The organism is Roseomonas populi, assembly GCF_024594815.1.
In the GTDB taxonomy this organism is placed as follows: Bacteria; Pseudomonadota; Alphaproteobacteria; order Acetobacterales; family Acetobacteraceae; genus Roseomonas; species Roseomonas populi.
Genome location: NZ_JANJOU010000007.1, coordinates 1 through 110,483, shown reverse-complemented (window position 1 = coordinate 110,483; position 110,483 = coordinate 1). Strand labels below are relative to the sequence as shown.

Genomic DNA, 110,483 nt, shown 5'->3' with positions numbered 1-110,483 from the left:
GGCAGCCCAGCCAGGGCGCTGTCCACCGCCAGGAAGCTGCGGTTGATGGAGGCCGCCGCATTCTCCGCCGAGGCGGCCGCCTCCTCCTGCGCGTTCCGCACCGCCGTGTCGCGCCCCTGCCGCACGATCATCTGCACCACCCCGGCATAGATCGCGAGGAGGGCAACCGTGCCGATTAGGATCGAGAGTCCGATGGAGCGGGACTGCATGGAGCGGAGCAGGCGGCGCGCGGGCATGGCTTATCTGGGCGCCGTCACCGCTACGCCGAGTGTCTCGCCGGCGCGTTCGTTCCAGCCCTCCGCGCAGCCTGGCCCGCAGTGATCGGCCCAGCGGGGAAGGATCACCTCGCGGACCAGCCGCCGGCGCAGCGCATCATCCTCCGCCGTCACCTGCACCAGCGTCATGCGCCCCTTCGCGCGCGGCTGAGCCGAGCCGGGCTGAACCAGCTGCTCCGGCGGGCATTCCGGCTGGCCGGTGTTGCAGGCCAGGCCCAGCCCGGTCTCGGCATCGGACGCGTCCCAGATCCGTTGCTCCAGCTCGCGCAGCTCACGCCGCAGCATGTCCCGAAGCGACATGGGCAGGCCTTCCCAGGCAGTGAGGTTTGCCCCGAAGAGCGAGACGCCCCAGGTGAGGGCCATGGCGTGCACGTGGCTCGTCACCTCATTCAACCCGATCTGCCATCCCGAGAGGGTACCGGTGATGGCGCATTCCACCACACCCGCACGGATGGAGGGAACGATATCCGCGAAGGGAATGACGACAGGCACCGCACCGAGCGACGACACCCATTCCGATTGCGCGGCAGAGGAGGTGCGGATGCGCCGCCCCCGCAGGTCCAGCAGGCTGTTGAAAGGCCGGGCGCAGAAGAAGACCTGGGCGGGGTAGACGTACACGGCCAGCAGCTCCGTGTCGTGCCGCTCTCGCAGCATCTGCTCCAGCCAGGGGCGGTTCGAGGCGATGACGCGGCGCAGGGTCGCCATGTCCGGGGAAACGCCGGGTGTATCCAGGGCCGAAAGTTCGGGCTCCTCCGCCGCGGCGAGGTTGAGGAGCGCGGTGCCGAAGGGCGTGACGCCGAGGCGGAGGAGCCGCAGCGATTCCTGCCCGCGAATCCCGCTGCGGTCGAAGGGAGAGATGTCGGCCGTCACCCGCCCGTTGGTGATCTCGGGCAGGCGCTGGGTCCAGAAGGGTTCCTCAAGGCGGGTATACTGGCTGACGCCGGCCAGGCCGCCCACCACCTGCAGCCGGATCGGGGCGTCGCTCTCCGGTGCCGCTAAGGCAGTCGCGGCGTGAATCAAGGCGGTGGCGGCAATCAGGCGGGAACCGCCCCGGAGGATGCGGCGGAAAAGGTCCTGGCAGGCTCCCATGGGTCTCTCCGGCGCTGCGCGGACCAGCCTCGGCGATTTCGGCCCGCTTTCCTAGTATCTCACGATATCCTAGCAGCTTGCCATTTAGGCAACCATAACGCGAGATTTCCTCGGCCGTTTCGCGCATCCGGTGCGCATCCCGGGCCCTAGGGCCGGCTCCCAGACGGGGTTCAGCGGGGTGACGGGATCACGTCGATATCGCACGCCCTGCTGTTTTGGTCCGACTGCATCCCGAAGGGGGTCAGCCGAGGCAGGGTCGTGCGGAGGGGGACGGCTGGCCATTGACGCCGGCGGACTGCGCCCCGGGGCGGGAAACTCGGCGAACGAGGCCGCGATCCTCACCCCGGTTGCACCTGTCCCAAAATTCTCGCAGGTTGCCCCTGAGGTCCATACGGGCAAATTTTCAGACGCCTCGGGCCAGAAGGAAGTCGATGACCACTCCGCAGCCGCTGGGCAGTTCCTACGCCTATATCCCGGAGTTGGATGGCCTGCGCGCAGTATCGATCCTGCTCGTCGTGGTGAGCCATGCAGGGCTGGGCGGGATTGTCCCGGGCGGTTTCGGCGTCACGCTCTTCTTCGGCATCAGCGGATTCATCATCACCCGACTCCTGCTGGCTGAATGGGCCGCGACTGGGCGTATCGACTTCGGCGCCTTCTACTTGCGCCGCGCGGTGCGGCTCTATCCCGCCCTGCTGGCCTTCATCGCGCTGTCCTGCCTCGCCCTGTTGTGGTTCCGCGTGCCGCTACACCCGGGAGAGCTGGTATCGGCGCTGTTCTACGGGGCCAACTACTACAGGGTGTGGATCGGGTTCTCCACGGTTGTGCCCAGCATTCCCTCCCCTTTCGGGGTGCTCTGGTCCCTCGCGATCGAGGAGCACTTCTACCTCCTGTTCCCCTTGTTCCTGGTGCTGGCGCTGCGTCGCGGCGGGTTCGTGCTCTGGGTGGGGCTGCTCATCCTCGCGAGCCTGGCCTGGCGCCTCGTGATGCGGACGGGCTGCATGCCCGGCGGATCCTTCGAGGGCTCCCTCGCACTTTGCGGCATCAGCGTGACGGAGCGGATCTACGCCTCGACCGACACGCGGCTGGACGCCCTGCTCGTTGGCTGCCTCCTCGCATGGCTCGCGGGCCGTGCGCGCGCGCCCTGGGTGACCGCCGTCCTCCGCCACCCCGGCAGCGCCGTCCTCGCGGTGCTCATGGTGCTTGGCAGCCTTCTCTACCGGGACCCCTTCTTCCGCGACACCTGGCGCTACTCCGTGCAGAGCGTCGCCATCCTGTTCGGCCTCGGCGCGCTGCTGTTCAGCCCCGCCCTGGGCTGGGCGCGCGCCCTTCTCAGCCGGCCGCCGATGCTGCTGATCGGGCGAATGAGCTACGTGCTGTACCTGACGCACTGGTTGGCGCTCGTCCTGGCTTGCGAATACACCGGCGTGACTGTTCCCGAGGAGCTCGCGCCTGCGGCCTGGTATCTCGTCTACCTGCCGGTCACGGCCGTCCTCACGGCGGCTCTGTACTGGGGCATCGAGAAGCCGGCCGCGCGGCTGAGGCGCCGCCTGCGCCATGAAGGAGCACCGGACCGGAGCCGCGCCGTTCCCGCAGTGCCGTGAGGCAGGACTGACGGCAGGCATTCCTTTCCGGGTGGCTGCCTGGGGCCTGCCTGTCGCCCCCGCTCATCTCTGCCGTACCCCCCTGGCGCCGCCGGCCCGAGGCCTGACGAACGAGGGCGCGCGATGCCTGGCCACCAGCTTGCTCATCGGCAAAATGGTCGCCGGCCCGATCGGACTGGAAACGGCACGGCACCTCCGGCCGTAGCGCCTACCCTTGCTCCTCGGCGAGCTTTCCTGCGGCATCTTCGGCCGCCGGCCGCGCCTTTACCTCAGGCCCGGACCGTTCAGGCCGGGAACACCGCTGTCCCGGCCGGCGCGCGAAACGCCGGCGAGGACCAGCACGGCGAACACCCAGTACGCCGTCATGAGGTCGGCGCCGAGCAGCACGGACTCGCTCCTGTTCAGGATCGCCATGGTGCCGATGAGGAGCAGCGCCCAGGCAGCAATCCGGTGCTTCCCCAGCCAAGCCGCCCGCATCGCGAGCAGCACGGTCACGCCCCCCAGGCACCAGACCAGCAACGTGCCCAGGAGACCGAGCTGCAGCCTTACCTCCAGGTACCCGCTATGGGCGCTGAGCACGTCCCAGGCCACGTAGTCCCAGACCCGCAGCAGGTTGCTGGAGCCCTCTAGCCAAAAGGCCGCATAGCCGTAGCCGGTCAGGGGCCGCAGTGCGATGGCTTGGTTGACCGCCTCCCACACCGCCGTGCGGCCGGTGAATGAGGCATCCTTACCGATGAGGTCGAGCAAGGCCTCGGTCGGCACAGCGAAGAGGATGAGGGCCGCGGTAACCGTCCCGACGAGAAGCATGATCGCTGTCGCGATCCGAACCGCGCCCCCGGTGCCCAGGGCGATCACCACCACCGTCACACCACTCACCATCAGCGTGAGTAGAAGCGAGGTTGTGGAGCGAGACAGGACGAGAACCACGAGGAGGAAGAGAATGGCGGCTCCGTCGGCGAGCCGCAGGCGGCCGCGCGCGAGCACTCCGTAGGAGAGCGCCAGCGCCCCGGCCAGGAGTGCCTGACCGAAGGCGTTCTTCTGGCTGTAGAGTCCGCGGACGGCATTGGCGTACTCGCCGACGTCGAACCCGATGGCGGGCCGCAGCGCAGCCTCCAGCAGCGACAGCACGGCGGCGGCGACCATCGCTCGCAGGGCGATCCGCATCCAGCGCTCCGGCCCGAGCGTTACCTGCGAGCAGAGCGCGAAGAGAAGCAGCGCGGTCATCGTGACCGTGCGGCGCACCGTGTTCTCCGGCGAGTAGGACCAGGACGCCGATGCCAGCATGACGGCCAGCATGAGGACGAAAGGCAGCATCGGCAGGATCGTCGGGACGAAGCGGCGGGCATGCCGGAGGAGGACGATCGTGCCGCCCAGCAGGAGGACCAGCGTGATCAGCGTGTTGAGCGGATCGGAGCCGCCCATCAATGTCTCGTCCGAGCTGCTCAGCCGAATTCTGGCGCCGGAGTAGAAGGCGATGATCGCCCCGACGAACGTCGCGTAGAGCCATGTGCCGACCCCGGCGAAGCGCGAAGGGGCCGGTGCCGCCGTCTTTCGGGTTCGAACCGTTGCTGGGGTCCCGGCGGCCCGCCGCGCGACGATCGGCACGGCCATCGGGGCGCCCTGGAGGGCACGGATTGGACGAGGGACGGCTCCCATCGCGCTGCTAGGCGATGTTCCGGCCGGCCGGCGATGTCATCTCAGGTGCCCCGAGCGCGGCAGGTGGAAGCCGGCCACGCAACCCGGATGCAGTGCCGCTCCTCAGGGCCGGATAGCCGGGGACGTCCGCCCGCCCCATCAGAAGGGTACCGCCGAGCTGCGGTTCACCGCATAGGAGAAGGTGCGCTGGAAGGGAATCAGGCGGTTGATGTACTGATCCACCCACTGGTTGATCTCGCCGATCCGACTGCGCGGCACGTAGACGATATCGCCGGGAAAGAGCGGGATGTCGTTGCCCGGCTGGCCCGGCTCCGCGGAGGCGGTCTGGATGAAGCCGCGCACGTCCAGGGTCCGCAGCATGGGGCGGTTGTCGGGGCCCCGGCGGATCAGAACCACCTCGTTCATGCGCGCGTCCTGCTCGAAGCCGCCGGCCTGGATGATAACCTCCAAGCTCCCGCTGGGGCGGCGCAGGGGCACCGCTCCCGGCTGCTTCACCGCACCGCCGACGAGAACCGTCGCTCCTCCGGCATCCTCGAGAGCGGCCGTGACAATGGGATGGTTCAGGACCCGGCGGGAGGCGCGGGTGATGGCGGCCTCAAGCTCCTTCGCCGTCAGGCCCGCCGCGGCCAGGCTGCCGGTCGCGCGCGTGCTGATGGTGCCGTCGGGCGCGATGAGAGAGGTCTCGTTCATTTCGGGGGTCAGCAGGAACTGGACGCGCACCCGGTCCCCTGCGCCGAACCGGTACACCGGGGTGGTTTCGGTCCAGGGAGCGAAGCCCTGCGGCTCGTTCGGCACCGGCCGCAGCTCCTGCGTGGTGCAGGCGGCCAGGAGGCCGAGCAGGAGGTAGGCCGGGAAACGCATGGTCAGGCGCATGGTCACGCGATCCGGGCCAGGGCTCTCGGCAGGATCTTACGCCTCCCGGTGAAGACGAAGCCGAGCAGCGTGCCGCCCGAGCCGAGGATCCAGTCGCGCAGAGCCCGCGCCCGAGCCCCTTCCGTGCGCTCCCCGCGCACGACGATCACGTTCGCGTCCATCATCGCAGTCAGGCGGCGCATCGCATAGTTCCCGTCGAAATCGGGGCCGATCACGATGACCGCGTCGAAGGCGCGCCGCAGCCGTTCCAGCAGGTTCCGGGTTCCCTCGATCGTCACCTCCGGGTCTAGCAGACTGGAATTCTGGGCGTCGTAGGAAATCCACAGGTTCGGCACGACGGTGTTGAACACCAGAAGGTGCCCGGGGACCCGTTCCACCTCCATGGGCTGCGAGCCGAGGGCGGCGAGCTGCGCCCGCCCGTCGCTCTGGAGATCGATCAGCAGGATGTCGGTGTCGGTTCGGCGCGCGTACTCCAGGGCGATGCTGCGCCCCAGCTCCTCCCGCCCGTCCTCAACGCCCGTGGAGACGAGCTGGATCAGGCAGGGCCGCCGACTGGAGATGCGGACGTCCAGCATCATGGCGACGAAGTCCGCCACCTCCGGCACGCGCTTCATGTCGTCGGCCGAGGGCTTGAGCGAGGCGAAGCTGGCCAGGGATGGCAGGCCGAGCCCGCCCTCCGCCTCCTCGGTCGTGGCGAAGCTGCGGCGCGTCAGGGCGAGGAGAAGGAGCGTGATCCCGGCCAGCGCCATGCCCGCAATCACGCCGCCCGCCGCGATCAGGCGCCGTCCGCTCGTGCCCCGCAGCGGCGCCGTGGGGGACTGGACGATGTTGATGCTCGGGCTGCGCTGACGGCGGCTGTCCTCCTCGATCCGGGTCCCCGCCTCCCGCGTGATGAGCTGGCGGACCACGACCTCCAACCCGTCCCGCTGGCGGCCGAGATCGCGGAGCTGCGCATCGGCCTGCACCAGTTCCGCCCCGCGCACCTCGGCGGCCTGGCGCTGGCGGCCGACCTCCACGAGCTGCTGCTGGATGGCGTCCTTCTCCACCTGCAGCGTCGCGACGCGGCTGGCGAGCTGGTCCACGACGGGGTTGCGGGTTTCACGCGTTGTCTGGAAGGTGTTGCGGGCGGCGTCGCGCATGGCGGCCCGGGCGGCCGCGATGCGCTGGTCCAGGTCCGCGAGGCCAGGCCAGCCCGGCGCGTACTGCGCCGCCATTCGCTCCCGCTCCTGCAGCAGGCGAGTCAGCGAGTTCCGGGCCTCGTCGCCGCTGACCACGTTCGTCGCCTCGGAGGAGGCGTAGACGCGAGTCGGCTGGGCAGCGAGCCGGGCCTCGGCGGAGCGGAGCTGCGCGTCGGTCAGCGTCGCCTGCTCCCGCAGCTGGTCCTCCCGCCTGACGATCCCGTCCAGACGAGTGGAGGTGAGCTGCAGCTCGGAGGCGATCTCGACGATGCCGTACCGGGCCTTCACGTTGCCGATCGCGCTCTCCAGCTCCCTGAGCCTGACCCGGTAGTTCTCCGCCTCCGCGGAGAGGAGGCGCGAATTGCCCTCCGCGAAGAGGTCGGCCCGGCGCTCGAGATAGGCGTCCAGAATGGCCCGGAGCGTGGCGAGGGCGACGTCCCGGTCCGGAAGCGTCAACCAGACGCGCAGGACGTTGCTCGTGGTGTCGGCGTCCGACCGGAGAGCGCGGCGCAGGTTCTCCACCGCCGTGACGGTCTGGTACTCCTCCCGCTCCTCGGCCGTGTCGCCCTTTGGATCGCGCATGTCCGGGAAGAGGCGGGCAATCCCGACACGGGTCACGGCGCGCCGCAGCACCTCCTCGCTCCGCAGGATCTCGATCTCTGCGCGGACAGCCTTGAGGATCTCGACCGAGATGACGTTCGGGCCGAAGCCGCTCAGATCCGTCGCGCCCGCGTTCTCCCGGCTGACGAGGACCATGAGGACGGTCTCCGCCGTGTAGCGCGTGGGCACCATGAGGGCGATCGCCAGCGCCAGCACAATGGGCGCCACGAAGGCCAGCACGATCAGCTTCCAGCGCAGCGCGAAGGTGACGACGAGGTTGGAGAGGGTGAGGAAGGCGGCGGGGCCGCGTGCCGGGCCCGCGAAGGTCGTGACAGCGTCCTCGGCCATCTCGTCCCGCACGGACGGAGCTGGCCGGGGGGACAGGACAAGAGCGTCGCTCACGGTCCGAAGGATGTCCCACAGGGCTGGCGGGTATCAGGGCCCATCGTCCGGCCCGCATCCTTTGCTGTCCCGACCACGCCCTTACCCGTCATCTGGCCACGGCTCGCACACAACCATGACTGGCGCACAAGGAGAAGCGCCCGCAGGGCGGATCCAAACACCCGAGCTACGCCCCCGCGAGTTACGGTCTGAGTTACGGCAGCCCGTGTGCACCATAATAATAATGTGATATCGTCCCAGAACAAGAGAAAACTGCCGCCGCTTCCCGGGCCGGCAGTGCGCGACCCGCCGGTTCACGGAGGATCACCAGACATGGCGACGGAAGGGGCGGAGCGCCGAGCCTCGCCACGGGGTGGCGCGATTGCTGCGCAACGGCTGCTTCACACCCGCCTGGATATGGTCGACCTCGGGCAGGCCCTGTCCATCGTCGCGGAGCGCCCCGCCGTCCTCCCCTTCGCCTATGTCGTCACGCCCAACGCGGACCACCTCCTTCGCCTGGAAAGCCCTGGGGGCGAAGCGTTGCGGGCTGTGTACGAGAACGCCTGGTTGTCCCTCCTCGACAGCCGGGTCCTCCGCCTGCTGGCGGCGCGCCGTGGGTATCGGCTCACCGTCGTGCCCGGATCGGACCTGGCCCAGGCGCTGTTCCGGACGGTCATCCGGCCGGACACGCCAGTAACGCTGATCGGCGGCGGCGCGGCGGTCGCCGGCCGTCTCCGCGCCAGCTTCGGGCTGCGGGCCCTGGCGCACCACGAGCCACCGATGGGATTCATCGACGATCCCGCGGCGGTCGAGGCCTGCGTGCGCTTCGTGCTGGAGCATCCCGCGCGCTTCGTCCTGCTCTGCGTTGGCTCGCCGCGGCAGGAGCTGCTGGCGGCCCGGATCGCCGCCACGGGCCGGGCGACGGGCCTCGGTCTCTGCCTCGGTGCGGCGGTCGAGTTCGTGGCCGGGGTGAAGCGCCGCGCCCCGCGATGGGTGCAGCGGGCCCATCTCGAATGGCTGCACCGGTTGGCGAGCGAGCCGCGCCGGCTCTGGCGCCGCTACCTGCTCGAGGCGCCGCGCCTGCTCAGCCTGATGCGCCGGCTGCCCCCTGCCCCGGTCGCGGCCGTGCCTGGTTCCCCTCTGTCCTGCGCGGCGGCCTGGCCCGGCCGCCAGGCCCGGAAGCCCCGATGAGAGCGCTCGTCGCGATCACCACCTACAACCGCCCGGCCATGCTGCTGGACGCCGTGCGGAGCGCGCGGGCGCAGGTCTTGCCGGATGGGATCGCCGCCCGGGTTCTCGTCGTGGACAACTCGCGCGACGCGAACGCCCGGGATGCTGTCCTGGTGGAAGCGGCGCGTACCGGCCTACCCCTGCACTACCTGTCCATTCCCGAACCGAACATCTCGCTTGCCCGGAACGCGGCCCTCGCGGCCTGCGACGACGACTGGCTCGCCTTCATGGACGACGACCAGGTGGCCAGCACGACCTGGCTCGCCAACCTGATCGCGACAGGCGAGAGGACGGGCGCGGACGTCGTGTTCGGTGCCGTACTCCCGATCTTCCCGGCCGGGCCGCCATCATGGGACCCGACGGGCCGGAGCCTGACCCGCGACATCGCCCTGCCGGACGGAAGCCCGATCGGGCTCGACCACGACGCCCGGTTGAGCGGCCTGTGGATCGGCACGAACGGCTGCCTGCTCCGCTCCGCCACCACCATCGCCCCTCATGCAGGGGCGGCGCCGGCCTTCAATCCCGCGCTCGGCCGCACCGGTGGGGAGGATTACGACTTCTTCGTCCGGCTGCACGCGGCAGGGCGCCGCTTCGTCTGGTGCGCGGACGCGCCGCTGCGGGAGGTCATCCCGGCGGAGAGGCTGACCACGGCCTATCGCCGCGCCCGGTCCTTCCGCGCGGGGCAGCTCTACGCACGCATCACGCTGGAGCACGCCCGAAGCCGCGTGATCGCGACGGCGGAGCTCGCGGCGCGCGCGGCGGTCCAACTGGTGCTCGTCAGTGGCCTCTGGGGTCTCGGCCGCCTGCGGGGCAGCCCGGACGCGGACCGGCGGAGCTTGAAGGTCGCCGAGGTGGCCGGCAAGCTCTTCTGGGGCGGCCGGCCGAGCGATCATGTCTGACATCATGTCCCCGCCTCGCCTCCTCATCGTTTCCACCCAGCCATGGCCCTTTCCGGCCCGCCTCTGCATGGCGCTGCGCCGCGCCGGCTTCCATGTGGAGGGCGCTTCCCCACCGCGCGCCTATCTCGGCCGGAGCGCCGCGCCCGAGACCTGGCACCGGCTGCGTCCCTGGCGGCTGCTCCCGGACCTCGCCGAGGCCGTGGGGGCCGCGCGGCCGGATCGCCTGATCCCCTGCGACGACGTCTCGGCGATGCTCGTCGTCGCGCTGCACGCGGATCCGGCGATGCGGGCTACCGTGGAGGCTTCGATGGGCGATCCGGGCGGCTACCGCGTCGCCCTCTCCAAGGGTGCCCAGATGGCGCTGGCGGCGGAAATGGGCCTGCCGATCCCGCCCACCCTGCACCTGCCCGACCGGGCCGCCATGGACGCCGCGATCGCCGCCGGGCCGATGCCGCGCGTGCTGAAGGTGGACGGCAACTGGGGTGGCGAGGGCGTGGCCGTGCTGCGCGATGCCGCGGCGGCCGGCCCTGCCTGGGACCGCCTGACCGCCCCCCCTTCGCTCTTTGCGGCCGCCAAGCGCTCGGTGCGCGAGCGAAGCGTGCGCGCCATCGTCGCACGCCGGGAGTGGCGCCCCTCGACGCCGCATCTGCAGGAGTTCTCTGCGGGGATACCGGCGAACCGCGCGGTGCTGTGCGAAGGAGGCCGGGTGCTGGCCGGCCTTTCCGTGACCGCACTGGAGACCGCGGGGGCGAGCGGCCCCGCCACAGTCGTGCGGGTGATCGACAATCCGGTGATGAACGCCACGGCGGAAGCCTTCGTGGCCCGGCTGGGCCTCTCCGGCTTTCACGGCTTCGACTTCATGGTGGCGCCGGATGGGGCGGCCCTCATGCTCGAAATGAACCCGCGCGTGACACCGATCTGCCATCTATCCCGGGGGGACGGGCATGGACTCGCGGCGGCGCTGCTGGCTGCGATGGGGGGCGATGCTCCGCCCGTTTCCCTGCCCGCCCCCGGCGACACGATCGCGCTGTTCCCGAACGAGTGGATGCGCGATCCGGCCAGCTCCCATCTCCGGGGGTGGCACGACGCGCCCTGGGACGACCCGCCCCTGCTCCACGCCAGCATCGCCGACATGGCCGCGACGGAGCGCATGGAGCGCGTCCGGGACCGGCTGCGGCGGCTGAGCAGCCGATGATTCCGTCCCTGCTCCGGCGCAGGCCGGCCGGCGGGCCCACCCCTGCCGGCATCGCCCGCCGCGCCGTGCTCGCCAGCCTGCCGCCGCTGCTCGCGCCGTTGTCCGGGATGGCGGCCGAGGACGGGCTGCTTTCCCTCGCCAAGGCTCGCGGCCTGAATTTCGGCTGCATGATCACGCGCCCCTACCTGGAGCAGACGCCGGAGCTTCTGCCCCCGCTGCGCGCCGATGCGGGCTTTCTGGCGCCGGGCTTCGAGCTGAAATGGAGTCGGCTGCAGCCTGCTTCGGGCGGCTTCGAGTTCCGCGACGCCGACTTCCTCTTCGACCTCTCGGCGCGGGAAGGGTTCGGGAAGGTTCGCGGCCACACCCTGGTGTGGCACGAGGCGCTGCCGCGCTGGTTCGACCCGAATGCCGGCGCCTCGGAGATGCGCCGGACGCTGGCGCTGCACATCCGCACCGTGGCCGGGCGCTATGCCGGGCGCGTCAGCAGCTGGGACGTGGTGAACGAGCCGATCTTCGAGTGGCATCGCCGCCCGGATGGCCTGCGGGCGTCGCCCTTCCTTCGGGCGCTCGGGCCGGACTACATCGCGATGGCGCTGGAAATGGCGGCGGAGGCAGACCCGGCCGCGCGGCTCGTGATCAACGAGTACGACCTCGAGCTCGATTCGCCGGACCAGGCGTTCCGCCGCCGCGCGATGCTGGAATTGCTCAACGGCCTGGTCCAGCGCCGCGCGCCGGTGCACGCGCTCGGCATCCAGGCCCATATCGCGCCGCGCTCCGCCCCCCTGAACCCGGAGTTGCTCCGGCGCTTCATCCGCGATGTCGCCTCGCTCGGCCTGAAGGTGGAGATCACGGAACTCGACATGGTGGACCGCCTTCTGCCGGCCGACCCCGCGCTGCGCGACGCGGAGAACGCGGCGATGAACCGGGATTTCCTCCGGGCCATCCTCCCGGAACGCGCGGTGGACACCGTGGTGCTCTGGGGGCTGTCGGACCTCCACAACTGGCAGGACCACAGCAGCAGCGCCCGGCGCAAGGATGGGCTGCCCGCCCGCACGAACGCCTATGATCGCGACATGCGCCGCAAGCCAGATTGGTACGCTATTCGCGATGCCTTGCGCGACGCGCCGCGCCCGGGCTGACCCGTGCCGAAGCTTCCCGCGCGCCTGCGGGCGCTGCTCGAGCACGGGACGGTGCGCAGCGTCGCGCGCGACTCCTCCCTGATCTTCGGCGGCTACGCGCTGCAACTGTTGACGCAGATCGGCTGGCTGGTCCTGGCCGTGCGGAGCCTCGGGCCCGACGGCTACGGCATCTTCGCCAGCCTCACCGCGCTGACCGTGGCGGCGTCCTGCTTCGTCGGCTGGGGGTGCGACCAGCTCCTGATCCGCGCGGTGGCACGGGATCCCGCGGCGCTTCGCCCCTGGCTCGGCCACTGCCTCGGCCTGATCACCGCCACGGGCCTCGTCCTCGTTTCTCTCGGGATGGCGATCCTGCCGGTGCTGGAGGTGGGGCGCATCGGCACGGTGCCGCTGCTACTCGTCCTGGTCTCCGACCTGCTCTTCGGCCGCTACGCGAATGTCGGGATCGCGGTCTTTATGGGCACCGGGCAGGCGGCGCGGCAGTCGGCCGTCACCATCATCATCGGGCTGTGCCGGCTGGTGGCGATCGCCATCGCGGCCGCACTTCCCGGTGCGCTGTCCCTCCAGGGCTGGGCCTCGTGGTATGCCGCCTCCTCGGCCGCCGCCGCTGCCCTCTGCCTCGCGCTCGTGATCCGTGACCACGGGATGCCGGTGCTCCGGTGGATGGGCGGGCATGCCGGCGAGGGGCTGGCCTTCGCGGCGGAGAGCGCCCTGCAGGCCTCGGTCAGGGATCTCGACAAGCCCATCGTCCTCGAGGTGGCCGGAGCGGAGGCCGCTGGCGAGTACGCCGCCGCCTTCCGGATCGTGGAGACAGTCGGCATGCCCGTGCGCGCCCTCGCCTCGGCGAGCTATGCGCGCATGTTCCGCCTGGCGGGAGAGAGTTCGGCGGCCTGCGTGAGCTACGTCTACCGGCTCATCCCGGTCGCCGCGGGGATCGGGGCAGCGGGGGCTCTGGGCCTTCTCGTCTTCGCCGGCCTCCTCCCCCTGATCTTCGGCGAGCGCTACGACGACCTGCCCTATGTCGTCCGCTTGGCCGCCGTTTTTCCGCTGATGTCCGGGCTCTATGGGATCTGGGCCGACGGGCTGAGCGCGACCGGCCGGCAGCGCGTGCGGCTGAGCCTGGTCTGCATCTCGCTCGCGCTCACCCTCCTGCTCTGCTGGGCCGGCGTGCAGGCCGGAGGACTGGAGGGCGCGGCGATCGCCCGGGTGATCGTGATGGGCATCACGGCAGGGCTCGCCTGGGCAGCTCTGCCCTCCCGGTCCTGACACGCGGCTGGAACCGGCGGATTTCCTGGCAGCAGGCTAGGAGGCGGCTTTCGCGTCCACGTCCTTCCGGAGCGGATCGTCGCCGTAGAAGGGCGGTTGCGGCCGCCGCCAGAACAGCTTGCCGAGCCCGCCCCAGGCCTGGCCCCGGTGGAACTCCGCCCGGCGACGTTGCCCGAGCAGCCCGGCGACGGCGGCCATCTGGGCGTGCAGGACGAACTGAACGGCGCCGATGCCGCGCCATAGCGCGCGCTGCGCCATGCCGCCCGCATCGGCGACCCGGATCTGCCCGCTACGGAACCGGCGGCGTTGCAACGATGCGCGATTCAGGCGCGAGAGCGCGACGATCTCGAAGCCGACGGCGCTGGGCTCGTAGACGAAGCGGTGCCCCTCCTGCGCGAGCTCGCGAAGGAGCGCCGAGTCCTCCCCGCCCGTCAGGCCGAGTGCCGGGTCGAAGAGCTGTTCCCGCTTCGCCAAGGCGGAGCGCCGGAACAGGGAGAGACAGGTGCCGAGCTTGGCCCTTTCCCGGGTCACGTCCCTTCGCGTCGCGCCGAGATCGCGTGAGTAGGGGCCGATGAAGTGAAGGGAATTCGGCGGGCAGGCCGCTTCCGGTAAGGCGATGTACCGCCCGAAGGCCGCCGAGGCGTTCGTCTCCTCCAGGGCGGCCACGAGGTCGCCAATCGCCGTCTCGACTGTCAGGTTGTCGTCGTCGATGAAAACGATCAGCCCGCCCTTGGTCGTGCTGACGCCGGAATTCCGGGCGTGCGAGATGCCCGGTCGCGGTTCGGCGAGGTAGCGGACCGGGACATCGCCGACGGGCAGCGCGGCCACCACCGGCTCCGCCGAACGGTTCGGGCAGTTGTCGACAACGAGGATCTCGCCGCCCCTGGTCAGCCAGAGGCTCTGCGCCTGAACAGCTTCGAGGGATCGCCGCAGGAGGTGCGGGCGGCGGAAGGTCGGGATGACGACGCTCACGTCGTACTCGCCCGTGGCGACGTCGCCAGCTTTCCGAACCGGCGCACTCAAGCGGGCGCGCCTTTCCCAAGTAGGGTGATCGCCTCTCCGATAGACCGGAGAAGGCACCCCGCCTCGACGGCCGTCCGAACGATATGGTCCAGGGCGATCGCGTGGACGCCATCGGGCCCCGGGCTGGGGCAAAGATCGTGCAGGGTAAAGGCAAGCCAGCCGCCCTGCGTCGCAACCTCGTGGATCAGCGCGATAGCCCGCTGGTACTCTGCTTCGCGCCCGCGCAGAGCGTTCGCCCTGATCGCCATGGGATCGATCCTGCCGCGGTTGATCCCCGGTTCCAGACTTCTTCCCGTCCGGAAGTAGGTTCCGAGACGAGACCTGTCCTCTCGCGAGAGACTGTTCCCGTAGGCGCAATGCTCCAGCAGAACCCCGGGCAGCGCGGACCGGATCCGGGCAGTGCTGCGCTCGATGTCGTCCGCAGTACCGGGCGCGCGGCCTTTCTCTTCATCCCTGCCCGGCGTGACGGCGCACCCGATCTCATGGCCCCGCGCGCCGATATCCTTGGGCGAAAAAGGCTCTTGCGGCGAGACAGTCCCGTAACCGGCAACACCCGTCGGAAGGTAGTAGGTACCGCGCGCCCCATACATCTCCAGAATCGACCCGCCGACGCTCAGCAGCGTTCGCGAGGCACCCTCGAAAGTGAAGCTGACGATGCGGTTGGGGGCGCCAGGACGGCCAATTTGATCAAAAATGGAGAACATGACGTCGTTGGGTTGTCTGGCACGATTTCCTCTCATTTGGTATCAGAAATTTGGACCTCGTTCGCCTCTTGCCGGCCGTCTGGAGGCCGACCTGACGGAGCCGCCCTCCCGCGTGTCTATGGAAATACTACAGACCAGCGGGACGACCCCTTCTTTCGTGCGCTGGACGCACGGGATGCTGAACCGCCTCGTGGCAGCTTCAGACCTGATGCTGTTGCTCTTCGCCGCGGCAGCGCTGGCTTTCCCGCCTGGGCCAACCCTGGAAAGCGAGCTGAAGCCGCTGCAGGTCGCCGTGGTCGTGGTGCTCGAAATGGCGGTGTTCCTCTCGATACACACCCGCCTCGGTGGCTATCGGGTGGAGCACTACACCCAGCCGATCACCGTTCTGGCCTACATCCTCGGCAGCCTGCTGCCGGCCTGGATCGCCAGCTTCCTGCTCCTCGGCGCTTTCGCCCGCTCGGCACTTTGGGAACCGGGCTGGCTGATCGCCTGGCACCTTCTCCAGCTCTCGCTGCTTCTGGCGGGCCGGGTGGCGCAGTGGTGGCTGATCCGTGTCGCGGAACGTAGGCGCCTTCTCCGGCGGCGCGTCGTCATCATCGGCACCGGCGCACTGGCCGAGCGGGTCATCGCCGACCTCGCGACGGCGCAGGGCGAATCCTACGATGTCCTGGCCGTCTTCAAGGACACGGAGGATGAGGCGAGGACCGTGGCCGGCATTCCCGTCGCCGGTGACCTGTCCGTCCTCAGCCACTACGCCCAGGTCCAGACAATCGATGTCATCATCCTAGCCGTCCCGCTATCCCGCGCGCCGGACATCATTCGCCTCATGGATTACGTGAGCTGGATCGCCGCCGATGTGGTGATCCCCTTCGACGTCGCGGCCGTCACGTCTAACTTCGTGGCGATCGTACCGATGGGCCGTCTTCGGGCGCTGCAGGTAATGAGCCGTCCCTTCAAGGGCACGCAGGGCCTGATGAAGGTCGTCGAGGACTACGCGGTGGCCACCATCGCGTTGCTGATCCTCAGCCCGGTCATGCTCCTCGCCGCCATTGCCATCCGGCTGGAGGGGTCGGGCCCGATCCTGTTCCGCCAATGGCGCCCCGGCTACGGCAGGAAGCCCTTCTCCATCTACAAGTTCCGCACGATGCGGGTGAACCCGAACGACGACGCGACGGTCGGAACCACCGGCCCGGCAGACCCGCGCGTGACCCGGGTGGGCGCCGTGCTGCGCCGGCTGAGCATCGATGAGCTGCCCCAGCTCCTCAACGTGCTCAAGGGCGAGATGTCGATCGTCGGCCCGCGGCCCTACGTCGCGGACATGCTCGTCGGGAACGAGCGCTTTTCCGACCTAGTGAACCAGTACGCGGAGCGGCACCGGATCAAGCCGGGGCTCACGGGCTACGCCCAGGCGCACGGGATGCGGAGCTACGCCCTCCGCTCGCCGGAGAACGCGCGGCGGAGCATCGAGATGGACCTCCACTACATGACCCACTGGTCCCTGTGGCTGGACCTGAAGATCATGATCCGCACCCTGCTGGTCGGGCTGGCCGGGCGGAACGTGTTCTGATCCCCGCCCCGGCCGCCCGGGGCTAGCCAGCCCCGAGCGCGCGCGTCTGCGGGTGGCCGTGGACCCTGATCGTGCCAAGCCCGGCAAGGGCATCGCGGATCACGTCGCGCAGTAGCCGCACCTCGCGGATCCGGCCGAAGCTCGGGCGGTGGAACAGTGAGATGTCGCGCCCGGGCAGGGCCGGCGCGCGGATCAGGCGGTAGGCGACCATGTCGTCCAGCAGCGTGCCCACCTGCACGGCAAGCTGCGGTAGGAGAGAGAGGCCGATCCCCGCCCCGATCATCTGCCGCAACGTCTCCAGGCTCGTCGCCTGCATGGCGCCGCCGCCCTGCGTGGCGCGCTGGCCGGAGAAGAGGGCGATGGTCTGGTCGCGCAGGCAGTGGCCGTCGCTGAGGAGGATCAGCTCGTCCGCGGGCACGTCCTCCAGCGTCACGCGCTCGATCACCGCCAGGCGGTGATCGCGCGGGACGGCCAGCACGAAGCTCTCGTGGAAAACGGGCAGCTCGGAGAGCTCGATGCCGCGAATCGGGGAGGAGGCGAGCAGCGCGTCCAGCTCCCCGGCCTCCAGCGCGCGGACAAGGCTGTGCGCCATCCCGTCCACAAGGTGCAGGCGCAGCTTCGGGAAGCGCTCCCGCAGCGGGTTCAGGATGATTGGCGCGACATAGGGCGCGAGTGTGGAGATGACGCCGAGCCGGAACTGCCCGCCCAGCGGCTCGGCGCGCGACTGCGCCATCTCCAGCAGGCGCCGCCCTTCCGCGAGCACGGCGCGGCTCTGGGCAATTACCTCCACGCCGCGATCGGTGATCATCACGCTCCGGCTGGCGCGCTCGAAGACCTGTACGCCGAGATAGTCCTCCAGCTTGCGGACCTGGGCCGAGAGCGTGGGCTGGCTGACGGCGCAGGCCGTGGCGGCCTTGCCGAAATGCAGGTGGTCCGCGACCGCGACGAGGTACTCGATGTCGCGGAAGCTCAGCCCGGCGAGGTTCATCGAGGCCTGCCCTGCCCTGCCGGGACCTGGCTGGGGATTTTTCCTGAGCCGACGTTGAGAAAGCGCGGGACGTCGTTCAGCTCGGGCATCAGGCGAGAGTAGATACCGCACTTCGCCTTGACGAGACGCTATCCGCCGCAGCGTTCCCGCGCCCGGTCGCCCAGGGGCGGGCGGCGACCTCTGCTATCGCCTTGCGAAGGCCCACGCCGTCCGCGCACCCTCCGCGCTGTCGGCAAATCGCCCGCTCCGTTCTGGCCGTGCGCGATGGGGTAGCGGCCGTTCCAGGGAACCAGTGCCCGATCCTGCGTGACCTGTGGTGCGAAGGCGAGCACCGTCGCGCCCGGCGCCAGCAAAGCGAAGGCCAAAGCAGCGTAGCCCCCATGGAATGCCCGTGGAGGAGGACCTCCGGGAGGCCTCGGAACAATCCGTTTCGCGCCAGCCTCTCCAGAGCGCCGTGCAGGGCGGCGTTGCGGAACAAGTCGATGTTGAAGGCCTTTACCGCGGGGACCGAGCAGCCCTCTCGCGCCGCCAGGGCGACGCCGCTGGGGCGCCGGTCCGGGCCCGGCCGGTGGTCGGGCGGACGTTGTCGAAGATGACGACGAGCCGGCTATCACCCGGGCGGAAATCCAGGACGTGGTTCTTCAGCACCCGCCGATGACAGGCGCCTTCGATCTGCTCTTCCCCGTGAGGAAGCCTCGCCAAGCGGCGCCCGCCCCGGCCAGTTCGTTCATGCTCAGGAGTCAGCCCGCAGCGCACGAGTGACCGGAGACTTTACAGTGTGTCCTCCCCTGGTGGCGGCTGCCTTGGCAGAGCGAATCGAAGGAATTTCCCTGGGATGCCGCTCGTTTACGCTTAGTGCCAGTTCGAAGGGTCTGGGCAGTCCCGGACGTTCGCAGGCACGATTACGCCGTGAGACATTGCCATTGGAGCCAACATCCGTGTCGCGTGCAGTAATCGAAGAGGAACCCTTGCTGCCGATACTACCCCTGCTGGTGAGCCATTTCCTGGGCGCAGCTATGGTGGAGGCGGGAAAGCGCCGCGCAAACCTTTCGCTTGTGCGGGATGGGCAGGCTCTACTGTCGGAGCCGCCGGCGAATGATCCTTAACCGCCGGGCGGATGCTGATCCCGGCTCTCGCCACAGCGCCGCTTACGTCCATCTCCGCCAGCGACGCGCCGGACCGGTATGGTGCGGAAGAGCCCCAGCCGCCGATCCGGAGGGTCATCCCGGCGGTTGAGCGGTGCCGCCCGGCCGCAAAGGCTCATCAGGCGAGCCTGTAAGGACGCTGGGGGGAGAAAGTGACCGAGGACGGGAACTGTCAAGGAGCGGCTGGTTGGCCGGTCCGTTTGATAAGCCCGTAAGCTTCGGTAGTTTGCGATGGTGGGCGCACAAGGGCTCGAACCTTGGACCCGCTGATTAAGAGTCAGCTGCTCTACCAACTGAGCTATGCGCCCATCGCATCCGCGATCCGGAGGGAAGCGCTTAGCGCCGCCGTCCGTGGGGGCGCCTTTTAACCGATCGAGCGGACACGTCAACCGCTTTCCCGCAGAATTCCCAGCTTGTTTCAGGCATGCACCGGACCTGCTCTCATTCCCGCGCAGCCGCGAACTCCACATCGCGATGCACATAGGCGCTACCAAGCAGACCGAAGCCGAGCATCACGGTCAGCACGGCGGAGCCGCCATGGCTGATCAGCGGCAGGGGAACGCCGCCGACGGGGATACTGCCCGTCACCATCGCGATGTTCACGAAGACGTAGAGGAAGAAGTTCATTCCCAGCCCCAGGGCCAGCAGCCGCCCGAACTGGTGCCGGCACCGCAGTGCCGTCAGCAGGGCGAAGAGGATCACCAACGCCAGCAGCCCCAGCGTGCCCAGCGCGCCGACGAGCCCGAACTCCTCCGCGATCATGGTGAAAATGAAGTCCGTCTGCTTCTCCGGCAGGAAGTTGAGATGGCCCTGCGTGCCCTGCAGGAAGCCTTTGCCCCACATCCCCCCGGAGCCGAGGGCGATCTTCGACTGGATAATGTTGTACCCGGCTCCCAGCGGATCGCTCTCCGGGTCCATGAAGGTGGTGATCCGGGCCTTCTGGTAGTCGTGCAGGCGCTCATAGGCGATGGGCGCGGCGAAGCCGACGCCAGCGAAGAGGATGGCGAACTTCCACCACCGTACCCCCGCGGCCCAGAACATGGACGCGCCGATCATGCCCGTGATCAGCGCCGTGCCGAGATTGGGCTGCTTCAGGATCAGCGCCACCGGCACCAGCACCGCGATGGCGGGCGGGATGAGGAAGAGCGGGTTTCCCATCCGCTCCCACGAGGCGCGGTGGAACCAGTGGGCCAGGGCCAGGGCGAGCATGATCTTCATCAGCTCGGAGGGTTGGAGCTGGATCGGGCCGATGTCGATCCATCGCTGCGCCCCCTTCCCGATGTTTCCGTGGACCAGCACGAGCACCAGCAGCGCCACGCCGATCGCGTAGCCAACCCAGGCGAAGCGGGCGATCACGCGGATATCCACCAGGGAGAGGGAGAGCATGATGACGAGCCCGAAGCCGAAGCGCAGCGCGTGCTTGCTGGCATAGGCGTCCGGTGTGCCGCCGCCGGCGGAGTAGAGCGCGACGTAGCCGATCGCCGCCACGCCGCAGAGCATGAGGACGAAGACCCAGGGCACCTGCCAGAGCTTCTCGACGATGCCGAAGCTGTACTGCTTCATCAGCAGCCGGCGCTCATAAACGGCCGGTTCGCGAAGCATCATGGCGGGGGTGCCCCCTTTACTGGTTCCGCGGCGTCGCCTCGGCCACCCGGGCGGGCGGGGCGGCCACGGGCTGGCGGAAGCGGTTGATGGTGTCGATCATGATGTCGCGCGCGATCGGGGCGGCGGCGCCGGCGCCCGAGGAGCCGTGCTCGACGATGACCATGACGACGTATTGCGGGTTGTCGTAGGGCGCGTAGGCGACGAACAGCGCGTGGGGCCGCCACTCCCGCGGCATGGCCTCCACCCGGAAGCCGCGCTCGCGCTGCTCGCGGCTCACGCGGCGGACCTGGGTGCTGCCCGTCTTTCCGGCCAGCTGCCCCATGCCGGCGGGCAGCTTGGCCACCTTCGCCGTGCCGCCCTCCTCGTTCACCACGGCCCACATCCCCTCCCGCACCACGCGCAGGTCGCGCTCGGGGATGTTAAGGGAGGGCCAGTCATCCGGCCGCACGCCCTTAACCGGCCGGCCGCCGATGCTGCGCGTCAGGTGCGGCTGCACGGCCCGGCCGGTGGCCAGCCGGGCGGTCATGGTGGCCAGCGACAGTGGGGTGAGCTGGTAGAAGCCCTGGCCGATCCCGTGCACCACCGTGTCGCCGAGGTTCCAGGGCTTGCCCTGGGCCTGGCGCCAGGCGCGGGTCGGCACCAGGCCGCGGCGCGCGCCCGGCAGCTCGATCTCCAGGTCCACGCCCAGGCCCAGCCGGTTCGCCATGGCCGCGATCCGGTCGATGCCCGTCCGCTTGGCCATCTCGTAGAAGTAGCAGTCGCACGAGTGCTTCAGGCCGCCCTTCATGTCCACGCTGCCATGACCGTACTTGGACCAGCAGTGGAAGCGCGTGTCGCCCAGGTCGTAGTAGCCGGGGCATGGCACGCGGTCCCCTGGCGTGCAGACCTTCGCCTCCAGCGCCGCGAGCGCCACGACCATCTTGAAGGTTGAGCCCGGGGCGTAGAGGCCGTTGGTGCACTTGTTGATCAGCGGGGTCTGGCGCTTGCTCGTCCACTCCCGCCACTGGGCGGAGGAAACGCCGGCGTTGAAGAGGTTGGGGTCGAAAGAGGGCTGCGTGGCCATGGCCAGCACCTCGCCGGTGCGGGCGTCCAGCACCACGGCGCTCGTCCCCTCCTCGCAGCGCCCGCGCACGGTGCGCTGCAACTCAGCATCGACGCTGATCCCCACGTCCTGGCCGGGCTGGCCCTCGCGCCGGTCCAGCTCCCGGATCACGCGGCCCACCGCGTTCACCTCCAGCCGGATGGAACCGGCGCGGCCGCGCAGGGTCTTGTCGTGGAACTTCTCGATGCCGGCGCGGCCCACGCGGATGCCCGGCAGCTCCAACAGCGGGTCCTCGCCCATGTCGGCCTCGGCCGGGGGGGCCACGTAGCCGACGATATGGGCCAGGTGCTCCTTCTCCGGGTATTCCCGGGTGGTGCCGACATCCACGGAAATGCCCGGCAGGTCCGGCGCGTTCATCTCGATCCGCGCCATCTCCTCCCAGGAGAGGAACTCCCGGACGGTCACGGGGATGAACCGGCGCCGGCGACGCACCTCCCGCTCAATCCGGGCGCGCTCCGTCTCGGTGAGGGGCACGATCTTGCCGAAGGTGTCCAGCACGGCCGGCACGTCGCGCGCATCCTCGGCCACGATCAGGGCGCGCCAGTTCAACTGGCTGCCGGCAATCACCTTGCCCTCGCGGTCCAGCACGCGGCCACGCGGCGGGGCGAGGAGGCGGGCAGAGACGCGGTTCTCCTCCGCCAGTGTCGCGTAGCGCTCCCCCTCCTCCACCTGCAGCTTGTTCAGCCGGTAGCCGAGGAAACCCAGGGCGCCGAACTGGACGCCGCCGAGGAGCAGGGCGCGCCGGGTGAAGACGCCCCGCCGAGCCTCCTCCTCCTTCCGGGCCGCGCTCATGCCAGCCCCTCGGCTCGCTGCATGCCCCGGTGCGCCCAGCTCATCGGCCAGGCAAGGAGCGGGTAGAGGCCGACCGCCAGCCCGAGCTGCGCGACGGCAGGGGGCGTGGGCGGCACATGCCAGCCCAGCAGGGCTTCCAGCACGAAGCCCAGCCCAACCGCGAGCACCGCGAAGCCGCAATAGACGAGCCAGACCACCAGGAAGGACTGCTTCACCAGCACGCGCCGGACCCGGAGCGCCGCCCCGTGGACCAGCAACAGGGTCAGCACGCCGATGCCGAGAGGGTTGAAGCCCAGGAGGTCCTGCAGCAGCCCGAGGCCGAAGGCGGCCAGGGCGGGCATGGAGGCCGGGCGGAACAGGCTCCAGAAGAACACCCCGGCGAGGGCCACCGCCGGCACCAGGGTGGGCAGCCCCATCGGCGCGGCGGCCAGTACCATCACGGCCAGGGTGGAGACGCTGGGCGCGGCGGCGCGGGCCAGCGCATCAAGCCGCGCCAGCAGACCGGGGGCGGAGGCGGGGCGGCCGCGGCGTGCCATCCACATGCCGTTACGCCCCCTAGTGCCTCGGCCGGACGGAGGGGTCCGGGCGGGTCACGGCCTCCGGCGGCAGGATGCCGGCAAGCCCGAATTCGAAGATACGCAAAAGGTCGAGGCGATCGAGCCGGGCGTAGAGCTCCACCTCAGGCCAGCCCGTCTCGCCGAGATGGACGACGCCGACGGGGAGACCCGCCGGGAAGGTGGCAGATTCGGCAGAGGTGACGACGCGATCGCCCTCCTGGGGCTGCATGCCGGAGGGCCAGTGCTGCAGGCGCGGGCGGGCCCCGTTGGTGCCCACCATCATGGCGCGGGCGCGGGACCCCTCCAGCACCACAGGGATGCGGCTGTTCATGTCCGTGACCAGCAGGATCCGGGCGGAGCGGGAGCCGATCTCAGTCACCCGGCCGGCCAGGCCGCGCTCGTCCAGCGCCACCTGGCCCTTCTGGACCTGCAGATAGGGCCCGGTGGCGATCAGCACGGCCTTGGCATAGGTGCCGCCGGCATCGGCCACCACGCGGGCGGTATGGAACTGCGGGGCGGGGTCCGGCACGAAGGTCAGCTGGCGGCGCAGCAGGGCGTTCTCCGCTTCCAGCGCCAGAGCGGCGGCCTGCCAGCGGTGGAGACGGTCGTTCTCCTCTCGTAGGCGGGCGGTCTCCTCGCGGAGGTTCAGCAGGCCCTGGACCTCCGTCACCGCATCCCGCACCGCGCCGATCGGCTCGGCGACAACCGCGTAGAGGGGAGCCAACAGGTCGGCCAGCGCCATCCGGGTGCGCTCCACGAGCACAGCATCGGCCTTGCCCAGCAGCATCGTCCCGAAGGCGGCCGCGATGAGAACGGGCACCGAGAGCCGCGCCAGGGCATGGCGGAGCGGGACGCTCAGACGAATCATGCCGATCTCCCCCTCTCCGCCCCTTCAGGCCCCTCGCCCAATATACGACGATGAGGGCCTAAAAGCTTGATCGTGAAGAAATTTTATATAACGGAACGCAGCAGCGACTCAGCCCGCCGTACCCCAGGCTAGTACATCGAGGAGAGGACGTGGCGAAGCCGCTTCATTTCTTCCAGGGCGCGCCCTGTTCCAAGGGCAACGCAGGAGAGCGCCTCCTCGGCCACGCTGACCGGCAAGCCCGTTGCTTCCCGTAGAACGTTGTCGAGCCCGTAGAGCAGGGCCCCGCCACCGGTGAGCACAATCCCCTTGTCCACGATGTCGGCCGCCAGCTCCGGCGGGGTGTTCTCCAGAGCCACCTTCACCGCCTCCACGATCTGGGAGACGGGCTCGGCCAGACTCTCGGAGATCTGGCGCATGGAGACGTAGACCTCGCGCGGGACGCCGTTCATCAGGTCCCGGCCCTTCACCTCGGTGATCGGGCCCTCATCCCCGACTTCCGGGGCGGCGGCGGCGCCGATCTCCATCTTGATGCGTTCGGCCGTGCTCTCGCCGATCAGCAGGTTAAACTGGCGGCGAATGTAGGAGATGATGGCCTCGTCCATCTTGTCCCCGCCCACGCGGACGGAACGGGCATAGACGATGCCCCCGAGCGAGATCACCGCCACCTCGGTGGTGCCGCCGCCGATGTCCACGATCATGGAGCCGGAGGGCTCCGTCACGGGCAGGCCGGCGCCGATGGCGGCCGCCATGGGCTCCTCGATCAGCAGCACCTTCCGGGCGCCGGCGCTCTCCGCGCTCTCCTGGATGGCCCGGCGCTCCACGGCGGTGGAGCCGGAGGGGACGCAGACGATGATCATCGGCGAGGCGAAGCTGCGCCGGTTGTGCACCTTGCGGATGAAGTGCTTGATCATCTCCTCCGCGACCTCGAAGTCGGCGATCACGCCGTCCCGTAGGGGCCGGATGGCGGCGATATTGCCGGGGGTGCGGCCGAGCATGTGCTTCGCCTCCTCCCCCACCGCCAGAACCTGCTTGCGGCCACGGATATCGGCGATGGCCACGACCGACGGCTCGTTCAGGACGATGCCCCGGCCCTTTACGTAGACCAGGGTGTTCGCGGTGCCGAGGTCGATGGCCATGTCGGCGGAGAGGAAGCCGAACAGGCGGGAGAACATGCGGATCGGACCTCGGATCTGAGCGGGGAATGGATCAGCCGGCCGCCTGGGGCCGGGCGCGGAGGTCACTAGCCCCAAGGGAGGGGCCGCTCAAGCCGGAAACGCCCGACACCCCGCGCATGACGGATCCGCAACCGGCCCGGGGCATCCGCGTTCAGGACGCACAGTTGAAACAACGGGAAAGCCGACCATGCGCAAGACCTCCCTCGCCCTTCTCGCCATCGCCGGCCTCAGCCTCGGCGCCTGCGGCTACAGCACCGGTGACCGCGCGGTTTCCGGTGGCCTTCTCGGCGCCGGCGCTGGCGCTGGCGTGGCGGCGATCACCGGCGGCAACGCCGGCACAGGCGCCCTGATCGGCGGCGGCGCCGGTGCCCTCGGCGGCGCGCTGACCAGCGGCAACGATATCAACCTCGGCCGCCCCGTCTGGCGCTGAGGCTGGTTCCCGCCCCCCCTTGCGGGGGCGTGACGAGGAAGGGCGTCCCTCCGGGGGCGCCCTTTTTCGTTGCAGGCAGGTTCCGGGATTGCGCGGCCCCGGCGCGCCGGCGTTCCATTGCCCTGCGACTCCGCCGGGACAGGCGGGCGCAAGGGGTGGGAGCGGGACCATGCTGAACCTTCGCTGCGAGCCAACGGGCCATCAGGGGGGTGCCTGCGGCTGCGCCCTGCCGCGCCGGGGCCTGATCCGCGGCGCCCTGGCGGCCGGAGCCGCCGCCATGTTGCCGGTACCCGCCCCCGCCCAGGCCCCCTCGCCCGCCGCCGCCATTCCCCGGCGCCGCCGAATCGATGTGCACCACCACCTGACCCCGCCCGCCTACAGGGACGCGGCGCTGCGCCGAATGGACCTGGTTCCCGTGCAGCGGGACTGGACGCCGGAGCGTACGATCGCGGACATGGATGCCGCCGGGATCGACGTGGCCATGCTCTCGGTCACCACCCCTGGCCTGGGCATGGCGGAGGGCGAGGAGCGACGCCGCCTGGCCCGTGCCTGCAACGAGTATGCGGCGGAGCTGATGCAGCGCTACCCCGGCCGCTTCGGTTCCTTCGCCGCCCTGCCCCTGCCGGACGTGGAGGGCAGCCTGGCCGAGGCCGCCTATGCGCTGGACGTGCTGAAGGCGGATGGCGTGCTGCTCTTCACCAGCTACGAGGGGAAGTGGCTGGGCGACTCGCTCTTCCACCCCCTCTACGAGGAGCTGAACCGCCGCCAGGCGGTCGCGGCCACCCACCCCACCTCGGCCCCCTGCTGTACGAACCTCCAGATGCCGCTCTACCCGGACCCGCTGATCGAGTTCGGCACGGACACGACCCGGACCATCGGCAGCCTTCTCTTCAGCGGCACGGCGAAGCGGTTCCCGGATATCCGCTTCATCTTCTCCCATGCCGGGGGAACGGCGCCCTTCCTGATCGAGCGGTTCGAGTTCCAGGCCCGCATCCCCGCCTCCGGCGCGCAGCTGGCGGGCGGGGTGCGGCCGGCGCTCGGCCGGTTCCTTTACGATACGGCGCAGGCGGCCAACCCCGTGGCGATGGGCGGGCTGCTGAAGGTGGTGCCCGCCAGCCAAGTGGTGCTGGGGACGGACTTCCCCTACCGCACCAGCGCGGAGCAGGTGCAAGGCCTCGCCGGGCTCGGGCTGGACGAGGAGACCATCCGCCGGATCGAGAGCGGCAATGCGGAGGCCCTGATCCCCCGGCTGAGGGCGTAGCGGCCGCGCCTGCGGGGGCGCGGCCGCGCGCCGGTCAGGCGGCCGGGGCGGCCATTTCCGCCGGTGCCGTGCGCTCGCGCTTCACCAGCAGCTTGTTCAGCGCGTGGACATAGGCGCGGGCGGAGGCGACGATGGTGTCGGTATCCGCCCCCTGCCCGTCCACCAGCTTGCCGTGCTCCTCGAAGCGAACGGTCACACGTGCCTGCGCATCGGTGCCGCCCGTGACGGACTGCACGGCGTAGAGCTTCAGCTGGACATCGTGCGGGAAGGCGGCACGGATAGCGTTGAAGGTGGCGTCCACCGCGCCATCGCCGCCCGCGATGCCTTCCACTTCCTCGCCGTCGATCTCCAGCTTCAGGGAGGCCATGGGGCGGGAGTTGATGCCGGAAGTGACGGTCAGTGCCGTGATCTTCACCCGGTCGTTCTGGCGGACCACCTCGTCATCCACCAGGGCAGAGACGTCCTCGTCGTAGACCACCTTCTTACGGTCGGCGAGGTCCTTGAAGCGGCGGAACGCGTCGTTCAGGGCGTTGTCGCCCAGCTCATAGCCCAGGGCCTTCAGTTTGTCGCGGAAGGCCGCGCGGCCGGAATGCTTGCCGAGCACCAGGGAGTTCGTGGTCCAGCCCACGCTCTCCGGCGTCATGATCTCGTAGGTGGAGGCATCCTTCAGAACGCCGTCCTGGTGGATTCCGGATTCATGCGCGAAGGCGTTGCGGCCAACGATCGCCTTGTTCGGCTGCACGTCGAAGCCGGTGATGGTGGCCAGCAGGCGGGAGGTCCGAAGGATATTCGGCGTCTGGATGTTCGTGGTGCGGGAGATGGCGTTGCCGCGCGTGCGCAGCGCCATCGCCACTTCCTCCAGCGCGGCATTGCCGGCGCGCTCGCCGATGCCGTTGATGGTGCACTCCACCTGCCGGGCGCCGGCGCGTATGGCGGCGATGGTGTTCGCCACCGCCAGGCCCAGATCGTTGTGATTATGGGTGGAGAATATTACGCCATCCGCGCCCGGCACGCGCTCCCGCACCATCGTGAAGATGCGCGTCATGTCCTCCGGCAGCGCGTAGCCGACCGTGTCGGGGATGTTGATGGTGGTGGCGCCGGCCTTGATCGCAGCCTCAACGCAGCGGCACAGGAAGTCCAGGTCGGTCCGGCTGCCATCCTCGGCGGACCATTCCACGTCGTCCGTGTGGTTGCGAGCCAGGGTCACGCTGCGGGTGACGGCGGCCAGCACCTCCTCGTTGGACATGCGCAGCTTCACGCGCATGTGCAACTCACTGGTGGAGATGAAGGTGTGGATGCGGCCGCGCCCGGCGGGCTTAATGGCCTCGGCGGCGCGCAGGATGTCCGCATCGGCGGAACGGGCCAGGCCGCAGATCACCGGACCATCCTTGGAGAAGCGCTGCGCGATGGAGCGGACGCTGTCGAAATCGCCGGGGCTGGCGATGGGGAAGCCGGCCTCCAGCACGTCCGCGCCGAGCTCGGCCAGGCTTTCCGCCATGCGCAGCTTCTCCTCCAGGTTCATGGAGAAGCCGGGGGACTGCTCGCCGTCGCGCAGCGTGGTGTCGAAAATGATGACGCGGTCGTCGGCCATGTTGCCGAAGCTGGGATGATTCTGGGCCATGTGGGCCGTTCCTTCGATTGCCGTGTGGTCGTCAGGCGGGCGCAGGGCCCGGGGAACCCCCTGAGCGATGCCGGCCTGTCAGCCGCGCGTCACGCCCAGGGGCGGCGAAGTCGAAGAAGGAGCGGAAGAAGGGCGATCGCCGGGCGCGCGAGGCCACCGGCCGGAAGACCGGTGCGGATGGGCGCGAAACGGGCGGGGCTCGCCTGCATGGCCCGCACACTAGGCGGTGTGCCGGGCCCGGGCAAGCGGCGTCCCGCCTTGATGGCGAAGCTGTCAACACCAACATGGCCGTCCCTTCCGCACCCGCCATGCAGCCCCTGCCAAGAGGAAGCCAGCGACCATGCCGACCGATGGGCCGAAAACCGAATCCGTCCCGCCCGACGCGCTCGGCGACGGGCCGGGCCCGGCCCCTCGGCCGGAGTTGCCGCACGCAACGGACTGGTCGGCAAAGGCCACGGCCGGGGAAGCCTTCTGCCACATGGTGAAGGCAACCCTCGCCTCGCTCGCCGCCCACCGCCCGGCCGCGGTGGCGGGGGAGCCGGAGGGCGTGCACCAGATGCGCGTGGCCACCCGGCGCCTGCGGGCCATCATCTCCACCTTCCATCCCGGCCTGCCCGAGGAGGCTGAGGCCCGCTTCAACGCCGGCCTGCGGCGCCTGGGCCAGGTTCTCGGCGAAGCGCGGGACTGGGACGTGTTCATCACCCAGATCCTGCCCGCCGCCGCGGTTGACGGCCTGAGGATCCACGATCTCGCGCGGCTGGAGGAGGCGGCGAGCCGCGCCCGCGCCGCCGCCCAGTCCTCGCTTCGCGCGGCGGTGAGCGGCCCAGCCTTCACCAACACGATCGAGAGCCTTTCCGCCTGGGCGGAGGATGCGGCCGACCCCTCCTCGCCGCAGGGGCACGGCAAGCTGGCGCGCCAGGCCCGCAAGCTGGCGCCCCGGCTGCAGGAGCGGCTGGCGCGCACGGTGCGGCGGCGCGGCCGCCACATCCGCCGGCGGTCCGAGACGGAGCTGCACGACCTGCGGAAGGCGCTGAAGAAGCTGCGCTACGGGGTGGAACTGCTCGCGCCTCTGCACGAGAGCGGCCGCAAGACCTTCCGCCGGGCCTGCCAGAGCCTGCAGGAGGAGCTGGGCGCGCTGAACGACGCCGTGATGGCCGCCGAGCTGACCCGGCGGCTGGAGAGCGAGGACCCGTCCCTCGCGCCGCAGGGAAAGATGCTGCGGGCCTGGGCACGGAAGCGGCGCGAGCGCGCGATGGAGGCAACGCCCGCGGCCTGGCGCTCCTTCAAGGAAGTGGAGCTGCCGCAACTGGCGGCGTGAGGCGGACGGGGCGGCGGTTGAGCCGCCGCCCCCACCCGGTCAGTTCTTGGCCTGATCGACGAGCTGGTTCTTCTTGATCCAGGGCATCATGGCGCGAAGGCGCTCACCCACCTGCTCGATCTCGTGCTGGGCCAGCTTGCGGCGCGTGGCCTTGAAGCTGGCCTGGTTCACCTTGTTCTCCAGCATCCAGTCGCGGGCGAACTTGCCAGTCTGGATGTCCTCCAGCACCTTCTTCATCTCCGCCTTGGTCTGCGAGGTCACGATGCGCGGGCCCGTGACATACTCGCCGTACTCGGCGGTGTTGGAGATGGAGTAGTTCATGTTGGCGATGCCGCCCTCGTAGATGAGGTCGACGATCAGCTTCACTTCGTGCAGGCACTCGAAATAGGCCATCTCCGGCGCGTAGCCGGCCTCGACCAGCGTCTCGAAGCCCGCCTTGATCAGCTCCACCAGGCCACCGCAGAGAACCGCCTGCTCGCCGAACAGGTCGGTCTCGCACTCCTCCTTGAAGGTCGTCTCGATCACGCCAGAACGGCCGCCGCCGATGGCGGAGGCGTAGGAGAGCGCGATCTCCATGCCATTGCCGGACGGATTCTGATGGACGGCCACGAGGCAGGGAACGCCGCCGCCCTTCTGGTACTCACCGCGCACCGTGTGGCCAGGGCCCTTCGGCGCGATCATGAACACGTCGATGTCCGAACGCGGGTCGAGCAGGTTGAAGTGCACGTTAAGGCCGTGCGCGAAGGCCAGCGCCGCGCCCTCCTTCAGGTTGTCGTGCAGGTGCTCGCGGTACAGGTCACCCTGGCCCTCGTCCGGCGTCAGCACCATCACCACGTCCGCCCACTTCGCGGCATCGGCCGGGGACATCACCTTGAAGCCCGCCGCCTCGGCCTTCTTCGCGGAGCCGCCGGGGCGCAGGCCGATCACCACGTCCTTCACGCCGGAATCGCGCATGTTCATCGCGTGGGCATGGCCCTGGCTGCCGAAGCCGATGACCGCGACCTTCTTGGCCTTGATCAGGTTCACGTCCGCGTCGCGGTCATAATAAACGCGCATTCCAGTTTCCCCTCTGGGTCTCAGTGCAAGTTACGCGGCCGGGCTAAGCAGCCAAACTGCGGGTCCCGCGCGCGATGGCGACGGCGCCCGTGCGGGACACCTCCGCCAGTCCCAGCGGCCGCATCAGCGCCACGAAGGCGTCGATCTTCTCGGCTGCGCCGGTCATCTCGAAGGTCGCGCTCTCGTGGCTGGCATCCACCACGCGGGCGCGGAAGGCGTCGCCCAGGCGCAGCGCCTCCATGCGGGCCTCGCCGCGGCCGACGACCTTGATCAGCGCCAGCTCCCGCGTCAGGTGCGGCCCTTCCAGGGAGAGGTCGGAAACCTTGTGCACGGGCACCAGCCGGTCGAGCTGCGCCTTGATCTGCTCGATGATCATGTCCGTGCCGGTCGTGACGACGGTGATGCGGGACAGCCGCCGCTCCTCATCCACGGGGGCCACCGTCAGGCTCTCGATGTTATAGCCGCGGCCGGAGAAGAGGCCGATGACGCGCGCGAGCACGCCCGCCTCGTTCTCCACCAGCACGGCGATGGTCGCCGTGCGCTGAATCGTGTCGGACATGGTCAGACCAGCACCTTGCCTTCGTCCGTCACGCCCGCGACACCGCCCGTCTGCCCGGCGCCGAGGATCATCTCGTTGTGCGCGGCGCCGGAGGGGATCATCGGGAAGACATTCTCCTTCTGGTCCACTGCGATATCGGCGATCACGGGGCCGGGATGCGCGATCATCTCGCGGATCACCTCGTCCAGGTGGCTCGCATCCGTCGCGCGAAGCCCGCGCGCGTGGAAGCTCTCCGCCAGCTTCACGAAGTCCGGCAGCGCGGCCGAATAGCTCTCGGAGTAGCGGGAGCCGTGCAGCAGCTCCTGCCACTGGCGCACCATGCCCATGTACTCGTTGTTCAGGATGAAGACCTTCACGGGCAGCCGGTACTGCGCCAGTGTCCCCATCTCCTGAATGTTCATCAGGATGGAAGCCTCGCCCGCGATATCGATCACCAGCGCGTCCGGGTGGGCGATCTGCACGCCGGCGGCGGCCGGAAGCCCATAGCCCATCGTGCCCAGCCCGCCCGAGGTCATCCAGCGGTTCGGCTTCTCGAAGCCAAAGTACTGGGCGGCCCACATCTGGTGCTGGCCGACCTCCGTGGAGATGAAGGTCTCGCGCCCGCTCTCGCGCGTCAGCTCGTACAGGCGCTTCACCGCGTGCTGCGGCTTAATGATGGAGCCGGTCTGCTCGTAGCGCAGGCAGTCCTTCGCGCGCCACTCGTCGATCCGCTTCCACCAGTTCGCCAGCGCCTCGCGGTCCTGCTCGGCGTCATCAGCTTTCCAGGCCTCGATGAGCGCGCGCAGCACGGCGGCGGCATCGCCGACGACAGGCACGTCCACCTTGACGTTCTTGTTGATGTTGGACGGGTCGATATCCGCGTGGATCTTCTTTGAGTCCGGCGAGAAGGCGTTCAGCCGCCCCGTCACCCGGTCGTCGAAGCGCGCGCCGATGTTGAACATCACGTCGCAGCCGTGCATGGCCAGGTTCGCCTCGACCGTGCCGTGCATGCCGAGCATGCCGATGAAGCGCGGATCGCTGGCGGGGAAGACGCCGAGGCCCATCAGCGTGTTCGTGCACGGCATGTTCGCCATCCGCACGAATTCCGTCAGCAGCTCGCTCGCTTCCGGCCCGGCATTCACCACCCCGCCCCCGGCATAGACCACCGGGCGCTTGGCGCCCTTCAGCAGCGCCACCGTGCGGCGGATGGATTCAGCATCCGGCCGGGTCTGCGGGCGGTAGGAACGGTGCTCCTCGCGCGGCGCCTCCTCGTAGTTGCCGTGCGCCAGCAGAATGTCCTTCGGCAGGTCGATCACCACCGGGCCGGGGCGGCCGGAGCGCGCCACGTAGAAGGCGTCGTGCACCGTGCGGGCGAGGTCGCCGATGCGCTTGACGAGGTAGTTGTGCTTCGTCGCCGGCCGCGTGATGCCGGTGGTGTCCGCCTCCTGGAAGGCGTCGTTGCCGATCAGGTGGGTCGGCACCTGCCCGGTCAGGCAGACGATCGGGATCGAGTCCAGCAGCGCGTCCACCAACCCCGTCACGGCATTGGTGGCGCCGGGGCCGGAGGTGACGAGCACGCAGCCAACCTTGCCGGTGGAGCGCGCATAGCCCTCGGCGGCGTGCACCGCCGCCTGCTCGTGCCGGACCAGGATGTGGCGGATGGCGTTCTGCTGGAACAGCGCGTCGTAGATCGGAAGGACCGCGCCGCCGGGATAGCCGAAAATGACCTCTACGCCCTGCTCCTTGAGCGCGCGGAGGACGATTTCCGCGCCCGTGAGGGTGCGGGAGTCACTCTGGGCCGGAGCAGTGGCGGACATGCGGCTTTTCCCCTGGGAAAGTTTCGCGGGTGGGTGATCTACGGGGGGCACATCACTCCGTCAACCGCCCATTTTCATCAATGACAAGATTTCAGCGGCATGACTTTCCGAAAATTGCTTCTCACCCTCGATTCGCGCATTGATGATATGCGTGAGGCTCGGGTCAGCCAGGGGCTGGTGCCGGAACCAAGTGGCCTGCCGCTTCGTGTACTGCCCGATGGCCAGCGTCGCGCGCCGCCCTGCCTCCTCCAGCGAGAGCCGTCCGTCCAGCACTGCCGAAAGTTCTGGCACGCCGTGCGCGCGCATGGCCGGCAGCGCCGGATCGAGCCCCAGGGCTCGCAGCGCGCGCACCTCCTCCATGGCCCCGGCACGCAGCATGGCGGCCCAGCGGTTCGAGATGGCCGCCCGCAGCATGTCGCGCGGCGGATCGATCAGCACCGCCCGGAACGCGTAGGGCGCCGGGCCGGTCGCGGGCGCCTGCGCCTGCCACGCGGCGATGCCGCGCCCCGTCGCGCGCCACACCTCCCAGGCGCGGGCGAGCCGCTGGCTGTCGCTTGGCCGCAGGCGCGCGGCGCTGTCAGGATCGGCGGCCAGGAGCCGCGCGTGCAGCGCAGCCGGCCCTTCCTCGGCCAGCAGGTTCCGCGCCTCCTCCCGCGCCCAGTCGGGGATGGCCGGCATTTCCGAGAGCCCGACGGTGAGGGAACGGAAATACAGCCCCGTGCCGCCGCACAGGATGGGCAGCAGCCCCGCCGCCCGCGCCCTCTCCATCTCTGCCAGCGCCGCCTCCCGCCACCAGGCGACGGAGGCGGCCGAGGCGGCGGGATGCACGCCGTACAGGGCGTGCGGCGCCCTCGCCTCCTCCTCCGGGCTCGGCCGGGCGGTCAGCACCCGCAATTCCCGGTAGACCTGCATCGAGTCGGCATTGATCACCACCCCGCCCAGGCGGCGGGCCAGCCCCAGGGCCAGGGCGGACTTGCCGGACGCGGTGGGTCCGGCGATCAGAACGGCTTCAGGTTGCTCCATCGCGGGTCCGGGGGCATGAACCCGGCCCATGTCGCACGTCCTCACCCTCGTCGCACCCCCGGGCCGGCTCTCGGCCGAGGCGATCGCACCGGTCCGCACCACGCTCCACGCTCTGGGTGCCGATCTCGGTGCCCTGGACTGGCTGTCGGAGGGCGAGGCGGCGGACCTGCCCTTCACCCTCCTCAACCCCGACCAGGCCACCGCCGCCGCCCGCACGGCGCTGGGCGAGGCGCCGGTGGATGCCATCGCGCAGCCCGCCGAGGGCCGCCGCAAGCGCCTCCTCATCGCCGACATGGACAGCACCATCGTGACCAGCGAGACGCTGGACGAGCTGGCCGCCTATGCCGGGCTGAAGGACAGGGTGGCGGAGATCACCCGCCGCAGCATGAACGGGGAGCTGGACTTCGCCGCCGCCCTGCGGGAGCGGGTGGCCATGCTGAAGGGCCTCCCTCTCGGCGCGCTGGAGGAGACCTGGAAGCAGACCCACCTCATGCCCGGCGCAAAGGCCCTGGTTCAGACCATGTCCGCCAACGGCGCCCACTGCGCCCTGGCGTCCGGCGGCTTCACCTACTTCACCGGCCGCGTCATGGCGCTCTGCGGGTTCCAGAGCCACCACTCCAACGTGCTGGTGGATAACGGCAAGGTCCTGGCCGGGCGCGTGGAGGAGCCGATCTTCGACCGGGAGGCGAAGCTCGCCACCCTCACCCGGCTTGCGGCCGAGAAGGGCTTGCCCATGGCCGCCACCATGGCCGTGGGCGACGGCGCGAACGACCTGGCGATGATCGGCGCTGCGGGGCTGGGCATCGCCTACCACGCCAAGCCGATCGTGGCCGCGGCGGCGCGGGCACGGGTGGACCACAACGACCTTCGCGCCCTTCTCTTCGTGCAGGGCTACCGGGCGGCCGAGATCGTGGAGGACTGATCCGCCACGCGGTCCAGCCCGAAGGCTTGACGAAGCCCCAGGCGACCGGCCGGCGTCACGTCCAGCGCGCGGGAGCCTGGGACCCGCCGCATCCAGCCCAGATCCAGGCAGCGACTGCACAGCGCCGCCCCCAGCGCGCCGGCCAGGTGCGGGCGGCGCTCGCTCCAATCCAGGCAGGGGCGGCAGAAGGGGCGGCCGCGCGCTTCCGGCACGGCCACGCCCAGCCCGCGCAGGAAACACGCGCCATCATCCGTCAGCGCGCCACCGTCGGCCGAGAGCTGGATCTGCCCGCGCGAAACCATCGCGTCGGCCATGCCCACGGCCAGGCGCCCGGCCAAGTGGTCGTAGCAGGTGCGGGCCTCGCGCAGCGCGGCGTCGCGCGGGCCGGTCCTGGGCGCGCACCGGAGCTCCGGGCGCATGGCGGAGAGCGCCATCAGCCCCTCCAGCACCCGGGCCACCTCCGGCGAGGCGAGGCGGTGGTAGCGGTGCCGCCCCTGGCGCTCCACGGCCAGTAGCCCCGCCTCCAGCAGCCGCGCCAGGTGCCCGCTGGCCGTGGTGGGCGCGACCCCCGCCACGGTCGCCAGTTCCCCCGCCGTCAGCGCCCGGCCGTCCATCAGCGCGCCGAGCATGGCCACGCGCGCCGGCTCTCCCAGCGCGGCGGCCGTCTCGGCAAGGGCAGCGGTAGTGACCATGGCGCGTTCCCGATCCTCCCGCTGCCGGATACCTCCCCCGTCCGGCCCATGCTACGGCGAGAGCCGAAGCATCCCGCGGCGGTCCTGGCGCAGCGTGACGGGACGCCGCTGGGGGATACGCCTTGGACATCACGCTGATCGCCATCGCCACGGTCACCTTCACCCTGGCGGGCTTCGTGAAGGGCGTGATCGGGCTGGGGCTGCCCACCGTCGCCATGGGGGTGCTCGGCTCGCTCATCCTGCCGGCACAGGCGGCGGCGCTGCTGCTCTTCCCCACCATCGTCACGAACATCTGGCAGATGGCGAGCGGGCCGGGGCTCGGCCCGCTGCTGCGGCGCCTCTGGCCGCTGCTCCTCGCGGCCGGGGTGGGCACCTGGCTCGCCTCGGGCCTGATCACCGGCGGGAATCCGCGGCTCGCCCTGGCCGGGCTCGGGGCGGCGCTGATCGCCAATGCCGCCATCGGGCTGCGCCCCCGCCCCTTCCCGCGCCTGCCGCCCCGGCATGAGGCCTGGGCCGGGCCGCTGGCCGGCGCCGCCACCGGGATCGTCACCGGGGCCACGGGCGTCTCCGTGATTCCCGTCGCTCCCTATCTCGGCTCGCTCGGCCTTCCGCGGGACGAGATGGTGCAGGCGCTCGGCCTCGCCTTCACCGTCACCATGGTCGGCCTCGCCAGCGCCCTGGGCAGTGCCGGGGTCTTCGACGCAAGGCTGGCCGGCGCCTCCGCCCTTTGCCTCATCCCCGCTATGGCCGGGATGGCGCTGGGCAACGCCGCGCGGAAGCGGATCAGCCCGGAGGCCTTCCGCCGCTGGTTCTACTTCGGGCTCCTCGCCCTCGGCGCCCAGCTCCTCGCGCGCGGCTTCGGCTGACCCTCAGAGGCCCCGCAGCGCCGCGCAGACCTTCTCGAGCTGCCCATCGGTCATCTCGGGGAAGACCGGCAGGCTCATCACCTCCGTCGCAGCGCGGGAGGTCTCGGCGCAGCCGGCCGGGCCCATCGCGATCCGCCCGGCATAGGCGCCCTGCTCGTGCACGGGCACGGGGTAGTGGATGGCGGTCGCCACGCCCTGGGCCCGCAGCCGCGCCATGACTGCGTCGCGCTCCGGCACGCGCAGCACGTACTGATGGAAGACGTGCTCGGTCCCGGGCGCGCGGTAGGGGGCGGCGCAGGGTCCATTCGCCAGCGCCTCGTCGTACGCGGCGGCAATGGCCTGCCGGCGGGCGTTGTTCGCGTCCAGCACCGTCAGCCGGACGCGCAGGATGGCGGCCTGCACCTCGTCCAGCCGGGTGTTCACGCCTGGCTCGTCGGAGATGTAGCGCGTGTGCCAGCCGTACTGCCGGATGGCGCCCATGCGCTTCGCCAGCTGCGCGTCCGGCGTCGCGGTGATGCCGGCGTCGCCCAGCGCGCCGAGATTCTTCGTGGGGTAGAGGCTGAAGGCCGCGGCATCGCCGATCGTGCCGATCATGCGGCCGTTGAGGCGCGCGCCATGCGCCTGCGCGCAGTCCTCGATCACCGCCACGCCCGCGCCGCGGCAGGTCTCCAGGATCGCGTCGAGGTCGCAGGGGTGGCCGTAGATGTGCACGGGGATGACGGCACGGATCGGCGGCAGGCCGGGCGGCGGGGCGGCGAGCACCGCCTTCAGCTCCGCCATGTCCATGCAGAAAGTCCGGGGATCGATATCGATCAGCACCGGCGTCGCGCCCACCATCTCGATCGCCGCGACCGTCGCGACGGCGGTGTGGGACACGGTGGCCACCGCGCAGCCCGGCCCGATACCCAGGCCGCGCAGGATCAGCGCGATGGCGTCCGTGCCGTTCGCGCAGCCCACCGCCTGCATGGCGGGCGCCTCACCCCCTGCGGAGAGCCAGGCCGCGTATTCCGCCTCGAAGGCGGCGCCCTCCTGCCCCAGGATGTACCAACCGCTGGAGAGCACCCGCGCCACGGCGGCGTCGATCTCCTCCTTCTGTGCGCGGTAGGCGGCGCCGAGGTCGGCCTGGGGAACGATGATGTCCTGTGCGTTCATGGGGCGCTCCTCAGCTGGCGTCGGAGAGATAGGCGGGAAGGCGCGGGCGGAACCAGTCCACGGTGCGCCGCAGCCCTTCGGCCAGGGGCACGCGCGGGGCCCAGCCCGTCAGGGCACGGAAGGCGCGGTCGTCGGCATGGTAGGAGCCGATGTCGATGGAAGCGCGCTCGGCCGGGAACTCGCGCAGCGCGTAGCGCCCCTCCCCCGCGGCGGCCACCATGGCATCGCCCAGGGCCTGCAGGCTGATCGGGGCGTCTCCGCCGATGTTGAAGGCACGCCCGGCGGCCGCCTCCGGGCGGCTCTCCAGGGCCTCGGCGGCGCCGATGAAGGCCGCGACCACGTCGTCCACGTAGGAGAAGTCGCGGAGCTGCGCACCGCCCCAGACCTCGAAGGGCTGGCCCTCCAGCACCCGCCGGACCCAAATGCCGAGGAAGGTCTGGCGCGCGTCCATCACTCGCATCCGCGGGCCGTAGCAGTTCGTCAGCCGCAGCGCGGCCACGGGGCGGCCGTGCACGCGGGTCTCCAGCAGCCAGTACTGCTCGGCGGCGAACTTGGACACGCCGTTGGCGTCCGGCGGCGCGATCGGGTGGCTCTCCGGCACGGGCAGCGTCTGCGGGCGCCCGTAGAACTGCCGGGTGGAGGCGTGCACCACCCGCGCGCGGGGCGCCCCGCGCCGCAGCGCCGCGATCAGCCGGAGCTGGGCGTGCCCGTTGATGGCAAGGTCGGTGAAGGGGTCCGCCTGGCTGCCGGCATGGCTGGTCTGGCCGGCCATGTTGAACAGCACGTCCACGCCCTCGGACAGCCCGTCCAGCTCGGCGTCGCGCAGGTCGCCCTCCACAAGCCGGGCGCCGCTGCCCTCCAGGTTGGCGCGCCGCGCGCCGGTGCCGGGCAGCAGCGCGTCCAGCGCCACCACCTCGGCCCCCGCCGCGCCCAGCGCATGGCACAGCGCCGAGCCCAGGAAGCCCGCGCCCCCCGTGACAAGCACGCGCCTGCCGCGCCAACTCCCTTCCATGCCCCACCTCCGTCACGCCGCACCGCCGGCACCTAGCGAGGGGCGGCGGCGAAACGGGGACGCAATTGCGGCGGCGGACGGGCGGCTGTCCAGCCCCCTACCCGTCCTTTCCCTCCCCGCCCTCCTCGCCCGAGAGGCGGTTCCGGGTGATCTCGTAGAAGCCGAAGAGCAGGAGGATCTGCCCTGCCAGCACCTCCACGGCGGCGAGGAGCCGGGCGCCGTCGTCGGTCGGCCAGATATCGCCGTAGCCCACGGTGGAGATGGTCACGATGCTGAAGTGCAGAGCGTCCCGGAAGCCGAGCTTGATCGGGCCCTCCGGCCCCGCGAAGAGCGGGTGCCGGGAAAGGCCCTCCGCCACGCGGTAGAAGCAGGCGAAGACTATGGTGATGAGGGAGAAGAGCGCGGCATAGGCGGCGATGGGCACCACCAGGGCCGTGGCCCGGCCGCTCAGCGCGTCCAGCAGTTGGGCCATGTCCACCAGCAGCCGCACCAATTCCCGGACCGCGCGGGCGGTCAGCCAGCCGATCACCGCCGCGCCGCCGACCATCGCCACGTCCTGCCATGCCGGACCCAGCCGGTTCGCCGGCAGCGACAGGCTGGCCACACCGACCAGGGCCAGCAGCAGCAGCACCCGCCCGATCCGGCGGAGGTGCAGCTCGTCCGGTGTCTCCCCTTCCTCCACGATCCGGCGCAACCGGTCCCGCCGACGGATCACCGCGAGCAGGAAGGCCACCACGGGCAGCAGGAAGGCCACCGCCACCGCGACGTCCGAGGCCTGCGGGAAGGCGGAGCGGCCGATGACCGTGAAGAGCGCGGCGTAGGTCGCGAAGCCGATCCCGGCGCCGAGGGCGAAGTCCAGGCCGCGCGGGAAGAGGCGAAACAGCACCCCGAAGCCCAGCCCCGCCGCCACGAGCACGGTGAGGGAGAACGGGGCGCCGCCATCCCCCACCCCTGCCGCGACGAGTACGGCCAGCCCCATCGTGGCGAGGAAGGGGCGCCGCCAGCTGCCCTCGGCCGCGATCCTCACGCCCCGGCTTTCACGCGGGATCCGTCACGGCGCGCGGGCGATGCCGGTGATCTCCACTTTCCAGGCGGGGTTCACCAGCGGGGCCTGGATCGTCATGCGCGCGGGCTTGGCCGAGCGGTCCAGCCAGGCATCCCAAGCGCGGTTCATGGCCGGGGCATCGGCGATGTCGGCCAGGATGATCTGGATCTGCAGCAAGGCGCGCTTATCCGTGCCGGCCTCGGCCAGCAGGGCGTCGATCTGGCGGAGGATGTCGGCCGTCTGCCTCTCCGCGTCCAGCGTGGCGTCATCCGCCACCTGCCCGGCGAGGAAGATGAAGCCGCCGGAGACCACCGCGCCGCTCAGGCGCTCCTCCTCGGCCAGTCGGCGGATGTCCATGCGAATCTCCTCGGTCATGCGGCCGGCAGGGTGGCACGGGGCGCCCCGGCGGCAAGGCCGTCAGACAAGCGGCGAGTCCTCGACGCTGCTCTCGTCCCGGTAGCCCACCCGAACGCCATCGGCGGGCTGGCGATCGATCTGCGGGGCCACCCCGTGGCGGGTTCCCACGGCCCGAGCGGCCTGGACCACCTCGTCCTTGTCGCCCTCCCCGCAGAGGATCACCACCGTTCCGCGCGCCTGCGCCGCCCGCTCCAGCCTGTCGTCCCACTTCGTCGCCATGGTTCCTTCCCGCGCGCAACAAGGATGGGAACGCGGCCGGGGCCCACGCGATGCCGGGGGATCGCCGGCTTGTTCATTGCGCGGCCGGGGGCGGCGTGCCAGCACCGCGCCATGGGCGACTTGCTGAACCGCATCATCCTGGCAAGCCGCTTCGTGCTGGCCGCCTTCTACATCGGCCTGATGGTCGCACTGGCCGCCTATGCCGTCGCCTTCCTCAAGAAGGTGTGGGATTTCGCGACCAAGGTCCTCGTCTCCGAGGATCACGACAATCTGCTCGCGATCCTCTACCTGCTCGACTCCGCGCTGGTGGCGGCGCTGATCGTCACCGTCGCCCTCTCCTCCTGGGACACGCTCGTCTCGCGCCTGAAGCACGAGGCGGAGCAGGAGAACATGAGCTGGGTGGCGAAGGTCGATCCGGGGAACCTGAAGATCAAGCTCGCCACGGCGCTTGTGGCGATCTCCGGGATCAACCTTCTCCAGCTCTTCCTGGAGATCAAGCAGACCGAGGACCGCGTCCTCTGGTGGGCCGTCGCCATCCACGGCGCCTTCCTGCTCGGGGTCATCGCCCTGGCGATCGCCGACCGGTTGGAGGGAACGCCGGAGGGCAAGCCGCGCGCGGAGGTGCCGACGGGCCAGAAGGACGGCGCCTTGCCCGGCCAGCCCCGGCGGACGGAGACGGGCCCGGACCAGGAGGCGGCGCGGGCCTGAGAGCCTAGCCGGCGAGGTGGCGGCGCCGCAGCGACCGGGCCAGCACCCCGTCCACCGGCCCCGCCAGCACGGAGGCCGCCCAGACCGCGCCCGCGGAGAGAACCACCGCCGGCCCCGTCGGCACGTCCAGGTGGTAGGACACGAGTATGCCCGCGGCCGAGGCCAGGATCGCGATACCGGAGGACGCGTAGGCCATTCCCCCCACGCTGCGCGCCCAGTGCCGGGCGGCGACGGCGGGCAGCATCATGAGCCCCACCGCCATCATCGTGCCCAGGGCCTGGAAGGCGGCCAGCACGTTCAGCACCACCAGCGCCATGAAGAGCAGGTGCCAAGCCCCGCCTCGCGCGCCCTCTGCCGCCGCGAAGGAGGGGTCGAAGCACTCCAGCACCAGCGGCCGCCAGGCGAGGGAAAGGGCCAGCAGCGTCAGCGTGGCCACCCCCGCCATCATGAGCAGCGCCGGGTCGTCCACGCCCAGCACGCTGCCGAAAAGGAGATGGGTCAGCTCCACCGAACCCGCCGAGGCCGAGACCATGGTCACGCCGAGTGCCAGCGCGACGAGGTAGAGGGCGGCCAGGGCGGAATCCTCACGCCCGCCGGTGGCGCGGGAGATGGCGCCCGCGCCGAGCGTGACCAGCAGCCCCGCCACCAGCCCGCCGACCGACATGGCCGTGACGGAAAGCCCCGCCAGGATGAATCCCGCCGCCACGCCGGGCAGGATGCCGTGCGCCAGCACGTCCGCCGTCAGGCTCATCCGCCGGAGCACGAGAAATACCCCCAACGGCGGCGCCGCCACCGAGAGGGCGAGGCAGCCCACCAGGGCACGGCGCAGGAAGCCGAACTCCGCGAAGGGCCCGATCAGCAGGTCGTAGAGCAAGAGGTCAGGCCGCTCGGCCGCAGGCCGCGGCCGCCTCGTCCCAGCCCTCGGACATCATCCGGGCGCGCAAGCGGTTGGAAGCCGCCAAAGCTTCCTCCGTGCCGCACCAGGCCACGGGATCGCGGGCCAGCAGCAGCGTCTCCGGGAACTCGCGCCGCACCAGCTCCAGGTCGTGCAGCACGGCGACCACGGTGCGGCCCTGGCCGTGCCATTCCCGCACCAGCCGAAGCAGGTCGGCCGCGGTACGGGCGTCCACAGCGTTGAAGGGCTCGTCCAGCAGAATCACCGGCGCGTCCTGCACCAGCAGCCGGGCGAAGAGCAGGCGCTGGAACTGCCCAGCGGAGAGGCTGCCCACCGGACGTCGCGCGAGGCCGCCAAGCCCCACCGCCTCCAGCGCCGCTTCGGCCTGCGCCCGCCCGGCCGGGGCGATGGCCCCGAAGGCACCGCAGCGCCGCCAATGCCCGAGCATCGCCACATCCAGGCAGGAGATCGGGAAGCTCCGGTCCAGGGCGGTCATCTGCGGCAGAAGGGCGATGCGGGCGGGCCGCTCGATCCGCCCCTCGTCCACAGGGTGCAGCCCGGCGATGGCGCGCAGAAGGGTCGTCTTCCCCGCCCCGTTCGGCCCGACGATCGCCGTCAGGCTGCCCGGCGCGAACTCGCCGGAGATGTGGTGCACCGCCGGGTGCCGGTCATGCGACAGCGTGACGTCGCGGAGCCGGATCGCCTCGCTCATGCCGAAACCGCCCAGAGAACGGCCCCCCATAGGAGGGCCGAGACGAGCACGGCCCAGCCCAGCCGCGGCAGGGCGCCGGCCGAGAGGGCCAGGGGATCGGCAAGAGTGGGCAGGGTTCGCATCGTGTTACGACATAACATACCCTTCGGCCACGAAGGCTTCAACGACCATGCCCTGGAGAAGCTGCGCGCCAGTCGCCACTCTCCCCGACACGATGGACATGTCGCCCCCGCCTGCCCCGCCCCGCCTCTCCTCAGACGAAACCGATCTCCGAGCCCGGCTCAACCGCCACAAGACCCTGGCCACCGGCCTGCTGGCCGGGATGGCGGGGGTGACCCTCGGCTCCTACGCCCTGCCGCCGGGCTACTGGACAGACCTGCTCCAGGCTTCGGCCAAGGCCGGGCTGGTGGGAGGGCTGGCGGATTGGTTCGCCGTCACGGCCCTGTTCCGCCGCCCGCTGGGCCTGCCCATCCCGCACACTGCCATCATCCCCACCCAGAAGGCGCGGCTGGGCCAGGGGCTCGGCCGCTTCGTGGCTAACCACGTGCTGACGGAGGCGGAGGTGCGCCGCGTGGCCGGGCGGATCGACGCCCCCGCCCTGCTCCGCCGCTTCCTGTCGGACCCGGAGCAGGTGCGCCCGGCGGCCGAGGCCGTGGCCGCCTCCCTCCCCCGGATCCTCCGCAGCCTCGAGGACGGGCGCGCGCGCCGGCTGCTGCTGCGGCTGCTGCCTCGCATGGTCTCCGGCCCCGCCGCCGCCCGGCTGACGGCCCGCGCCCTGCGCCTGCTGGTCCAGGGCGGGCGGCACCAGGAGGTGTTCGGCCTCGCCCTCTCTCAGATCAAGTCGCTGGTCGCGGCGAAGCAGGACAGCCTGAAGACGGCTGTCGCCGAGCGGGTGCGGGCGGAAGGCGGGGCGCTGGTGGGCTGGGTGGCTGGCGCCGCCGTGGCCCGCCGCGTCCTCTCCGCCCTCAACGCCGAGCTGGAGAAGATGGAGCCCGGCGACAGCGACCTGCGCGCCGCCTTCGACGCCTGGCTGGAGGCGGAGATCGATCGGCTGGAGAACGACCCGGCCCGTGCCGAAGCGATCGGGGCGGCCCTGCGCGGCGCGCTGGCCCATCCCGCCGTTGCCGCCTGGCTGATGGACGCCTGGGCCCGCCTGCGCGCCGCGATGGAGGCGGACGCAGCCCGGCCGGAGGGGCGGACCGTCTCCCTCATCGCCGGCACCCTCTCCAACCTCGGCGACCTCCTGGAGGCCGATTCCGCCGCCCGCGCCCGGGTAGACCGCTTCATCGAGACGACGCTGCTGACGGTGCTGCCCGCCGCCCAGGGCCGGATCTCCGGCTTCATCGCGGAGGTTGTCGCGGGCTGGGACACGGCGACGGTGGTTGACAAGATCGAGCTGCGGGTCGGGCGGGACCTGCAGTACGTGCGGATCAACGGCACGGTGGTCGGCGCGCTGGCGGGCGGCGCCATCTTCGCGCTCCTGCACGCGGTGTTTGGCCGAGTGGCCTTCTAGGCCGCGGGCGGGGCCTGGATCAGGGGGAGGCCGGACCCCGCGGTTGCCCCTCACGCGTCGCCCGAAGCTCGTCCCTGATCTCCTGCAGCAAGATCTGGTCCCGCGTCGGCCCCGTCTCCTTCTCCGGCGTGGCGTAGAGCCTGCGCACCAGGCGGACCAGCCAGAAGACCGCGAAGGCGACGATGACGAACTTGATGACGGCGTTGATGAACTGGCCGACGGCCAGCACCGCAGCGCCGGACTGCCGGGTAGCCGCAAGCGAGGGGCCGCGCTCGCCGGAGATGACGACGAAGAGGTTCGAGAAGTCGATCCCGCCCACCAGCAGGCCGATGATCGGGTTCAGCAAGTCCTCGACGAGACTGGTGACGATGGTGGTGAAGGCGGCCCCGATCACCACGCCCACGGCCAGGTCTATGACGTTGCCGCGGGCGATGAAGGTCCGGAAGTCGTCGAACCAACCGGGCTTGCGGATGGGTAGCTCCATGGTTCAGGCCTCCGCCTTCTTCTCGCGCACGAAGGCGATGTGCCGGCGCAGCTCGTAGATCTTCTCGGCGTAGCTGTCCGGAAGCTTCAGCTTCTCCGCCTCCTTGTCCAGCGCATCCAGCTTCGCGGCGGTCTGCATGGAGAGCCCCTTCTCGCTGGCCTCCTCCACCTTCCGCACCTTGTCGTAGATGGCCCAGAGCTGGCGATCCATCTGCCAGGAGTAGATGGAGGGCGCGATGCGGATCAGCGGCAGCAGCAGGGTCACCAGCGGGATCAGCAGAACCCAGAGCCGGTCCACCGTGACCGCGAGCCAGAACGGCAGGTAGCTCTGCAGGAAGCTCGGGCCCCGCTCGTAGTAGCGCTGCGCGTCCTCCTGCAGCGGCACCTCGTGGTTCAGGCCCGAGGGGAAGCGGCCCTCCGCCGAGAAAAGGGTGCGGCCCTTATGCGTGTCGCGCAGGATCTGCATCATCAGTGCGGCGACCTGGGGGTTGAGGTCGTCCCGTGCCAGCAGCGAGGCGGCAGGGGCCATCATCGTCACGTCGCCGCGCGGCAAGTCCTCCTGCAGGCTCAGCCCGGCATTGGGCAGGCGCGCGGGGTTGAGATAGGGCAGGTTCGCGGCGTAGGCGTCCGCGCGGCTGGCGAAATTCAGCAGGGTCACGCCAGGCGTCCGCATCAGCTTGTTGATCGCGTCGTTCGGCCTGGCAGAAACGAAGACCGCAGCCTGCACCTGGCCGGAGGCGAGCGCCTCCGCGGCCTCGTTGCCCGCCAGCGGGTCGGCCTGAATGGCGTCCGCGCCCAGCCCGTTCGCCGCCAGCAGAGCGAGGGCGAGAATGCGGGTCCCGCTTCCCTCCGGCCCGATCGCCACGCGCTGGCCGCGCAACGCCTGCACGGGGCTGCCACCGCCCTGCTGGGCACGGATGAAGAACCAGGCTGGCTCGAAGAAGACCTGGCCGAGAGAGACAAGGCGATCCCCCCCCACCGCCGGCGCGACGCCGCCCTGCACGAGGGCGAGGTCCACCTTCCCTTCCCGCAGCAGCCGGACATTGTCGGCCGAGCCCTGCGTCGCCACCCGCTCCACCTTGAACTTTTCGGCCTCCAGCCCCTTCGCATAAGCGTCCACGGTCTGCGTGTAGACGCTCTGCGGATTGGACGAGACGGCGAAGCGCACTGTCTCGGGCGGTGCTGGAGAAACGAAGCGCCAAGCCACCGCGAGCCCGGCCACGGTGATGATGATGACCAGCCCCCAGCTGCGGAGAAAGGCTTTGATCGATTCCCACATGCCTGCCGCAACGACAGGACCCGGCAGGGGTTGCCGCCCCGCGCCGGTGCCCGGAAACCCTTTGCCTGGAAGCCACGTTGCGTTGCCGATCCGCCACGGCGGCCAGCCCGGCCGGACAGCGGCATCAGCACCCAGGAGACATTTATGTCCCGCAAGTTTGCGCTTCTCGCCGCCGCCTGCGCCTTCAGCGCGATCATCGGCGCCGCCCCCGGCGCCTTCGCCCAGGCCCAGAGCGACATGATCCCGCCCGGCGCCCCGCTGCCGGGCGGCTCCACCGCCGCGCCGCCGATGAGCAGCGGCGCCGTCTCCCCGGCCGGCCGCACCGCCGTGGGCGGCTCCGCCGGCTACTCCTCCGGTGCGGCGGTGCGCCCGATGACGCGCAGCCAGCGCCAAGCCATGCGCCAGGGCCGCCGCTCCGCCTCGCGCGCACAGGGTTCCGATGCCGCCTACATGGGCGGCGGCGCCGTGTATGAGCGCGGCGCCGACGGCACCCTGCGGCCCGTCATGTGAGTGGGATGAGGGGCGCCGCGGGACGTCGCGGCGCCCCTCTCCTTTTTAGCGGCTCAGCAGCACATCCGGCAGCCAGGTGACCGTTGCCGGCCAGACCGTGATGACGGCCACCGTCACCACGAGCATGAGGAAGAAGGGCAACGACGCCCTTGCAACCGCCGTCTGCTCCTTCCCCGTCATGGTTTGCATGACGAAGAGGTTGAAGCCCACGGGCGGGGTGATCTCCGCGATCTCCACCAGCAGCACGATGAAGATGCCGAACCACACCAGGTCAAACCCGGCCTGCTGGATCATCGGGACGACGATGGAGGTGGTGAGCACGATCATCGAGGTGCCGTCCAGCGCGGTGCCCAGCAGCACGTAAACCACCGTCAGCATGGCGATGATGCCGTAGGGGCCGAGGCCCATTCCCGCAACGGCAGCCGCCAGCGCCGCGGGAATGCCCGTCAGCGCCATCGCCTTCGTCAGGTAGGCGGCCCCAGCCAGGATGAACATGATCATGCAGGAGAGGCGGGTGGCACCCGTTAGGCTGTCCCGGAAGCTCTCCCAGGTCAGGCATCCCGTGACGGCGGCCAGCAGCAGGCTGCCCAGCACGCCGAAGGCCGCCGCTTCCGTCGCCGTCGCCCAGCCGATGAACATGGTGCCGATCACGCCGATGATGAGCAGCGCGCAGGGAATGAGCTGGGCGGACTGCCGCATCTTCTCCATGAAGGAGAGGCTCGGCTCCATCGGCGGCTGCTTCCTCGGGTTCAACACCGCCCAGACAGCGATGTAGAGGCTGAACAGCGCCATCACGATCAGCCCGGGGATGCAGCCCGCGATAAAGACCCGGACGATCGAGACCTCCGCCGCCACAGCATAGACCACCATGATGATGGAGGGCGGGATCATAATGCCGAGCGTGCCGGAGGTCGCGAGGCTGCCGATTGCCACGTCCTCGTCATAGCCGCGCCGCTTCAGCTCGGGCAGCGCGATCTTGGACACGGTGGCGCAGGTGGCGGCGGAGGAGCCGGAGACGGAGCCGAAGATGCCGCAGGCCAGGATGTTCACGTGCAGCAGCCGCCCGGGGATGCGCCGCACCCACGGCGCCAGGCCGTTGAACAGCTCCTCGGAAAGCTTCGTGCGGAACAGGATCTCGCCCATCCAGACGAACATCGGCAGCGCGGCCAGGGTCCAGGACCCTGTCGCCTCCCAGAAGGAAGTGGCGAGGTAGGTGCCGGGCTGCGGGTGCACGAAGGTCATCGCGATGAAGCCGACGAAAGCGAGGCTCATCCCGATCCAGAGGCCGCCGGCCAGGAACAGGCCCAGCAGCAGGAGCAGCAGGCCGGAGAGTTCAAGCATGCCCATGGGCTACACCTCGGCCGAGAAATCGCCGCGCGCGGCACGCTCTTCCGCCGCGATCACGTAATTGGGGCGCCTGCCGCGCAGGACGGTGACCAGCTCATCCAGCACGGCGATCAGCAGGACTGCGGCACCCGCCGGCATGGCCATCTTCGGGATCCAGAGCGGCACCGCCAGCGCGCCCTGGGCGACATCCTCGATCTCGTAGGAGAAGAGGACGTCATCCAGCATCCAGTACAGGGCGTAGCCGCAGCCGATCGCGGCGAAGATCAGCGCCCCGGTCTCGAAAGCCCGGCGCGGGCCGGGGGAGAGCCGCTCGATCAGCAGCCCCACCCGGATCAGTTCGCCGCGGCGGAAGGTGAGCGCGAGGGCGAAGAAGGTGGTGGCGACGCAGAGATAGGCGCTGATGTCGTCCGCGCCCGCGAACTGCATGCCCAGGAAGCGCAGCCCCACCTGCGCCATCATCACCACGAAGATCCCGAACAGGGACAGCGCAGCGAAGCCGGCGCTGGCCGCGTAGAGCGCGTCCAGCGCCCGCCTCAGCATCACTCTCCCCTCAGGCGCGGTAGGATTCGATCAGCTTCTTCCCGTCCTCGCCGGTCCGGGCCACCCACTCATCCGTTATGGTCCGGCTGATGGCGGCCAGCTGCTGCCTCAACGTGTCGCTCGGCTGCAGCACCTGCATGCCGCGCGCCGCCAGCGTGTCGGTCGTCTCCTTCTCCGCGTCCTTGGACATCTGCAGGCCGCGGGACTGCGCCGTGGCCGCGGCCTCCTTGATGGCGGCCTGCTGAGCCGCGGACAGCGCCTCGAAAGCGCGACGGTTCACGAAGACGGCGTTATTCGTGTAGCTGAAGCCGACGGGGGTATAGACCTTGCAGTAGTCCCAGGCCTGGGTGTCCACGCCCGTCGCCGCGCTCGTCACCATGCCCTGGATCACGCCCGTGGCGAAGGCCTGCGGCACCTCGGTGGCCTGCACCAGGGTGGGGTTCGCGCCCATCAGCGTGGCGAAGCGGTTGGTCATGGCGTTGAAGGTGCGGAAGCGCGTGCCCTTGAACACATCCAGGTTCGTCACCGGCGCGTTGCTGTAGAAGCCCCCCGGCGGCCAGGGCACGGTGTAGAGCACCATCATGCCCTGGCGCTGGAAGCGCGCTTCCAGGTAGGGCCGCGCCAGACGGGCCAGCTTCTGCACGTCGTCGTAGTTCGGCGCCAGCACGGGGATCCCGTCCACCTCGAAGAAGGCGTCCTCGTTGCCGTAGGCGGAGGTCAGGATCTCGCCCATCTGCACCTGGCCGCGCTGCACGCCGGCCTTGATCTGCGCCATGGGCAGGAGGGAGGCGTTGGTGTGCAGCTGGATCGCCACCGCGTTGTTCGTGGCCTTCGCCACGTCCTCCACGAAGGCCTTCACGTTCTTCGTGTGGAAGTTCGTGTCCTGGTAGGGGGTGGCGAACTGCCAGCGGGCCTGGGCCCGCGCGCTGCCAGCCCCGGCAAGGGCAACGGCGCCGGCCGAGCCGGCCGCGAGGAGGTTCCGTCGGGTGAACATGGGCCTGCTCCGCTGGATGAACGTTCGGTACGGACGTTCGATTCCCGTGCGCATCATCGGCACCGGCCAGAGCGGGACGCAAGGGCACTGCGGCGCCCGATCGGTGCGGCAAGGCAGGGAATGCCGATTATGGCAGCATCCCGGAGAGGCGGCGCGCCGCTTCTGCCACCCGATCGGGCGGGAGCGCCGGCAGCGGTTCCTGCCGCAGCACGGAAACGGCGGCGCCGCGCGGCGCGCAGCGGGCCGGGTCGCTCTCGTCCCCGAACAGGGACAGGGTGGGGCAGCCCGCCGCCGCGGCCAGATGGGTGGGTCCGGTGTCGTTCCCGACCGCCACGGCGGCACGGCGCGCCACCGCGGCCAGCTCGAACAGGCTGGTGCGTCCGGTCAGGTCCAGCGCATCGGGCGCGGCCTGCCGGATCGCATCCGCCAGGGGGCACTCTCCGGGGCCACCGGCGACCACGGCGGGTACGCCCAGGCGCGAGGCGAGATCCGGGAAGTGAGGCCAGCGCTTCCCGGGCCGGGACGGGCTGGCGCCCGGGATCAGAAGCGCGAAGCGGGGCGGCAGGGCCAGGGCAGAAAGGTCCGCGTCCAGCCAGCGGAGGTCCGGCGGCGGGAAATCCGGGATTCCCGCCATCTCCAGTTGCTCGCGCTGCCTGTCCACCGTGTGCATGGCGTTGCGGTTCGGGTTGGCGTGCGGGTGGCTCGCCCCCTGCGCCACCCCCGACCATTCCGCGCCGTGCCCGACGAACCACCGGTAGCGGGAGGAGCGCGGCGAGGTCTGGAGGTCGTAGACCCGTTCGAAACGCCCACTCCTCAGCTTGCGGACGAGGGAAAGATTCGCCCGCAGGTCCGTGTAGCGCGGCCGCCCCTCCGGCCACACCTCGTCGAACCATGGGCTGCGACGGGCCAGGTCAGCGAAGGCAGGCGTGGTGAGCAGCGTGATCCGCGCGCCCGGATGGTGCGCGCGGATGGCGGCGAAGGGCTGGAAGGCCTGCACGAAGTCGCCGAGCGCGCCGAGCTTGATGACGAGGATGCGCCCGCTCATGCCAGTTCCCGGTACACGGCCAGGGTCGCCTCCTGCATGGCATGGGTGGTGTAGCGCGCGAGGACGGCGGCCCGCGCCGCCTCTCCCATCCTCTCCCGCGCCTCGGCCGGCATGGCCAGGGCCCGCACGATCGCGGCCGCCAGCGCCGCGGGGTCGCCGGGCGGCACGCGCCAGCCCGTCACCCCCTCATTCACCGTCTCGCGCGGGGCACCGAGGTCGGAGGCGATGACGGGGCGGCGCATGGCCTGGGCCTCGATCACCGTGCGGCCGAAGGCCTCCGCATCCGTGCTGGCGTGGACCACCAGGCTGGCGAGGGCCAGGGCCGCCGGCATGTCGGCCACCGGCCCCACGAGACGCACCGTGGCACCGCTCTCGGCCGCCAGCGCCTCCAGCTCCGCCCGATAGGCATCGCGGCCCTGGGCGTCGCCCGCCAGCACCACCAGCGGGCGCGGTTCCTCCAGCATCCGCACGGCGCGCAGCAGGACGGGCTGGCCTTTCCAACGCGTCAGCCGCGCGGGCAGCAGGATCACCGGGCGGTCCTGCGGCAGGTCCCAATCGCGGCGCAGCGCCTCGATGCGCGCGGGATCCACGGCGGCCGGATCGAAGCGGGTGGGGTCCACGCCGCGCGGGATCACCCGCAGCCGGTCCGGCCCCACGCCGTGCCGGGCGCGGACGAGATCGGCGATGTAATCGCTGATGGCGATCACCCGGTCCCCCCTTGCCATGACGGAGTTGTAGAGGCGCTTGCCGGGAAAGCCCTCGTTGTAGCTGCCGTGATAGGTGGTGACGAAGCGCGCGCCCGTCCTCCGCGCCGCCATCAGCGCCGACCAGGCGGGGAAGCGGCTTCGCGCGTGGACGATCCGCACCCCTTCCGCCCGGATGACTTGCGAAAGGGCCGCGGCCCCTGCCAGCAGCGCGCCGGGGCTCTTCCGGTCCAGCGGCAGGCTGGCGTGCCGCGCGCCCACCGCCTCCAGCTCCGCCACCATCGGCCCGCCAGCGGAGGCAACGATCGCGCGGCCTCCTGCCTCCTGGATGGCCTGGGCGATCTCCACCGTACCCCGCTCCACCCCGCCCTGGCCCAGGGCGGGCAGCACCTGCAGAACGGTGGGCAAGGGGGCTGGCATGGCCCGCCCCTTACCCCGCCGCGGCGCCCCCGTCACGGGCGGCCGCATCGGCGCCGCCCGGCTTGCCGCGCCGGGTCCTCCGGGGCTAGGCCGGGCGGATGAACGAGATCCGTGGCACCCTCTCCCGCTCCGATGGCGTCACCCTCGCCTGGGCCGCCCTGCCCGGCGCCGGGCCCACGGTGGTCTTTCTCGGCGGCTTTCGCTCGGACATGGAGGGCTCCAAGGCCCTGCACCTGCGCGACCACTGCGCCGCTGGCGGCCGGGCCTTCCTGCGGCTGGACTATTCCGGCCACGGGATCAGCGGGGGCGAGTTCGAGGACGGCACCATCGGAACCTGGACCGAGGATGCCGCCCTGGTCATCGAGGCGCGGGCACCGGGCCCGGTGGTGCTGGTCGGGTCCTCCATGGGCGGCTGGATCGCGCTACTCCTCGCCCGGCGCTGGGGCGCGGGGCGGGTGCGCGGCGTGGTCGGCATCGCCGCGGCGCCGGACTTCACGGAGGCGCTGATGCCCGGCGAATTCACGGAAGCAGACCGGGCCGCGCTCGAGCGCGACGGGGTGATCCGCCGCCCGTCCGAGTACGGCGAGCCTATCCCGATCACCCGCCGGCTGCTGGAGGATGGGCGAAACCACCTCCTGCTGCCCGGCCCCATCCCCTATGAGGGCCCGGTGCGCCTGCTGCAGGGCATGGCGGACCCGGACGTGCCCTGGCGTCACGCGCTGCGGATCGTGGAGGCACTGCCGGGGCCGGACACGATGCTCACCCTTGTCAAGGACAGCGACCACCGCCTCTCCCGTCCGCAGGACCTCGCGCTGCTCTCGCGGGAACTGGAGGCGTTGCCGGGCTGATCAGCGGCGCAGGCGCCTGACAACGGCGCGGAGCCCCACCGCCGCCGCAGCCAGCGCCCCCAGCCAGAACACGTCCCGCTGGCGGCTGGTGAACACCTCCCACCCCGCTGTCCTGGGCTGGCGATCGTCGAACCGCCCATGCGCGCCGTAAGGGCCGGCGACGGGCTCGAACAGGTTCGCCGGCGCGTCCGGCGCGCGCGGCTCCTCGGTCAGCTGCCCGCTGTATCCTGACTTGGCGAGGTAGCGGTCCACCAGCCCCGGCGCGATCCGGTCCGCCGCGATGGTCACGATTGTCGGCAGCCCGACCCAGACCTGCCGCCGACGATGCGTGGCGGCGTAGAGGATGGCACGCGCCGCCACCTCGGGCTGATAGATCGGCGCGACGGGCTGCGCCTTGCGGCCCATCTTGTTCAGCGACCAATCGAACTGCGGCGTGTTGCAGGCCGGCAGGTCCACCGTGGTCACGTGGACCATGCTGCCGTCGTGGATCAGCTCGGAGCGAAGGGAGTCCGTGAAGCCGCGCGTCGCGAACTTGGCGCCGCAATAGGCGGCCTGCAGCGGGATCGCACGGTAGGCCAAGGCGGAACCGACACTGACGATGGTCCCCCGGTCGCGCGGCCGCATCCGCTTCAGCGCCGCCATGATGCCATGGACCTGGCCGAGATAGGTGACCTGGGTGGCGCGCAGCACCTCCTGCGGCGTCAGCTCGGCAATGGGGGCGAAGACGGTCGCCATCGCCACGTTCACCCAGACCTCGATCGGGCCCAGCTCCGCCTCGGCGCGCTCAGCCGCCGCCTCCACGGCCGCGGCATCTGCCACGTCCGTCGGCACGGGCAGGGCGCGCACGCCGAAGCGGCGAACCTCCTCCGCCGCGCTCTCCAGCCGCCCGGGGTCACGCGAGAGCAGCGCCACATCGTAGCCCGCGCGGGCGAACTCCAGCGCGGTGGACCGGCCGATGCCGGCGCCCGCCCCTGTAACGACGACGACCTTGCTCATGCAGCCTCCTCCGTTCACGCGAGCGGAACGCCGCCCCCGCGCCGGAGTTGGACCGCGCTAGGCCCCGCGCAGCAGCGCGGACAAGGCAGGAGAGAGGCCCAGGGACTCCCGATCGCGCACCGGCGCAAGGGGCCCCTGGCGGGTACGTGCGGGCTTCATCCTGGCCAGCGCCTCGGCCATCCGTACGCCGCAGGTGATCCCGTCCAGCAGCGGCACCGGGGATGCCTCCCGCAGCGCCGGTTCCATCCCCGCCAGCGCCGCGCCGCCAAGCACCACCGCGTCTGCCCCGCCCGCGACAAGCCGGGCGATACCCTCGCCCACCGCGCGCACCGCGCCTTCGGGATCGACCAGCGTCCTTTGGGGCGTGAAATCCACCCCGACCAGGCCGGCGCAGCGGGATGTCAGGCCGTGGCTGTCGATTAGGCGACGGTAGGATTCCGTCCCCCCGAAGGTGACCAGCCCGAAGCGGTTTCCCAGCATGCAGGCGGCGAAGCAGGCCGCCTCCGTCATGCCCACCACCGGGCAGGGCATGAGCTGCCGCGCCGCCTCCAGCGCCGTGTCCAGCGAGACGGCGAGGACCACGGCATCCACCTGCCCCGCGTGCTCCGCCAGAAGATCCAGAATGCCGTGCGCGGCGATCGCATTCTCCAGGCCGGAGGAAATCACGGCCGGGCCGAAGCGCGGCGTGCCCGGCACGATCTCCACCCCTGGCGAGGCGGCGGCGCGGGCGGCATCGGCGCAGAGCCGTGTGATGGCCTCGGTGGTATTCGCGTTGGCTACCAGGATTCGCATGGGCGCTAGCGGAGCCCGGAGAAGCCCGGGCTGTCCAGGCGTGACGGCTCCTCCCGCGCGGCCACGACCGCGGCGCCCGGCACCCGGTCCACCCAGACGAGGAAGGGGTTGAAGGCGAGGATATCCCCCCCGCGCAGGCTGAGAAGGAGCGGCTCGCCCATCGCCTCGCCGATGGCGGCCGGCAACCGGTCTTCCGGCAGGGCGGCATCGTCCCAGCGCGCGGCGAAGACGCCGCCCTCGTTGGAGAAGACGGGCACGGCCGGCTCCCCGCGCGCCTCGTAGAGGGCGGCCAGCCCCGCACGGTCGGTCCGCAGCAGCGCGTTGTGGATGCAGGCCGCCGAGCGAAGCCGCGCGACGGCCGGACCGGTCACGCGCAGCAGCAGCGCGTCGCAGGCCTCCGTGTAGCGGCCGCCGGAAGCGGGTTCGGGGTCCACGGCCTGTCCCAGCCGGGAAGCGAGGGCGCGCAACGGCGCCTCAGGGTCGTCCGAGACCGGCAGGCCGCGCAGCAGGGCGAAGCCGCGCCCGTGGTCCAGGCGGCTCCGCAGCTCCTGGGCGAGCGCGTCCAGGCGGGGGGTGGGGAGGCCGGGCGCGGCGAGTTCGGCGGTGTGCTCCGCACCCAGCGGGATCATCTGCTCGTTCGGGGCCAGTTCGGCCGCGGACCAGAGGATGGGGCCGGCCAGCGAGACCAGGCGGCGCGGGGCGATGTTCAGGGGGTCGCTCATCTCCCCCAGGGTAGCGCCCCCAGCGCCCCGCGCAAAAACATGACGCAAGCCTTCACCCCGGCGCGGCACCGGCGCAGGCTGCCGGACCCCTGCCCGAAGGACCGCGCCGTGGACGCCATCCCTGCCAACCCCGCCCTGGACCTGCCCTTCGACGCGGAGGCCATCCTCGGCCGGCTCCGCCCCTGGGTGGAGTGCGAGAGCCCGACCTTCGACGCCGCCGCCGTGAACCGCATGATGGACCTGGCCGCCCGCGATTTAGCGATGCTCGGTGCCCGGACTGAGCGCATCGCCGGCCGCATGGGCTTCGGCGATTGCGTCCGCGCCCGCTTCCCGCACCCGGACGGAGACGCGCCGGGCATCCTCGTCCTCGCGCACCTGGACACGGTGCATCCCGTCGGCACGCTTGGCGTGCTGCCGTTCCGGCGGGAGGGCGGGCGCTGCTACGGCCCGGGCATCTGCGACATGAAGGGCGGCACGCTGCTGGCGGTGGAGGCCATCCGGGAACTTGCCCGCGCGGGCATCGCCACCTCCCGCCCCGTTACCGTTCTGCTGACCCCGGACGAGGAAGTGGGCACCCCCTCCACCCGCGACGTGATCGAGGCCGAGGCGGCACGGCACGCCGTTGTGCTCGTGCCCGAGCCCGGGCGCCCGACCGACGAAGGTCCGATGGGCGGGGTCGTCACCGGCCGCTATGCCATCGCCCGCTTCAACCTGCGCACCACCGGCCGCCCCAGCCATGCCGGCGCGCGCCTGTCCGATGGGCGCTCCGCCATCCGGGAGATGTGCCGGCAGGTTCTGGCGATCGAGGCGATGACGACGGAGGCGGCCACCTACTCCGTCGGCGTCATTCATGGTGGGCAATGGGTGAACTGCGTAGCCACCCATTGCGACGCCGAGGCGCTGAGCATGGCCAAGCGCCAGGCGGACCTGGACGAGGCCGTGGAGCGGATGCTGGCGCTCAAGCCCAGCGCGCCCGACGTGCTGCTGGATGTGCGCCGCGGCGTAACCCGCCCCGTCTGGGAGCCGGACGGGGCGGCGATGGGCCTCCACGAACGGGCGCAGGCGCTGGCGGCGCGGCTGGGCCATCCCCTCCCGCATGAGAGCGCCGGCGGCGGCTCGGACGGCAACTTCACCGGCGCTATGGGCATCCCCACGCTGGACGGGCTGGGGGTGCTCGGCGCCGGCTATCACACCCTCGGCGAGTACATCCGGGAGGACAGCCTCGTGCCCCGCGCGAAGCTGCTGGCCGGGCTACTGGCGGGCGTGTGAGGGAACGGGCGCGGCGAGGCGGCGTTAGGTAAGGGATGAAATTCACTCGCCTCTCCCCCCTGCTGCTCGCCGCCCTCCTTGCTGCCCCCTTCGCCCCCGCCGAGGCACAATCCGCCTTTCCCACCAGCCGCGCGCCCATCGGCGGCGCCACGGGTGCGGGCTCCTATGGCGACTGGACCGTCGGTCAGGCGCCGACCTCCGATTTCGATCGGCAGGGCATGCCCGTCGGCCAGAACGGGCGGCCCCTGACGCGCACCGAGATCATTCGCCGGCGCTCGGCCGCCGCCATGGCGCAGGAGCGGCGGGAGGACGCGGCGCGGGCGCGCAACGACCGCTCCTAAGGCCGGCTTCCACCTTTCAACAAGCATGAACCCTGGCTCGTGAGCCGGAACGGTGCTTGCGCGGCATGATCCGTCGCGCAATCAATCCGCCGTCTCACACGGAGAGGCGTTCCATGAAGAATCGCACTGCCCTTGCCATCCTGGCGCTCGCCGGCCTGACCGCTGCCGGTCCAGCCCTAGCCCAGGGGGCAACGGGCTCCATCTCACGGCCGGGCTGGTCGCGGGGCCAGGCGCCGAACTCGGACTTCAATGCCCAGGGGGCACCGATGTCTCGCAACGAGATGGTCCGCCAGCGCGCGGCCGCCGCGCGCGGCGAGGCCGCGCCGGCCCCGTCGCAGCCGCGCCGCCGCGCGCGGCGCTAAGGGGCCCGCCCCAGGAAAGGGAACTCCGCGGCAGCCTCCCAGGGGCCCCCGCGGTAGTGCCACAGCAGGAGCCCCTCGGCCCGGGCTTCCCAGGGCTGGAACGCCGCCGCCAGTTCGGCGAGCAGGCCCCGAGCCGCTTCCGGCGTCACCTTGTTCTGCACGGTGACGTGCGGGCGGAAGCCGCCCGCATCCTGCGGCGTCAGCCATTCCCGCCAGTGGGACGCCAGCAGGCGGCGCAGCGCCACCAGCGCCGGCGCCTCCACCTCCAGCGCGACGCCGCGCCCGAGGGGGCGCGGCCCTGTCACGCGCAGCGCCATGGGCGGCGTTCCCGCGCAGGCGACGCGCAGGTTTTCCTCGATTTCCGTCCGTCCCGCACCGGGCAGGGCGTGGAACAGGGTGAGGTGCGCGGGGATGTGGTTGCGCTCCGGCGGGAAATGCGCGCGGCGTAACCCATCGAGCCGCGCGAAGGCTGCGGCGTCGAAGCGCAGCGTCAGGATCAGCGGCGCCGGTTCCATCAGCGCGGCGGAAGCGCGATCAGTGCGTCCAGCCCCGCCGCATCGGCCAGCAGCGCGGCCTTCTCCGCGCGGGTCAGTGCCGCCAAGACTTCCTCGGCCGATGCAGCCGCCGCCACGCGGGCGCGGCCCATGACGAGATTGGGGTCCAGCGCGTCCGCCCGCGTCGGCGAAGGGGCCGGCAGCATTGCGCGGTGCGCGGCGAGCAGCGTGGGATCGGCGCGCAGCCGTGCCAGCGCCTCGCCCTCCGGCGCCAGCGCCTCCCACTCCGCGCGCAGGGCAAGGGTTCGGCGCAGGATGGGCGGCGGGTCGCGCTCCTCCGGGATCAGCAGCAGCCCGGCGCGCCGCAGCCCCTGTCCCGCCGCGCGCCGCGCCGTCCAGGCCGCGAGGGGAATGGCGAGGGCGAGGCCGATTACCACCGGCGACATCCAGGCCGCGAGATAGGGCGAGACGAGGAAGGCCGCGACGCCGAAGGCCAGGCCGAAGGCCGTGTGCCGCCAGTATAGCCGCGCCACCTGCCCCAGCGGCAGGCTGCCATCGTCGCGCGTCTGCGCGGACCAGCCGGAATCCCGCCCGCGCAGGATGGAGAACACGTCCACGGACTGGGTCAGCATCGTCACCGGTGCCAGCAGCCCGGCCAGCACGGTTTCCACGATCATGCTGACCAGGGCGCGCAGCCCGCCGCCATGGCCGCGCCGCCAGGGACCGTCCAGCAGCATGGCGCCCCAGGCCAGCAGCTTCGGCACCAGCAGCAGGCCCATGGTGCCGATGAACACCCATTTCGCGCGGACCGGATCGACCACCGGCCAGTTCGGGAACAGCGCCGGCCCCTGCGGGAAATACACGGGCAGCACGAAGCGCGCCTGCAGCGACAACAGCACGCCCGCGACGAGGAAGAGCAGCCAGAGCGGCGCGGTAATGTAGGAGCCGATCCCGACCAACAGGTGGGAGCGAGAGATGGCATGCAGGCCGCGCGTGGGCAGCACCGCCATGTGCTGCAGGTTCCCCTGGCACCAGCGCCGGTCGCGGATGGCGAGGTCGGAGAGCGCGGGCGGGCTCTCCTCATAGCTGCCGGCAAGCGCGGGGACGAAGTGGATGGCCCAGCCCTGGCGCCGCATCAGCGCGGCCTCCACGAAGTCGTGGCTCATGATTGTGCCGCCGAAGGGCTTGCGCCCGGGCAGGTGCGGCAGCCCCGCCGCCTCCGCGAAGGCCACGGTGCGGATCATCGCGTTGTGGCCCCAGTAGTTCCCCTCCGCACCGTGCCAGAAGGCGATGCCGTGGGCGATGACCGGCCCGTAGAGGCGCCCGGCGAATTGCTGCATCCGCGCGAAGAGGGAGCGGCCGTTGACGATCACCGGCAGGCTCTGGATCAGCCCGACGCCCGGATGCGCCTCCATCGCGGCGGCAAGGCGGATCAGCGCCTCGGCCGACATCACGCTGTCCGCATCAAGGATCAGGAACTGCGGGTAGGCGCCGCCGAAGCGGCGCACCCAGTCCGCGATGTTGCCGGCCTTGCGGTCCACGTTCTTCGCGCGGCGGCGGTAGAAGATGTGCGCGCCCTCTCCGGCCCGCGCGCGGAGGGCGAGGAAGGCTTCCTCCTCCCGCGCCCAGGCATCGGGGTCCGTGGTGTCGCTGAGGATGAAGATGTCGAAGTGATCCGCCGCCCCCGCCTCGCGCAGCGCGGCCTCCATGGCTTCCAGCCCCGCCAGCACGCGGCGCGGGTCCTCGTTGTAGACGGGCATGAGGAGCGCCGTGCGGCCGGACAGCGCGGGTAGCGGGGCGTCCGGGTCGACACCCAGGCCCTTGCCGCCCCCTAGCGCCACGCTGGCCGCGCCGCAGAGGCTGGAGACGAAGGAGAGCGCGATCCAGGCAAACAGCGGCACGAAGAGCGCGAGCACGACCGTACCCGGCGTGAAGGCGGTGGTGACGTCCAGCACCAACGCCATCTCGCGCGTGCCGATGGCCGTCAGCAGGAGCGCCGCGCCGAAGACGAGGATGCGGCGCCACGCCATGCCGCGCGGCGCGGTGTCCGGCCGGCGTGCAGGTTGCGGGCGCGCGCGCAGATCCTGCACGGGCATGCCCAGCGGCGCCTCCGCCGGGAGGGCGGGCAGGCCCCCGGGAAGCGCCTCGGGGCGGGTCAGGGTGTCCAGCGGAACAGCCATGTCTCGGTCAGCGGGCCAGCATCGTTCTTCAGTAGCGCGCGCAATTCGATCAGCTTCTCCCCGCCAGGAACCAACTCGAAGGACATGCGCCAGCCCTCCGTCTCGGGATTGCGCTGCACCACGGCGTTCTCGATCCGCCCGGCGCTCGATGTCACGTCCAAAACCGGCGTCTCACCCGGCTGCAGGGCCGCCAGCCGCCCGCCGGCCGCCTCCAGCACGAAGAGCCGCGTGCCCTGGACCGAGGGCTTCGCGCCCTGGCGCCCGCCGGTGAACTGTGCGGGCGGCGGGCGGTTGGCCGCGCCGAAAGCCGCGCCGCTCGCCCAGTGCAGGCGATAGACGTAGCTGTACTCCTGCCCGGGCTTCAGCGGCGCCTTCGGGCGCCAGAAGGCGGCGATGTTGTCGTGGATCTCCTCCCGCGTCGGGATCTCCACCAGGTGCACCGCGCCCTCGCCCCAGTCGCCGATCGGCTCCACCCAGGCGCCCGGGCGCCGCTCGTAGCGCGCTTCCAGGTCCAGGTAGTCGCGGAAGTTCCGCGCGCGCTGCATCAGGCCGAAGGCGCGCGGGTTCACGTCGGTGAAGACGCTGATCTGCAGCTCGCGAGGGTTTGCCAGCGGCCGCCAGATCGCCTCGCCGCGCCCGGTGGAGAGCATCAGGCCATCGGAGTCGTGCACCGCCGGGCGGTAGTCGTCCGCTCCAACATGGTCGAGCGCGGAGTGGAGGAACATGCTCGTCAGCGGCGCGACGCCGACGGTCGGCATCTCCACCCGCGGATAGAGGCGGGACTCGATGTCGAACACCGTGTCGTCGCCCGGGCGGATGGTGAAGCGGAAGGCGCCTGTGGTGCTCGGGCTGTCCAGCAGCGCGTGGACCACCATGGAGTTCACCCCCGCCCGCGGCCGCTCCAGCCAGAAGGCACGGAAGAGCGGGAACTCCTCCCCGGACCGCTCAGCCGTCGCGATGGCGAGGCCGCGCGCGGACAGGCCATACACATGGCCCTTTCCGATGGCGCGGAAGTAGGAGGCGCCGACAAAGGCGGCCACCTCGTCGTAGTGATCCGCCCGGTTCATCGGGTTGGTAAGGCGGAACCCCGCGAAGCCGAGGTCCGGCACCGGGGACGGCAGCGGCCCGCCGAGCTCGGAAAGGGTAAAGGCGGACGGGTCGTAGGGGATGGGCGTCGCCCGCCCGTCCGCCACCTCGAACAGCCCGACCTTCGCCTTGAACAGGAACCCCCGATGGAAGGGCTGCATCTGGAAGGGCAGGCCATCGGCCCGCCACATCGCGCGCCCCGCGTTGAAGCGGATGGTGCGGTAGGCGTCGTAGCTCAGGTCGGCGAAAGGTGCGGGCAGGCGCTCATCGGGCGCGGCATAGGGCTTGGTGGCCAGTTCCCGCGCCATGGTGCGGACCGTGGTGTCGTCGAAAGGACGGACCGGATCATCCGCCGCCTCCGCGCGCTCGTAGAGCGTGCCGGGGATCCGGGGCATGAGCCCGGCCATGACGAATCCGGCAATGAGAGCGCGGCGGTTCAAACTGTTCTCCCGGCCGAAGCCATGTCTGGGGCGCCTTAACGAAGGTTGGGCGACGGGCCTAGAACGGGTTGCACGAGGATGGTTTCGTGCTGCACTGCGATATGCTTGTGGCGTGATACGCGGGGCACGCCCGCGTGGCCAGAGGCGGCAAGGGAGTAGCACAGGGGCGCATGGATATCCTTCTCCAGGCCCTACCTCTCCTCCTGTTGCTGGTGCTGCTGGGATCGGGGCGGGTGGCGCCCGTTCCGGCCTGCCTGGCGGCCCTGGCCGCCTCGCTCCCCGCCGTCTCGGCCGCGCTCCCGCCCGGCCTGGACCTCACGCGCTTCCTGGCGACGGAGAGCGTCCGCGCCCTCTTCCTGGGGCTGCTGCCGGTGGCCACCCTCTCGGGCGGGCTTCTCTTCAGCCTCGCCGCCGCCCCGCGCGCGACGGAGCCCGTGCCCGCCTCCCCGCGCCGCGCCTACCTGATGATCCTCGCCGGCTCCTTCGTGGAGAGTGTGACGGGCTTCGGCGTCGGCGCGGTCTTCACCGTGGGCGCGCTTCGGGCCATGGGCATCGGCGGGGCGCCGGGGGGCGGGATGGCCGTGCTCTCCCTATGGCTGGCGCCCTGGGGCGGGCTGGGGCCGGGGCTGGCGCTGGGCGCGGCCCTGGCTCACCGCCCGCCGCACGAGGTGTCCTTCGTCACTGCCCTGCCTCACGCCGTCTGGCTCCTCGCGACGCCTCCCGTCCTCTGGGCGCTGCTGGCGAAGGCGGGGCTGCCGGTCCCGCGAGCGGAGCGGCTGGCGCAGCTGGGAATGCAGGCCGCCGTGGCCGCCCTCGTCCTTCTCCTCGGCTGGCTCATGCCGGCGGAAACGGTGGGCTTCCTCTCCGCCGGCCTCGTGCTGCTGCCCGCACTTTGGCACTTCGCCCCGCCGCGCAACGCGCAGGCGCGGGACCGGGCTCTGGCCGCGATCGGGCCATGGGCCCTGCTGACCGTCGTCCTTCTCCTGGCCCGCTCCTGGGCCGGGGCGCCGGGCTGGCGGCCCTACACCGACCTTCCGGCCTTCCAGCTCACCCATGTGGCGGTGGTGCTCTGGGCCGTCTCGCTCGGCTTCCTGGCGAAGCGCCAGGATGGCCACCTGCGGTTCAGGGAAGCGATGCTCCGCATGCGACGCCCGGCCGCCGCCATGCTCCTCTACGTGCTGCTCGGGCGCTGGCTGGCGGGATCGGGCGCGGCCACCGGGCTGGCGCACGGCATCGCGGCGGGGCTGGGGCCGCTGGCGCCCTTTGCCATTCCGCCGCTGGGCTTCATCGGCGGGCTGCTGACGGGCAGCGGCGTCGGCGCGGCCTCCTCGATGATGAGCGTCCAGGCCGACCTCGGCCTCGCCGCCGGCCTGCCGCCCTGGCTGGCGCCGGGCATCCACAACTTCTCCTCCGGCGCCGGCGCCGCCTACTCCTTCGCGATGACGGCAATGGTCTGCGGCCTCCTGGCCGACGGCACGCGCCCGCCCGCCATCTGGCGCGGCGTGTGGCCCCTGATCCTGGTCGCCCTGCTGGTCGGCTGGGCGGCCGTGGCGATCCTGCACGCCCTGGCGTAAGCCGGAGAGATGAGCGCCCGCGCCGCCCGCAAGCACCTCGCCGCCGATCCCGTCCTCGGCCCCGTCATCGCCCAGGTCGGGGCCATGGGGCTGAAGCCGGTGAAGGACCGCGAGCCCTATGAGGCGCTGGTGCGCGCCATCGCGCACCAGCAGGTGCATGGCCGCGCGGCGGAGGCCATGCTGAACCGCCTGATCGCGAACACGCCGGAGCACCCCTTCCCGCCACCCGAACGCGTACTGGCCCTTCCGGAGGGCGCGCTGCGGGCCTGCGGCTTCTCCGCTGCCAAGCAGGCCGCCATCCTGGACATCGCGCACAAGGCCGCCGCCGGCTGGGTGCCGACCCGCCGCGCCGCCGCCCGCCTCTCGGACGAGGCGCTGATCGAGCGGCTGGTGGCACTGCGCGGCGTCGGCCGCTGGACGGTGGAGATGCTGCTGATGTTCACCCTGGGCCGCCCGGACATCCTGCCCGTGGATGATTTCGGCGTGCGCGAGGGATATCGCGTAGCGGCCGGGCTGGAGACGCAGCCGAAGCCGAAGGAGCTGGCCGCCATCGGCGCGCGCTGGGCACCGTTCCGCTCCGCGGCCGCCTGGTATCTCTGGCGCGCGGCGGACCTGAACAAGACGAACAGCTTCAAGGCGCCGAGCGCGATCTGATCAGACCGGCGCGAAGCCCTCGACGACGGCCGCGAAGCCGTCCGGCTGGTCGGCGTGAACCCAGTGGCCCGCGCCCTTCACCGTCAGGAAGCGCGCATGGGGAAAAAGCGCGCGGATGCCCGGCCGGTCCTCGGGCTTGATGTAGGGCGAGTGCTCCCCGGCCACGACGAGGGTCGGGCCGTCATAGGCCGCCCCCTCGGTCGCCTCCCACCCCATGATGGCCGGCAGCGAGGCCGCGATCCCCTCGAGCCCGATCCGCCAGCCGGAAGCGTCGGGCTTGCGGTTGGTCAGGATGAAGGCGCGCACTCCCGCATCGGGCTCCACGGAAGCCAGGCCGGTGTCCACCTCGGCACGCGGTGTGCCGGGCGGCACGGCCCGCATCGCCTCCACCAGCGGCACCCAGCGGGAGGGATAGGCGACGGGCGCGATGTCCGAGACCAGCAGTCGCGAGACGAGCTCCGGCCGGGTCAGCGCCAGCATCATCGCCGCCTTGCCCCCCATGGAGTGGCCCATCACCGCCGCGCGCGGGATGCCCTTCGCGAGAAGAGTCTCTGCCACCGCATCCGCCATGCGGCGGTAGTCCATCGCCGGCGCGTGCGGGCTGGCGCCGTGGTTGGGCATGTCCAGCGCGACCACGCGGCGCCCGCCCGCGGCCAGGCGCCGCTGCAGCGCGCCGAAGTTGCGGGCCTGCCCGAACAGCCCGTGCAGCAGCACCAGCGGCGGCCCCTCCCCCGCTTCGATTGCGTTCAGGATCATCGCCTCTCCCCTACCCGCGCACCGCGAGGACGACGCTCGCGAAGATCAGCGCGCCGCCGACCCAGATGTCCCACCCAACCGGCTCTCCGAGCCAGAGCGCCCCGAGCGTCACGCCGAGGACGGGCACCAGCATGAAGCCCACGGAGGCCACGGTGGAGGGCAGGCGCCGCCCGGCCTCGATCACGCTCCAGGTGCCCAGCGGCGCGGCGATGAGGCCGATGAAGGCCGCGTGCGGCAGCGCACCAAGGCCGATCCCACCGCCCGGTTCCCGCCAAACGGCCAGCAGCAGGAGCAGGAGCGTCGCCAGGCCGAAGAAGAAAGGCAGCAGCTCCAGCATCGGCCGCTGCGGCGGGAAACGCCGCGTGACCACGATGGCGATGCTCCAGAGCACCGAGGCGCCGACGAGGAGCGCGTTCCCCGCGAGGGTAGCGGGATCGGACCAGTCCACGGCCCAGGGGCCCACCAGCACCAGCGCCCCTGCCAGCCCCAGCCCCGCCGCGGCCCAGCGCAGCGCCGAGACCCGTTCCCCGAGCACCAGCACGGAGAGCGGGACGAGGGAGTAGATCGTCACGTTGGACAGCACGGCGATGCGGCCGGCGGGCAGCACTCCGAGCGCGATGTGGGTCAGCGCGAAGAAGCCGCCGATCTGCAGCAGGCCGAGCGCCAGCACCGAGGGCAGGTCCCTCCGCCCCGGCCAGCGCAGCCGCCCCAGGGCCAGCAGCACCAGGCCGGAGGCCAGCGCCGCCAGGCCCGCGCGGCTGGCGCCGAACCAGACGGGCGTGGCATCCCGGAGCGCGTCCTTCGCGATCGGCCACACCCCGCCGAAGAGAAGGACGGCGACGGCCAGCAGCCAGAGGTCGCGCGGGTTCAAGATCCCGTCTCAGGCGACCGTCAGCACGATCTTGCCGATATGCGCGCTGCTCTCCATCAGCCGGTGCGCCTCCGCCGCCTCGTTCAGCGGGAAGGTGGCGTGGATGCGCGGCCCGCAGCGCCCGGCCGAGAGCACGGGCCAGACCTTCCGCTCCAGCTCGTCGGCGATGGCGCCCTTTTCCGCCGCGGTGCGCGGGCGCATCGTGCTGCCCGTGACCACCAGGCGCTTGAGCATAATCGGGCGGATATCGGCCTTCTCCACCTCGTACCCGCCCATCAGCGCGATGATCACCAGCCGGCCATCCTGCCCCAGCACCCGCAGGTTCCGCTGGAAGTAGTCCGCGCCGATCATGTCCAGGACCACGTCCGCGCCGCGCCCGTCCGTCACGCGCTTCATCTCGGCGACGAAGTCCTGGGTCTTGTAGTCGAAGGCCTCCTCCGCCCCGAACTCCAGGCAGGCCGCCACCTTTTCGGCGCTGCCGGCGGTGGCGAAGGGGCGCGCGCCGAACTCCCGCGCGAGCTGCAGGGCCGTGGACCCGATGCCGGAGGTGCCGCCATGCACCAGCATCACCTCACCCCTGGAGAGCCGCCCATGCCCGAAGAGGTTCGCCCAGACGGTGAAGAAGGTTTCCGGCAGGGCCGCCGCGCGCACGGCGTCGTACCCCTCCGGCCAGGGCAGGCACTGGGTGGCAGGGGCCACGGCGTACTCGGCGTAGCCGCCGCCATTCGCCAGGGCGCAGACCCGGTTCCCCGGGCGGAAGCGCTCCACCCCCTCTCCCACCGCCACCACCTCGCCGGCCACTTCCAGCCCGACGACGGGGCTCGCCCCCTTGGGCGGCGGGTAGAGTCCCTTGCGCTGCTGCACGTCCGGCCGGTTCACCCCGGCCGCCATGACGCGAATGAGCACCTCGCTCGCGGCGGCGCGGGGCACGGGGCCGGTGGCGGGCACCAGCACCTCCGGCTCGCCCCCCGGGCCGTGGTCGATAAAGGTCATGCTCTCGGGCAGGTCGGGCATCGGGCGCTCTCCGGGCAGGGCGGCGGAAGGTCGGCGCGGGGGATCGGCGCGTCAAGCGCGGGGCGGGCCAACGATGCGTGACACGATCGGTCACGCCCCGGCCTTGCGCGGCGCCGGTCCAGGGGCGACGATCGGACCGCTCCACGGAATGCAGGGACAGAAGGAACCATGCGCCCGGCCGCGCCGCGCCGCAGCCTCCTCGCCGCGCTCGCCCTGCCGCTCGCGGCCGGGGAGGCACGCGCCCAGGCCCCCGCGCCGCCGGCCCCGCAGCCGCCCGCCGGGCCTTCGGGCGGCAATGAGTGGCGCTTCGGTGCGGTCTACCCCCTCTCCGGCGCGCCGGGCCTCCTCGGGGATGAATCCTTCCGCGGGCTGGAGATGGCGGTGGAGGAGCGCAATGCCGCCGGCGGGCTGCAGGGCCGCCCCATCCGCCTGCTGCGAGCCGACGCCACCGACCAGGCCGCGGCCGTCGCGGAGGCGAGGCGGCTGATCGGGGCGGAGAAGGCGGCGATCCTCTTCGGCAGCAGCGATTCCGGCGTGTCCCTCGCCGCCAGCCAGGCGAGTGACGCGGGAGGCATTCCCTACTTCGAGATGGGGGCCGTGACGGAGGGCATCACCGACCGCGGCTTTCGCTTCCTCTGGCGCACATGCCCGCGCGCGGCCGATTTCGCGGCGGTGACGGCGGAGGCCGTCACTTCGGTGCTGCCGCCCCTGCTGGGCCGCCCGCGCGAGGAGCTCCGTGTCGGGCTGCTGCACGAGGATGGCCCCTATGGCGGGTCCGTCGCCGAGTTGCAGGCCCAGCGGCTGACCGAGGCCGGGATCCGCGTGGCGGAGCGAGTGCCCTACCCCGCCCGCCCCGCCGACCTGACCGCGGCGGTGCAGCGGCTGCGGGAAGCCTTCGTGGACGTGCTGCTGCACGCCGCCGGCCAGAACGACGTAATCCTGCTGTTCCGCAACCTCCGGGAGGCGGGTTGGCGGCCACGGATGATCATCGGCTCCGGCGGCGGGTACAGCCTGTCCGACACGGCCCGCGCCATCGGGCCCGCCTTCGAGGGCGTGATGAACGTCGGCTTCACCGGCTTCGCGATCGCCGACCGCGTGGCCCCCGGCAACGCCGCCTTCGCGGAGGCCTACAAGCGGCGCTACGGCGCCGACCCGCGCTCAGGCCATTCCCTGGCGAACTTCTTCGGCGCACGCGTCGCGCTGGACGCCATCGGGCGCGCCGGCGGCACGGAGAAGGACAAGCTGCGGGCCGCCATGCTGGCCACCGACATCGCGGAGGGCACGACCCCCGCGGGCTGGGGCGCCGCCTTCGATGAGCGCGGCCAGAACACGCGCGCCCGCCCCTGGCTGATGCAATGGCAGGACGGGCGCCTTGTCACCATCCACCCGGAGGCGGCGGCCGTGGCCCCGCCCCGCGCCCGCCTGGGCACGGAATAGAGGAGAGGGGTCCATGAGGAACGACGAATTCGTCTGGCGCGCCGTGGACGAGCGGAAGGAGGACTACGCGGCCTTCTCCGACCGCGTCTGGGACATGCCGGAGATCGCCTATACCGAGACGCGCTCGGTCGCCGAACACGTCGCCATGCTGGAGAAGGAGGGCGCGCGCATCACGCGCGACCTGGCCGGCATCCCGACCGCCGTGATGGGCGAGTGGGGCGAGGGCGGGCCGGTGATCGCCATCCTCGGCGAGTACGATGCCTTGCCCAACCTCTCCCAGGAGGCGGGGATCGCCGAGCACAAGGAGGTGGTGGCGAACGGCCCCGGGCATGGCTGCGGCCACAACCTTCTGGGCGCCGCATCCCTTCTCGCCGCCGCCGCGGTGAAGGACTGGTTGAAGGAGAACAACATTCCGGGCCGCGTGCGCTACTACGGCTGCCCGGCCGAGGAAGGCGGCGCGGCCAAGGGCTTCATGGCGCGGGACGGCGTGTTCGACGACGTGGACATCGCCATCTCCTGGCACCCCGCCTCCTTCTCCGGCGTGAACGACCCCGTCTCACTCGCCAACACGCGCATCGACTTCACCTTCCACGGCAAGTCCAGCCACGCCGCCGCCGCGCCGGAGCTGGGCCGCTCCGCGCTGGATGCCGTGGAGCTGATGAATGTCGGCGTGAACTATATGCGCGAGCACATGCCGGACCACGCGCGCATTCATTACGCCATGCTGGACGGCGGCGGCATCGCGCCGAACGTCGTGCAGTCCCGCGCCAAGGTCCGCTACCTCATCCGCGCGCGCGATCTGCCGGAGCTGAACATGCTGGTGGGCCGTGTCCGCAAGATTGCGGACGGCGCGGCGCTGATGACGGAGACGCGGGTGGAGACGAGCGTGGTCTCCGCCGTCTCCAACCTTCTCGGCAACACGCCGCTGGAGAAGGCGATGTACGACAACTTCCAGCGCCTCGGCCCGCCGCAGTTCGACGACAAGGACCGGGAGTACGCCGCCCAGATCCAGGCGACGCTGACGGAGCAGGACATCCAGAACGCCCATCGCCGCCACGGGCTGAAGGTGGAGCCAGGCAAGGTGCTCTGCGACATCGTCGTGCCGCTGGAGAGCAAGGGCGATGGCGGCGGCGTCGGCTCCACCGATGTGGGCGACGTCTCCTGGGCCGTGCCCACGGTGCAGGCGCGCGGCGCCACCTGCGCCATCGGCACGCCCTTCCACTCCTGGCAGCTCACGGCCCAGGGCAAGTCGCCCCATGCGCACAAGGGCGTGGTGCACGTGGCGAAGGTGATGGCGGGCACGGCGGTCGACGCGATCCGCGACCCATCGCTGGTCGAGAAGGCGAAGGCGGAGTTCAAGGAGCGGACGGGCGGGAAGCCCTATGAGAGCCCGCTGCCGAAGGATCTGGCGCCACCGATCAAGGCGATGGGCCAGGGCGTGTGAAAGCGAACGGGGCGGGAGGCATCGCCCCCCGCCCCGCCTCGTTCAATCCGCCTTGATGCCGGCGGCCTTGATGATCGGCTCCCACTTCGCGATCTCGTCGTCCAGCCACTTCTTGGCCGTCGCCGGCGTGGTGTCGGAGCGGGTGGTCAGCGTGAGGTCGGAGAGGCGCTGCTTCACGCTCTCCATCGCCATCACTTTGTTCACCACCTCGTTGATCTGCGTCACCAGCGGCTCCGGCGTACCGGAGGGCGCCATGACCATGTGCCAGGTATAGGCCTCGTAGCCCGGCACGCCCGCCTCCTGCACCGTGGGCAAGTCCGGCAGCTGCGGGATGCGCTGGGCGGAGGTGACGGCCAGCCCCTTCACCTCGCCGCGCGACACGAAGGGCAGCGCGAAGTTCGCGATGCTGATCATCATGGCGATGGTGCCGTTCAGCAGGTCCGGCATGGCCGCCGCCTCACCGCGATAGGGCACGTGGTTCACGCGCAGCCCGCCCGCCTGGCGCAGGAATAGCTCGCTCGCCAGGTGCAGCGCGGCGCCGTTGCCGGTGGAGCCGTAGTCGTACTTGCCGGGATTCGCCTTCAGCAGGTTCACGAAGTCCTGCAGGTTGTTCACCGACAGGTCCTTGTTCACCACCACGATCATCGGGATCACGCCCGTCAGCGCCACCGGGGTGAAGTCCGCCACCGGGTCGAAGGGCAGCTTCGGGAAGATGGAGCGCAGGGTGGAGTGCGCGATGGTGGTGTAGAGCAGCGTCTGCCCGTCCTTTGGCGCCTTCGCCACCACGTCGGAGCCGACGACGACGCCGGCGCCCGTGCGGTTTTCCACGATTACGCGCTGGGGCAGCATCTTGGACAGCTCGTCTGCAAGCAGGCGCGCGGGAATGTCCGTGGGGCCGCCCGCGGCGAAGGGAACCACCAGCCGGACCGGGGCGCTGGGCCATCCCGTGCCTTGGGCATGGACGGACGGCGCGGCGAGCGGCGCGGTAGCGAGGCCGGCTGCCCCGGCCATGAGGTGGCGGCGCTGAATCATGCGGGGCGTCCTTCCTGAACTGGATGCAATGCTTCAGCCCCCCAAAAGGGGAGACCCGCCTTTCCTGTCAACCGCATCCCGATGAATGACTGACTTATACAGGTCCTCGTCCGTCGATCCTTCCGTGCTGAAGAGCAGCACGCGTGAATCATTCCGTAACTCGAGCACCTCCCGCGCAGCCGCGTCCTGGCCGGCGAGCGCGAGGGCTGCGAGCCCCGCCACCCCGCTCTCCCCGGCCACTACCGGCTCCTCCCGCCAGGCCAGGTGGCGCATGGCGGCGAGCGCGGCCCCGTCCGGGATGGACATGAAGGCGAAGGCGGCCCGCTCCAGCTCCTGCCAGGCCAGGAGGCTCGGCTCGCCGCAGGCCAGCCCGGCCATGATCGTGTCCAGGTCGCCGGTGACGGCTGTCGGCAACCCGGCCTCGGCGCTGGCGAGGAGGCAGGCGGCCCGCTCCGGCTCCACCACCACCAGCCGCGCCCCCGCGCGTCGGGCTCGCAGCGCGACCGAGACGGCGGCGGCAACGCCCCCTACCCCACCCTGGATGAAGACATGGGTGGGCGGCGCGGGCATGGAGTCCAGCGCCTCCTCCGCCATCAGGCGATAGCCCTGCATCACCTCCCGCGGCACTTCCGTATAGCCGGGCCAGGAGGTGTCGGAGACGACGTGCCAGCCATTCTCCTGCGCCATGGCCTCGGCGGCGCGTACGCTGTCGTCGTAGTTGCCCGGCACCTCCCGCACTTCGGCGCCGAAGGCCTCCATGGCCGCGCGACGGCCGGGCGTGACGCCGGGGTGGACGAAGATCACGCAGCGCGCGCCGAAGCGCCGCGCGCCCCAGGCCACGCTGCGGCCATGGTTGCCGTCCGTCGCGCAGGTCACGGTAATTCCGGAGGCCGCCCCGGCGTAGCGGCCGGATTCCAGGTCGGCGGCCGTGGCGGCGTTCGCCAAGCCCATCCGCGCGAGTTCCCGCGCCAGCACGCCCGCCACCGCGTAGGCGCCGCCCAGCGCCTTGAAGGAGCCGAGGCCGAAGCGCGTGGATTCATCCTTCAGCCAGACGGATTCCAGCCCCAGCGCCTCCGCCACCTCCTTCAGCGCGCGCAGAGGTGTGGGCGCGTATCCCGGCCAGGTGGTGATGGCCGCCCGCGCCCGCCGCCAGCCGCCTTCCGGCAGCACGACGACGCCTGGCACGCCATGGCGTGGATTCGGGAACAAGCGGAAGGAGTGCACGGCCTCAGCTCCAGCAGAGGATCAGCTCGATGAGCAGCAGCATGTAGCCCAGCGCCGTCACCACCAGCCCGAGGAAGACGAGGACGATACCGATCCCGTACTGCAGCGTCTGCAGCCCGTAGTGGATCAGCAGCCGTCCGAAGGCTACCGTCTCCCGCCCGCCCGCGCAGCTCCGGCGCGGCGGGTCCGGCCGTTCCTGCGCCATGGGGGCACCGGCGGCGGCGCAGGCAGGGCCGGGCGCGGGCCCGAGCGCCGCCAGGGCCAGGATGGGCAGGGCCATGGCGTGGCGCCTGGTTCGAGTCATGCGGGTGGCGGATCCGGCAAAGGGGCCGCGCTTCTCGCCGGGGCGCGTTGCGGGAATGTGTCCCGGTGCGGTCGGAATGCGACTACAGCCCCGCCCGGTCCAGCCGCAGGATGGCCCGCGCCAGGGCCTGGGCACGCGGCACCATGCTCGCCACCTCCAGGTACTCCTCCGGGGAGTGCGCCTTCCCGCCCACCGGCCCAACGGCGCAGAGGGTGGGCGCGCCCATCGCCGCGGTGAAGCCGCTGTCGGCGCAGCCGCCGGAAAAGTCTTCGGTGATGCTCAGCCCCGCTTCCGAGGCCGCCTCTCGGTACATCTCGAAGACCCGCGCGGCGGCGGGGGTCTGGGTCAGCGGCAGGAACTCGCCGCGAATGGTCATCTCGGCCCGGGTGCCCGGCACGAAGGACTTCGCCACGATCTCGTGGATACGCCCCATGATCTCGTCGCGGTCGCCGGGCTCCACGTAGCGCAGGTCGATCTGCAGTTGCGCGTGCGGGGCCACGGTGTTCACGCTCTGCCCGCCACTGATCAGGCCCACGTTCAGCGTGATGCCGCGCTTGAGGTCCGTCAGCGCGTGGATGGCGCGCACCTTCTCCGCCAGCTCGCCGATGGCGCTGATGCCCTGCTCGAAGTTGCCGCCGGAATGGGCGGCGCGGCCCTCGATCTCCACGGCCATGAAGACGCCGCCCTTGCGGCCCGTGACCACCCCGCCATTGGCGCGGCCGGGCTCGGAGTTGAACACCACGCGGGCGCGGCGGGCCTCCGCCTCGATCACCGGGCGGCCCTCGGGCGATCCGATCTCCTCGTCACCCGTGAACAGCGCCACCATTGGGCCGGGCGCGCCGCCCACGGCCTTGAAGGCGGCCATGACGAACATGTTCATCACCAGCCCCGCCTTCATGTCGGCCACGCCGGGGCCGGTGGCGATGCCGTTCTCCACCCGAAAGGGGCGGCGCTCCGGCTCGCCCTTGGGAAAGACCGTGTCGCGGTGGCCCATCAGCACGATGTTGCGGCGGGCATTGCCCTCGTTCGCTTCGGCACCGTCCGCGTCCAGCGTGGCGCGCAGGCAGTCCCCGAAGCGGGACTGCGGCATCGTCTCTACGGGGATTCCGTGGGCAGCGAAGAAGGCGCGCACCTGGCCGCCCACCGCGTCCACCCCGGCCTTGTCGTAGGAGCCGCCATCGGTGTTCACCATGGCCTCCAGCGCCGCCAGCATCTCGTCCTGCCGGCCGGCCAGCCATTCCAGCACGCGGGCTTCGGTGGTGGCGCTCATCGTCTCACTCCATGGCTGAGGGGTTGGGATGAACCCGGCGCTTGAGAGGCGCAAGGCTCAGGCGGCCAGCGGATCGATCTCCGGCATCTCCAGCGCCCGCTCCAGCGCCCGTGCGCCGCGCAGGCACAGGTCGTCCCGGCCCTGCGCGGCCACGATCTGCACGGCGCGCGGCATCCCGTGGTCGTCCAGCCCCGTGGTCACGGCGATGGCGGGCTGGCGCGTCAGGTTCTGGGCGAAGGTCCAGGGCGCCCAGTCCCGCCACAGCGCCTCGGTGGGCTTCAGCGTGGGCTGGTCGGCGGCGAAGGCGGCGGTCGGGGTCGCCGCCGTCAGCACCAGGTCGTACTTCAGGTGGAACAGCGCCATGCGGTGCGCCGCCTCAACCCGCATGGCGTCGGCGAACAGGAACTCGGTGGCGGGCAGCCCGCCCTCGCGCCGGGCCACCTCGTCCAGCCCGGCATCCAGCTCGCCCCGCTGCGCCTCGGGCACGGTGGCGACGAGCCGCGCCAGCGCCACGCCCCAGACGCGGCCGAAGGCGTGGCGCGTGTCGGGCAGGCCGGGATCGGCCTCCTCCACCAGCGCGCCCTCGGCCCGCAGCGTCTCGGCGGCGCGCTGCAGGGCGGCATCGCCATCCGCGTCCAGCAGCGGCTCAAAGCCCCAGCGGCGGACGAGCGCGATCCGCATCCCCCGTACCCCGTCCTCGATCCCCGCGCGCCACTCCCGCGGCTCGTCGGGCAGGCAGAGCGGGTCGCGCGCATCCGCCCGCCCGATCGCGTTCAGCAGCAGTGCGGCATCCCGCACCGTGCGCGCCATCGGCCCCGCGCAGGACACGGCGGAGAAGGCGCCGTGCGGCCATTGCGGCACGCGCCCGTAGCTGGGCTTGAAGCCGACCACGCCGCAGAAGGCGGCCGGGATGCGGATGGAGCCGCCCGCATCCGTGCCGACATGCAGCGCCCCGAACCCCGCCGAGGCCGCCGCCCCCGCACCGGAAGAGGAGCCGCCCGTGGTGCGGCGGTTGTTCCAGGGATTGCGGGTGATGCCGTGCAGCGGGCAGTCGCCCGGCGTCTTCCAGCCGAACTCCGTGGTGGTGGTCTTGCCGACGATCACCGCCCCCGCCGCCTTTAGCCCCAGCACCGCCGGCGCGTCCTCGGCCTGCGGGCGGGGGTCGGTGGTGCGGCTGCCCCGGCGGGTGGGGAAGCCCGCCAGGTTCAGCACGTCCTTCACCGTGGCGGGCACGCCGTCCAGGAGCCCCAGGGGACGCCCAGCCGCCCAGCGCGCCTCACTCTCCCCAGCCTGGCGCAGCGCGTTCGGGTTCATGGCCGCGAAGGCGTTGATGGCGGGGTTGTAGCGGGCGATCCGCTCCATCACGGCCTTGAGCGCCTCCACGGGGCTGAGGGCGCGGCGGGCATAGAGGGCGATCAGGGTTTCCGCGTCCATCAGCGCGGGATCGGTGGCGGTCATGCGATGCCTGGAACCTGTTCGGCCGGGGTATGGACCCGCCCGCCGCCGGGCGGAACCCCTTCGAGGTCAGTGCTCCGTCGTCAGCCGGTCCCGCGTCTCGGCGATAAGGGAGCGGCTCATCTCCTCAAGCGCGGCCACGGCCGCAATCCGCGCGGCGGCCTCCCGGGCCTCGTCCTCGGAGAGCAGGAGGGCTGTCAGGCCCGTGGCGCGGCACAGCCCTGCCATGAGGGAGTCCCTCGCCTCCGGAATCTCCCCGGCCAGCAGAACCGCCCGGAGCCTCTCGCGCGTGGCGGCGGCGTCGCCGGCCTTCCGGTAGCGCCGATCCGGCAGGATCCAGAACTTCCGTGCCGTCTCCACCTGCAGCAGCCCGCCGGCCACCAGCCGGTCCAGAAGCGCCTGCCGCAGCGCGGGCGCCCCGGGGGCGAGCTGGCCCATCCACCAGCGGCTGTCCTGCGGCTCCGCCGCCATCGCGATCCGCGCCAGCACCGGGTCCAGCAGCGCGTCGCCGCAGGGGTTAGGGTCGGCCACGAAGAGCCGGTCCGGATCGCTGTCCAGCCGCCCGCGCAGGGTCAACTCCATCAGCACCGCGCCCGACAGCGCAAGTGAGAGCGCGGCCGCCGGAAGTTCCAGCGGCCGCCCCGTCGCGTCATCGAGGCTGAGGAGGACCACCTCCTCCGGCACCGTCAGCATCCTGTCCACCATCTCGGCGCGGCACCGGGCCGGTGGCTCAGGAGGCGGTGATCCCCGCCCCTCTCGCCACCGCGCTCCAGCTCGCCGCGTACCGCCCGATCATGGCGGTGTACGCGGCGCCGACCAAGGGCTTCTCGGGCGGGTAGGAGGCGAGGTCGGCCATCTTCGCGCGGATATCCGGCTGCGCCACGGCGGCCAGCACCGCCTCCTCAACGGCCGCCGCCACGGGCGCGGGCAGGCCCCTGGGGCCGGAGACGCCGATCCAGGCCGTGCAGGTCAGCGCGGGCAGGCCCAGTTCTGCGAAGGTCGGCACGTCGGGCGTGGCCGGCACACGGGCGGAGGAGGACACGGCGAGGGCCGTCACCGTGCCGTCCCTGATCATCGCCACGTTCGTCGTCAGCGGGTCGAAGACGCTCTCGATATGCCCGGCGAAGAGATCCTGCATGGCCGGGGCGCTGCCGCGATAGGGAACGTGGTCCAGCTTCGGCACGCTCGCCTCCCTCATCAGCACCTCGCCCAGCAGGTGGGTGATGGAGCCGATCCCGGAGGAGCCGTAGCGCGCCCCGTCCTTGCGGGCCTTGCTCAGGAAGCTCTCCAAGTCGGGCGTGGCGGAGCCCTTGTTCACCAGCAGCACGTTCGCCGTTTCGCAGAGCATGGCGACATGGGTGAAGTCGGCGACAGGGTCGTAGGGCAGGCTGGGATAGACGCCCGCGGCGATGCCGTGCGGCGAGGCGTGGCTGATGACGAGCGTGGTGCCGTCCGGCGCCGCCTTGGCCGCGGCATCGGCGCCGATCGTGCCGCCGGCACCCGGGCGGTTCTCCACCACCACCGTGGTGCCGAGGTTGGCGCCGATCGCGGGCGCCACCAGCCGCGCCACCACGTCCGCCAGCCCGCCCGGCGGGAAGGTGGCGATCAGGCGAATGGGCTGGCGGGGCTTCCAGGGGGTCTGGGCGATGGCGGGCAGCGCAAGGCTGGCCGCGCCAGCGGCCAGGAGGGAGCGGCGACGGATCATGGGCGGTCCTTCGTCACGGCTGGCGCTCCGGGGCGGGGCGCCGCGTCACGTTACGGACCTGCAATCCCCATGCCGCTCTTCGGTCGCTAATCGACCTGATTGGCAGTCAGGAAGAGAGCCTGGGCAAGCGCGTCGAAGAACCGCTGGAACGGCACGGGGTCGGTCAAGGCATCGAGGTTGTGCTGCCCGGAAGCGCGCACGAGAACCCGCTGCCCGGAAATCGGCCGTACTGTGACGGTGAGGCGCACGATCCCGTTCTGCAGTTGCGTGCCGCTGATCGTTCCCAGGACATCATCCGCCCGATCCACGACAAAGCCGAGGTCCTGAAAAGTGGCGATGATGCCGCGGAAGACGGCAGACCGGTCCGCCGTGTCAAAGACACGGGTGGAGATGGCGCGCTGGGCCACCTGAGTGTTTGCAGTGGCCAGGACTTGTTGCCGGCTGTCCATCTGGCATCCCGGCACTGCGAAGGCCGCCGCGGCGAGGGTGAGGAGAAGGCTAGATCTCATGGGCCGCCAGGAAGGTGGACTGGGCGAGTTGGTTGAAGAACCCCTTGTAGAGTTCCGGGTCCTCGATGGTCTCCAGGCGGCTCACCTGCCCGTCCGTGTTCCGAACGAGCCGCTGGAAGGTGACGCGGGCCAGCATACCCGAGCGGTCCGGCACGGACCTTACGACGACCTGGGCACGGATGACCTGATCCCGGTCCATGACCACGCGGTGCTGGGTGCGGGCCGCCGCGGCAAGAAGAACGAGCAGCAGCTGGCCCGCTACCTGTCCTGCCTCTGTGGCGTCGCGCTCCTTGATCCCGGTGACGAGGCCAGCCTGCGCCCGGCTCTCCTCGATAATGAAACCGAGGTCCTGGAGCACCCCAATGGCGGCCTGCATCAGCACCGTATCGTCGCGCGTGTCGAACCGTCGCGTCTGCAGGACGCGCTGCGACACCACGGAAGAAGAGGGCGTGAGCGCGTTGGCGTGGACCTCCTCCTTGCTTTGGCATGCCGCAAGGCCGGCTAAAGACGCGAACAGGCCCGACTCGATGATGGCACGTCGCCGCATGGGCCGTCTCAGAAGCTGCTCGAGCGGTAGCTGAAGTCCCGCACGCGCCCACCCTCGTCGTAGCGGATGATGATGGTCAGGGTGCGCTGCGAGCGCCGCGACGCGCCCGACGAGGAGACGGCCCCGAGGAAGAGCACATTCGCACCGGCGGCCCCTGACGAGTAGGCGCTTTCGCTGGAAACCCGGTCATAGACCCAGTTCTCACGCCGCCGATCATCGGTCGTTACCATGTTCGGAGCGCCGAGTACGGCGACCACTTCGGCGTTCGTCATGCCAATGCGGATCTGGCGCTGAACCGTACCCAGGGCCAGCCGCTCGTCGGTCGCGCCGCCCGCGCCAACCTGAGCCGCATGATCACCGGCCGTCGCGCAGCCAGCCAGCAGCCCGGCAAGGATGAGAATCGGTCGGATCATCGCCGGGCGGTCTCCTGCCGGCCCTGGCCACCAGGAGCGGGGCCGCCACCGGGTAGGTCCGAGGTTACCCGGGGAACAGCCGCGTCGGGAACCTGGGTGTCTGCCGGGGCAGCGAAAGCCTCGCGCCCGAGTGTGGTCGAGAGCGGGGCGAAGAAGTTCTGCTGGTAGAATTGCGGATCATCGACCTGATTTTCGGTCTGGGGCAGGACAACAACCGCGTTCGCCCGCACGGCAGCCCGGTTGCTGTCGACGGGCCGGACTACCGCCGTGAGGCGCAGCCGCTCTAGCTTAGTGGCCGTGATGCTGCCGGCCGCAGGTTCAGCCTTGTTGATGCGGTAGCCAAGGTCCTGCAGCGTAGCGACGACGCCCCGCGTCACGGTGGGTGCATCGCCGTCGATGATGCGCGACTGCATCGCCCGCATCTCCACCGAGCTCTTGTCACTGGCCTGGAACTGCCGCTCCTGCTGGACGGCGCATGCGCCGAGCAGAAGGGGCCCGAGAAGCACGACGAGGCGCAAGCTCACGTGCGGTTCTCCCGCATGGCCATTCCGTTCCGAAGCATTTTGAAGAATTCCTGGTGCATCTCGGGCTGCTGCAGGGGCTCGACGCGGATCTGGCCCTTGTTGTTGGCCACGAGGCGCTCGAACGAGGCACGGAGTTGAGTCTGCCGGCTTTGCGGCACCGGTTGGGAAACAAGAGTCACCCGGATGACCTGATTGGTATCCCAGGTCGGCACATAGGCGACGAGGAACGCCGCTGCGACAACGGTCAGCGCGATTTGGGCCGCCACCTCGCCTGCCTCCGTCGCGTCCCGCGACTTGCTGCCGGTGAGTACGCCCACCTGCGGCGCGCTCTCCGCCACTCCGAAGCCGAGATCCTGCAGGACCTGCGTCGCCTCGGTCAGCAAAACAACCTCATCTGCAGCATCAAAACGTGCCGTTTGCATTTCGCGGAGCTGAGCCGCATCCTTCGGCGGCGCTCCAACTTCCATCGCAATCTGGTTGTGATTCACGCACCCAGCGAGCAGCGTCGTCATCATTACCGGCGCGACGACGACCCCGACGCGCCGGAACCTCCTGAGAATCATTCGAGTGCCCCCTTGCCGGGCAGCAGACCCGGCAACAGCGTTCTAACGTTTCCGCGAGAATTTCCTATCTGATGCCGTTACGTTTCGTAGAGCGAACTCGTGCCTGTGACTTCCATGCAACGACAAACCCGCCAGGCTCAAGTCTTTGCCGCCAGCGCCGCTGACCAGGGTGACATCACGTCCGTGATCCCCTCGGCCACTCCATTGCCGTCCCGCGCGACGAAGTTGGGGCAGGCGAAGTTCACGGGCAGCACCGCGTGCTCCACCACCTCCAGCCCCCCGTCCTGCGCCAGGCCGCCCAGCACCTCGTCTCCCACCCGCCGGTCCGCCGTAACGGAGTCCGGCCCGGAGACGTCGATGCGAGGCGTGTGCGCCGCCGCCTCCGGTCCCATGCCGAAATCGAGCTGGAAGGCGAGCATCTGCATCACGCTCGCCAGGATGCGCCGCCCGCCGGAGGCGCCGCCGGCCAGGATCGGGTTCGTATCCTCCCCGGCCCGCGTGACCGTCACCGGGCTCATGTTGCACAGCGGGCGGGCGCCGGGGCGGATGGCGTTGGCGCTGCCGGGCTGCGGGTCGAACCACATCATCCCGTTGTTCATCAGCACGCCCGTGCGCGGCAGGACCACGCGGCTGCCCATGGAGGAGAGCAGGGTCGTGGTGACGGTGACCATCATCCCGTCCCCGTCGCAGACGGTCAGGTGGGTGGTGCAGGTCTCGGCCGTCTCCTTCGCGCCCTCCCCCGCGCCCAGTCCCGTAAGACGGTCGGCGTAGCCGCCGCGCATGGCCCGCGCGAAGCCGCGATACCAGTCCGCGCCCAGCCCCGCCGAGACGGGCAGGCGCGCCATCTCCTTCACCACCGCCGCCATGGTCGGCGCGGCGGTCAGCCCGCCCGCGGTGTGGATGGTGTGGGTGCCCCGCCAGTCGATCGGCATGGCTTCCCGCACCACCGCGCGGCAGCCCGCCAGGTCGGCGGCGCCGATCACGCTCCCCATGGCCTGGAAGTCGGCCACGAGGTCGGCGGCGAGCCCGCCCTCGTAGAAGTCGCGCAAGCCCTTGTCGCGCAGGCGCGTCAGCGTCTCCGCCAAGGCGCCTTGCTGCAGGAAGCCGGGCTTGCCCTGGTAGGGCGGGTTGGGCGGCAATCCGTCCGGCAGGTAGATCCGCGCGCTCTCCTCGTACAGCCGCAGCACCTTGGCGGAGGCCGAGACCTTCAGCGTGGTGAACCAATCCTGCGCCAGCCCGCGCCGGGCGAGCGCGATGGCCGGCCCCAGCAGCGCGTCCAGGCCCATTCCCGTGCCGAATTCCGTCCGCAGCAGGTCGTAGCCCGCGACGGATGAGGGAATGACGAAGGAGAGCGGGCCGTGGATGTTCACGTCCCCCACCACCTCCGGCCAGGCGAAGAGGTCCTGCTTCCACTTGCCGGTCAGCGGATAGGCGGCCGGATCCACCCCGGCCGGCGCCACGGGGCCGAAATCCACCACCTTCGGCGCGGCGCCGGGCTTGTGCACGATGGCGAAGCCGATGCCGCCCAGCCCGCTGTTCCAGGGCTCGGCCGTGGCCAGCGCGAAGGCGGCGGCCACCGCCGCGTCCGCCGCGTTTCCGCCCGCTTCCAGCACCGCCACCCCGGCCTCCGCCGCCGCCCGGGACTGGGAGGCGACGATCCCTCCCCGGCCGGAGGCGCCGGGCTTGGAAAGGGACCAGTGCTGGATGGTGTGCGGCGGGGGGAGGTAGGCGGCGAGGTCGGACATCTGGCACCTGCGGTAAAAGGGCGGGAGAGCGTCGCGCCGGACGGCCGCATGGGCAAGGCCGCCCGGATGGCGGGCCGGTTTGCCCGCCGCACGGCGCCGGCCTATTGGACAAGGACGCTGCAAGAGGAGGGACACGGCATGGCTGGAACGGGTCAGGGCATGGAGGTCGCCCCCGTCCTCCGTCGCTTCATCGAGGAAGAGGCCCTGGCGGGCACGGGCGTGGAGGCCGGTGCCTTCTGGGCGGCCATGGAGGCCACGCTGCGCGGCCTGGGCGCCCGCAACGCCGCCCTTCTGGCCGAGCGCGACGCGCTGCAGGCGAAAATCGACGCCTGGCACCGCGCCAACCCCGCCCGCCCGGTGGACCGCGCCGCCTACGAGGCCTTCCTGCGCGAGATCGGCTACCTGCTGGACCCACCCGCCCCCTTCACCGTCGAGACGGCGAATGTGGACGACGAGATTGCCCGCATGGCCGGCCCGCAGCTCGTCGTGCCCGTGAACAATGCCCGCTACGCGCTGAACGCGGCGAATGCCCGCTGGGGCAGCCTCTACGACGCGCTCTACGGTACCGATGCCATCCCGCAGGAGGGCCCGAAGGCCAAGGGCTATGATGCAGTCCGCGGGGCGGCCGTGATCGCCCGCGCCCGCGCCGTGCTAGACGCCGCCGCGCCGCTCGAGACCGGCAGCCACGCCGATGTCGCCGCCTACCGCGTTGAGGCCGGGCGGCTGAGCGCCGTGACGGCCGGAGGGCCCCTCACCGGGCTGAAGGATCCCTCGCAGTTCCGCGGGTACAACGGCAGCGAGGACGAGCCGACCGGCATCCTGCTGGCGCGGAACGGCCTGCACATGGAGATCGTGATCGATCGCGCCCACCCGATCGGCCGCACGGACAAGGCGGGCGTCGCCGACCTGCTGCTGGAGGCGGCGCTCTCCACCATCATGGACGCCGAGGACTCGGTCGCCGCCGTGGACGCGGACGACAAGGTGGTGGTGTACCGCAACTGGCTGGGCCTGATGCGCGGCGACCTCTCGGCGAGCTTCGAGAAGAGCGGCGAGACGCTCGTGCGCCGCCTGAACCCGGACCGGAGCTACAAGGGGGCAGATGGCGGGGAGTTCACTCTGCACGGCCGTTCCATCATGCTGGTCCGCAACGTCGGCCACCACATGATGACGGACGCGGTGAAGCTGGACGGCGCAGAGACGCCGGAGACGATCCTGGACGCCTACGTGACCAGCCTGATCGCCCTGCACGACCTGCGCGGCAAGCGGATGAACAGCCGCGCCGGCAGCGTCTACATCGTCAAGCCGAAGATGCACGGCCCGGCCGAGGTGGAGTGGGCCGTGGCGCTCTTCGGCGAGGTGGAGGCGGCGCTCGGCCTGCCCGCCAACACGCTCAAGATGGGCATCATGGACGAGGAGCGGCGCACCACCGTGAACCTCGCCCGCTGCATCGAGGCGGCGAAGTCCCGCGTGTTCTTCATCAACACCGGCTTCCTCGACCGCACGGGCGACGAGATCCACACCTCCATGGAGGCCGGCCCCGTCGTCCGCAAGAACGACATGCGCAAGGCCGCCTGGATCGGCGCCTACGAGGACAACAACGTGGATGTCGGCCTGGCCTGCGGGCTGCGCGGCCACGCCCAGATCGGCAAGGGCATGTGGGCCGCCCCAGATGCGATGGCCGCGATGCTGGATCAGAAGGTGGGCCACCCCAAGGCCGGCGCCAGCACGGCCTGGGTCCCCTCCCCCACCGCCGCCACGCTGCACGCGCTGCACTACCACACGGTGGACGTGGCCGCGCGCCAAGCGGAGCTGGCGAAGGGCGGAGCGCGCGCGAAGCTGGCCGACCTGCTGACCATCCCGCTGGCGGAGAACACCAACTTCGCGGACCAGGACATCCAGGCGGAGCTGGACAACAACGCCCAGGGCATCCTCGGCTATGTCGTGCGCTGGATCGACCAGGGCGTCGGCTGCTCCAAGGTCCCGGACATCCATGATGTCGGGCTGATGGAGGACCGCGCGACGCTCCGCATCTCCGCCCAGCACATCGCCAATTGGCTGCGCCACGGCATCGTGACGCGTGAGCGCGTGGAGGAGACGCTGCGCCGCATGGCGGCGGTGGTGGACAAGCAGAACGCGGGCGACCCGGAGTACACGCCGATGGCGCCGGGCTTCGGCGGCGTGGCCTTCAAGGCGGCCTGCGACCTTGTCTTCGAGGGGGCCGCGCAGCCGAACGGCTACACGGAGTTCGTGCTGCACCGCCGCCGGCGCGAGGCGAAGCTGGGCTGAGCACCCGCCCGCCAACACCGTCCGGCACCTGCCGACGGGGATCGTCGGCTGCCTGAGAAGAGGTTCTCCCGCGCGGGAGAACCTCTTTGGTTATAGCGCCCTGGGTCCTGCTCCGCGATAACGCACCGGCCAAGAGGCGTTTGACGGCTCAGAACACCTTCTACTCGTCTTGGTTGCATTCACCAAATTTGATTCTTCTTATGCGCGAAATGTTAGTACGTTCTCGCGCACAGGGTTGTGTTTTTACAAATCTGCACACCCATTCTCAAAATAGGTTCGGAAGAGACTCGCGCAGACCCGGCCGCAAGGACCGCGGCCGGCTGGATGCGCTGAGACATGCCGGGAGAACCCTCGTGAAAAGATTTCAGGGCGCGCTACTGTCCGCCAGCCTCGTGGCCCTCCCCTTCGTGGCAGGGGCGCAACCCGTATCCGGCCTGTACATCGCGGGCGGCGGCGGGGTGAACTGGACGCAGCGCTCGGACTTCCAGCCCAGCAGTTCCGGCGCCCGCGCCCTGACCGGCAGCGGCTCCATCGACTTCGAGACGGGCTATGGCTTCGTCGGGAGCCTCGGCTGGGGCTTCGGCAACGGGCTGCGCGCGGAGATCGAGGGCAACTACCGCAACAACGACGTGGATAGCGGCCGGATGGGCTTCATCGCGCCGCCGCGGCGGACCAGCGGCCACGTCATCCAGTACGGCGTGATGGCCAACGTGTTCTACGACTTCGCTGTCCCGAACTGGCCCGTGCAGCCCTATGTCGGGCTCGGCGCCGGCTATGGCTGGGTGAACTACCAGGGCGTACGCGTGCAGAGCGCGAGCGGGCCGCGCGTCGATGCCTATGGCACGAGCGGCGACTTCGCCTACCAGGCCATCGGCGGCGTGGGCTTCCCCATCCGGGCCGTGCCGGGCCTGACGCTGACGGCGGAGTACCGCTTCTACGGCACGCTGAACCAGGACGTGCCGTCCAACTACGTCCCCGCGGCGAACACTGTCCTGCAGCGCAAGACGGAGGTGGAGAACTTCAATCACTCGATCATGCTGGGCCTGCGCTACGCCTTCAACCAGCCGCGCCCGGCGCCGGCCCCGATCGTCGCGCCCGCCCCGGCGGCCGCGCCGGCCCCGGCCCGCACCTACCTCGTGTTCTTCGACTTCGACCGCGCCGACCTGACGGACCGCGCCCGCCAGATCATCGCGGACGCCGCCCAGGCCGCGAGCAGCACCAACACCACGCGCATCGAGGTGGCCGGCCACGCCGACCGCTCCGGCACGCCGCAGTACAACCAGCGCCTCTCCATGCGCCGCGCCGAGGCCGTCGCTGCCGAGCTGACGCGCCGTGGCGTGCCGCGTTCGGCCATGTCGATCCAGGCCTTCGGCGAGAGCCGCCCGCTGGTCCCGACCGCCGACGGCGTGCGCGAGCCGCAGAACCGCCGCGTCGAGATCGTGCTGCGCTAAGCAGCCCGATCCCGTCTCGAAGACACGAGGGGGGCGGGGCCGGAAGGTCCCGCCCCCTTCGCCTATGTCTGAAGCAGCCGCGTCACGTCCGCACCCCGCCCGGTCGCCATCCGCCCCTCGATCGCCGGACGATCCAGGTCCACCACGGCCACCTCGTCCGAGGCGAGGGAGACGAAGGCCCTGGCCTGCGAGGGATGCAGCGAGGCCGCGTTCGGCTTCGCGCCGAGGTCGAGGCGCCAGATCTCCCGCATGTCCGCCCGCAGCAGGACGAGTGCGGAGCGGGCTAGGTCGATCATCAGCAGCCGGCCGTCCGGCAGGGGATAGACGCGGAGCGGATCGCCCCCGACCTCCCGCGTGTCGCGCACGCGCATGGTTGCCGTGTCGATCGCGGCCAGCGTGCCGCTGCGCCGGTTGCCGACATAGAGCGTGCCCTCGTCCGGGGAGAGGCAGCACCCCTCGGGCATCCGCCCCGTCGTCACCACCACCGGCGCCACCGACGCGTCGCGCGGGCGGACCAGGCTGGCGGTGTTGGAGAGCAGCCCGGTAACGAAGGCCCGCTCCCCGTCCCGCGACAGCGCGAACATGTGGGTCTTGATGCCGCCCGCCGGCACGGCGAAGCCGGGCGCCTCGTCTTCCAGCGGCCTGTCCAGGGTGAGGAGGACGCCCTTCTCCTCGCTGACCACGGAGAGGCGGCCCTGCGCGTCGACGCCCATGCCGTGCAGCCGGTTGAAGGGCGAAAGGTCAATCCGGCGCGCCACCTTCCGCGCGGCGATGTCCACCACCAGCACGGAGTGCCCACCCTCCCCCGGCCTGGCGGAAGCCTCGACGCCATAATGACCGACGAAGGCGTGCCGCCCTGCCGGGTCCACCACGAACTCGTGCGGGAACTCCGGCAACTCCACCTGCCCCAGCCGCCGCCCGTCGGATGCGTCCAGGAAAGCCAGGCGGGCATCGTTCTTCTCCATCACCAGCAGGGTGCCGGATTTTCCCTGCGCGGCGGCGGGTGCGGCGGTGGCGGCAGCGAGACTGGCCAGGATCAGGGTCCTCCGGTGCATGGCATCCTCCGCAAAGGCAGAGTCGGTCAGGCCCGAAGCGAGTCGCGCTCCTTCAGGGCCGCGATCTCCGCCCGCAGCGCGGCGACCTGCTCCGTCATGGATTCCAACGCGCCCGGCGCGATGCCGTAACCCGTCGTTCCCTCCTCGCAAGGCTTGCCCGGCGGGCGGGCGGGAATGCCGACGACAGTCACCCCGTCCGGCACGGGATCCACGCAGACGGCGTTCGCCCCCACCCTCGCGTTGCGCCCGATCCGGATGGGGCCCAGCACCTGTGCGCCCGCGCCGATCACCACGCCGCTCTCCAGCGTTGGGTGGCGCTTGCCCGGGCGCAGGGTCAGGCCGCCCAGGGTCACGCCGTGGTAGATCAGCACGTCGTCGCCGATCTCGGCCGTCTCGCCGATCACCACGCCCATCCCGTGGTCGATGAAGAGCCGCCGGCCGATCATCGCGCCGGGATGGATCTCGATCCCCGTCAGGAAGCGCGAGAGATGGGAGACAACGCGGGCCGGCGCACGGAAGCCAGCGCGCCAGAGGCGGTTCGCCAGCCGGTGCCACAGCACCGCGTGCAGCCCGGCATAGCAGAGGATCGATTCGGTGAAGGTCGGCCGCGCCGGATCCCGCGCTCGGATGGCCCGCGCGATCTCCAGCGCCTCCCGGATCACAGGAACCTCGTCATGCCAGCCAGCCCGGCACCGGCAGCCCCTTCTCCCGCAAGAATTCCGGGTTGAAGAGCTTGGACTGGTAGCGCGCCCCGCCGTCGCAGAGGACGGTGACCACGGTGTGCCCCGGGCCTAGGTCCTTCGCCACCCGGATCGCCGCCGCCACGTTCAGCCCGGCCGATCCGCCCACGCTCAGCCCCTCCTCGACGAGGAGGGAGAAGCACTGCTCCAGCGCCTCCGCGTCGGAGATCCGCACCGCGTCGTCGATCGGTGCGCCCTCCAGCACGGCGGGCACCTTGCTCGCCTGCCCGATCCCCTCGGTGATGGAGTTGCCCTCGGCCGAGACGGTGCCGGTCTTCACCCAGGAGAAGAGGCCCGAGCCGTGCGGGTCCGCCAGCACAATCCGCACGCCGGGGTTCCGCGCCTTCAGCGCACGCGCCGTGCCGTGCAGCGTGCCGCCGGTGCCGCAGGCGCAGGTGAAGGCATCCACCTTCCCGCCCGTCTGCTCCCAGATCTCCACGCCCGTGGTGCGCTCATGCGCCACGGCGTTGGCGGAGTTGCCGAACTGGTTGGCCCAGACCGCGCCCATCTCCTCCGCCAGGCGGCGGGAGTAGTTCACGTAGTGATTCGGGTCCGCCAGCGGCTTCGGGTCTACCAGCCGCAGGTCGGCGCCGATCATGCGCAGGAAGTCCAGCTTCTCCTGGCTCTGCGTGCGCGGCACGACGATGACGGACTTCCAGCCCCGCGCATTGGCGGCCAGCGCCAACCCGATGCCAGTATTCCCCGCCGTTCCCTCAACCACCGTTCCGGGCTGGAACGGGGTGAGGAGGCCGCGATCAACGGCCTCCCCGAGGATCCCGATCGCGGCGCGGTCCTTCACGCTGCCGCCGGGGTTCATGAACTCGGCCTTGCCCAGGATCTCGCACCCCGTCTCCTCGGAGGCGCGGCGGAGCCGGATGAGCGGCGTATTCCCGACCGCGTCCCAGAAGTCGGTTGCGAGGATGGGCATGCTGGTTCAGGTCCACTCCAGATGGTCAACCCAGCGCAGGTACGGCTTCTCGGCCGTCCAGCCTTTCGGGAAGTGCTTCTTCGCCTCTTCGTCCGAGAGGCTGGCGGCGACGATGACCTTGTCACCCTTCTGCCAGTTCACGGGGGTGGCAACCTTGTGCTTGTCCGTCAGCTGCAGGCTGTCGATCACGCGCAGGATTTCGTCGAAGTTCCGCCCGGCGGAGGGCGGGTAGATCAGCATCAGCCGGATCTTCTTGTTCGGGTCGATCACGAAGACCGTCCGCACCGTCACCGCCGCGTCCGCCTCGGGGTGGATCATATCGTAGAGGGAGGCGACCTTCTTGTCGTGGTCGGAGATCATCGGGAAGTTCACAGGGGTGCCCTGCGTCTCCTCGATGTCCGCGTTCCACCCTTCATGCCGGTCCAGCGTATCGACCGAGAGGCCGATCACCTTCACGCCCCGCTTGTCGAACTCCGGCTTCAGCTTGGCGGTATAGCCCAGCTCCGTCGTGCAAACGGGGGTGTAGTCCTTGGGGTGGCTGAACAGCACGCCCCAGGAATCGCCGAGCCACTCGTGGAAGCGGATGCGGCCCTGGGTGGTGTCGGCCTCGAAGTCCGGGGCGGTTTGCCCGAGTTGGAGTGTCATGCGGCAATCCTCCGTGGAATTCGTTATTCTACGACGCTATCACGGCCTGGCGGTGGCCTCCAAGGCGGGCCGCCCAGGGGGCATGTCGGCGCCCCGCCCCGGCATGCCAAGGTCCCTGGATCAACCGTAACGCGAGAGGCCGAGGTCCGAGACGTCGATCTCCGGCGTGCGGCCGGAGACGATGTCCGCCAGCGCCCGGCCGGAGCCGCAGGCCATGGTCCAGCCCAGCGTGCCGTGGCCGGTGTTGGTGAAGAGGTTGGGCATCCGCGTTCTGCCGATGATGGGCGTGCCGTCCGGCGTCATGGGCCGCAACCCCGTCCAGAACTTCGCCGCCCCGATGTTCCCGCCATCGGGGAAGAGGTCGCGGACGGAGTGCTCCAGCGTCTCCCGCCGGGGCCGGCGCAGGCTGGTGGAGAAGCCCGCGATCTCCGCTGTGCCGCCCACCCGGATGCGGTCGCCCAGGCGCGTGATGGCGATCTTGTAGGTCTCGTCCATCACGGTCGAGACGGGCGCGGCCTCCTCCGCCGTCACCGGCAGGGTCAGGGAATAGCCTTTGATGGGGTAGACCGGCAGGCGCAGCCCCAGCGGCCGCAGCATCGCAGGGGTGTGGCTGCCCAGCGCGGCGACATAGGCATCGGCGGTGAAGTCGCCGTGGTCCGTCTCCACAGCTGCCACGCGCCCGCCCTCGCAGTGGATGGAGGCGATGCCGACGCCCAGGTGAAACTCCACGCCCCTGCCGCGGGCAAGCTCGGCCAGGCGCTGGGTGAAGAGGAAGGCATCCCCTGTCTCGTCCTGCGGCAGGCGGAGGCCGCCGACGAACTTGTCCCGCACCCGCGCGAGCGCCGGCTCCGCCGCGATGCAGCCGGCCAAGTCCAGCAGTTCCCAGGGCACGCCGTACTCGTCCAGCACGGCGGTGTCGCCGCCCACATGGTCCAGCTGCTTCTGCGTGCGGAAGAGCTGCACCGTGCCGCGGGCGCGGTGATCGAACTCGATCCCCGTCTCGGCGCGCAGATCGGCCAGCGCCACGCGGCTGTACTCGGCCACGCGCACCATGCGGCCCTTGTTGCGGCGATAGGCACGCTCCGTGCAGTTCGCCGCCATGCGGGCGAGCCAGGAGAGCATTTCCCAGTCCGGGCGCGGCCAGAGGACGAAGGGGCGGTGGTGCATCAGCAGCCACTTCACCGCCTTCATCGGCACGCCCGGCCCCGCCCAGGGCGAGGAGTAGCCGTAGGAGAGCTGCCCCGCATTGGCGAAGCTCGTCTCCTTGCCCGCCCCGTCCTGGCGGTCGATCACCGTCACCTCATGCCCGGCCTTCGCCAGGTACCAGGCGGTGGTGACGCCAATGACGCCGCTGCCGAGGACGAGGACCTTCACGCGCGACTCCCGCCGAATGCCGGCGGGAACGATGCGGCCTCCCGGCCTCCAGGCAAAGGGGCGGCGCTCAACCCTTCGGCGGCGCGGCCGGCGCTGGCTTGGCGCCGCTCGCCCCGCCCCCATGCCCGGGCTGCCCGCCGGGCTGGGCACCAGACGGGGCACCGGGCTGGGCCCCAGGCCGGGCCGCCGTCACCTGCCGGCCGTCGCCGGTGAAGCTCATCACCGTCTCCATGCCGTTGCCGTCCCGTGCGCGGCAGGTCGCGCGGTGCCAGGTCTGTCCGTCGGCCGTCATGCTGATCTGGCAGGTGCCGCTCACGCTCTTCGCCGCCGTCGTGCCGTTCACCGACGTGTGCATCCGGCTGAGGTTCAGCGTGTACTCCTCCGGCCGCGGCTGGGTGTCGCTGTTTCCCTGGAAGCCGATGGTGCTGGTCGGGGTGGACTGCACGGAAATCAGCACCGTGCCATTCTGGTGCTGCACATAGACCAGGCCGCTGGTGCAGGGCTGCGAGCGGCCGGCCGTGGACAGCTCGCACCGGCCCGGCGCGCCGATGACGACCCGTGGCATCTCGGCGGCATTCCCCGGCCGCGTGCCGGGCGAGACGCCTGGGATGGGCACCGCCCGGGAGGTGTCAGGTGCGGCAGGCTGCGCGGCGGCGGACAAGGGCGCCAGCGCAAGGCCGGCCAGCAGGGCGGTGACGGTCGGGCGCATCCTCTCTCCTTCTGATTGATGTCAGGACAGAGAAGGGGACGGCATGGCCACGGCGGAACCGCCGGACGGCTCACGGGCTCGTGCGAACGATAACAAAGGCTTGTGGAACAACAAGGTTGCTGGCCGCGCGCACGCCGCCGTGGTGGATGCGTAACGCTCTCCGCAATTCCTTGCGTTGCCGTCACGCCGTTCGTTCCGACATGATCCGATCTGGACGGAGGAGCGCTGGAACATGGCGACGGTGACGGGCAGCCTTCTCGGCGACAGGCTCGCCGGCACAAGGGGCGACGACCTGATCGAGGGCCACGCCCCGCTGGCCGCCACGGCGACCGCGCCCGTCTTCACCACCATTGCCACCGGGCTGGGCCAGGCCGTCTTCGCGACCTCGCCGCAGGGCGAGGTAGGGCAGCTCTACGTGCTCGACAGGACAGGCGTGATCCGGGTGGTGGACACGGCCACCGGAGAGGTGCGGGCCACGCCCTTCCTCGACATGAGCGCCGAGGTGGCGACCGACGGGGAGCAAGGCCTGCTCGGCATGGCCTTTCATCCGGATTTCCGGGCGAACGGCAAGTTCTACGTCTTCTTCTCCCGGCTCGACGGCGACAGCCAAGTGCGGGAGTACACGATCGACCCGGAGGACCCGGACACCGCACCGGCCGGCACCGCGCGGGACATCCTCACCATCCCCCAACCCGGTCGCTACACCAACCACAAGGGCGGCTGGATGGGCTTCGGCCCGGACGGGATGCTGCACATCGCGACCGGCGATGGTGGCGGCCCCAACGACGCGACCGGCGGCGGCCAGAACCCGAACGACCTGCGGGGCTCCATCCTGCGCATCGACGTGAACGGGGACGACTTCCCTGGCGACGCCGCGCGCAACTACGCGATCCCCGCCGACAACCCATTCGTGGATGGCGGCGGCGCGCCCGAGGTCTGGGCCTACGGCCTCCGCAACCCCTATCGCGACAGCTTCGACATCGGGACGGGGAAGCTGTGGATCGGCGATGTCGGCCAGAACGCCTTCGAGGAGGTCAACATCGGCGCCCCCGGCGCGAACTACGGCTGGAACACCTATGAGGGCGGGACGGGCCCCGCCGCGGGCTTCACCTTCCCCGTCTATGCCTACGACCATTCGACGAGCGACCGCTCGGTGATCGGCGGCTATGTCAGCCGCGGGCCGGAGACGGGCCTCTACGGCCAGTACCTCTTCGGCGACTACATCAGCACCCGCTTCTGGACCCTGGCGGACAGGGATGGCGACGGCGCCCTGGACCGCACGGAGATAGACGACGGCGGCGCGCTGGCCCGCCACGCCCTCGTCTCCTTCGCCGAGGACGGTGACGGCTCGCTCTTCGTCGTCGGCATCGACGGCACCCTGACCCGGATCTCCACCGGTGCGCCCACGGGCAGCGTGGACGGGGCGGATACGATCGCCGCCGGCGCGGGGAACGACCGAGTTTTCGCCGGGGCGAGTGCCGATCGGGTCCAGGGCGGCGACGGGGACGACCTCCTTTCCGGCATGGAGGGGAACGATAACCTGCTCGGCGGGGCGGGCGAGGACCTGCTGATCGGAGGCGCCGGCGCGGACAGGCTCGACGGCGGCGACGGCTCGGACCATCTGCTCGGCGGCGCGGGGAACGACCGCCTGTTCGGCGGCGCCGGCGCCGACCTGCTCATCGGCGGCAGGGGGACGGACATCCTGACGGGCGGCGCCGGGGCTGACCTCTTCCGTTGGACCACCGCCTCGGACAGCCCGCGCGGCAACCCCGCGGATCGCGTGGCCGACTTCAATGGCGCGGAGGGAGACCGCCTGGACCTCTCGGCCCTGGTTGATGGGCATTTCGCCTTCATCGGCGGCGCCGAATTCTCGGCATCGGGCCCCCAGCTGCGGGCGCTCGACCTCGGCGGCAACTGGCGCGTGGAGATCTCGCTGGATGGCGGGCCGGCGGACATGGTCCTGCTCGTCAGCAGCGCCGTGCCGCTGACCGCGGCGGATTTCATCTTGTAGAAGGGGAGATCCGGCAGGCGGCGAGGACTGGTAGCGGGAACCGGACTTGAACCGGTGACCCCAGCATTATGAGTGCTGTGCTCTAACCAGCTGAGCTACCCCGCCAGAGCGCCGCCTGCCGGGAGGCCGCGAATTAGGCCGCCGGCGCCTCGGCGTCAACCACCGCGACGCGTGAGGCGCGGATGAAGCCGCCGCCCAGCACGCGGTCACCCTCGTAGAGCACGCAGCCCTGGCCTGGGGCGGAGATTACGGGCGTGTCGGGGGTCACGATCAGCCGCCCCGATGACGCGTCCCAGCGCGCCGTCACGGGCTGCGGCACCTCGCGGGCGCGGAACTTCGCCTCGGCGCGGAAAGGAGCCTCCGGCGGGTCGATCAGCCAGTTCACCTCGGCCACGGGCACCTCGGCCACGGGAATGGCACGGGCCGGGGCAACGATCACGCGGCGCCGGGCGGGGTCCAGCGCCGCGACGCGCATCCCGGGATCGCGCGAGAGGCCGAGCCCCCGCCCCTGCCCCACCGTGTAGCGGGCCACGCCCTTGTGGCGGCCGAGGACGTTGCCCGATTCGTCCACGATCTCGCCCTCTTCCGCCGCTTCCGGGCGGAGCTTGGCGACCAGCTCGTGGTAGTGGCCCTGCGGGACGAAGCAGATGTCCTGGCTGTCCGGCTTCTCCGCCACCGCCAGGCCCAGCCGCGTTGCTTCCCGCCGCACCGCCGCCTTGTCCGGCATCTCGCCCAGCGGGAAGCGGGAGAAGGCCAGCTGCTCCCGCGTGGTGGCGAAGAGGAAGTAGGACTGGTCCCGCGCCGGATCGGCCGCGCGGCGCAGCTCCGCGCCGTCCGGCCCCTCGGCCCGGCGGGCGTAGTGGCCGGTGGCCATGGCCTCGCAGCCCAGCTCCCGGGCCAGGGCGACCAGGTCCTGGAACTTCACGGTCTGGTTGCAGCGTACACAGGGAATCGGGGTCTCGCCGCGCGCGTAGCTGTCGGCGAAGTCCGCGATCACGGCGTCCCGGAAGCGGCTCTCGCGGTCAAGGACGTAGTGTGCGATGCCCAGGCGGTCCGCCACGTCGCGCGCGTCGTGGATGTCCTGGCCGGCGCAGCAGGCGCCCTTCTTCTGCACGGCAGCGCCGTGGTCGTAGAGCTGCAGCGTGGCGCCGATCACCTCGTGCCCCTGCTCCGCCAGCAGCCCGGCGACCACGCTGCTGTCCACGCCGCCGGACATGGCGACCATGATCCTCATGAGGCGTTCAGCCCCATCTGCCAGAAATCGGCCTCGAGCCTCGACGCCTCGGCAAAGACGCGCGTCAGCGAGGCGATCCGCGCCGCGCCGCCATGGGTCTCCCCCAGCATGTCCAGCCGCGCCGCCGCACCGGCTGCCACCGCCTGGTAGTCGGGACCCGCGTACTGGACGATCCAGTTCTCATAGGGATTGCCCTCGCGGACACGGCCGGGATGCGCCTCGATCCGCCGCGCCACCTCGCCGTAGCCGACCGTGCAGGGCGCCAGCGCCACTTCCAGGTCCAGAATGTCGCCGCGGAAGCCCTGGTCCATCACCCAGCGCGTGTAGCCCACCGTCTCCGGCGCCTCCGCCTCGGCCAGCACCGCGGCCTCGTCCAGGCCCCATTCCCGGCAGTAGACGAGGTGCAGCTTCGTCTCGTCCAGGATGGCCTGCACCACCCGGCCCTTCTCGCGCATGGCCTCCAGGCTCTCGGCCTTCACCACCGCCAGCGCCTGGGCGCGGGCGAACTGCACGAGGAAGAGGTAGTCCTGCACGAGGTAGCGCCGGAAGGCCGCAAGCGGCAGCGTGCCCTCGGCCAGCCCCTGCACGAAGGGATGCCAGCAATAGGCGTCCCATTCCCGCGCCGCCCCCTGCCGCAGGGCCCGGAACAGCCCGCCCTCGCGGCCATAGGGGGCGCTCATCTCCTCAGCCCGCGTTGCGGCTGCCGGCGGGCAGCTTCACCACCAGCCCGTCCAGCTTGTCCGTCATGATGAGCTGGCAGCCCAGCCGGCTCGTCTCCTGCAGGTCGAAAGCAAGGTCGAGCATGTCCTCCTCGTCCTCGGTCGGGGTCTCCAGCCGCTCGAACCAGCTCTCGTCCACGATGACGTGGCAGGTGGAGCAGGCGAGGCTGCCCTCGCAGGCGCCCTCGATGTCCACGCCGTGCTTGTGCGCGATCTCAAGAACCGAAAGACCCAGCGGCGCATCCACCTCGCGGCGCGTGCCATCCCGCTCGACGAAGGTCATCTTCGGCATCTATCTCTCCTAATCCGCAGGGCGCTACTCGGCCGCCGCGCGGCGCAGCCCCTGCCAGGCGCGTGCCAGCTCCGCCGCCGCCCGGTCCACTTCGGCGGGCGAGGTAAAGCGGCCGATGCCGATCCGCAAGGTCGAACGCGCCTCCGCTTCCGGCAAACCCAGGGCGCTCAGCACGTAGGAGGGCTCGATGCTGGCCGAGGAGCAGGCGCTGCCGGTCGAGACACAGACCCCCGGCGCCGCCTTCATCACCTCCTGCGCGTCCACCCCGCCGGGCAGGGTGATGTTGAGGTTCCCCGCCACCCGGCTCTCCCTGCTGCCATTCACCCGCAGGCCGGGGATGCCCGCCTCCAGCGCGGCCAGGAACCGTTCCCGCTGGCCGGCGATACGGCCTTCGTCCAGCGCCATCTCCAACCGGGCGATCCGCGCCGCCTCCCCGAAGCCGACGACCAGCGGCGCCGGCAGGGTGCCGGAGCGCAGCCCCCGCTCCTGCCCGCCGCCCGAGAGCAGCGGCGCCAGCCGCACCCGCGGCCGCCGGCGGACATAGAGCGCGCCGATTCCCTTCGGCCCGTAGAGCTTGTGGGCGGAGAGAGAGAGGAGGTCGATCCCCATCCCCGCCACGTCGATTGGAACGCGCCCGGCCGCCTGGGCCGCGTCCGTGTGGAACAGCGCGCCCGCCGCCTTCGCGATGACGGCGAGTCCGGCGATGTCCTGCACCACCCCGATCTCGTTGTTCACGGCCATAACGGAAACCAGCACCGTCGGCACCTCCAGCGCCGCGCGCAGCGCCTCCGGATCCAGCAGCCCGTCCGGTCCCACGGGCAGGATCACCGGCTCGAAGCCCTCCGCGGCCAGGTCCCGAACGCTTTCCAGCACGCATTTGTGCTCGGTGGCCACGGTGATCACGCGCCGCCGGCCGCTGCCCTGCCCAGCGGCGAAGCGGGCCGCGCCCTTGATCGCCAGGTTGTTCGACTCGGTCGCGCCGGAGGTGAAGATCACCTCCCGCGCCTCCGCCCCGATCAGTGCGGCCACATGGGCGCGCGCTTCCTCCACCGCTGCCTCGGCCTCGCGGCCCAGCGCGTGCTCGATGCTGGCAGGGTTGGCGAAGTTCGCCTCCCACCAGGGGCGCATCGCGGCCAGCACCCGCGGATCTGCCGGGGTGGTGGCGTGGTTGTCGAGATAGGCGGGGCGGTTCGCGGCATCCCTCATACCGGGAAGATGGGGGATCGCGCGCCGGGGCGGGAGGTGCCGGGGCGCGCATCCGCCGCGCGCCCGGGTCAGCCCTGCCCCGCGCCCCGCAAGCGCGCCCGCATGGCCGCATGGGCCGCGAGGAAGCGCTCCGCCGCGTCCGCCGGCGTGTTCCAGGGCAGGGAGACGCGGATGGCGGAGCCGGCGACGTCCTCCAGCCCCATCGCGGCCAGCACGGGGCTGCGCGCCACCTTGCCCGAGGAGCAGGCCGCCCCGGCCGAGACCCGCACCCCCGCAAGGTCCAGGGCGATAACCTGCGTCTCGGCGCTGGCGCCCGGCAGGGCCACGCAGCTCGTGTTCGACAGGCGCGGCGCGCCGGCACCGGCGACGGGCAGACCCAGGCCGGCCTCGATCGTGTCGCGGGCAGCGCCCAGCCGGGCCGCGGCCGCAGGGTCGGCCGCCTCCGCGGCGGCGCCCAGCCCGGCGATGGCGGGCAGCGCCTCCGTGCCGCCGCGCCGGCCCCTTTCCTGCCCGCCCCCGGCCACCAGCGGGGCCAGGTCCAGCCCGGGGCGCAGGATCAGCGCCCCCGCGCCCTTCGGCCCGCCCATCTTATGGCCGGAGACCGCCATCGTCTCCGCCCCCAGCGCCACGGCGTCCAGGGGCACGCGCCCCGCCGCCTGGACCGCGTCCAGATGCAGCAGAGCGCCGTACCGGCGGCAGATCGCCGCCGCCTCCGCCACGGGATGGATCACCCCCGTCTCGTTGTTCGCCACCATCAGGCAGACCAGGGCGGGCTCCCCGCCCGCCAGGGCCGCCTCCAGGGCGCCAAGGTCCAGCGTGCCGTCCGCGAGCACCGGCAAGGTGGCCGCGCCCTCTGCCGCGCGGAGGACCGCCGGATGCTCCGTCGCCCCCGCCAGCACCCGTCGCCCCCGGCGAAGGGAGGCGATGCCCAGCGCGTTCGCCTCCGTCCCGCCCGAGGTAAAGACGACGTCCCGCGCCGAGGCGCCGAACCGGGCCGCCACCTGGGCCCGCGCCGTCTCCAGCACCCGCCGCGCCGCGCGGCCGTCCGCGTGGACGGAGGAGGGATTGCCCGGAAGCTCCATGGCGGCGACCGCGGCCTCCCGCGCCTCCGGCCGCAGCGGCTCGGTGGCGTTGGCGTCCAGGTAGAGGCTCATCAACCCTCCTCCGGCCCAGTGGGCGCGGGCGGCACGGGCACGGCGCGGCCGAAGGTGCGGCCGTCCACCACGTCCTGCAGGCTGATGGCGGAGAGAAAGAGCCGCACCTGTTCGCCCAGCTCCCGCCAGAGGTCTCGCTGCTCCTGCGGCACGCCCGGCGCTTCCGTCGCCTCGGGCGGGCCCGCGATCGTGTCCTCCACCGCGTCCACCACCTCGGCCACCGTGATTTCGGAGGCCGGTCGCGCCAGCCGGTAGCCGCCCCCGGGGCCACGGGCGGAGCGGACTAGGCCGGCGCGCCGCAACCGGCCGAAAAGCTGTTCAAGATAGGCGACGGAGAGCATCTGGGATTGCGCCACCTCCGCCAGGGACATGGGGGCGCCCGCTCCCTCCACCCCACGCCGGGCCATCTCGGTCAGTGCCATCACGGCATAGCGGCCACGGGTGGAGAGCCGCATCTCAGCGCCGCCCGGCCATGCGCCGCCAGCACCCCGCCAGGGGGACACCCCGGGGGCCAGGACTGCCACCCTGGGCAGCCATGCGCGCTGAAACGTGAGGCCATGCCATGATTTGGTTATGATTCTCGCCGGGCGCTGCCTATATTGGACCGGTCCCGCAGACCGAAAGGCCGCGCGGGGCGCATGGCATCCCCGGAGCCCGGTTGGAGGTCGCCGCTGGTGCGAAGGTTTCCCTTCGCACGGGCCGGCACTGCCGCCTAGCACCTCCAGGGCAGGTTTCGGTTCGGCGGAACGGGTTCCGTCCGCGGCCCCTGGGATACTCCCGCGGGGGCCGGGATTGAACCCGTTCCGCCGGGGCGGGATGCCAGCCTCGATGAAACAGGCGGGGCGATCCCCTCCGGGCGATCCCGGCGGGGCTCGGCCCGCCCCAGAAGAACGCCCCACGGGGCGGAAGGTGATGATGCCCGAGGTGATGTTCGCCGGTCCCGACGGTCGGCTCGAGGGTCGCTACCACCACGCCAAGCAGCCCAATGCTCCCACTGCCCTGGTCCTCCATCCGCACCCGCTCCACGGCGGCACCATGAACAACCGGGTGGTCCACGCGCTGTACGAGCGCTTCCGGGCCATGGGCTTTTCCACGCTGCGCTTCAACTTTCGCGGCGTCGGCAAGTCCCAGGGCCGCTATGATGGCGGGATCGGCGAGATCTCGGATGCGACTGCCGCGCTCGACTTCCTCCAGGCCGTGAACCCGCAGGCGTCCATGCTCTGGGTCGCCGGCTACTCCTTCGGCGCCTATGTCGGCATGCAGGTGCTGATGCGCCGGCCGGAGATGGGCGGCTTCGTCTCCATCGCCGCCCCCGCCAGCCATTACGATTTCGGCTTCCTGGCCCCCTGCCCCTGCTCCGGCCTCATCCTGCACGGCGAGGCGGACGAGCTGGTGCCGGAGCCCTCGGTGCGGAAGCTGGTGGACAAGCTGAACACCCAGAAGGGCATCAAGATCGACTACCGGACCATGCCCGGTGCCGGCCATGTCTTCACGCCGGAGCAGACGGAGAAGGTGGCGGACGCCACGCAGGACCACGTGACGACGGTGCTGAACCGCGCGCGCATGTCGATGGCGGCGGACTGATCCAGGGCCGCACGGCCGAGAAGGGGGCGGCGGCTGCAGGGGCGCCGCCCTTTGTCGTTTCCGGGGCGTCCCGGCCCGGAGCCGGGGCTCAGCAGCCCTCCCCTGCCCTGCCGGGAGGAGCCATGGGTCGGTAGCCAGCAGGGACGACGAGGGCGGCCGTGGTGAAGAGGGCGGCGTCGCATGGCAGCGGCGGGCGCTCCTCGCTCGCGGCGACGGGCAGGTGGCGCAGTGCCGGGGGCAAGGCGCCCAGGATCGCAGCCGTTCGCCCCTCCCGCAGGGCCGCGGCCACGGAGGGCGGCTCCAGCCGGCCCCTCGACCACCGCAGCACCAGGGCCTGCCCTGTCTCCGACCGCCAGGCCAAGGGCTGCGGCGGACTATCCTCCGGGTCCGCGGCGCGCGGCTGTGTCTGCCCAGGGGAAAACGTCCAGGTGCCCGCCTCGCTCTCCAGGCGGTCCTGCCCCTGACGGGATCTTGCGTCGAAGCTTATCCCAGGTGGACGCCCGTCCGGCGACTGATCGGAGGGGCCAGGCAGGTCGGCCTCCACTGGCAACGGCAGAAGCAGCCCGAGAACGTCGGCCACCATGGTCTCGTAGCCGATCGTGAAGATCCGCCGCTCCTCCCCACCCCGGTAGGCCGCGATGGCGCGCTCGGCCGGGAAGGCCCGGAGCGACGGCAGGGGCGGCTCCGGCGCCGGCCTCGGCGGTGCCGGCGCGGGCAACAAGGCTGCCGCGGCGCCCGGCCGGCGGGTCGGCTCCGGCGGGAGCGCCGGTGCTGGCGGCGGCACCGGCCTTGGCGCCGGGACGGTGTACCAGAAGCGCCAGCCGCCGGGCGGCGGAGCGCCGCCGGAGGCCAGGGCGGGCCGGATGATCTGACGAACCACGGCGAGGGCGAGGCAGCGCTCCTCCACCGCGGTGGCCAGGTCCCGCCAGGACAGGCGCTGCTGCGGGAAGATCCCCGCGAGGACCGGCCTCGCGGTGGAGATGCGGATCTGCGCCGGCCCCAACGACCAGTCCGGGCCCATCCCGAAGCGGTCCAAGTGGTGCGCCACGGCGGATTCGAGGCGGCGCCGCGCAGGTGACCGGGCCTGCTGCTCCGTGGCGAGGATCGCGACGGCCAGCCGGGCGGCCAGCTCCTCCTCCTGGCCCCCCGGGTCCTGGCCGCCGAGGGCGCATTCCCGGTCCTGCACCAGCTGCATACCGTCGGCCTCGAAGTGGACGCCCCTGGCACCGACTCCCTCCTCCGGCGTCACCGACTCGGCGCTGCCCAGCCCCGCCCGGACAGCGACCGTGTAGGCAGCCCTCTCTCGAAGGCTGACGGCCTCGACCGGCGGCGGCGGCGCGCTCATCTCAAAGCCGAGGCCGAGCACCGCGGCGGCGGCGATGCCGAGGGCGAGCCGCCGCGCGGAACGGCGCCAGGATTCGGCCAACATCGGCTTCCCCTCCGCCATCGCCGGTCACCCCGCCTTGCCGAGCAGGTCGGCGATGGCCGTCGCGACGATGGTGGTGAAGGAACCGAGGACGGCGAGGCGCAGGCTGTCCGCCCAGGTCACGTTGCGCTCGGCGAAGGCGACCATCGACGCGGGCATGCGCCGGCGGAGGAGGAGCTGGGCGAGGTTGCCGCCGAGCAGGCAGAAGTAGCCGAACGCCGCGAAGTAGAAGAGGTACGCCATGAGGAAGGCCGGCTTCTGCTCCCGCACCGCCGGGGCCGCGAAGACGTCCCAGTAGAGGATGAAGGGCCATGCCATGAGGAAGGCGGCGGCGCTGCCGGCCACGAAGAGCGAGGGATGCAGCGCGCGGAGCTGCCTGCGCCGTACCGGCCCGCCATCCCCCGCCAGCCACACCGGCAGGGCCACCACCAGGAAGCCGGCCGCGACCGGCGCCGCCAGCTTCAGGGCCAGGGCGTAGTAGCGCAGCTCCGCCGTCTTCTCGAACAGGAAGGATTCAAAGGTGAAGTAGAGGTCCGGCGGCAGGATGAGGCTCGCCAGCCGCGCGATCAGTACGACGAGCGCGAGCGCGCCCAAGGTGAACGGAAGGTTTACGAGCATGCCGCGCCTCGTCCCGACCCGTGGGGACGAGCTTAGTCGGGACCGAAACGACCTTGCGAGGAAATAGGGAGGGCCGGAGGCGCGGCGCCTCGCCTAGGCGTAGGCGGGCACGCGCCGCCCGCCCGTTAGCGGGTGCGGCGCCCCGGTGGTGCCGGGGAAGGTCAAGGGCAGGCCCTTGGCGACGCGCGCGGCCAGCACGCCGAAGGCCTGCGCTTCCAGCGCGTCGCCGTCCCAGCCCGCCACCTCCACCGGTCGCACGGGCGCGTCCAGCATGGAGGCGAGCGCCTTCATCAGCGCCGGGTTCCGCCGCCCGCCGCCGGCCACCAGCCATTGCACCGGCGGATCGGGGAAGTGCCGGGCCGCGGCCCCGACACAGACCGCGCAGAAGGCCGCCAGCGTCGCCGCCCCATCCGCCGGCGAGAGCGCGCCCGCGCCGGATTCCCGCAGCGCCGCATCGAAATCCAGCCGGTCCAGCGACTTGGGCGGGGATGCGGCGAGGTAGGGATGCGCCATGAGCCGCCCCAGCACCGCCCCGTCCGGCGTGCCCGCCAGCGCCAGCAGCCCGTCCCGGTCGTAATCGGCGCCCAGGGAACGGCGCGCCCAATCGTCCAGCGGGCCGTTCGCGGGGCCGGTGTCGAAGGCGATCAGCTCCCCCTCGGGCCCGATCCAGGTCACGTTGCCCACCCCGCCGAGGTTCAGCACGGCCACGGGCTTCGGCAACGCCTCTGCCAGGACCCGGTGGAACACCGGCACCAGCGGCGCCCCCTGCCCGCCCGCAGCCACGTCGGCGGAGCGGAAGTCGTGCACCACCTCCACCCCGGTCAGCCGGGCCAGCAGGGCGGCATCGCCGATCTGCCAGGTGTGGCCGGACTGCCCGGGCGCCTTGGCCGGGCGGTGCAGCACGGTCTGGCCGTGGAAACCGATCAGGTCGGCCGGGCGGTTCAGCTTCGCCACGGCCTCCGCATGGATCTCCGTCAGCCGCCGGGCCGCCTCCAGCACGGAGGGGTCGGCCAGCCGCCCCTCGTCATGGAGGGTGGGGGCGGCATCCAGCAGCGCCCGCAGCTCCCGCCGTAGGCTGGAGGGGTAGGGAATGGTCACGGAGGGGCCGAGGCGCCCGATCCGCTCCCCGTCCGTCTCGACATAGGCGGCGTCCACCCCGTCCAGCGAGGTTCCGCTCATCAGCCCGATGGTTCGCAGCATGCGGCACTTGTGCTACGGCCGGGCCGCTTTGCAAGGCCCTTGAGTGACCATCCGATGAACGAGTTCCTGCACCTCGCCCGCGAGCGGGGCTACATCCACCAGGTAACGGACGAGGCGGCGCTCGCCGCCCGCATGGCTCAGGGCGTCCTTCCGGCCTATGTCGGCTTCGACTGCACGGCGGACAGCCTGCATGTCGGCCACCTGCTGCCCATCATGCTGTTGCGCCTGCTGCAACGCTGTGGCCACAAGCCCGTGGCGCTCCTGGGCGGCGGCACGACGAAGATCGGCGACCCCTCCTTCCGCGACACGCAGCGCCCGCTGCTGGACGACGCGCAGATCGAGGTGAACAAGGCCGGCATCCGCCGCAGCTTCGATGCTTTCCTCCGCTTCGGCGAGGGCGCCTCGGACGCGATCATGCTGGACAACGCGGCCTGGCTCGACGAGCTGGCCTACATCCCCTTCCTGCGCGAGGTGGGGCGGCACTTCAGCGTGAACCGGATGCTGACGCTGGACAGCGTGCGGATGCGGCTTGAGCGGGAGCAGGCCTTCTCCTTCCTCGAGTTCAACTACATGCTCCTCCAGTCCTACGACTTCCTGGAGCTGCGCCGCCGCCACGGCGTGGGGCTGCAGCTCGGCGGCAGCGACCAGTGGGGCAACATCATCATGGGCGTGGAGCTGAACCGCCGCGCCGATGCCGCGGAAGTTTTCGGCGCCACCACCGTGCTGCTGACCACTGCCTCCGGCGCGAAGATGGGCAAGACCGCCTCCGGCGCCGTCTGGCTGAACCCCGAGCGCCTCTCGCCCTACGACTACTGGCAGTTCTGGCGGAACACGGAGGACGCCGATGTCGGCCGCTTCCTCCGGCTGTTCACGGACATGCCGATCGCCGAGTGCGACCGCCTCGCCGCCCTCCAGGGGGCCGAAATCAACGAGGCGAAGAAGATACTGGCCACGGAGGCGACGGCCCTGCTGCACGGCCGAGAGGCGGCCGAGGCATCGGCCGAGACCGCCCGCGCCACCTTCGAGGCCGGGCAGGCCGCGGAAACCCTGCCGAGCATCACCGCGGCCCTTCCCGCCAGCCTGCTGGATCTGGCCGTGGCCGCCGGCCTTGCTGCCAGCAAGGGCGAGGCGCGGCGCTTGGTCGGCCAGTCCGGCCTACGGCTGAACGACGAGGTGGTGAGCGACATCGCCCGCGAGGTGACGGCCGAGGACCTGCGCGAGGGGGCCGCCAAGCTCTCCGCCGGTCGCAAGCGGCACGTCCTCGTGCGGGCGGGCTGAGGCTACTCGGTCTCTGCCGGCGGTTCCTCCTGCGGCTGGGCCCGGGGCGTTGGCACGGGTGGCACCCAGGGCCGCGCCCCGCGGCTGGCACGGTCCGAGAGGATCGTTGCACCGTCCCGCCCCAGCCAGATGGCGTGGGCTCCGTCCCGCCACACGGAGAAGCGGTCCACGCGCGGCGTCTCGCGGCAACGGCCGCGGATAGGTTCCAGCGACACCATCACCGCCGCCTTGCCGCAGCCCGTCTCCGCATAGACGGCCGGGGGTGGCGGGGCCGGGCCGCGACGCGGTCGGGGCTCGCGCGGCGGCTGGCGGAGGAAGATGGCCGCCGCGCCATCCGCGCGCGGGCGTAGCAGGCAGGACAGAGGCGAGCATTCGGCGCCCGGCGTCTCGCCCTCTCGCGGAAGGGGCGCGGCATCGTCCTCTCCCCAGCCGCGCAGCCATGATTCGCGGATCAGGCGGTTGGCGCCGGAGGCCCGCTCCACCAGGACGCCGCCAGGCGTTGCCAAGGCCAGCATCCGGCCATCCGCCGCCACCAGCAGGTCGGGCGGGTTGGCGGCGAGGCCGGAGAGAAGCCCCGCCGCCATCGCCGGCACCCCCGCCCAGCGCCACGGCAGGCGCCAGAGCAGCACCCAGCACAGGCCGAGGGTAAAAAGGCCCAGCCCCCAGGCCGGGATCGGCGGTGCCGTCAGCGCCGCGCCCGGCCAGGAAGCGACGACGCGCCCGGTGAGGATCGTGCCGTCCACCCCCCAGCCCATGGCCGCCAGGGCCGGCCCTTCCAGCCCGAAAGGCATGAGGAAGACCGCCATCAGCCCGGCCGGCATGACGAGGAAGGAGGTGAGCGGCACCGCCACCGCGTTCGCCGCCACGCCGTAGAGCTGGAGCCGCCCGAAGTGGTGCAGGCCATAGGGCGTGGTGGCCGCGCCGGCGATGATGGAGGTGGCGGCAAGCCCAAGCACCGCCGCCGCCAGCCTCCCCTGCCATCCAAGGCTTTTTAGTCCCTGCACGGGGCCGCGCATCGCCGCCGCTAGCCCGACCAGGGCGAGGACGGCGGCGAAGGACATCTGGAAGGAGGGCCCGGTGAGCGCGGCCGGGTTCAGCAGGATCACCACCCCCGCGGCCAGGGCCAGCGCGCGGAGGGAGAGGGCTCGCCGCCCTGTCAGGATCGCCAGCGTGGCGAGGGCCGCCATGGCGAACGAGCGCAGCATCGGCACGCCGGAGCCGGTGAGCAGCGTGTACACCGCCCCCAGCGCCAGCCCGACCAGTGCCGCCCCGCCCTTCGAATCGATCCGCAGCGCCAGCCAGGGGATCGCGGCGATGGCGAGGCGGGAGAGGGTGAAGCCAATCCCGATCACGATCGCCACGTGCAGCCCGGAGACGGAGAGAAGGTGCGCCAGCCCCGAATCGCGCAGCGCCGCGATGGTCGGCGCGGGGATGCCGGACTGCGATCCGGTGAGCAGGGCGGAGGCCACTGCGCCGGTGGCTCCGGGCAGGGCGGCGGTGATCCGGGCCTCGATGGAGGCACGCAGGCCGGCGAAGAGGGGCGGGTCGCGCCGCTCCAGGATATTCGCCACGTTCAGCGCGAAGCCGGACCCGCCGAGCCCGGAGAAATAGGCGTTGCGCTGCATGTCGAAGGCACCGGGATAGGCGGGCGGCATGGGCGGGCGCACCAGGGCGCGGAGGGACACCGTGTCCCCGGGTGCGACCGGCGTCGGATCGTTGGCGCGAAGACGGACGCGGATCTGCCGGTCCAGCGGGTTGCCTTCGTTGATGCGCGGGGCCTCCAGCGTCACGCGCCGGCCGTCCGGCAGCAGGTCCAGGCTGACGACCCGGCCGGTGATGATGGCGGCGTTGCGCGGCAGGTCCGGCATGGGCGGCGCCCAGCGGGCGTGGAGGAGGGCAACGGCGAAGCCGAGTGCCGCGGCGCCGATCAGGGCCAGGGCCGCCGCCGCCAGGGGCCGCCGCCCACGCAGGAGAAGCGCCGCCCCGAGGAGCGGCAAGGGAAGGACGGCCCAGAAGGGGTTCGGCTCCGCCAGGAGGGCGAAGTAGGCCAGCACCCCGATGCCCATGACGACGGGCAACCAGAGGGGCCAGCGGTCCCATTCCGCCGCGACCCAACCCCATGCGCGCTCGGAGAGGGCGACGGTGGGCGTGGTGATCAGGACCGGGCCGGCAGGGATCGGAATCGGGGCGGACATTCGGGACGACATGCTAGACCGGCTGATCGCGAATGCGTGAGGGGCTGAACAGGCCGGATGCGCGGTGTTAAGGGGGCGAGATGAACGTCCGCACGCGCTTCGCCCCCTCCCCCACCGGGTACCTGCATATCGGCGGGGCCCGGACCGCGCTCTTCAACTACCTCTTCGCGCGCCATCACGGCGGGCAGTACCTGCTGCGGATCGAGGACACGGACCGCGCCCGCTCCACGCCGGAAGCGGTGCAGCAGATCAAGGACAGCCTCGACTGGCTGGGCCTGAACCCGGACGAGGAGCCTGTGATGCAGACCTCGCGCGAGGCGCGGCACGCGGAGGTCGCGCGCCAGCTCCTCGCCGAGGGCAAGGCCTACCAGGCCTACGACACCGCCGAGGAGCTGGTAGCGATGCGGGAGCGCGCCCAGGCGGAGGGCCGGCCGCCGCGCTACGACGGCAACTGGCGCGACCGCGATCCCGCAGAGGCCCCGGCGGGCGTGAACCCCGTGATCCGCATCAAGGCCCCGCGCGAGGGCGAGACGGTGGTGAACGACCTCGTCCAGGGCGAGGTGCGCGTGCAGAACAGCGAACTGGACGACATGATCATCCTCCGCTCCGATGGCACGCCGACCTACCTGCACGCCGTGGTGGTGGACGACCACGACATGGCCATCACCCACGTGATCCGCGGCGACGACCACCTGACGAACACCTTCCGCCAGATCATGGTCTATGACGCCATGGGGTGGGAGCGGCCGGCCTTCGCCCATATCCCGCTGATCCACGGCGCCGACGGCGCCAAGCTCTCCAAGCGCCATGGCGCGGTGGGCGCGCTGGAGTTCCGCGACCAGGGCTTCCTGCCGGAGGCCGTGTGCAACTACCTGCTGCGGCTGGGCTGGGGCCACGGGGACGAGGAGTTCGTGCCGCGCGAGCGCGCGATCGAGCTGTTCGAGCTGAAGGATGTCGGCCGCGCCGCCTCCCGCATGGACTATGCCAAGCTGTCGCACCTGAATGGCCAGTATATCCGCGCGGCCGCGCCGGACGCGCTGCTGGCGCCGGTGCTGGGGCGGTTGGGCGAGGTGACGGAGGAGCAGCGCGCCCGCGTGGCCGCCCTGATCCCCGATCTCCAGCCCCGCGCGCGCACCCTGGTGGAGATGGCGGACGGCGCCCGCTTCGCCCTGGCCGAGCGGCCGCTGAAGTACGAGCCCAAGGCCGCCGAGGCGCTGGACCACCCGGACGTGCGCGACCGTCTCGCCCGCCTCTCCAAGGCCCTGTCCGGCACGGATTGGGCCCGCGCGGGGCTGGACGCCGCGCTGCGCGCCTTCGCGGAGGCGGAAGGCGTGAAGCTCGGGCAGGTGGCCCAGCCGCTGCGCGCGGCGCTGACGGGCAGCCTGCAATCTCCCCCGATCGATGCCGTGCTGGCCGCGCTGGGCAAGGAGGAGAGCCTCGCCCGGATCGGCGATGCCGCAGAAGGCGTCACGCTTGTCGGGGGCTGAAGCCCCGGTGTTACCCGGCCGACCATGGCACCCGTATTGCAGGAAGATCTGACATGACCCACCTCCCCCGCCGCCTCCTCCTCGCCGCCCCTGCGGTGCTGGCCCTGCCCCGCCTGGCGCGCGCGCAGGCGCGGCCGGCGCGCTTCGCCATGACCTGGATCCCGAACGTCCAGTACGCCGGGCTCTGGATCGCGCTGGACCGCGGCTGGCTGAAGGGGGAGGAGTTCGGCTGGGTGCAGGGCGGCCCGAACGCGCCGGCCTCCGCCGTGACTGTGGCGGGCGGCGGCGCGGAGATGGGCGAGACGCAGCTCCTGCCCTTCCTCGACGCCGTGTCGCGCGGGAACGACTTCGTCCTGCTGGCGGCCGTGTTCCAGCGCTCGCCGCTGGGCATCCTCTCCCTGCCGGGCAAGCCGATCCGCACGGCAGCGGACCTGCCGGGCAAGAAGATGCTGGTCCAGGGCCCGAACGAGCGCACCGCGCTGGACGCGGTGGTGAAGCTGAACAACCTGCCCTCCGGGCCGGAGTTCGTGCCCGCCGGCTTCTCGCCGGAGCCGCTGCTGGCCCGCGCCGGCGACGGCTACACGGCCTTCGAGACGAACCAGGTCATCACCCTGGAGAAGATGGGGATGACGCGCGGGAAGGACTTCCTCTTCGCCTCCTTCGATTCCATGAAGTTCCGTTCCTACGCCAGCATGGTCTTCACCACGCGCCGGTACCTTGAGGCGGAGCGCGCGACGGTCGTGAAGTTCCTCTCCGGCGTCACGCGCGGCTGGGCGGAGAACAAGGACCCGGCGGTGGGCGCGCGGCTGGCGGTGCGCACCTACGGGCGCGACCTCGGCCTCGACCTGGACCAGCAGACCCGGCAGAACACGGTGCAGAACTCCTTCCTGCAGTCGCCGGAGAACGCGAGCGCGCCGCTGCTCAGCCTCGACCGCGCGGTGCTGGAGGGGCCGATGATGGACGCGGTGCGCGCCACCGGCCGCACCAACCTTCCGCCGGTGGAGCGCTTCTGCGACTTCACGGTGATGGAGGAGGTTCACCGCAACCTCCGCCAGGGCTGAGCGGCGTGGAGAATACCCCGCCCCGCGCGGTGGACCTGCTGGTCGAGGGCTGCGACGTCGTCGCCTTCGATGGCGCGGACACCACGCTGCGCGACGCCGCCATCGCGATCGAGGGCGGCGCCATCGCCTGGATCGGCCCGGCCGCCGAGGCCCGCAGCCGCTTCGCCCCGCGCGAGCGGCTGGACGGGCGCGACCGCATCGCCATGCCCGGGCTGGTGGACGCCCATATGCACACGGGCCAGCAGTTGCTTCGCGGCAAGATCTTCGAGCTGTCGCGCCGCACCGGCATCCGCAACCCGGTCTGGAAGAACTACTACATCCCCTTCGAGGGAATGCTGGACGAGGAGGAGGTGCGGCTCTCCGCCCTGCTCTGCTACGCGGACCTGCTGAGCAACGGGACCACCTGCTTCGCCGAGGCCGGCGGCCCGCGCCCCGACATCATGGGCGAGGCGGCGCTGGATGCCGGCATCCGCGGCGTGATCGCCCTCTCCACGGTGGACATGGGCAACGGCATTCCGCCGAGCATGATGCTCTCCACCGACGAGGCGCTGCGGCGCAACGTTGAGCTGGTGGAGCGCTGGAAGCAGAAGGGCCAGGGGCTGGTGACGGCCGCGCTCTCCCTGCGCCAGATCATGGTCTGCACCACCGACCTGATCCGCATGATGGCGGAGGAGGCGCGGCGGCTGGGCGCCATGCTGCACACCCATCTCTGCGAGGGATCCTACGAGATCGACTTCGCGCTGGAGCGGTTCGGCAAGCGCCCGGCGGAGTACCTGGACAGCCTCGGCTGCATCGGGCCCTTCCTGCACGCGGCGCACGCCATCATGCTCTCCCAGCACGAGATGGACCTGCTGGTGGGGAACGACGTCTCCATCGCCCACTGCGCCTTCAACAACTACGCGATCGGCCACCCCCGCGTGCTGGAGATGCTGCACAAGGGCGTGCGCCTGGGCCTGGGTACGGACGGCGCGGCGGCGCTGGGCACGATGGACATGTTCCAGGTGGCCCGCTGCGGCCGCATCGCGCAGCAGTGCATCACCGGCACCTCGTGGCATGAGCGTTTCGCGGTGAGCGGGGAGATGATGCTGCGCGCCACCTGCGCTGGCGGCGGCCGCGCGCTGGGACTGGACATCGGCACGCTGGAGGTGGGGCGGCGGGCCGACATCATCCTGCTGCGCGCGGACGACCCGGACCACCAGCCGGTCTATGACCCGATGTTCTCCGCGGCCAACACGGCCGTGGGGCGGGACGTTCGGACCGCCATCGTGGACGGGCGCGTGGTGATGAAGGAGCGCGAGTTCACCGCGCTGGACACGGAGCGCATGGCCGCGCTGCTGCGGGAGCGCCACCCCGGCCTGATGCACCGCTTCGAGACCGAGGTCGCATGAGCGGATCCATGAGCGGTCCTTCGGGGGCTGCCATCGCGCTGCACGACGTCACCCGCCGCTTCCCGCTGAAGGGGGTGCCGGAGGGCGTACTGGCGCTGGACCGCGTGACGCTGGACGTCCAGCCGGGCGAGTTCGTGGCGCTGCTCGGCCCCTCCGGCTGCGGCAAGTCCACGCTGCTGCGGATGACGGCGGGGCTGGACACGCCGAGCACGGGCACGGTGCGCGTGGGCGGCGAGACACCCGCCGCCGTGGCGGCGCGCCAGGGCTTCGGCGTGGCCTTCCAGGACCACGCGCTGCTGCCCTGGCTGACCGTGCGCGACAACATCGCCCTGCCCTTCCGGGTGGCGGGCAAGCCGGTGAATCAGGGGCGCATCGCCGCCCTGATCGCGCTGGTGAAGCTGACGGGCTTCGAGGAGGCCTTCCCGCGCAACCTCTCCGGCGGCATGCGCCAGCGCGTGAACATCGCCCGCGCCCTGGTGCTGCAGCCGGAGGTGCTGCTGCTGGACGAGCCCTTCGGCGCTCTGGACGCCGTGACGCGCCGGCACATGAACCTGGAACTGCAGCGCATCTGGACGGAGACGCGCACCACCACCCTGCTGGTGACGCACGCGGTGGAAGAGGCCCTGTTCCTGGCCGACCGCATCGTGGTGATGACCGGCCGCCCGGGGCGCGTGGCGCAGGACCTGCCCGTGCCCTTCGCCCGCCCCCGCCCGGTGGAGGTGATGCGGGAGGAGAGGTTCCACGAGATGCAGGACTCCCTGGTCCTGGCGCTCGAGCCCGAGGCGCACGACTGATGCGGCTGGCGCGCGATCCGCGGGTGCTGGGCGTGCTGGGCACGCTGGTTCTCTGCCTGGCCTGGGAAGGCATCGGCGCCTCCGGCCTCGGCGGCTTCACCTGGCCGCCGCTCTCGCGCGTCCTCGCCATGCTGGCTGATCCGGACCGCTGGGACCTTTTCGGCCGCGCCGCCGGGTCCACCCTCGCCTCTGCGGTGGTGGGCTACATATTCGGCACCCTGGCCGGGGTGGCGCTCGCCATGCTCACCCATTTCCTGCCGCGCCTCGCCCCGGGGGCGGACCGCCTGGCGGCGGGGATGCACGCCATCCCGACCGTGGCGCTTGCCCCCGTGTTCCTCATCCTGCTGCCAGCCGACAGCACGCCGCCGACGCTGGCCGGCATCGGGGTAGCCTTCCTCGTCTACGTGGCCGCCGCCGCCGGCCTTCGCGCCGCGAGCGCGGCGCACCGCGACCTGTTCCAGGTGCTCGGTGCCCACCCCTCGGCCAGGCTCCTGCGGCTGGACCTCCCGGCGGGGCTGCCCTCCATTGCCACCGGCCTTCGCCTGGCCGTGCCGGCCGCCCTCATCGGCGCGGTGATCGGCGAGTGGTTCGGCGCACCGCGCGGGCTGGGCGTGCTGATCGTAAACGGCATGCAGAACTTCCAGATTGTCCTGCTCTGGAGCGCCGTGCTCCTCGTCGCCCTCATCTCCCTCACTGCCTACCTCATCGCGGGCGCGATCGAGCGCGCCGTGCACGCGAGGTTCCGCTGATGGATCGCCTCCTCCGCCCCTTCATCCGGGACTGGTGGGGAATCCTCCTCCTGCTGCTCGCTTGGCAGGCCTGGGTGGTGCTCTCCGGCCTGAACGCCATCGTCATGCCGCGCCCGCTGGACGTCGTGGCGGACATCGCGACGAACCTGCCGGTCTACCTGCCCGCCCTCGGCATCAGCCTCGCCGCGGCGGCCTTCGGGCTGGTGGGCGGCTTCATGCTTGGCCTCGGCCTCGGCATCCTCACCTGGGCTTCGACGATCGCGGCGGGGATGCTCACGCCCGTCACGGTGCTGTTCTCCTCCGTGCCCGTGGTCACCCTCATCCCCATCCTCGCCCGCCTCTTCGGCTACGGGCCGGGCACGGTGGTGGCCATCACCGTCATCATCTCCTTCTTCCCCGCCTTCGTCTTTTCCTCGGCGGGGCTGCGGGCGCTGCCGCCGGGCAGCGCGGACCTGTTCCGCGTGCTCGGCGCCTCCCGCTGGCGGGTGCTGACCTCCCTCGCCCTGCCCGCCGCCATGCCCAACCTCGCCGTCGCGCTGCGGATCGGGGCCGCGCACGCGCTGTTGGCGGCGATGGTGGCGGAGTACCTGATGGGCAGCTCAGGGCTCGGCGCCATGTTCGCCGCCGCCAAGTCGGAGCTGAACACGGAGCGCGCGCTGGGGGCCAGCCTCATCGTCGCCGCCATATCCCTGACGCTCTACCTGCTCTCCCTGCGGGTGGAGCACTGGGCGCGGGCACGCTACGGCTAGGCCGCGCCGACCTCTGCGACGAACTGTGCGACGGTGTCGTTGAGGCGCTCGGCCTGTCCGGCGAGGTCGGAGGCGGCCGAGAGCACCTGGCCGGCGGCCGCCCCCGTCTCCGTCGAGCCGCGGCTGACATCGGCG

The 110,483-nt window shown here is 71.3% G+C and carries 106 protein-coding genes and 2 tRNA genes (1 of these 108 running past the window's edge); 34 read left to right on the top strand and 74 right to left on the bottom strand.

All coding sequences use genetic code 11. The features are described from left to right. Together NRP21_RS09755 and NRP21_RS09750 are read right to left on the bottom strand one after the other, a co-directional pair. Positions 1-236 carry the beginning of a hybrid sensor histidine kinase/response regulator gene (locus NRP21_RS09755; protein ID WP_257716002.1) on the bottom strand. It extends 2,353 nt beyond the left edge of the window, so the window shows 236 of its 2,589 coding nt (coding positions 1-236); it begins with the start codon at positions 234-236; its stop codon lies off the left edge, out of view. 3 nt (positions 237-239) lie between these two features. After that, complete coding sequence (locus tag NRP21_RS09750) at positions 240-1,364, bottom strand: TRAP transporter substrate-binding protein (RefSeq protein WP_257716001.1); 1,125 nt, start codon at positions 1,362-1,364, stop codon at positions 240-242. 431 nt (positions 1,365-1,795) lie between these two features. Here NRP21_RS09750 and NRP21_RS09745 point away from each other — a divergent pair, with 431 nt between their 5' ends. Continuing rightward, complete coding sequence (locus tag NRP21_RS09745) at positions 1,796-2,965, top strand: acyltransferase family protein (protein WP_257716000.1); 1,170 nt, start codon at positions 1,796-1,798, stop codon at positions 2,963-2,965. Between the two features lie 264 nt (positions 2,966-3,229). Here NRP21_RS09745 and NRP21_RS09740 read toward each other — a convergent pair whose 3' ends face one another. The 3 genes from NRP21_RS09740 to NRP21_RS09730 form a co-directional block, all read right to left on the bottom strand. Beyond that, on the bottom strand, positions 3,230-4,576 hold the full coding sequence (locus tag NRP21_RS09740) for an O-antigen ligase family protein (RefSeq protein WP_257715999.1): 1,347 nt from the start codon (positions 4,574-4,576) through the stop codon (positions 3,230-3,232). A 183-nt stretch (positions 4,577-4,759) separates the two neighbouring features. Next, a complete protein-coding gene (locus NRP21_RS09735; protein ID WP_257715998.1) occupies positions 4,760-5,494 on the bottom strand; it encodes a polysaccharide biosynthesis/export family protein in 735 nt (244 codons plus the stop codon). A 2-nt stretch (positions 5,495-5,496) separates the two neighbouring features. Further along, positions 5,497-7,674 (bottom strand): GumC family protein, encoded by a 2,178-nt coding sequence (locus NRP21_RS09730; protein WP_257715997.1) that lies wholly within the window; start codon positions 7,672-7,674, stop codon positions 5,497-5,499. 312 nt (positions 7,675-7,986) lie between these two features. On the opposite strand from NRP21_RS09730, the gene NRP21_RS09725 reads away from it, so the two are divergent. From NRP21_RS09725 to NRP21_RS09705, 5 genes are read left to right on the top strand one after another with little or no spacing between them, the layout of a single operon-like run. Next, a complete protein-coding gene (locus NRP21_RS09725) occupies positions 7,987-8,844 on the top strand; it encodes a WecB/TagA/CpsF family glycosyltransferase (RefSeq protein ID WP_257715996.1) in 858 nt (285 codons plus the stop codon). Then, on the top strand, positions 8,841-9,782 hold the full coding sequence (locus tag NRP21_RS09720) for a glycosyltransferase family 2 protein (RefSeq protein WP_257715995.1): 942 nt from the start codon (positions 8,841-8,843) through the stop codon (positions 9,780-9,782). Before NRP21_RS09725 ends, NRP21_RS09720 begins: the two co-directional genes overlap by 4 nt. Then, complete coding sequence (locus NRP21_RS09715) at positions 9,775-10,977, top strand: ATP-grasp domain-containing protein (RefSeq protein ID WP_257715994.1); 1,203 nt, start codon at positions 9,775-9,777, stop codon at positions 10,975-10,977. The genes NRP21_RS09720 and NRP21_RS09715 overlap by 8 nt, the downstream gene beginning before the upstream one ends. Beyond that, positions 10,974-12,116 carry an endo-1,4-beta-xylanase gene (locus NRP21_RS09710; protein ID WP_257715993.1) on the top strand — a complete coding sequence of 381 codons (1,143 nt, stop codon included), beginning with the start codon at positions 10,974-10,976 and terminating at the stop codon, positions 12,114-12,116. Before NRP21_RS09715 ends, NRP21_RS09710 begins: the two co-directional genes overlap by 4 nt. A gap of 3 nt (positions 12,117-12,119) precedes the next feature. Further along, positions 12,120-13,379, top strand: a complete 1,260-nt coding sequence (locus NRP21_RS09705) for a lipopolysaccharide biosynthesis protein (RefSeq protein WP_257715992.1) — start codon at positions 12,120-12,122, stop codon at positions 13,377-13,379. 36 nt (positions 13,380-13,415) lie between these two features. Here the strand turns inward: NRP21_RS09705 and NRP21_RS09700 are convergent, their stop codons facing one another. Next, positions 13,416-14,402, bottom strand: coding sequence for a glycosyltransferase family 2 protein (locus NRP21_RS09700; RefSeq protein WP_257715991.1), 987 nt, complete (start codon positions 14,400-14,402; stop codon positions 13,416-13,418). Next, positions 14,399-15,106, bottom strand: a complete 708-nt coding sequence (locus NRP21_RS09695; RefSeq protein WP_257715990.1) for a polysaccharide deacetylase family protein — start codon at positions 15,104-15,106, stop codon at positions 14,399-14,401. Before NRP21_RS09695 ends, NRP21_RS09700 begins: the two co-directional genes overlap by 4 nt. Positions 15,107-15,281: 175 nt before the next feature. On the opposite strand from NRP21_RS09695, the gene NRP21_RS09690 reads away from it, so the two are divergent. Then, the gene (locus NRP21_RS09690) at positions 15,282-16,673 is read left to right on the top strand and encodes a sugar transferase (protein WP_257715989.1); all 1,392 of its coding nucleotides are present in this window, start codon (positions 15,282-15,284) and stop codon (positions 16,671-16,673) included. Positions 16,674-16,695: 22 nt separating this feature from the next. Here NRP21_RS09690 and NRP21_RS09685 read toward each other — a convergent pair whose 3' ends face one another. From NRP21_RS09685 to NRP21_RS09655, 7 genes are all read right to left on the bottom strand, one after another. After that, a complete protein-coding gene (locus NRP21_RS09685) occupies positions 16,696-17,661 on the bottom strand; it encodes a LysR substrate-binding domain-containing protein (protein WP_257715988.1) in 966 nt (321 codons plus the stop codon). Between the two features lie 1,377 nt (positions 17,662-19,038). Next, positions 19,039-19,114 (bottom strand) — tRNA-Lys (locus tag NRP21_RS09680). 133 nt (positions 19,115-19,247) lie between these two features. After that, complete coding sequence (gene rodA, locus NRP21_RS09675; RefSeq protein ID WP_257715987.1) at positions 19,248-20,411, bottom strand: rod shape-determining protein RodA; 1,164 nt, start codon at positions 20,409-20,411, stop codon at positions 19,248-19,250. Positions 20,412-20,427: 16 nt separating this feature from the next. Further along, the gene (gene mrdA / locus NRP21_RS09670) at positions 20,428-22,305 is read right to left on the bottom strand and encodes a penicillin-binding protein 2 (protein WP_257715986.1); all 1,878 of its coding nucleotides are present in this window, start codon (positions 22,303-22,305) and stop codon (positions 20,428-20,430) included. After that, on the bottom strand, positions 22,302-22,847 hold the full coding sequence (mreD, locus tag NRP21_RS09665; RefSeq protein WP_257715985.1) for a rod shape-determining protein MreD: 546 nt from the start codon (positions 22,845-22,847) through the stop codon (positions 22,302-22,304). The genes mrdA and mreD overlap by 4 nt, the downstream gene beginning before the upstream one ends. A gap of 13 nt (positions 22,848-22,860) precedes the next feature. Further along, a complete protein-coding gene (gene mreC, locus NRP21_RS09660) occupies positions 22,861-23,730 on the bottom strand; it encodes a rod shape-determining protein MreC (RefSeq protein WP_257715984.1) in 870 nt (289 codons plus the stop codon). A 128-nt stretch (positions 23,731-23,858) separates the two neighbouring features. Next, positions 23,859-24,902 (bottom strand): rod shape-determining protein, encoded by a 1,044-nt coding sequence (locus tag NRP21_RS09655; RefSeq protein WP_257715983.1) that lies wholly within the window; start codon positions 24,900-24,902, stop codon positions 23,859-23,861. A 190-nt stretch (positions 24,903-25,092) separates the two neighbouring features. Between NRP21_RS09655 and NRP21_RS09650 the strand changes: the two genes are divergently transcribed. Then, positions 25,093-25,335 carry a hypothetical protein gene (locus NRP21_RS09650; protein ID WP_209372321.1) on the top strand — a complete coding sequence of 81 codons (243 nt, stop codon included), beginning with the start codon at positions 25,093-25,095 and terminating at the stop codon, positions 25,333-25,335. A gap of 169 nt (positions 25,336-25,504) precedes the next feature. Next, on the top strand, positions 25,505-26,596 hold the full coding sequence (locus tag NRP21_RS09645; RefSeq protein ID WP_257715982.1) for an amidohydrolase family protein: 1,092 nt from the start codon (positions 25,505-25,507) through the stop codon (positions 26,594-26,596). A gap of 34 nt (positions 26,597-26,630) precedes the next feature. Here NRP21_RS09645 and NRP21_RS09640 read toward each other — a convergent pair whose 3' ends face one another. Next, positions 26,631-28,217 carry a 2-isopropylmalate synthase gene (locus NRP21_RS09640; RefSeq protein ID WP_257715981.1) on the bottom strand — a complete coding sequence of 529 codons (1,587 nt, stop codon included), beginning with the start codon at positions 28,215-28,217 and terminating at the stop codon, positions 26,631-26,633. A gap of 340 nt (positions 28,218-28,557) precedes the next feature. Between NRP21_RS09640 and NRP21_RS09635 the strand changes: the two genes are divergently transcribed. Beyond that, the gene (locus NRP21_RS09635; RefSeq protein ID WP_257715980.1) at positions 28,558-29,535 is read left to right on the top strand and encodes a CHAD domain-containing protein; all 978 of its coding nucleotides are present in this window, start codon (positions 28,558-28,560) and stop codon (positions 29,533-29,535) included. Between the two features lie 39 nt (positions 29,536-29,574). Here the strand turns inward: NRP21_RS09635 and ilvC are convergent, their stop codons facing one another. From ilvC to miaA, 4 genes are read right to left on the bottom strand one after another with little or no spacing between them, the layout of a single operon-like run. Beyond that, positions 29,575-30,591 (bottom strand): ketol-acid reductoisomerase, encoded by a 1,017-nt coding sequence (gene ilvC / locus NRP21_RS09630; protein WP_257715979.1) that lies wholly within the window; start codon positions 30,589-30,591, stop codon positions 29,575-29,577. Between the two features lie 43 nt (positions 30,592-30,634). Next, positions 30,635-31,150 (bottom strand): acetolactate synthase small subunit, encoded by a 516-nt coding sequence (gene ilvN, locus NRP21_RS09625; protein ID WP_257715978.1) that lies wholly within the window; start codon positions 31,148-31,150, stop codon positions 30,635-30,637. 2 nt (positions 31,151-31,152) lie between these two features. Next, positions 31,153-32,946, bottom strand: coding sequence for an acetolactate synthase 3 large subunit (locus NRP21_RS09620; protein WP_257715977.1), 1,794 nt, complete (start codon positions 32,944-32,946; stop codon positions 31,153-31,155). Between the two features lie 60 nt (positions 32,947-33,006). After that, positions 33,007-33,969: a tRNA (adenosine(37)-N6)-dimethylallyltransferase MiaA gene (miaA, locus tag NRP21_RS09615; protein ID WP_257715976.1), complete on the bottom strand. Its 963-nt coding sequence runs from the start codon at positions 33,967-33,969 to the stop codon at positions 33,007-33,009. A 28-nt stretch (positions 33,970-33,997) separates the two neighbouring features. Here miaA and serB point away from each other — a divergent pair, with 28 nt between their 5' ends. Continuing rightward, on the top strand, positions 33,998-34,891 hold the full coding sequence (serB, locus tag NRP21_RS09610) for a phosphoserine phosphatase SerB (protein WP_257715975.1): 894 nt from the start codon (positions 33,998-34,000) through the stop codon (positions 34,889-34,891). On the opposite strand, the gene NRP21_RS09605 is transcribed toward serB, so the two are convergent. Next, entirely contained in the window at positions 34,861-35,583 is a 723-nt protein-coding gene (locus NRP21_RS09605) for an ArsR/SmtB family transcription factor (protein ID WP_257715974.1), read from the bottom strand. The genes serB and NRP21_RS09605 overlap by 31 nt on opposite strands. A 122-nt stretch (positions 35,584-35,705) precedes the next feature. On the opposite strand from NRP21_RS09605, the gene NRP21_RS09600 reads away from it, so the two are divergent. Continuing rightward, entirely contained in the window at positions 35,706-36,449 is a 744-nt protein-coding gene (locus NRP21_RS09600; protein WP_257715973.1) for a TSUP family transporter, read from the top strand. Positions 36,450-36,452: 3 nt separating this feature from the next. Here the strand turns inward: NRP21_RS09600 and NRP21_RS09595 are convergent, their stop codons facing one another. From NRP21_RS09595 to NRP21_RS09575, 5 genes are all read right to left on the bottom strand, one after another. After that, on the bottom strand, positions 36,453-37,601 hold the full coding sequence (locus tag NRP21_RS09595) for a DegT/DnrJ/EryC1/StrS family aminotransferase (RefSeq protein WP_257715972.1): 1,149 nt from the start codon (positions 37,599-37,601) through the stop codon (positions 36,453-36,455). A 10-nt stretch (positions 37,602-37,611) separates the two neighbouring features. After that, positions 37,612-38,613: an NAD-dependent epimerase/dehydratase family protein gene (locus tag NRP21_RS09590; protein WP_257715971.1), complete on the bottom strand. Its 1,002-nt coding sequence runs from the start codon at positions 38,611-38,613 to the stop codon at positions 37,612-37,614. 97 nt (positions 38,614-38,710) lie between these two features. Beyond that, positions 38,711-39,640, bottom strand: a complete 930-nt coding sequence (locus tag NRP21_RS09585; protein WP_257715970.1) for a potassium channel family protein — start codon at positions 39,638-39,640, stop codon at positions 38,711-38,713. A gap of 24 nt (positions 39,641-39,664) precedes the next feature. After that, a complete protein-coding gene (locus tag NRP21_RS09580) occupies positions 39,665-40,015 on the bottom strand; it encodes a RidA family protein (RefSeq protein WP_257715969.1) in 351 nt (116 codons plus the stop codon). Between the two features lie 60 nt (positions 40,016-40,075). Beyond that, positions 40,076-40,294, bottom strand: coding sequence for a helicase RepA family protein (locus NRP21_RS09575; protein ID WP_257715968.1), 219 nt, complete (start codon positions 40,292-40,294; stop codon positions 40,076-40,078). Between the two features lie 111 nt (positions 40,295-40,405). Between NRP21_RS09575 and NRP21_RS09570 the strand changes: the two genes are divergently transcribed. Further along, the gene (locus NRP21_RS09570) at positions 40,406-41,002 is read left to right on the top strand and encodes a YqhA family protein (RefSeq protein ID WP_257715967.1); all 597 of its coding nucleotides are present in this window, start codon (positions 40,406-40,408) and stop codon (positions 41,000-41,002) included. Positions 41,003-41,006: 4 nt separating this feature from the next. Here NRP21_RS09570 and NRP21_RS09565 read toward each other — a convergent pair whose 3' ends face one another. Genes NRP21_RS09565 through NRP21_RS09555 form a run of 3 tightly spaced genes read right to left on the bottom strand, consistent with a single transcriptional unit; the run spans position 41,007 to position 42,731 of the window. Then, positions 41,007-41,876 (bottom strand): metal ABC transporter permease, encoded by an 870-nt coding sequence (locus NRP21_RS09565; RefSeq protein ID WP_257715966.1) that lies wholly within the window; start codon positions 41,874-41,876, stop codon positions 41,007-41,009. A 4-nt stretch (positions 41,877-41,880) separates the two neighbouring features. Further along, complete coding sequence (locus NRP21_RS09560; RefSeq protein WP_257715965.1) at positions 41,881-42,609, bottom strand: metal ABC transporter ATP-binding protein; 729 nt, start codon at positions 42,607-42,609, stop codon at positions 41,881-41,883. Continuing rightward, a complete protein-coding gene (locus NRP21_RS09555) occupies positions 42,606-42,731 on the bottom strand; it encodes a hypothetical protein (protein WP_257715964.1) in 126 nt (41 codons plus the stop codon). Before NRP21_RS09555 ends, NRP21_RS09560 begins: the two co-directional genes overlap by 4 nt. Positions 42,732-42,778: 47 nt before the next feature. On the opposite strand from NRP21_RS09555, the gene NRP21_RS09550 reads away from it, so the two are divergent. After that, the gene (locus NRP21_RS09550) at positions 42,779-44,122 is read left to right on the top strand and encodes a DUF445 domain-containing protein (protein WP_257715963.1); all 1,344 of its coding nucleotides are present in this window, start codon (positions 42,779-42,781) and stop codon (positions 44,120-44,122) included. Between the two features lie 19 nt (positions 44,123-44,141). Here the strand turns inward: NRP21_RS09550 and mscL are convergent, their stop codons facing one another. Together mscL and NRP21_RS09540 are read right to left on the bottom strand one after the other, a co-directional pair. Continuing rightward, on the bottom strand, positions 44,142-44,606 hold the full coding sequence (gene mscL / locus NRP21_RS09545) for a large conductance mechanosensitive channel protein MscL (protein WP_257715962.1): 465 nt from the start codon (positions 44,604-44,606) through the stop codon (positions 44,142-44,144). Positions 44,607-44,609: 3 nt separating this feature from the next. Continuing rightward, positions 44,610-45,884: a TAXI family TRAP transporter solute-binding subunit gene (locus NRP21_RS09540; protein ID WP_257715961.1), complete on the bottom strand. Its 1,275-nt coding sequence runs from the start codon at positions 45,882-45,884 to the stop codon at positions 44,610-44,612. A gap of 144 nt (positions 45,885-46,028) precedes the next feature. On the opposite strand from NRP21_RS09540, the gene NRP21_RS09535 reads away from it, so the two are divergent. Further along, positions 46,029-46,394, top strand: coding sequence for a hypothetical protein (locus NRP21_RS09535; RefSeq protein ID WP_257715960.1), 366 nt, complete (start codon positions 46,029-46,031; stop codon positions 46,392-46,394). A 45-nt stretch (positions 46,395-46,439) separates the two neighbouring features. Here the strand turns inward: NRP21_RS09535 and NRP21_RS09530 are convergent, their stop codons facing one another. The 5 genes from NRP21_RS09530 to NRP21_RS09510 form a co-directional block, all read right to left on the bottom strand. After that, a complete protein-coding gene (locus NRP21_RS09530; RefSeq protein ID WP_257715959.1) occupies positions 46,440-47,741 on the bottom strand; it encodes a TRAP transporter large permease in 1,302 nt (433 codons plus the stop codon). A gap of 3 nt (positions 47,742-47,744) precedes the next feature. After that, entirely contained in the window at positions 47,745-48,281 is a 537-nt protein-coding gene (locus NRP21_RS09525) for a TRAP transporter small permease (RefSeq protein WP_257715958.1), read from the bottom strand. A 10-nt stretch (positions 48,282-48,291) separates the two neighbouring features. Next, the gene (locus NRP21_RS09520) at positions 48,292-49,275 is read right to left on the bottom strand and encodes a TRAP transporter substrate-binding protein (protein ID WP_257715957.1); all 984 of its coding nucleotides are present in this window, start codon (positions 49,273-49,275) and stop codon (positions 48,292-48,294) included. A 127-nt stretch (positions 49,276-49,402) separates the two neighbouring features. Beyond that, complete coding sequence (locus NRP21_RS09515; RefSeq protein ID WP_257715956.1) at positions 49,403-50,320, bottom strand: glycosyltransferase family 9 protein; 918 nt, start codon at positions 50,318-50,320, stop codon at positions 49,403-49,405. Next, positions 50,317-51,444, bottom strand: a complete 1,128-nt coding sequence (locus tag NRP21_RS09510; protein WP_257715955.1) for a glycosyltransferase family 4 protein — start codon at positions 51,442-51,444, stop codon at positions 50,317-50,319. Before NRP21_RS09510 ends, NRP21_RS09515 begins: the two co-directional genes overlap by 4 nt. Positions 51,445-51,542: 98 nt before the next feature. Between NRP21_RS09510 and NRP21_RS09505 the strand changes: the two genes are divergently transcribed. After that, a complete protein-coding gene (locus NRP21_RS09505; protein ID WP_257715954.1) occupies positions 51,543-52,292 on the top strand; it encodes an alpha/beta hydrolase in 750 nt (249 codons plus the stop codon). Here the strand turns inward: NRP21_RS09505 and NRP21_RS09500 are convergent, their stop codons facing one another. From NRP21_RS09500 to NRP21_RS09490, 3 genes are read right to left on the bottom strand one after another with little or no spacing between them, the layout of a single operon-like run. Next, positions 52,293-53,288, bottom strand: a complete 996-nt coding sequence (locus tag NRP21_RS09500) for an SDR family oxidoreductase (RefSeq protein ID WP_257715953.1) — start codon at positions 53,286-53,288, stop codon at positions 52,293-52,295. Between the two features lie 57 nt (positions 53,289-53,345). Then, a complete protein-coding gene (locus tag NRP21_RS09495) occupies positions 53,346-54,080 on the bottom strand; it encodes an aspartate/glutamate racemase family protein (RefSeq protein WP_257715952.1) in 735 nt (244 codons plus the stop codon). 5 nt (positions 54,081-54,085) lie between these two features. After that, positions 54,086-54,802, bottom strand: coding sequence for a hypothetical protein (locus NRP21_RS09490; RefSeq protein WP_257715951.1), 717 nt, complete (start codon positions 54,800-54,802; stop codon positions 54,086-54,088). A gap of 39 nt (positions 54,803-54,841) precedes the next feature. On the opposite strand from NRP21_RS09490, the gene NRP21_RS09485 reads away from it, so the two are divergent. The 3 genes from NRP21_RS09485 (at position 54,842) to NRP21_RS09475 (ending at position 56,774) form a co-directional block, all read left to right on the top strand. Next, on the top strand, positions 54,842-56,071 hold the full coding sequence (locus NRP21_RS09485; protein ID WP_257715950.1) for a M20/M25/M40 family metallo-hydrolase: 1,230 nt from the start codon (positions 54,842-54,844) through the stop codon (positions 56,069-56,071). Positions 56,072-56,106: 35 nt separating this feature from the next. Then, a complete protein-coding gene (locus NRP21_RS09480) occupies positions 56,107-56,412 on the top strand; it encodes a hypothetical protein (RefSeq protein WP_257715949.1) in 306 nt (101 codons plus the stop codon). Positions 56,413-56,525: 113 nt separating this feature from the next. Continuing rightward, positions 56,526-56,774, top strand: a complete 249-nt coding sequence (locus tag NRP21_RS09475; protein ID WP_257715948.1) for a hypothetical protein — start codon at positions 56,526-56,528, stop codon at positions 56,772-56,774. On the opposite strand, the gene NRP21_RS09470 is transcribed toward NRP21_RS09475, so the two are convergent. The 3 genes from NRP21_RS09470 to NRP21_RS09460 are packed head-to-tail and all read right to left on the bottom strand — an operon-like array spanning position 56,771 to position 60,974. Then, positions 56,771-57,289 (bottom strand): 2'-5' RNA ligase family protein, encoded by a 519-nt coding sequence (locus NRP21_RS09470; protein ID WP_257715947.1) that lies wholly within the window; start codon positions 57,287-57,289, stop codon positions 56,771-56,773. The genes NRP21_RS09475 and NRP21_RS09470 overlap by 4 nt on opposite strands. Beyond that, positions 57,289-59,448, bottom strand: a complete 2,160-nt coding sequence (gene mdoH, locus NRP21_RS09465) for a glucans biosynthesis glucosyltransferase MdoH (RefSeq protein WP_257715946.1) — start codon at positions 59,446-59,448, stop codon at positions 57,289-57,291. Before mdoH ends, NRP21_RS09470 begins: the two co-directional genes overlap by 1 nt. Beyond that, positions 59,424-60,974 (bottom strand): glucan biosynthesis protein, encoded by a 1,551-nt coding sequence (locus tag NRP21_RS09460; protein ID WP_257715945.1) that lies wholly within the window; start codon positions 60,972-60,974, stop codon positions 59,424-59,426. The genes mdoH and NRP21_RS09460 overlap by 25 nt, the downstream gene beginning before the upstream one ends. A gap of 170 nt (positions 60,975-61,144) precedes the next feature. On the opposite strand from NRP21_RS09460, the gene NRP21_RS09455 reads away from it, so the two are divergent. Together NRP21_RS09455 and NRP21_RS09450 are read left to right on the top strand one after the other, a co-directional pair. After that, positions 61,145-62,548, top strand: coding sequence for a hypothetical protein (locus NRP21_RS09455; protein ID WP_257715944.1), 1,404 nt, complete (start codon positions 61,145-61,147; stop codon positions 62,546-62,548). A gap of 9 nt (positions 62,549-62,557) precedes the next feature. Further along, positions 62,558-63,202 carry a DNA-3-methyladenine glycosylase family protein gene (locus NRP21_RS09450; protein WP_257715943.1) on the top strand — a complete coding sequence of 215 codons (645 nt, stop codon included), beginning with the start codon at positions 62,558-62,560 and terminating at the stop codon, positions 63,200-63,202. Here NRP21_RS09450 and NRP21_RS09445 read toward each other — a convergent pair whose 3' ends face one another. Genes NRP21_RS09445 through NRP21_RS09435 form a run of 3 tightly spaced genes read right to left on the bottom strand, consistent with a single transcriptional unit; the run spans position 63,203 to position 65,843 of the window. Next, the gene (locus tag NRP21_RS09445) at positions 63,203-63,958 is read right to left on the bottom strand and encodes an alpha/beta fold hydrolase (protein WP_257715942.1); all 756 of its coding nucleotides are present in this window, start codon (positions 63,956-63,958) and stop codon (positions 63,203-63,205) included. Positions 63,959-63,968: 10 nt separating this feature from the next. Beyond that, on the bottom strand, positions 63,969-64,829 hold the full coding sequence (locus tag NRP21_RS09440) for a DMT family transporter (RefSeq protein WP_257715941.1): 861 nt from the start codon (positions 64,827-64,829) through the stop codon (positions 63,969-63,971). 9 nt (positions 64,830-64,838) lie between these two features. Beyond that, the gene (locus NRP21_RS09435) at positions 64,839-65,843 is read right to left on the bottom strand and encodes an NAD(P)H-quinone oxidoreductase (RefSeq protein ID WP_257715940.1); all 1,005 of its coding nucleotides are present in this window, start codon (positions 65,841-65,843) and stop codon (positions 64,839-64,841) included. Between the two features lie 168 nt (positions 65,844-66,011). On the opposite strand from NRP21_RS09435, the gene NRP21_RS09430 reads away from it, so the two are divergent. Beyond that, the gene (locus NRP21_RS09430; RefSeq protein ID WP_257715939.1) at positions 66,012-67,280 is read left to right on the top strand and encodes an ABC transporter substrate-binding protein; all 1,269 of its coding nucleotides are present in this window, start codon (positions 66,012-66,014) and stop codon (positions 67,278-67,280) included. Positions 67,281-67,293: 13 nt separating this feature from the next. Next, positions 67,294-68,724 (top strand): M20 family metallopeptidase, encoded by a 1,431-nt coding sequence (locus tag NRP21_RS09425; protein ID WP_257715938.1) that lies wholly within the window; start codon positions 67,294-67,296, stop codon positions 68,722-68,724. Positions 68,725-68,766: 42 nt separating this feature from the next. Here NRP21_RS09425 and NRP21_RS09420 read toward each other — a convergent pair whose 3' ends face one another. From NRP21_RS09420 to NRP21_RS09360, 13 genes are all read right to left on the bottom strand, one after another. Next, entirely contained in the window at positions 68,767-69,756 is a 990-nt protein-coding gene (locus tag NRP21_RS09420) for a Bug family tripartite tricarboxylate transporter substrate binding protein (RefSeq protein ID WP_257715937.1), read from the bottom strand. Between the two features lie 33 nt (positions 69,757-69,789). Next, positions 69,790-70,941 (bottom strand): diaminopropionate ammonia-lyase, encoded by a 1,152-nt coding sequence (locus NRP21_RS09415; protein WP_257715936.1) that lies wholly within the window; start codon positions 70,939-70,941, stop codon positions 69,790-69,792. Between the two features lie 43 nt (positions 70,942-70,984). Next, a complete protein-coding gene (locus tag NRP21_RS09410; RefSeq protein WP_257715935.1) occupies positions 70,985-71,284 on the bottom strand; it encodes a hypothetical protein in 300 nt (99 codons plus the stop codon). 82 nt (positions 71,285-71,366) lie between these two features. Beyond that, a complete protein-coding gene (locus NRP21_RS09405; protein ID WP_257715934.1) occupies positions 71,367-72,554 on the bottom strand; it encodes a M20 family metallopeptidase in 1,188 nt (395 codons plus the stop codon). A 57-nt stretch (positions 72,555-72,611) separates the two neighbouring features. Continuing rightward, complete coding sequence (locus NRP21_RS09400; protein WP_257715933.1) at positions 72,612-74,012, bottom strand: amidase; 1,401 nt, start codon at positions 74,010-74,012, stop codon at positions 72,612-72,614. Between the two features lie 66 nt (positions 74,013-74,078). After that, the gene (locus NRP21_RS09395) at positions 74,079-74,714 is read right to left on the bottom strand and encodes a GOLPH3/VPS74 family protein (RefSeq protein ID WP_257715932.1); all 636 of its coding nucleotides are present in this window, start codon (positions 74,712-74,714) and stop codon (positions 74,079-74,081) included. A 25-nt stretch (positions 74,715-74,739) separates the two neighbouring features. Beyond that, the gene (locus NRP21_RS09390) at positions 74,740-75,714 is read right to left on the bottom strand and encodes a Bug family tripartite tricarboxylate transporter substrate binding protein (RefSeq protein WP_257715931.1); all 975 of its coding nucleotides are present in this window, start codon (positions 75,712-75,714) and stop codon (positions 74,740-74,742) included. Between the two features lie 86 nt (positions 75,715-75,800). Then, positions 75,801-76,163 (bottom strand): hypothetical protein, encoded by a 363-nt coding sequence (locus NRP21_RS09385; protein WP_257715930.1) that lies wholly within the window; start codon positions 76,161-76,163, stop codon positions 75,801-75,803. A gap of 49 nt (positions 76,164-76,212) precedes the next feature. After that, the gene (locus NRP21_RS09380; protein ID WP_257715929.1) at positions 76,213-76,770 is read right to left on the bottom strand and encodes a hypothetical protein; all 558 of its coding nucleotides are present in this window, start codon (positions 76,768-76,770) and stop codon (positions 76,213-76,215) included. 8 nt (positions 76,771-76,778) lie between these two features. Next, positions 76,779-77,183, bottom strand: a complete 405-nt coding sequence (locus NRP21_RS09375; RefSeq protein ID WP_257715928.1) for an outer membrane protein assembly factor BamE — start codon at positions 77,181-77,183, stop codon at positions 76,779-76,781. Continuing rightward, the gene (locus NRP21_RS09370; RefSeq protein ID WP_257715927.1) at positions 77,180-77,707 is read right to left on the bottom strand and encodes a hypothetical protein; all 528 of its coding nucleotides are present in this window, start codon (positions 77,705-77,707) and stop codon (positions 77,180-77,182) included. The genes NRP21_RS09375 and NRP21_RS09370 overlap by 4 nt, the downstream gene beginning before the upstream one ends. Next, entirely contained in the window at positions 77,704-78,270 is a 567-nt protein-coding gene (locus NRP21_RS09365) for a hypothetical protein (protein WP_257715926.1), read from the bottom strand. Before NRP21_RS09365 ends, NRP21_RS09370 begins: the two co-directional genes overlap by 4 nt. 137 nt (positions 78,271-78,407) lie before the next feature. Further along, a complete protein-coding gene (locus NRP21_RS09360; RefSeq protein WP_257715925.1) occupies positions 78,408-80,015 on the bottom strand; it encodes a gamma-glutamyltransferase in 1,608 nt (535 codons plus the stop codon). A 138-nt stretch (positions 80,016-80,153) separates the two neighbouring features. Between NRP21_RS09360 and NRP21_RS09355 the strand changes: the two genes are divergently transcribed. Then, complete coding sequence (locus NRP21_RS09355; protein ID WP_257715924.1) at positions 80,154-82,301, top strand: malate synthase G; 2,148 nt, start codon at positions 80,154-80,156, stop codon at positions 82,299-82,301. A gap of 353 nt (positions 82,302-82,654) precedes the next feature. Beyond that, the gene (locus NRP21_RS09350) at positions 82,655-83,752 is read left to right on the top strand and encodes an OmpA family protein (RefSeq protein ID WP_257715923.1); all 1,098 of its coding nucleotides are present in this window, start codon (positions 82,655-82,657) and stop codon (positions 83,750-83,752) included. A gap of 62 nt (positions 83,753-83,814) precedes the next feature. Here NRP21_RS09350 and NRP21_RS09345 read toward each other — a convergent pair whose 3' ends face one another. The 6 genes from NRP21_RS09345 to NRP21_RS09320 all read right to left on the bottom strand — a co-directional run bounded on the left by NRP21_RS09345 (position 83,815) and on the right by NRP21_RS09320 (position 89,203). Beyond that, positions 83,815-84,807, bottom strand: coding sequence for a YncE family protein (locus NRP21_RS09345; protein WP_257715922.1), 993 nt, complete (start codon positions 84,805-84,807; stop codon positions 83,815-83,817). Between the two features lie 26 nt (positions 84,808-84,833). Beyond that, positions 84,834-85,469: a serine O-acetyltransferase gene (cysE, locus tag NRP21_RS09340; protein WP_257715921.1), complete on the bottom strand. Its 636-nt coding sequence runs from the start codon at positions 85,467-85,469 to the stop codon at positions 84,834-84,836. Positions 85,470-85,479: 10 nt separating this feature from the next. After that, complete coding sequence (locus tag NRP21_RS09335; protein WP_257715920.1) at positions 85,480-86,475, bottom strand: cysteine synthase A; 996 nt, start codon at positions 86,473-86,475, stop codon at positions 85,480-85,482. Positions 86,476-86,481: 6 nt separating this feature from the next. After that, positions 86,482-87,120, bottom strand: coding sequence for a peroxiredoxin (locus tag NRP21_RS09330; protein ID WP_257715919.1), 639 nt, complete (start codon positions 87,118-87,120; stop codon positions 86,482-86,484). Positions 87,121-87,240: 120 nt separating this feature from the next. Then, positions 87,241-88,494, bottom strand: coding sequence for a D-amino acid dehydrogenase (locus tag NRP21_RS09325; protein WP_257715918.1), 1,254 nt, complete (start codon positions 88,492-88,494; stop codon positions 87,241-87,243). A gap of 67 nt (positions 88,495-88,561) precedes the next feature. After that, complete coding sequence (locus NRP21_RS09320) at positions 88,562-89,203, bottom strand: hypothetical protein (RefSeq protein ID WP_257715917.1); 642 nt, start codon at positions 89,201-89,203, stop codon at positions 88,562-88,564. Positions 89,204-89,435: 232 nt separating this feature from the next. Between NRP21_RS09320 and NRP21_RS09315 the strand changes: the two genes are divergently transcribed. Further along, positions 89,436-91,214 (top strand): PQQ-dependent sugar dehydrogenase, encoded by a 1,779-nt coding sequence (locus NRP21_RS09315; RefSeq protein ID WP_257715916.1) that lies wholly within the window; start codon positions 89,436-89,438, stop codon positions 91,212-91,214. A gap of 28 nt (positions 91,215-91,242) precedes the next feature. On the opposite strand, the gene NRP21_RS09310 is transcribed toward NRP21_RS09315, so the two are convergent. The 7 genes from NRP21_RS09310 to NRP21_RS09280 form a co-directional block, all read right to left on the bottom strand. Next, a tRNA-Met gene (locus NRP21_RS09310) sits at positions 91,243-91,319 on the bottom strand. Between the two features lie 28 nt (positions 91,320-91,347). Continuing rightward, positions 91,348-92,448: a tRNA 2-thiouridine(34) synthase MnmA gene (gene mnmA / locus NRP21_RS09305; protein WP_257715915.1), complete on the bottom strand. Its 1,101-nt coding sequence runs from the start codon at positions 92,446-92,448 to the stop codon at positions 91,348-91,350. After that, positions 92,445-93,128, bottom strand: a complete 684-nt coding sequence (gene tenA, locus NRP21_RS09300) for a thiaminase II (RefSeq protein ID WP_257715914.1) — start codon at positions 93,126-93,128, stop codon at positions 92,445-92,447. The genes mnmA and tenA overlap by 4 nt, the downstream gene beginning before the upstream one ends. Before the next feature lie 4 nt (positions 93,129-93,132). Next, positions 93,133-93,459 carry a ferredoxin family 2Fe-2S iron-sulfur cluster binding protein gene (locus tag NRP21_RS09295; protein WP_257715913.1) on the bottom strand — a complete coding sequence of 109 codons (327 nt, stop codon included), beginning with the start codon at positions 93,457-93,459 and terminating at the stop codon, positions 93,133-93,135. Between the two features lie 24 nt (positions 93,460-93,483). After that, on the bottom strand, positions 93,484-94,665 hold the full coding sequence (locus NRP21_RS09290) for a cysteine desulfurase family protein (RefSeq protein ID WP_257715912.1): 1,182 nt from the start codon (positions 94,663-94,665) through the stop codon (positions 93,484-93,486). A 68-nt stretch (positions 94,666-94,733) separates the two neighbouring features. Beyond that, entirely contained in the window at positions 94,734-95,819 is a 1,086-nt protein-coding gene (locus NRP21_RS09285; RefSeq protein WP_257715911.1) for a cysteine desulfurase family protein, read from the bottom strand. Further along, positions 95,819-96,274 (bottom strand): Rrf2 family transcriptional regulator, encoded by a 456-nt coding sequence (locus NRP21_RS09280; RefSeq protein WP_257715910.1) that lies wholly within the window; start codon positions 96,272-96,274, stop codon positions 95,819-95,821. The genes NRP21_RS09285 and NRP21_RS09280 overlap by 1 nt, the downstream gene beginning before the upstream one ends. 460 nt (positions 96,275-96,734) lie before the next feature. Here NRP21_RS09280 and NRP21_RS09275 point away from each other — a divergent pair, with 460 nt between their 5' ends. Next, positions 96,735-97,403 carry an alpha/beta hydrolase gene (locus NRP21_RS09275; RefSeq protein ID WP_257715909.1) on the top strand — a complete coding sequence of 223 codons (669 nt, stop codon included), beginning with the start codon at positions 96,735-96,737 and terminating at the stop codon, positions 97,401-97,403. Between the two features lie 88 nt (positions 97,404-97,491). On the opposite strand, the gene NRP21_RS09270 is transcribed toward NRP21_RS09275, so the two are convergent. The 3 genes from NRP21_RS09270 to NRP21_RS09260 all read right to left on the bottom strand — a co-directional run bounded on the left by NRP21_RS09270 (position 97,492) and on the right by NRP21_RS09260 (position 100,644). Then, the gene (locus NRP21_RS09270) at positions 97,492-98,832 is read right to left on the bottom strand and encodes a hypothetical protein (RefSeq protein ID WP_257715908.1); all 1,341 of its coding nucleotides are present in this window, start codon (positions 98,830-98,832) and stop codon (positions 97,492-97,494) included. 24 nt (positions 98,833-98,856) lie between these two features. Further along, positions 98,857-99,447 (bottom strand): hypothetical protein, encoded by a 591-nt coding sequence (locus NRP21_RS09265; protein WP_257715907.1) that lies wholly within the window; start codon positions 99,445-99,447, stop codon positions 98,857-98,859. 93 nt (positions 99,448-99,540) lie between these two features. Further along, positions 99,541-100,644 carry an anhydro-N-acetylmuramic acid kinase gene (locus NRP21_RS09260; RefSeq protein WP_257716203.1) on the bottom strand — a complete coding sequence of 368 codons (1,104 nt, stop codon included), beginning with the start codon at positions 100,642-100,644 and terminating at the stop codon, positions 99,541-99,543. A gap of 57 nt (positions 100,645-100,701) precedes the next feature. On the opposite strand from NRP21_RS09260, the gene tyrS reads away from it, so the two are divergent. After that, positions 100,702-101,925 carry a tyrosine--tRNA ligase gene (gene tyrS / locus NRP21_RS09255; RefSeq protein ID WP_257716202.1) on the top strand — a complete coding sequence of 408 codons (1,224 nt, stop codon included), beginning with the start codon at positions 100,702-100,704 and terminating at the stop codon, positions 101,923-101,925. Positions 101,926-101,927: 2 nt separating this feature from the next. On the opposite strand, the gene NRP21_RS09250 is transcribed toward tyrS, so the two are convergent. Next, positions 101,928-104,120, bottom strand: coding sequence for a ComEC/Rec2 family competence protein (locus NRP21_RS09250; protein WP_257715906.1), 2,193 nt, complete (start codon positions 104,118-104,120; stop codon positions 101,928-101,930). Between the two features lie 80 nt (positions 104,121-104,200). Here NRP21_RS09250 and gltX point away from each other — a divergent pair, with 80 nt between their 5' ends. The 6 genes from gltX to NRP21_RS09220 are packed head-to-tail and all read left to right on the top strand — an operon-like array spanning position 104,201 to position 110,348. Beyond that, positions 104,201-105,607, top strand: coding sequence for a glutamate--tRNA ligase (gltX, locus tag NRP21_RS09245; protein ID WP_257715905.1), 1,407 nt, complete (start codon positions 104,201-104,203; stop codon positions 105,605-105,607). 53 nt (positions 105,608-105,660) lie between these two features. Further along, positions 105,661-106,668 (top strand): ABC transporter substrate-binding protein, encoded by a 1,008-nt coding sequence (locus NRP21_RS09240; RefSeq protein ID WP_257715904.1) that lies wholly within the window; start codon positions 105,661-105,663, stop codon positions 106,666-106,668. A 5-nt stretch (positions 106,669-106,673) separates the two neighbouring features. After that, a complete protein-coding gene (locus tag NRP21_RS09235) occupies positions 106,674-108,056 on the top strand; it encodes an amidohydrolase family protein (RefSeq protein ID WP_257715903.1) in 1,383 nt (460 codons plus the stop codon). 8 nt (positions 108,057-108,064) lie between these two features. Then, a complete protein-coding gene (locus tag NRP21_RS09230) occupies positions 108,065-108,850 on the top strand; it encodes an ABC transporter ATP-binding protein (RefSeq protein ID WP_257715902.1) in 786 nt (261 codons plus the stop codon). Beyond that, entirely contained in the window at positions 108,850-109,599 is a 750-nt protein-coding gene (locus NRP21_RS09225; protein ID WP_257715901.1) for an ABC transporter permease, read from the top strand. The genes NRP21_RS09230 and NRP21_RS09225 overlap by 1 nt, the downstream gene beginning before the upstream one ends. Next, the gene (locus NRP21_RS09220) at positions 109,599-110,348 is read left to right on the top strand and encodes an ABC transporter permease (RefSeq protein WP_257715900.1); all 750 of its coding nucleotides are present in this window, start codon (positions 109,599-109,601) and stop codon (positions 110,346-110,348) included. Before NRP21_RS09225 ends, NRP21_RS09220 begins: the two co-directional genes overlap by 1 nt. Positions 110,349-110,483 lie beyond the last annotated feature (135 nt).

Excerpts from the sequence above, each read along its gene's own strand:
- NRP21_RS09750 (WP_257716001.1), bottom strand. The coding sequence starts at position 1,364 with ATGGGAGCCTGCCAGGACCTTTTCCGCCGCATCCTCCGGGGCGGTTCC.
- NRP21_RS09745 (WP_257716000.1), top strand. The coding sequence starts at position 1,796 with ATGACCACTCCGCAGCCGCTGGGCAGTTCCTACGCCTATATCCCGGAG.
- NRP21_RS09740 (WP_257715999.1), bottom strand. The coding sequence starts at position 4,576 with ATGGCCGTGCCGATCGTCGCGCGGCGGGCCGCCGGGACCCCAGCAACG.
- NRP21_RS09735 (WP_257715998.1), bottom strand. The coding sequence starts at position 5,494 with ATGCGCCTGACCATGCGTTTCCCGGCCTACCTCCTGCTCGGCCTCCTG.
- NRP21_RS09725 (WP_257715996.1), top strand. The coding sequence starts at position 7,987 with ATGGCGACGGAAGGGGCGGAGCGCCGAGCCTCGCCACGGGGTGGCGCG.
- NRP21_RS09720 (WP_257715995.1), top strand. The coding sequence starts at position 8,841 with ATGAGAGCGCTCGTCGCGATCACCACCTACAACCGCCCGGCCATGCTG.
- NRP21_RS09715 (WP_257715994.1), top strand. The coding sequence starts at position 9,775 with ATGTCTGACATCATGTCCCCGCCTCGCCTCCTCATCGTTTCCACCCAG.
- NRP21_RS09710 (WP_257715993.1), top strand. The coding sequence starts at position 10,974 with ATGATTCCGTCCCTGCTCCGGCGCAGGCCGGCCGGCGGGCCCACCCCT.
- NRP21_RS09695 (WP_257715990.1), bottom strand. The coding sequence starts at position 15,106 with ATGTTCTCCATTTTTGATCAAATTGGCCGTCCTGGCGCCCCCAACCGC.
- NRP21_RS09690 (WP_257715989.1), top strand. The coding sequence starts at position 15,282 with ATGCTGAACCGCCTCGTGGCAGCTTCAGACCTGATGCTGTTGCTCTTC.
- NRP21_RS09685 (WP_257715988.1), bottom strand. The coding sequence starts at position 17,661 with ATGAACCTCGCCGGGCTGAGCTTCCGCGACATCGAGTACCTCGTCGCG.
- rodA (WP_257715987.1), bottom strand. The coding sequence starts at position 20,411 with ATGATGCTTCGCGAACCGGCCGTTTATGAGCGCCGGCTGCTGATGAAG.
- mrdA (WP_257715986.1), bottom strand. The coding sequence starts at position 22,305 with ATGAGCGCGGCCCGGAAGGAGGAGGAGGCTCGGCGGGGCGTCTTCACC.
- mreD (WP_257715985.1), bottom strand. The coding sequence starts at position 22,847 with ATGTGGATGGCACGCCGCGGCCGCCCCGCCTCCGCCCCCGGTCTGCTG.
- mreC (WP_257715984.1), bottom strand. The coding sequence starts at position 23,730 with ATGATTCGTCTGAGCGTCCCGCTCCGCCATGCCCTGGCGCGGCTCTCG.
- NRP21_RS09655 (WP_257715983.1), bottom strand. The coding sequence starts at position 24,902 with ATGTTCTCCCGCCTGTTCGGCTTCCTCTCCGCCGACATGGCCATCGAC.
- NRP21_RS09650 (WP_209372321.1), top strand. The coding sequence starts at position 25,093 with ATGCGCAAGACCTCCCTCGCCCTTCTCGCCATCGCCGGCCTCAGCCTC.
- NRP21_RS09645 (WP_257715982.1), top strand. The coding sequence starts at position 25,505 with ATGCTGAACCTTCGCTGCGAGCCAACGGGCCATCAGGGGGGTGCCTGC.
- NRP21_RS09640 (WP_257715981.1), bottom strand. The coding sequence starts at position 28,217 with ATGGCCCAGAATCATCCCAGCTTCGGCAACATGGCCGACGACCGCGTC.
- NRP21_RS09635 (WP_257715980.1), top strand. The coding sequence starts at position 28,558 with ATGCCGACCGATGGGCCGAAAACCGAATCCGTCCCGCCCGACGCGCTC.
- ilvC (WP_257715979.1), bottom strand. The coding sequence starts at position 30,591 with ATGCGCGTTTATTATGACCGCGACGCGGACGTGAACCTGATCAAGGCC.
- ilvN (WP_257715978.1), bottom strand. The coding sequence starts at position 31,150 with ATGTCCGACACGATTCAGCGCACGGCGACCATCGCCGTGCTGGTGGAG.
- NRP21_RS09620 (WP_257715977.1), bottom strand. The coding sequence starts at position 32,946 with ATGTCCGCCACTGCTCCGGCCCAGAGTGACTCCCGCACCCTCACGGGC.
- miaA (WP_257715976.1), bottom strand. The coding sequence starts at position 33,969 with ATGGAGCAACCTGAAGCCGTTCTGATCGCCGGACCCACCGCGTCCGGC.
- serB (WP_257715975.1), top strand. The coding sequence starts at position 33,998 with ATGTCGCACGTCCTCACCCTCGTCGCACCCCCGGGCCGGCTCTCGGCC.
- NRP21_RS09605 (WP_257715974.1), bottom strand. The coding sequence starts at position 35,583 with ATGGTCACTACCGCTGCCCTTGCCGAGACGGCCGCCGCGCTGGGAGAG.
- NRP21_RS09595 (WP_257715972.1), bottom strand. The coding sequence starts at position 37,601 with ATGAACGCACAGGACATCATCGTTCCCCAGGCCGACCTCGGCGCCGCC.
- NRP21_RS09590 (WP_257715971.1), bottom strand. The coding sequence starts at position 38,613 with ATGGAAGGGAGTTGGCGCGGCAGGCGCGTGCTTGTCACGGGGGGCGCG.
- NRP21_RS09580 (WP_257715969.1), bottom strand. The coding sequence starts at position 40,015 with ATGGACATCCGCCGACTGGCCGAGGAGGAGCGCCTGAGCGGCGCGGTG.
- NRP21_RS09575 (WP_257715968.1), bottom strand. The coding sequence starts at position 40,294 with ATGGCGACGAAGTGGGACGACAGGCTGGAGCGGGCGGCGCAGGCGCGC.
- NRP21_RS09570 (WP_257715967.1), top strand. The coding sequence starts at position 40,406 with ATGGGCGACTTGCTGAACCGCATCATCCTGGCAAGCCGCTTCGTGCTG.
- NRP21_RS09560 (WP_257715965.1), bottom strand. The coding sequence starts at position 42,609 with ATGAGCGAGGCGATCCGGCTCCGCGACGTCACGCTGTCGCATGACCGG.
- NRP21_RS09555 (WP_257715964.1), bottom strand. The coding sequence starts at position 42,731 with ATGCGAACCCTGCCCACTCTTGCCGATCCCCTGGCCCTCTCGGCCGGC.
- NRP21_RS09550 (WP_257715963.1), top strand. The coding sequence starts at position 42,779 with ATGCCCTGGAGAAGCTGCGCGCCAGTCGCCACTCTCCCCGACACGATG.
- mscL (WP_257715962.1), bottom strand. The coding sequence starts at position 44,606 with ATGGAGCTACCCATCCGCAAGCCCGGTTGGTTCGACGACTTCCGGACC.
- NRP21_RS09540 (WP_257715961.1), bottom strand. The coding sequence starts at position 45,884 with ATGTGGGAATCGATCAAAGCCTTTCTCCGCAGCTGGGGGCTGGTCATC.
- NRP21_RS09535 (WP_257715960.1), top strand. The coding sequence starts at position 46,029 with ATGTCCCGCAAGTTTGCGCTTCTCGCCGCCGCCTGCGCCTTCAGCGCG.
- NRP21_RS09530 (WP_257715959.1), bottom strand. The coding sequence starts at position 47,741 with ATGGGCATGCTTGAACTCTCCGGCCTGCTGCTCCTGCTGCTGGGCCTG.
- NRP21_RS09525 (WP_257715958.1), bottom strand. The coding sequence starts at position 48,281 with ATGCTGAGGCGGGCGCTGGACGCGCTCTACGCGGCCAGCGCCGGCTTC.
- NRP21_RS09520 (WP_257715957.1), bottom strand. The coding sequence starts at position 49,275 with ATGTTCACCCGACGGAACCTCCTCGCGGCCGGCTCGGCCGGCGCCGTT.
- NRP21_RS09515 (WP_257715956.1), bottom strand. The coding sequence starts at position 50,320 with ATGAGCGGGCGCATCCTCGTCATCAAGCTCGGCGCGCTCGGCGACTTC.
- NRP21_RS09510 (WP_257715955.1), bottom strand. The coding sequence starts at position 51,444 with ATGCCAGCCCCCTTGCCCACCGTTCTGCAGGTGCTGCCCGCCCTGGGC.
- NRP21_RS09505 (WP_257715954.1), top strand. The coding sequence starts at position 51,543 with ATGAACGAGATCCGTGGCACCCTCTCCCGCTCCGATGGCGTCACCCTC.
- NRP21_RS09500 (WP_257715953.1), bottom strand. The coding sequence starts at position 53,288 with ATGAGCAAGGTCGTCGTCGTTACAGGGGCGGGCGCCGGCATCGGCCGG.
- NRP21_RS09495 (WP_257715952.1), bottom strand. The coding sequence starts at position 54,080 with ATGCGAATCCTGGTAGCCAACGCGAATACCACCGAGGCCATCACACGG.
- NRP21_RS09490 (WP_257715951.1), bottom strand. The coding sequence starts at position 54,802 with ATGAGCGACCCCCTGAACATCGCCCCGCGCCGCCTGGTCTCGCTGGCC.
- NRP21_RS09485 (WP_257715950.1), top strand. The coding sequence starts at position 54,842 with ATGACGCAAGCCTTCACCCCGGCGCGGCACCGGCGCAGGCTGCCGGAC.
- NRP21_RS09480 (WP_257715949.1), top strand. The coding sequence starts at position 56,107 with ATGAAATTCACTCGCCTCTCCCCCCTGCTGCTCGCCGCCCTCCTTGCT.
- NRP21_RS09475 (WP_257715948.1), top strand. The coding sequence starts at position 56,526 with ATGAAGAATCGCACTGCCCTTGCCATCCTGGCGCTCGCCGGCCTGACC.
- NRP21_RS09470 (WP_257715947.1), bottom strand. The coding sequence starts at position 57,289 with ATGGAACCGGCGCCGCTGATCCTGACGCTGCGCTTCGACGCCGCAGCC.
- mdoH (WP_257715946.1), bottom strand. The coding sequence starts at position 59,448 with ATGGCTGTTCCGCTGGACACCCTGACCCGCCCCGAGGCGCTTCCCGGG.
- NRP21_RS09455 (WP_257715944.1), top strand. The coding sequence starts at position 61,145 with ATGGATATCCTTCTCCAGGCCCTACCTCTCCTCCTGTTGCTGGTGCTG.
- NRP21_RS09450 (WP_257715943.1), top strand. The coding sequence starts at position 62,558 with ATGAGCGCCCGCGCCGCCCGCAAGCACCTCGCCGCCGATCCCGTCCTC.
- NRP21_RS09445 (WP_257715942.1), bottom strand. The coding sequence starts at position 63,958 with ATGATCCTGAACGCAATCGAAGCGGGGGAGGGGCCGCCGCTGGTGCTG.
- NRP21_RS09435 (WP_257715940.1), bottom strand. The coding sequence starts at position 65,843 with ATGCCCGACCTGCCCGAGAGCATGACCTTTATCGACCACGGCCCGGGG.
- NRP21_RS09430 (WP_257715939.1), top strand. The coding sequence starts at position 66,012 with ATGCGCCCGGCCGCGCCGCGCCGCAGCCTCCTCGCCGCGCTCGCCCTG.
- NRP21_RS09425 (WP_257715938.1), top strand. The coding sequence starts at position 67,294 with ATGAGGAACGACGAATTCGTCTGGCGCGCCGTGGACGAGCGGAAGGAG.
- NRP21_RS09420 (WP_257715937.1), bottom strand. The coding sequence starts at position 69,756 with ATGATTCAGCGCCGCCACCTCATGGCCGGGGCAGCCGGCCTCGCTACC.
- NRP21_RS09410 (WP_257715935.1), bottom strand. The coding sequence starts at position 71,284 with ATGACTCGAACCAGGCGCCACGCCATGGCCCTGCCCATCCTGGCCCTG.
- NRP21_RS09405 (WP_257715934.1), bottom strand. The coding sequence starts at position 72,554 with ATGAGCGCCACCACCGAAGCCCGCGTGCTGGAATGGCTGGCCGGCCGG.
- NRP21_RS09400 (WP_257715933.1), bottom strand. The coding sequence starts at position 74,012 with ATGACCGCCACCGATCCCGCGCTGATGGACGCGGAAACCCTGATCGCC.
- NRP21_RS09395 (WP_257715932.1), bottom strand. The coding sequence starts at position 74,714 with ATGGTGGACAGGATGCTGACGGTGCCGGAGGAGGTGGTCCTCCTCAGC.
- NRP21_RS09390 (WP_257715931.1), bottom strand. The coding sequence starts at position 75,714 with ATGATCCGTCGCCGCTCCCTCCTGGCCGCTGGCGCGGCCAGCCTTGCG.
- NRP21_RS09385 (WP_257715930.1), bottom strand. The coding sequence starts at position 76,163 with ATGGACAGCCGGCAACAAGTCCTGGCCACTGCAAACACTCAGGTGGCC.
- NRP21_RS09380 (WP_257715929.1), bottom strand. The coding sequence starts at position 76,770 with ATGCGGCGACGTGCCATCATCGAGTCGGGCCTGTTCGCGTCTTTAGCC.
- NRP21_RS09375 (WP_257715928.1), bottom strand. The coding sequence starts at position 77,183 with ATGATCCGACCGATTCTCATCCTTGCCGGGCTGCTGGCTGGCTGCGCG.
- NRP21_RS09365 (WP_257715926.1), bottom strand. The coding sequence starts at position 78,270 with ATGATTCTCAGGAGGTTCCGGCGCGTCGGGGTCGTCGTCGCGCCGGTA.
- NRP21_RS09360 (WP_257715925.1), bottom strand. The coding sequence starts at position 80,015 with ATGTCCGACCTCGCCGCCTACCTCCCCCCGCCGCACACCATCCAGCAC.
- NRP21_RS09355 (WP_257715924.1), top strand. The coding sequence starts at position 80,154 with ATGGCTGGAACGGGTCAGGGCATGGAGGTCGCCCCCGTCCTCCGTCGC.
- NRP21_RS09345 (WP_257715922.1), bottom strand. The coding sequence starts at position 84,807 with ATGCACCGGAGGACCCTGATCCTGGCCAGTCTCGCTGCCGCCACCGCC.
- NRP21_RS09335 (WP_257715920.1), bottom strand. The coding sequence starts at position 86,475 with ATGCCCATCCTCGCAACCGACTTCTGGGACGCGGTCGGGAATACGCCG.
- NRP21_RS09330 (WP_257715919.1), bottom strand. The coding sequence starts at position 87,120 with ATGACACTCCAACTCGGGCAAACCGCCCCGGACTTCGAGGCCGACACC.
- NRP21_RS09320 (WP_257715917.1), bottom strand. The coding sequence starts at position 89,203 with ATGCGCCCGACCGTCACCGCCCTGCTGGCCGGCCTTGCGCTGGCGCCC.
- NRP21_RS09315 (WP_257715916.1), top strand. The coding sequence starts at position 89,436 with ATGGCGACGGTGACGGGCAGCCTTCTCGGCGACAGGCTCGCCGGCACA.
- mnmA (WP_257715915.1), bottom strand. The coding sequence starts at position 92,448 with ATGAGGATCATGGTCGCCATGTCCGGCGGCGTGGACAGCAGCGTGGTC.
- tenA (WP_257715914.1), bottom strand. The coding sequence starts at position 93,128 with ATGAGCGCCCCCTATGGCCGCGAGGGCGGGCTGTTCCGGGCCCTGCGG.
- NRP21_RS09295 (WP_257715913.1), bottom strand. The coding sequence starts at position 93,459 with ATGCCGAAGATGACCTTCGTCGAGCGGGATGGCACGCGCCGCGAGGTG.
- NRP21_RS09290 (WP_257715912.1), bottom strand. The coding sequence starts at position 94,665 with ATGAGGGATGCCGCGAACCGCCCCGCCTATCTCGACAACCACGCCACC.
- NRP21_RS09285 (WP_257715911.1), bottom strand. The coding sequence starts at position 95,819 with ATGAGCCTCTACCTGGACGCCAACGCCACCGAGCCGCTGCGGCCGGAG.
- NRP21_RS09280 (WP_257715910.1), bottom strand. The coding sequence starts at position 96,274 with ATGCGGCTCTCCACCCGTGGCCGCTATGCCGTGATGGCACTGACCGAG.
- NRP21_RS09275 (WP_257715909.1), top strand. The coding sequence starts at position 96,735 with ATGCCCGAGGTGATGTTCGCCGGTCCCGACGGTCGGCTCGAGGGTCGC.
- NRP21_RS09270 (WP_257715908.1), bottom strand. The coding sequence starts at position 98,832 with ATGTTGGCCGAATCCTGGCGCCGTTCCGCGCGGCGGCTCGCCCTCGGC.
- NRP21_RS09265 (WP_257715907.1), bottom strand. The coding sequence starts at position 99,447 with ATGCTCGTAAACCTTCCGTTCACCTTGGGCGCGCTCGCGCTCGTCGTA.
- tyrS (WP_257716202.1), top strand. The coding sequence starts at position 100,702 with ATGAACGAGTTCCTGCACCTCGCCCGCGAGCGGGGCTACATCCACCAG.
- NRP21_RS09250 (WP_257715906.1), bottom strand. The coding sequence starts at position 104,120 with ATGTCCGCCCCGATTCCGATCCCTGCCGGCCCGGTCCTGATCACCACG.
- gltX (WP_257715905.1), top strand. The coding sequence starts at position 104,201 with ATGAACGTCCGCACGCGCTTCGCCCCCTCCCCCACCGGGTACCTGCAT.
- NRP21_RS09240 (WP_257715904.1), top strand. The coding sequence starts at position 105,661 with ATGACCCACCTCCCCCGCCGCCTCCTCCTCGCCGCCCCTGCGGTGCTG.
- NRP21_RS09230 (WP_257715902.1), top strand. The coding sequence starts at position 108,065 with ATGAGCGGTCCTTCGGGGGCTGCCATCGCGCTGCACGACGTCACCCGC.
- NRP21_RS09225 (WP_257715901.1), top strand. The coding sequence starts at position 108,850 with ATGCGGCTGGCGCGCGATCCGCGGGTGCTGGGCGTGCTGGGCACGCTG.
- NRP21_RS09220 (WP_257715900.1), top strand. The coding sequence starts at position 109,599 with ATGGATCGCCTCCTCCGCCCCTTCATCCGGGACTGGTGGGGAATCCTC.